Source organism: Kitasatospora sp. NPDC040550, from assembly GCF_055594965.1.
The window spans coordinates 1-86,139 of the sequence record NZ_JBVIWC010000006.1; the positions used below are offsets into that span (position 1 = coordinate 1).

67 protein-coding genes and 1 pseudogene are annotated in these 86,139 nt (G+C 74.7%); 34 read left to right on the plus strand and 34 right to left on the minus strand.

Annotated elements, in window-relative coordinates; all coding sequences use genetic code 11:
• Both ACZ58X_RS11185 and ACZ58X_RS11190 read left to right on the plus strand, forming a co-directional pair.
• Window positions 1-337: transposase (locus tag ACZ58X_RS11185; protein ID WP_470333399.1), on the plus strand; the 337-nt coding region annotated here is incomplete at its 5' end.
• 461 nt (window positions 338-798) lie between these two features.
• Window positions 799-1,215, plus strand: coding sequence for a peptidoglycan-binding domain-containing protein (locus ACZ58X_RS11190; RefSeq protein WP_470333400.1), 417 nt, complete (start codon window positions 799-801; stop codon window positions 1,213-1,215).
• A 354-nt stretch (window positions 1,216-1,569) separates the two neighbouring features.
• Here ACZ58X_RS11190 and ACZ58X_RS11195 read toward each other — a convergent pair whose 3' ends face one another.
• Window positions 1,570-2,598: a helix-turn-helix transcriptional regulator gene (locus tag ACZ58X_RS11195; protein ID WP_470333401.1), complete on the minus strand. Its 1,029-nt coding sequence runs from the start codon at window positions 2,596-2,598 to the stop codon at window positions 1,570-1,572.
• A gap of 106 nt (window positions 2,599-2,704) precedes the next feature.
• Between ACZ58X_RS11195 and ACZ58X_RS11200 the strand changes: the two genes are divergently transcribed.
• Together ACZ58X_RS11200 and ACZ58X_RS11205 are read left to right on the plus strand one after the other, a co-directional pair.
• Complete coding sequence (locus ACZ58X_RS11200; RefSeq protein WP_470333402.1) at window positions 2,705-3,103, plus strand: VOC family protein; 399 nt, start codon at window positions 2,705-2,707, stop codon at window positions 3,101-3,103.
• 63 nt (window positions 3,104-3,166) lie between these two features.
• On the plus strand, window positions 3,167-3,493 hold the full coding sequence (locus ACZ58X_RS11205) for a hypothetical protein (protein WP_470333403.1): 327 nt from the start codon (window positions 3,167-3,169) through the stop codon (window positions 3,491-3,493).
• A gap of 141 nt (window positions 3,494-3,634) precedes the next feature.
• Here the strand turns inward: ACZ58X_RS11205 and ACZ58X_RS11210 are convergent, their stop codons facing one another.
• The gene (locus tag ACZ58X_RS11210) at window positions 3,635-5,143 is read right to left on the minus strand and encodes a tyrosinase family protein (RefSeq protein WP_470333404.1); all 1,509 of its coding nucleotides are present in this window, start codon (window positions 5,141-5,143) and stop codon (window positions 3,635-3,637) included.
• A gap of 415 nt (window positions 5,144-5,558) precedes the next feature.
• On the opposite strand from ACZ58X_RS11210, the gene ACZ58X_RS11215 reads away from it, so the two are divergent.
• Window positions 5,559-6,035 carry a MarR family winged helix-turn-helix transcriptional regulator gene (locus tag ACZ58X_RS11215; RefSeq protein WP_470333405.1) on the plus strand — a complete coding sequence of 159 codons (477 nt, stop codon included), beginning with the start codon at window positions 5,559-5,561 and terminating at the stop codon, window positions 6,033-6,035.
• Between the two features lie 83 nt (window positions 6,036-6,118).
• Here ACZ58X_RS11215 and ACZ58X_RS11220 read toward each other — a convergent pair whose 3' ends face one another.
• A complete protein-coding gene (locus tag ACZ58X_RS11220; protein WP_470333406.1) occupies window positions 6,119-6,877 on the minus strand; it encodes a polysaccharide deacetylase family protein in 759 nt (252 codons plus the stop codon).
• Between the two features lie 7 nt (window positions 6,878-6,884).
• Complete coding sequence (locus ACZ58X_RS11225) at window positions 6,885-8,879, minus strand: MGDG synthase family glycosyltransferase (RefSeq protein ID WP_470333407.1); 1,995 nt, start codon at window positions 8,877-8,879, stop codon at window positions 6,885-6,887.
• 363 nt (window positions 8,880-9,242) lie between these two features.
• Here ACZ58X_RS11225 and ACZ58X_RS11230 point away from each other — a divergent pair, with 363 nt between their 5' ends.
• The 3 genes from ACZ58X_RS11230 to ACZ58X_RS11240 all read left to right on the plus strand — a co-directional run bounded on the left by ACZ58X_RS11230 (window position 9,243) and on the right by ACZ58X_RS11240 (window position 11,615).
• A complete protein-coding gene (locus tag ACZ58X_RS11230; RefSeq protein ID WP_470333408.1) occupies window positions 9,243-10,106 on the plus strand; it encodes a hypothetical protein in 864 nt (287 codons plus the stop codon).
• A 161-nt stretch (window positions 10,107-10,267) separates the two neighbouring features.
• Window positions 10,268-11,041 (plus strand): YcnI family copper-binding membrane protein, encoded by a 774-nt coding sequence (locus ACZ58X_RS11235; RefSeq protein WP_470333409.1) that lies wholly within the window; start codon window positions 10,268-10,270, stop codon window positions 11,039-11,041.
• 133 nt (window positions 11,042-11,174) lie between these two features.
• Entirely contained in the window at window positions 11,175-11,615 is a 441-nt protein-coding gene (locus tag ACZ58X_RS11240; protein WP_470333410.1) for a hypothetical protein, read from the plus strand.
• A 155-nt stretch (window positions 11,616-11,770) separates the two neighbouring features.
• Here the strand turns inward: ACZ58X_RS11240 and ACZ58X_RS11245 are convergent, their stop codons facing one another.
• Complete coding sequence (locus ACZ58X_RS11245) at window positions 11,771-14,143, minus strand: ATP-binding protein (RefSeq protein WP_470333411.1); 2,373 nt, start codon at window positions 14,141-14,143, stop codon at window positions 11,771-11,773.
• 359 nt (window positions 14,144-14,502) lie between these two features.
• On the opposite strand from ACZ58X_RS11245, the gene ACZ58X_RS11250 reads away from it, so the two are divergent.
• Together ACZ58X_RS11250 and ACZ58X_RS11255 are read left to right on the plus strand one after the other, a co-directional pair.
• Window positions 14,503-15,855: an MFS transporter gene (locus ACZ58X_RS11250; RefSeq protein ID WP_470333412.1), complete on the plus strand. Its 1,353-nt coding sequence runs from the start codon at window positions 14,503-14,505 to the stop codon at window positions 15,853-15,855.
• A gap of 60 nt (window positions 15,856-15,915) precedes the next feature.
• Window positions 15,916-16,764, plus strand: a complete 849-nt coding sequence (locus tag ACZ58X_RS11255) for an SAM-dependent methyltransferase (protein ID WP_470333413.1) — start codon at window positions 15,916-15,918, stop codon at window positions 16,762-16,764.
• Between the two features lie 35 nt (window positions 16,765-16,799).
• On the opposite strand, the gene ACZ58X_RS11260 is transcribed toward ACZ58X_RS11255, so the two are convergent.
• The gene (locus ACZ58X_RS11260) at window positions 16,800-18,008 is read right to left on the minus strand and encodes a CapA family protein (protein WP_470333414.1); all 1,209 of its coding nucleotides are present in this window, start codon (window positions 18,006-18,008) and stop codon (window positions 16,800-16,802) included.
• 287 nt (window positions 18,009-18,295) lie between these two features.
• Between ACZ58X_RS11260 and ACZ58X_RS11265 the strand changes: the two genes are divergently transcribed.
• Together ACZ58X_RS11265 and ACZ58X_RS11270 are read left to right on the plus strand one after the other, a co-directional pair.
• Window positions 18,296-18,937, plus strand: coding sequence for a DUF4360 domain-containing protein (locus ACZ58X_RS11265; RefSeq protein WP_470333415.1), 642 nt, complete (start codon window positions 18,296-18,298; stop codon window positions 18,935-18,937).
• 362 nt (window positions 18,938-19,299) lie between these two features.
• Window positions 19,300-20,112, plus strand: a complete 813-nt coding sequence (locus tag ACZ58X_RS11270) for a DUF4328 domain-containing protein (protein WP_470333416.1) — start codon at window positions 19,300-19,302, stop codon at window positions 20,110-20,112.
• 121 nt (window positions 20,113-20,233) lie between these two features.
• Here the strand turns inward: ACZ58X_RS11270 and ACZ58X_RS11275 are convergent, their stop codons facing one another.
• Together ACZ58X_RS11275 and ACZ58X_RS11280 are read right to left on the minus strand one after the other, a co-directional pair.
• Complete coding sequence (locus tag ACZ58X_RS11275; RefSeq protein WP_470333417.1) at window positions 20,234-20,671, minus strand: hypothetical protein; 438 nt, start codon at window positions 20,669-20,671, stop codon at window positions 20,234-20,236.
• A 43-nt stretch (window positions 20,672-20,714) separates the two neighbouring features.
• Window positions 20,715-21,353: a nucleotidyltransferase domain-containing protein gene (locus tag ACZ58X_RS11280; protein ID WP_470333418.1), complete on the minus strand. Its 639-nt coding sequence runs from the start codon at window positions 21,351-21,353 to the stop codon at window positions 20,715-20,717.
• 116 nt (window positions 21,354-21,469) lie between these two features.
• Here ACZ58X_RS11280 and murJ point away from each other — a divergent pair, with 116 nt between their 5' ends.
• From murJ to ACZ58X_RS11295, 3 genes are all read left to right on the plus strand, one after another.
• Entirely contained in the window at window positions 21,470-23,149 is a 1,680-nt protein-coding gene (gene murJ, locus ACZ58X_RS11285; protein ID WP_470333419.1) for a murein biosynthesis integral membrane protein MurJ, read from the plus strand.
• A 157-nt stretch (window positions 23,150-23,306) separates the two neighbouring features.
• Window positions 23,307-24,947 carry a purple acid phosphatase family protein gene (locus ACZ58X_RS11290; RefSeq protein ID WP_470333420.1) on the plus strand — a complete coding sequence of 547 codons (1,641 nt, stop codon included), beginning with the start codon at window positions 23,307-23,309 and terminating at the stop codon, window positions 24,945-24,947.
• A gap of 154 nt (window positions 24,948-25,101) precedes the next feature.
• Window positions 25,102-26,019: a DUF1906 domain-containing protein gene (locus tag ACZ58X_RS11295; RefSeq protein WP_470333421.1), complete on the plus strand. Its 918-nt coding sequence runs from the start codon at window positions 25,102-25,104 to the stop codon at window positions 26,017-26,019.
• Window positions 26,020-26,063: 44 nt separating this feature from the next.
• Here ACZ58X_RS11295 and ACZ58X_RS11300 read toward each other — a convergent pair whose 3' ends face one another.
• The 6 genes from ACZ58X_RS11300 to ACZ58X_RS11325 form a co-directional block, all read right to left on the minus strand.
• Window positions 26,064-26,393 (minus strand): hypothetical protein, encoded by a 330-nt coding sequence (locus ACZ58X_RS11300; protein ID WP_470333422.1) that lies wholly within the window; start codon window positions 26,391-26,393, stop codon window positions 26,064-26,066.
• Between the two features lie 192 nt (window positions 26,394-26,585).
• The gene (locus ACZ58X_RS11305; RefSeq protein WP_470333423.1) at window positions 26,586-28,127 is read right to left on the minus strand and encodes a cytochrome P450 family protein; all 1,542 of its coding nucleotides are present in this window, start codon (window positions 28,125-28,127) and stop codon (window positions 26,586-26,588) included.
• Window positions 28,128-28,189: 62 nt separating this feature from the next.
• A complete protein-coding gene (locus ACZ58X_RS11310) occupies window positions 28,190-28,807 on the minus strand; it encodes a GTP-binding protein (protein ID WP_380527076.1) in 618 nt (205 codons plus the stop codon).
• Entirely contained in the window at window positions 28,788-29,147 is a 360-nt protein-coding gene (locus tag ACZ58X_RS11315) for a DUF742 domain-containing protein (RefSeq protein ID WP_350510307.1), read from the minus strand. Before ACZ58X_RS11315 ends, ACZ58X_RS11310 begins: the two co-directional genes overlap by 20 nt.
• 123 nt (window positions 29,148-29,270) lie before the next feature.
• Window positions 29,271-29,657: a roadblock/LC7 domain-containing protein gene (locus ACZ58X_RS11320; RefSeq protein ID WP_188307139.1), complete on the minus strand. Its 387-nt coding sequence runs from the start codon at window positions 29,655-29,657 to the stop codon at window positions 29,271-29,273.
• A 17-nt stretch (window positions 29,658-29,674) separates the two neighbouring features.
• On the minus strand, window positions 29,675-31,420 hold the full coding sequence (locus ACZ58X_RS11325; RefSeq protein WP_470333424.1) for a sensor histidine kinase: 1,746 nt from the start codon (window positions 31,418-31,420) through the stop codon (window positions 29,675-29,677).
• A gap of 448 nt (window positions 31,421-31,868) precedes the next feature.
• Between ACZ58X_RS11325 and ACZ58X_RS11330 the strand changes: the two genes are divergently transcribed.
• The 5 genes from ACZ58X_RS11330 (at window position 31,869) to ACZ58X_RS11350 (ending at window position 35,788) form a co-directional block, all read left to right on the plus strand.
• Window positions 31,869-32,804: a class I SAM-dependent methyltransferase gene (locus ACZ58X_RS11330; protein WP_470333425.1), complete on the plus strand. Its 936-nt coding sequence runs from the start codon at window positions 31,869-31,871 to the stop codon at window positions 32,802-32,804.
• Window positions 32,788-33,447 (plus strand): GNAT family N-acetyltransferase, encoded by a 660-nt coding sequence (locus ACZ58X_RS11335; protein WP_470333426.1) that lies wholly within the window; start codon window positions 32,788-32,790, stop codon window positions 33,445-33,447. Before ACZ58X_RS11330 ends, ACZ58X_RS11335 begins: the two co-directional genes overlap by 17 nt.
• A gap of 83 nt (window positions 33,448-33,530) precedes the next feature.
• Window positions 33,531-33,944 carry a hypothetical protein gene (locus ACZ58X_RS11340; RefSeq protein ID WP_470333427.1) on the plus strand — a complete coding sequence of 138 codons (414 nt, stop codon included), beginning with the start codon at window positions 33,531-33,533 and terminating at the stop codon, window positions 33,942-33,944.
• Window positions 33,945-33,983: 39 nt separating this feature from the next.
• Window positions 33,984-35,183, plus strand: a complete 1,200-nt coding sequence (locus tag ACZ58X_RS11345; protein WP_470333428.1) for a sensor histidine kinase — start codon at window positions 33,984-33,986, stop codon at window positions 35,181-35,183.
• On the plus strand, window positions 35,180-35,788 hold the full coding sequence (locus ACZ58X_RS11350; RefSeq protein ID WP_380408233.1) for a response regulator: 609 nt from the start codon (window positions 35,180-35,182) through the stop codon (window positions 35,786-35,788). The genes ACZ58X_RS11345 and ACZ58X_RS11350 overlap by 4 nt, the downstream gene beginning before the upstream one ends.
• A 4-nt stretch (window positions 35,789-35,792) precedes the next feature.
• Here the strand turns inward: ACZ58X_RS11350 and ACZ58X_RS11355 are convergent, their stop codons facing one another.
• The 3 genes from ACZ58X_RS11355 to ACZ58X_RS11365 form a co-directional block, all read right to left on the minus strand.
• The gene (locus ACZ58X_RS11355; protein ID WP_470333429.1) at window positions 35,793-37,112 is read right to left on the minus strand and encodes a sensor histidine kinase; all 1,320 of its coding nucleotides are present in this window, start codon (window positions 37,110-37,112) and stop codon (window positions 35,793-35,795) included.
• Window positions 37,112-37,813, minus strand: a complete 702-nt coding sequence (locus ACZ58X_RS11360; protein ID WP_470333430.1) for a response regulator transcription factor — start codon at window positions 37,811-37,813, stop codon at window positions 37,112-37,114. The genes ACZ58X_RS11355 and ACZ58X_RS11360 overlap by 1 nt, the downstream gene beginning before the upstream one ends.
• 72 nt (window positions 37,814-37,885) lie before the next feature.
• Window positions 37,886-39,496, minus strand: coding sequence for an alpha/beta fold hydrolase (locus ACZ58X_RS11365; protein WP_470333431.1), 1,611 nt, complete (start codon window positions 39,494-39,496; stop codon window positions 37,886-37,888).
• A gap of 185 nt (window positions 39,497-39,681) precedes the next feature.
• On the opposite strand from ACZ58X_RS11365, the gene ACZ58X_RS11370 reads away from it, so the two are divergent.
• Complete coding sequence (locus ACZ58X_RS11370; protein ID WP_470333432.1) at window positions 39,682-40,122, plus strand: VOC family protein; 441 nt, start codon at window positions 39,682-39,684, stop codon at window positions 40,120-40,122.
• A gap of 123 nt (window positions 40,123-40,245) precedes the next feature.
• On the opposite strand, the gene ACZ58X_RS11375 is transcribed toward ACZ58X_RS11370, so the two are convergent.
• Complete coding sequence (locus ACZ58X_RS11375; protein WP_470333433.1) at window positions 40,246-40,689, minus strand: hypothetical protein; 444 nt, start codon at window positions 40,687-40,689, stop codon at window positions 40,246-40,248.
• Window positions 40,690-40,926: 237 nt separating this feature from the next.
• Here ACZ58X_RS11375 and ACZ58X_RS11380 point away from each other — a divergent pair, with 237 nt between their 5' ends.
• Entirely contained in the window at window positions 40,927-41,427 is a 501-nt protein-coding gene (locus tag ACZ58X_RS11380) for a hypothetical protein (protein WP_470333434.1), read from the plus strand.
• 74 nt (window positions 41,428-41,501) lie between these two features.
• Here ACZ58X_RS11380 and ACZ58X_RS11385 read toward each other — a convergent pair whose 3' ends face one another.
• Window positions 41,502-42,092 carry a DinB family protein gene (locus ACZ58X_RS11385; RefSeq protein WP_470333435.1) on the minus strand — a complete coding sequence of 197 codons (591 nt, stop codon included), beginning with the start codon at window positions 42,090-42,092 and terminating at the stop codon, window positions 41,502-41,504.
• A 163-nt stretch (window positions 42,093-42,255) separates the two neighbouring features.
• Between ACZ58X_RS11385 and ACZ58X_RS11390 the strand changes: the two genes are divergently transcribed.
• A complete protein-coding gene (locus ACZ58X_RS11390) occupies window positions 42,256-43,542 on the plus strand; it encodes an acetylxylan esterase family protein (protein ID WP_470333436.1) in 1,287 nt (428 codons plus the stop codon).
• A 48-nt stretch (window positions 43,543-43,590) separates the two neighbouring features.
• Here ACZ58X_RS11390 and ACZ58X_RS11395 read toward each other — a convergent pair whose 3' ends face one another.
• The gene (locus ACZ58X_RS11395) at window positions 43,591-44,703 is read right to left on the minus strand and encodes an ABC transporter substrate-binding protein (RefSeq protein ID WP_470333437.1); all 1,113 of its coding nucleotides are present in this window, start codon (window positions 44,701-44,703) and stop codon (window positions 43,591-43,593) included.
• Between the two features lie 433 nt (window positions 44,704-45,136).
• On the opposite strand from ACZ58X_RS11395, the gene ACZ58X_RS11400 reads away from it, so the two are divergent.
• Window positions 45,137-46,462, plus strand: a complete 1,326-nt coding sequence (locus ACZ58X_RS11400; protein WP_470333438.1) for a DUF4190 domain-containing protein — start codon at window positions 45,137-45,139, stop codon at window positions 46,460-46,462.
• A 72-nt stretch (window positions 46,463-46,534) separates the two neighbouring features.
• Here ACZ58X_RS11400 and ACZ58X_RS11405 read toward each other — a convergent pair whose 3' ends face one another.
• Window positions 46,535-47,911, minus strand: a complete 1,377-nt coding sequence (locus ACZ58X_RS11405; protein WP_470333439.1) for a histidine-type phosphatase — start codon at window positions 47,909-47,911, stop codon at window positions 46,535-46,537.
• A gap of 275 nt (window positions 47,912-48,186) precedes the next feature.
• On the opposite strand from ACZ58X_RS11405, the gene ACZ58X_RS11410 reads away from it, so the two are divergent.
• The 3 genes from ACZ58X_RS11410 to ACZ58X_RS11420 all read left to right on the plus strand — a co-directional run bounded on the left by ACZ58X_RS11410 (window position 48,187) and on the right by ACZ58X_RS11420 (window position 64,554).
• Complete coding sequence (locus ACZ58X_RS11410) at window positions 48,187-49,521, plus strand: MFS transporter (RefSeq protein ID WP_470333440.1); 1,335 nt, start codon at window positions 48,187-48,189, stop codon at window positions 49,519-49,521.
• A gap of 271 nt (window positions 49,522-49,792) precedes the next feature.
• Window positions 49,793-63,046: a MupA/Atu3671 family FMN-dependent luciferase-like monooxygenase gene (locus ACZ58X_RS11415; protein WP_470333441.1), complete on the plus strand. Its 13,254-nt coding sequence runs from the start codon at window positions 49,793-49,795 to the stop codon at window positions 63,044-63,046.
• Window positions 63,043-64,554 (plus strand): condensation domain-containing protein, encoded by a 1,512-nt coding sequence (locus tag ACZ58X_RS11420; protein ID WP_470333442.1) that lies wholly within the window; start codon window positions 63,043-63,045, stop codon window positions 64,552-64,554. Before ACZ58X_RS11415 ends, ACZ58X_RS11420 begins: the two co-directional genes overlap by 4 nt.
• A gap of 203 nt (window positions 64,555-64,757) precedes the next feature.
• Here ACZ58X_RS11420 and ACZ58X_RS11425 read toward each other — a convergent pair whose 3' ends face one another.
• Complete coding sequence (locus tag ACZ58X_RS11425; protein WP_470333443.1) at window positions 64,758-65,579, minus strand: S1 family peptidase; 822 nt, start codon at window positions 65,577-65,579, stop codon at window positions 64,758-64,760.
• Window positions 65,580-65,824: 245 nt separating this feature from the next.
• Here ACZ58X_RS11425 and ACZ58X_RS11430 point away from each other — a divergent pair, with 245 nt between their 5' ends.
• Window positions 65,825-66,628 (plus strand): DUF4389 domain-containing protein, encoded by an 804-nt coding sequence (locus ACZ58X_RS11430; RefSeq protein WP_470333444.1) that lies wholly within the window; start codon window positions 65,825-65,827, stop codon window positions 66,626-66,628.
• Window positions 66,629-66,646: 18 nt separating this feature from the next.
• Here the strand turns inward: ACZ58X_RS11430 and ACZ58X_RS11435 are convergent, their stop codons facing one another.
• The 4 genes from ACZ58X_RS11435 to ACZ58X_RS11450 form a co-directional block, all read right to left on the minus strand.
• The gene (locus ACZ58X_RS11435; protein ID WP_470333445.1) at window positions 66,647-67,405 is read right to left on the minus strand and encodes an IclR family transcriptional regulator; all 759 of its coding nucleotides are present in this window, start codon (window positions 67,403-67,405) and stop codon (window positions 66,647-66,649) included.
• A 108-nt stretch (window positions 67,406-67,513) separates the two neighbouring features.
• The gene (locus tag ACZ58X_RS11440; protein ID WP_470333446.1) at window positions 67,514-67,846 is read right to left on the minus strand and encodes a putative quinol monooxygenase; all 333 of its coding nucleotides are present in this window, start codon (window positions 67,844-67,846) and stop codon (window positions 67,514-67,516) included.
• Window positions 67,847-67,974: 128 nt separating this feature from the next.
• Window positions 67,975-68,355: a hypothetical protein gene (locus tag ACZ58X_RS11445; RefSeq protein ID WP_470333447.1), complete on the minus strand. Its 381-nt coding sequence runs from the start codon at window positions 68,353-68,355 to the stop codon at window positions 67,975-67,977.
• Between the two features lie 101 nt (window positions 68,356-68,456).
• Entirely contained in the window at window positions 68,457-69,353 is an 897-nt protein-coding gene (locus ACZ58X_RS11450; RefSeq protein WP_470333448.1) for an NAD(P)H-binding protein, read from the minus strand.
• 67 nt (window positions 69,354-69,420) lie between these two features.
• On the opposite strand from ACZ58X_RS11450, the gene ACZ58X_RS11455 reads away from it, so the two are divergent.
• A complete protein-coding gene (locus ACZ58X_RS11455; RefSeq protein WP_470333449.1) occupies window positions 69,421-70,239 on the plus strand; it encodes a LysR family transcriptional regulator in 819 nt (272 codons plus the stop codon).
• Window positions 70,240-70,323: 84 nt separating this feature from the next.
• Window positions 70,324-71,094 (plus strand): phosphotransferase enzyme family protein, encoded by a 771-nt coding sequence (locus ACZ58X_RS11460; protein WP_470333450.1) that lies wholly within the window; start codon window positions 70,324-70,326, stop codon window positions 71,092-71,094.
• Between the two features lie 30 nt (window positions 71,095-71,124).
• On the opposite strand, the gene ACZ58X_RS11465 is transcribed toward ACZ58X_RS11460, so the two are convergent.
• Window positions 71,125-72,132 carry an NADP-dependent oxidoreductase gene (locus tag ACZ58X_RS11465; protein ID WP_470333451.1) on the minus strand — a complete coding sequence of 336 codons (1,008 nt, stop codon included), beginning with the start codon at window positions 72,130-72,132 and terminating at the stop codon, window positions 71,125-71,127.
• A 196-nt stretch (window positions 72,133-72,328) separates the two neighbouring features.
• Here ACZ58X_RS11465 and ACZ58X_RS11470 point away from each other — a divergent pair, with 196 nt between their 5' ends.
• Entirely contained in the window at window positions 72,329-72,895 is a 567-nt protein-coding gene (locus ACZ58X_RS11470) for a Uma2 family endonuclease (RefSeq protein WP_470333452.1), read from the plus strand.
• 15 nt (window positions 72,896-72,910) lie between these two features.
• On the opposite strand, the gene ACZ58X_RS11475 is transcribed toward ACZ58X_RS11470, so the two are convergent.
• Together ACZ58X_RS11475 and ACZ58X_RS11480 are read right to left on the minus strand one after the other, a co-directional pair.
• Entirely contained in the window at window positions 72,911-74,299 is a 1,389-nt protein-coding gene (locus ACZ58X_RS11475) for a sensor histidine kinase (RefSeq protein WP_470333453.1), read from the minus strand.
• On the minus strand, window positions 74,296-74,985 hold the full coding sequence (locus ACZ58X_RS11480) for a response regulator transcription factor (RefSeq protein WP_470333454.1): 690 nt from the start codon (window positions 74,983-74,985) through the stop codon (window positions 74,296-74,298). The genes ACZ58X_RS11475 and ACZ58X_RS11480 overlap by 4 nt, the downstream gene beginning before the upstream one ends.
• Window positions 74,986-75,151: 166 nt before the next feature.
• Here ACZ58X_RS11480 and murG point away from each other — a divergent pair, with 166 nt between their 5' ends.
• Window positions 75,152-76,390: an undecaprenyldiphospho-muramoylpentapeptide beta-N-acetylglucosaminyltransferase gene (gene murG, locus ACZ58X_RS11485; protein WP_470333455.1), complete on the plus strand. Its 1,239-nt coding sequence runs from the start codon at window positions 75,152-75,154 to the stop codon at window positions 76,388-76,390.
• Complete coding sequence (locus tag ACZ58X_RS11490) at window positions 76,387-77,412, plus strand: GDP-mannose 4,6-dehydratase (RefSeq protein ID WP_470333456.1); 1,026 nt, start codon at window positions 76,387-76,389, stop codon at window positions 77,410-77,412. Before murG ends, ACZ58X_RS11490 begins: the two co-directional genes overlap by 4 nt.
• Window positions 77,413-77,489: 77 nt before the next feature.
• Here ACZ58X_RS11490 and ACZ58X_RS11495 read toward each other — a convergent pair whose 3' ends face one another.
• Complete coding sequence (locus ACZ58X_RS11495) at window positions 77,490-80,054, minus strand: collagenase (RefSeq protein ID WP_470333457.1); 2,565 nt, start codon at window positions 80,052-80,054, stop codon at window positions 77,490-77,492.
• Window positions 80,055-80,384: 330 nt separating this feature from the next.
• Between ACZ58X_RS11495 and ACZ58X_RS11500 the strand changes: the two genes are divergently transcribed.
• Window positions 80,385-82,907, plus strand: coding sequence for a collagenase (locus ACZ58X_RS11500; RefSeq protein WP_470333458.1), 2,523 nt, complete (start codon window positions 80,385-80,387; stop codon window positions 82,905-82,907).
• A gap of 67 nt (window positions 82,908-82,974) precedes the next feature.
• On the opposite strand, the gene ACZ58X_RS11505 is transcribed toward ACZ58X_RS11500, so the two are convergent.
• From ACZ58X_RS11505 to ACZ58X_RS11520, 4 genes and pseudogenes are all read right to left on the minus strand, one after another.
• Window positions 82,975-83,340: a hypothetical protein gene (locus ACZ58X_RS11505; protein WP_470333649.1), complete on the minus strand. Its 366-nt coding sequence runs from the start codon at window positions 83,338-83,340 to the stop codon at window positions 82,975-82,977.
• A 37-nt stretch (window positions 83,341-83,377) separates the two neighbouring features.
• A pseudogene (locus tag ACZ58X_RS11510) lies at window positions 83,378-83,890 on the minus strand (DUF2079 domain-containing protein); the annotation flags it as partial.
• A gap of 231 nt (window positions 83,891-84,121) precedes the next feature.
• A complete protein-coding gene (locus ACZ58X_RS11515) occupies window positions 84,122-84,769 on the minus strand; it encodes a hypothetical protein (protein ID WP_470333459.1) in 648 nt (215 codons plus the stop codon).
• A 103-nt stretch (window positions 84,770-84,872) separates the two neighbouring features.
• Complete coding sequence (locus ACZ58X_RS11520; protein ID WP_470333460.1) at window positions 84,873-85,907, minus strand: LLM class flavin-dependent oxidoreductase; 1,035 nt, start codon at window positions 85,905-85,907, stop codon at window positions 84,873-84,875.
• Window positions 85,908-86,139: the final 232 nt, after the last annotated feature.

The following is an 86,139-nucleotide window of genomic DNA, read 5'->3' on the forward strand; positions in this document are numbered from 1 at the left end:
GCTGATAGCAGCTGGCGACAACCCGGACCGGATGGGCGGCGAGGGCTCCTTCGCCGCCCTCTGCGGCGTCAGCCCGGTGGAGGCGTCATCCGGCACGACCCAGCGCCGCAGGCTCAACCGAGGCGGTGACCGGCAAGCCAACTCCGCCCTCTACACCATCGTCCTGGCCCGCCTGCGCTGGGAGAACCGCAGCCGCGAGTACCTGGAACGGCGCGTCGCCGAAGGCAAGACCCGCCGCGAAGCCATTCGCTGCCTCAAACGCTACGTCGCCCGCGAGATCTACCAACTCATCACCGCAGCCAGGAAGCCCACTCCTGCACCAGCATCAGCCGATTGACATCCATAGGGGCATCAAAATCGCCGTCCGCTACGAAGCGACCGTGCTGGTCGCAGCCATCAACGAGTGGCTGTTACCAGCACTTTCGAAACACGCCCTAGTACTCCAGTGGGAGCTCTCCATGTGCCCTGGTCAAATGGCCTGGTGGCGGGGAGTGCAGCGAGGCTGGTGGGTGGGCGACGGCCGTGCCGGCCCCGGGAAGGTCGTTGTGCGGTGTGCCGGCCGGGCAACTCGGGCCGCAGGGCAGGTCGAGCTGCGGGGTCGGCGTGAGGCTGGGGCCGTGACCCGACGGATCCGGCGCTGCTCGTGGTGGCGGACAGGGGATCGCCCCGACTCCGGCCCCTGAGTGGAGCGTTGATCACTCAAATGTACGATGCTCCCGGGATGGCCGAGAGCCATCGTCGTTCGGGGCGTCACGGGGGTGTCCCGAACCTTTCTACACCCCGTTCAGGAGCGCTCTCATGAAGCGTCGCGCAATTGCCCTGGGCACCACGGCCCTGTCCTTTGCCGCCTTGCTCGGCTTCGCCCCGACGGCGAGTGCGTCGTCCCTTCCCGCCTGTTCGACGGGGCAGCAGGTCTCGGTGGGTGGCTACGGAACCTGGGTGCCGGTGTCGTCCACCGGCTCGGTGGACTGTGTCATGGGTCAGCAGTCAGGGTTCAACTCCGGGACCTATGACCTCCAGGTTTCGCTTCACCGGTGTGACGGCGCCAACGGCCTTGCCGAGGACGGCTACTACGGCCCCGCCACGGCCCAGGCGGTGCGGGACTTCCAGGCCCGGGTCGGCCTCTCCGCGGACGGTGTCTACGGTCCCCAGACGCGTAGGGCCATGTACTGGCACGCCAACCTGGACGCCCAGACAGTCTGCAACAAGTTCTGATCGACTGATCCGAACCGGCTCCCAGCCTGCGGCCCGTGAAGCCGGGCGTCGACGGTCTCCGCCGTCGGCGCCCGGCGTGCCGCTATCCGGCGCTGTATCCAGCCGGTCCGTCGCACAAGGTGCCGCGGCCATGGCTGTCCTCGAACTGCACGGACCCGGATGGCGGGGGCGGGGGTCTTCGTGATCTCTGGCTCGTGCTCACCTCACCGTCGCAAACGGCCCCCTCTCCGCCCCTCAGAGCGCCGGCCGGGCTGTCCGGCTGCGGGCCAGGCCGAGCCACGGAGTTGGCCGGCCGGCCCTGAACTGCGGCCATCGCCGCAGAGATGGCCGCTGCGGGCGGTACGGCGGCGCGGCTCAGGCGTGTCCGGGGGTGTGGTCGCGGGCGTACGAGGCGAGGCGATCGGCCAGTGCTGACACCAGCTTGCGCAGTTCGCCGGGCCGCTCGATGACGAACGGCCGGTCCAGCGAGGCGAGTACGGCGGGCAGCCAGTCGAGCCGCTCCACCCGGAGCTCGACCACCCGCCAGCGCTCGACCGTCGCGTCGTCCTCGGGAGCGCCGTCTTCGGCAGCACCGTCCCCGGGAGCACCGTCCGCCAGGCGTGCGACGCTCGCCGGGAGGCCGGCGCGGATCTGTCCGACCGTCCCGTGGATCCGCACGGTCACCTCGTGCCGGTACTCGGCCGTGGCGAACGCCGACAGCACCCGCTCCGCCGGATCCGGGCCGTCGGGCACGGCGAATGAGCCGGGCAGGGTGCGGGCGTCCGCGATCCGGTCGAGCCGGAAGGTCCGGTCCTCGTCGAGCCCGGCGTCCCGCCCCGTGACGTACCACCGGCCCGCGTGGGCCACGATCCCGTACGCGTGCAGGGTGCGCTCGGTGCGGTGGCCGTCGCGGCCGGTGTGGCGGAGGGAGACCGGTCGGCGGTGGCGGACGGCGTCGGCGAGGGTGAGCAGGACCTCGGCGTCCGGGGTGTCGAACTCGCCGGGCCGGTCCGTGAAGGCGAGGGCGTCCAGGAGCGCGTCGAGCCGACGGGCCAGGTGCTGGGGCAGGACCCGTCGGATCTTCGCCGCCGCCGTCTCGCCCGCCGTGCGCTCCGCGGTGCTCAGACCCGCCCGGCGGCCGGCGAGCAGACCGAGCAGGACGGCCAGCGCTTCGTCCTCGCCGAGCATCAGCGGGGGCAGCCGGTACCCGGGGGCCAGCCGGTACCCGCCGTAGCGGCCCCGCACCGAATCCACGGGGACGCCCAGCTCGCTCAGCTGGTCCACGTACCGCCGCACGGTGCGCCCCTGGACGCCGAGCCGGTCGGCGAGTTCGGCGACGGTCCGGGTGCCGCCGGACTGCAGGAGCTCCAGCAGGGTCAGCACACGGGCGGTGGGTCGGGGCATGTTCGCAGCCTAGCCGGAATAGAGGACCGAACCTGTCCAGTATTCCGCCTAGCCTGCGACGTGCAGGTTCCCGAATCCCGTTTCAGGTTCAGCCAAGGAGATCCCCATGGACTTCGTCTCGATCCGCATCATCACCGCCGACGTCGCCCGCCTCGTCGCCTTCTACGAGCAGGCCACCGGGGTGCGGGCGGTGTGGGCCACCGAGGACTTCGCCGAGCTGGGGATCGGCGGCGCCACCCTCGCGATCGCCGGCACCCGTACCGTCCCGCTGTTCGCCCCGGGCTCGGCCCGCCCGGCGGACAACCACAGCGTGATCACCGAGTTCCTCGTCGACGACGTGGACCGCGTCCACCACAACCTGACCGCCGTCCTCACCGAGGTCGTCGCCGGCCCCACCACGATGCCCTGGGGCAACCGCTCGCTGCTGTTCCGCGACCCCGACGGCAACCTGGTCAACTTCTTCACCCCCGTCACCTCGGCGGCGAAGCAGAAGTTCGCCCGCTGAGCCCGCTGATGGTGCCGAGGTCCGCCCCTGGTACCCGCGGGTCCGGTTCGACAGAATGTTCCGGTGACGAACTGGACCCGGATCCTGACGATGACCCGCAGCAACTTCCGTGCGGCCGACCCGGTCGAGCGGTGGACCGCCCGTGCGGCCTGGGCGCTGCTGACGGCGACGGCCTGGCTGCTGGTGATGTTCACGACCGTCTTCGGGGCCGAGGTCGCCGGGGTCCCGATGGGGACCGTGACGTGGCTGGCGATCGCGCTCACCGTGGCGGTCCCCGCCGTCTCCTGGGCCGCCGTGACCTCGGGCGGCCCCGGCGGCCGTACCGGGACGTCGGCGTTGACGGTCGCGCTGCTGGTGGCGGCCGTCCTGGTTGTCATCGCCTTCATCTGAGCTCGATCATCTGAGTTCGGCCGTCTGAGTTCGGCCGTCTGATCCCCGTTCGCCCGGGAGCCCGGTGTGGATCCAGGGCTCCCGGGCGAACGGGGGAGGGGGAGGGGGAGGGGGAAGGGAGAGCGACGGGCCGGGCCGCGGCTACGCCTCGCCGACCAGGAGGCGGGCGTTGACGGTGGGGTTGCCGGCCTGGGCGAGCGGGAAGGCGGTGCCGATCTCCTCGGAGTGGCCCGGGACGTCGATCCGGACGGTCAGGGCGCGGTCGAGGATCTGTTCCCTCGTCAGCCGGAAGTCGATGTTGACGGTGCCGTGCTTGACGCACGTCGCGCACTGGCGCGGGTTGTTGGGCTGGAAGAAGAACCGCTCCGCGACCGGCTCGCCGTCGGCGAGCAGGCTGATGACGAACGACCCCGGGATGTTCAGCCGGTCGATGCCCTTCACCCGCACCGAGACCGGGTCGGCGCTGCGGAAGGAGAAGGTGCGGGCGGCGTCGATGCTGCCGGAGAGGTTCTCCATGACGGTCTCCGCGAGGGCGGCGGGCAGGTCCAGTCGGTCGTACCCGATGTCGGTGGCGATGGTCTGGTCGGCGGTCGCGGTGAACGGCGGCAGCGGGTTGAAGCTCGGGTCGGTGAGCCAGCTGTCGTCCCCGCCGGCCAGGGTGGTCCGGAACCCGGCCAGGGTGGTCGCGTGGTTGAGCGTCTGCCAGCGCAGCCACAGCCGGTCGATGTTGCAGTGGTAGAACCAGAAGACCGGGTCGAAGGCGGAGACCTCCTGGACGCCCATCGTCGGCCCGACCGAGCCGTGGCCGCTGTCGTGGGCCTGGATCGAGAACTTCTGGTAGCCGTTGATGTCGGACGCGCCCCAGAGGGACTGGGCCATCGACGTGGCGATGTCGGCCAGGACCCCGAAGCGCTCCAGGTTCGCCGTGATGTCGGCGACGGAGTAGCGCTGGGTCGTGTACGGGAAGAGCCCGGTGACCGGCGGCGTCGCGGTGGCGCCGGGGTCGGCGGGCAGGACGTACCGGTCGAACGGCGGGTGCTGCAGGCGGTCCGGCAGCGGGGTGGCGATGTCCCAGTAGGGGAGCGTCACGTCCTGACAGCCCGGGACGGAGCGCAGCGCGTCCTCGAACTCGCGCAGGTAGACGCGGTGCCAGGGGTTGAAGCGGGGCTCGTGGTGCAGGCACCAGGCCTTCGGGAGTCCGTGCTGCCCGGCCAGCGTGAAGTAGCCGTCCGGGGCGGTGCTGGAGCGGGCCATGACGCCGTTGAACGCCGTTGTCAGGAGGGCGAATTCGGCGTCGGTGAGGGTGGTGACGTCCTTGCGCAGCCGGGCCGGGGCCGCCCCGCCGGGTGCCGTCGTGACCGGTGTCGAGGTGCCGAGCGGGAAGCCGTTGACGATCCAGTTCTTGAAGGTCTGCGAACGGTTGGCGCTCCACTTGCCCGCCGCGTCCGGGGGCATGTCCGCGTTGGGGGGTGAGGTGTGGGCGAAGATCGTGAGGGCGTTCTGCTTGACCCCGGCGTAGGTGCCGAGGTCGATGCCCTTGGCGGCCATGTGGGCCACGTCCTCGGGACGGAAGTAGGTGCGGATGTCCGCCAGGTACGTCGGCGCCGCGACGACCGGATCGGGGTCGGGGGTGGTCGGGGGCGTGGTCACGGGTCCTCCGGCGGGCTCGGGGCGGGTGCTCGGGTCGGCTGCCGGGTGCGGTGCGGGCACTCTCGAACAGCGATCGCGAGTATGTGGCAGCCCGGAAGGTCTCTGTACGACCGACACGGTCCGGCGCCCGGACGTACGTCGACCGGCGGTCAGGCCGTGACCGGGGCCGTGGGCGCGGGGCAAGGCCGGTGAGCTCGCCGTTCGACGACATCGATGTAGACCGAAGCCGCCGCGCCTGGGTAGGGTGTGGCTGCTCCCGCCTGTCCGCAGCACCGCGTGCCCGTGGTCCTCGCGCCCTCCGCGCGTTCCGTACCGCTCACCGCCGGTACGACTCGGCCCGGCGCGGGCGTGGGCGTCGGCACCCCGGCGTCCGGACCGGAGGTGGTGCAGCCCTCCCCCAGCGATTGGACGGCACGTGTACGACGGGCGGAAGGGATCGTCGAGCCCCTTCGAGCAGACGGTCTACCTGCTGTCCGAGGCGGGCCGGGCGGCGGACGGCCTGCTGGCGGACCGGTGGCGGGCCCGGGGGATGGGTCGGACCCACCTGGCGGTGCTCTCGGCGCTGTCCCGGCAGGGCGCGCACGCCCGACCCGACCTCGCCGCACGGCTGCGCCTGCCGGAGCCGGAGGTGTCCCGGGCGCTAGAAGAACTGCTGTCGGCCGCGCTGGTGCAGGCGATGGTCGTCCAGGTCAACGGCCGCCATGAGGTGGTGACCCTCACCGCTGCGGGCGAGGCCGCCCTGGAGGGGCTGCACGGCGACGCCGCCACCGTCCAGGAGGACCTGCTGGCCCCGCTGACGAAGGGCCAGCGCACCGAACTGAACGCGCTGCTGCGGCGGGTGTGTGCCAGGGCGGCCCGCATCGCGGGCGGGCCGCAGTCCGTTTCGGGCTGACGTGCTCGTCGGGCTGACGTGCTCGTCGAGCTGAGGCGCTCGTCGGGCTGAGGCGCTCGTCGGGCTGAGGCGTCGCGTTCGGTTCAGGCCGCGCCGCCTCCCGGCCCCGCCCCGACCCCGTGCTCGCGGAGCGGGCCGACCTGCCAGCCCCGGGAGGCGCAGTGGTCGAGCAGCCGGGGCAGGGCGCCGAGGGCGGAGCGCCAGGACTCGGGGGCGGAGGTGCAGTCCGAGTCGTGCAGCAGGACGGTGCCGCCGCCGTACAGGTCCGCGGTGACGGTGCGGTGGACGGTGTCCGGGGTGGCGCGACCGGTCCAGTCCTCGCCCCAACTCGTCCACAGCACCGGGGTCAGGCTGAGCCGGCGGGCCGCGAGGTGGGCACCCGCGCTCATGACCCCGTACGGGGGCCGGAACCAGTGCGGCGCGGTGCCGGTGAGGTCGGCGACGGTGTCGCGGGCCCGGCGCAGGTCCTCGAAGGTGGCGCGCGGGCCGCGCAGCAGCAGCGGGCGGTGTGCCCAGCCGTGCACGGCGATCTCGTGCCCGGCGTCGGCGATCTCCCGGACCAGCGCGGGTGCGCGGACGGCCATCGAGCCGAGCAGGAAGAAGGTCGCGTGCACCCGCCGCTCCTGGAGCAGGGCCAGGAAGGCGGGGGTGGAGGACGGGTCCGGGCCGTCGTCGAAGGTGAGGGCCACGTGGTCGGGGCGCCCGGTCCCGGCGAGCCGGGGCAGCAGGCGGTTGCGCAGCGGCCCGTAGGTGGAGAGCACGGGCGCCGCGTGGAGGGCGGTGGCGGCGACGGCTGCGGTGGCAGCGGCGGTGCCGAGCAGCGGGAGCGCGCGGGGCTTCATGGGGGCCTCAGGAAAGGGTGGTCAGTGCGCCGAGGCGCGGCGGGCGGTGGGAGGTGAGCAGGCGGTTCATGGTCGTGGTGAGGCCTGCCGGATCGGCGCTGCCGCACTCGACCAGGACGATCTGGCCGGGTCTCAGCTGAGGGGTGACGGCGCTGCCGCAGGCGATCCGGAGGTCCGGCACGACCAGGTGCTCGCGGTGGTAGGCGGCGAGGCCGAGGTCGAGGGCGTCCACGTCCCGGCTGGAAAGGAAGAAGGAGCTGCCCGCGCCGGTGGCGGAGCGCAGGGCGTCGGCCCCGGCCTCGACGGAGTCCCGGCGGGTGACGATCCCGCTCTGGTACGGCGGGCCGTAGCCGGCGTTGACCAGGGTGAGCCCGGCGGCCGCGAAGCGGCGGACCTCGGCCGGGTCGGCGGCGGCCTCGTCCGTGTCGACCGAGACGGCGGCCTGCACGGTCGACAGGGCGCGCAGGGTGGCGTCGTCCAGGTGCCCGCCGTGCGGCGGGTGCACCACGAGGAAGGCCCGGCCGGTGCGGCCGGCATCGACGGCGTCGAACCCGCCGTAGGCGACGGCGAGTTGGGTGCCGGCGGTGGACAGCCAGGCGGTCGCGCTGAGGGCGGCGACCGCGAGGCCCACGCGGCGGCCGGGGCGGCGGTCCGGGGTGGGTGCGGCTGCCCGGCCGGGGCGGCGGTCGGGGGTGGGTGCGGCTGCCCGGTCGGGGCGGCTGCGTTGCGCGGGGATCAGCGGCGGCGGTGCGGCGTGTGCCGGGGGCGCGGCGTCGGCCGGTACGGCGGGGGAGGCGCCGGAGGCCCGTACGGCGGGGGAGGCGCCGGAGGCCCGTACGGCGGGGGAGGCGCCGGCCGCGATGGCGGCGATGGCCTCCGCCGGCCCGGACGCGTCGCGGTGCAGTGCCAGTCCGGCCTCCCGGTACCGGAGCCCGGTGGGCCCGTCGACCATGGCGGCGAGGACGGCCGCGAGGTCAGCCGGGTCGCGGACCCACGGGGCGAGGCCCGCCCGGTCGAGGGCGGCCGCGTTGGTCAGGCCGTGCCCGGGTATGCAGCGGTAGCTGACCACCGGCAGGCCGCCGGCGAACGCCTCCAGCGAGGTCAGGCCCCCGGCGTTCTGCACCAGCACGTCGCAGGCGTGCATCAGGCCGGGCATGTCCTCGACCCAGCCGAAGGCGTGCTCGACGCCGTCCGCCCGCAGCCGCTCCGCCAGTGCCCGGTTCTTCCCGCACACCACGACCGGCACCGCCGCCCCGGTGGCGCGCACCTCGGCGGCCACCCGCGCCACCTCGCCCACCCCCCAGGAGCCGGCCACCAGCAGGGCCAGCGGCGCGCCCGGCGGCAGCCCGAACCGGGCCCGGGCGGCCGTGCGCAGGGCCTCCGTGGTCGGGGTGAACCGGGGGTCGACCACCGGGCCCGCGACCGTGACACGCTCGGCCCCGTGCTCGCGGGCCTGCTCGGCGGGGACGGGATGGGCCGCCAGGTGCAGGTCGACGCCGGGCGCCACCCAGAGCGGGTGCACCGAGAAGTCGGTCAGGTAGACCGCGGCGGGCACCGCCAGCCGACCCCGGCCGCGCAGGGTGCCGAGCACCTGCCCGGCGATCGGGTAGGTGGCCACCACCGCGCGGGTGTCCGGCGGGAGCGCGCGCAGCAGCTTGCGGTGGGTGCTGCGCTGGATCAGCCGGATCAGCGCGCCCGGCCGCCCGGTCGACTCGGTGCTGGAGTAGATCCGCTGGTAGGCGGAGGGGGCGACGGTGAGCAGCCGCCGGTAGCACTCCGAGACCAGCGGCCCGAGCCCGGCGGGGATCAGGTCCAGGAAGTCCCAGCGGTCGACGGTGTGGCCCGACCCGGCCAGGCGCTGGGCGAGTTGGGCGGCGGCGCCGTCGTGCCCGGCGCCCACGCTCGCGGAGACGATGACGACGCGCCCGGCGGCGGGCACGGACGAACGGGACGCGTCGGCGTGGTGCGCCGATGCCTCGTGGAGGTGCGGGAGTTGCGACACGGTCGGCCGATCCTCTGGCGGTGACGGGGCAGGGGCGGGTGGCTTCCGGCACCCGTCCGGGCACGTTCCGGTGCCCGGACGAGGCCGGGGCGCGGGGGAAGCCGCCTGGTGCGACGAGCGGCGGCTGGGGCCGCGGCGAACCGCGGCACGGTCAGGATGGCAGGGCCTTGCTGAAGATCCGCTTAAGCTCAACTACCCCTCCGGCGTGCCGCGATGAAGGCCTGCGGCCCGGGTTCCCGGACGGGTCGTACGGCTGTGGTAGCCGGGGCCGGGCAGGCCGAAACGCCGCCGGGCGCCGGATCGGGGACGAATCAGGGGAGACCCCGACGGGGCACAGGGATCCCGTGCCATGATGGCGCCGCCATGACCGACCTCGACGCCGGGCCCGCACCGCTGCCGGTGCGCGCCGCCGCCCTCGACCTTCGCGTGCTGCGGGCCCTGCCCTTCGCGACGGTCTGCCTCGTGCTGTCCGCCGCCGGGCACGTGCTGGCCTCGGGGGACCGGCTGCCGCCCGGCGTGCTGCTGCTCGGGTGGGTGCTGGTCGCGGCGTTCGCCGTGCTCGGCGCGCGGCGGGAGCGGTCGGCTCGGGCGATCGTCGGCGGTCTGCTGGGCGGACAGGTGGGCCTGCACCTGTTGTTCCACGCGGCCGCGGCCGGGGCCGGGCAGGCGGGGACGGTGCGGGGCGGCCCGGGCGGGGTTGCCGGGGCGGCCGGCATGCCGGACATGAGTGGAATGCCGACCATGGCGGGCATGCCTGGAATGCGGGGCATGACCGGCATGGCCGGTATGTCGGTGATGGCCGGGCGCCGTGGTGCCGCCGTGACGCACGTCACGGCGGGCGCGGGCGCGGGCACCGCCCACCACACCGCCGTCGCGGCGACCCACCTCGGCTTCTGGTGCCATGCGACGCTCGCCGGGCTCAGCCCCGCGATGCTCCTGGCGCACCTGGCCGCGACCCTCGCCGCCGGCTGGTGGCTGCGCCGGGGCGAGGCGGCGGTGTGGGCCCTGGTCCGGCTCGCGGCCCGCGTCGCCGAGGCCACCGGGCGGGCCTGCGCGGCTCAACTCCGAGGCGCGCTGGCCCTGTTCACGGCCCTGCGGGACGGTCTCGACGCCCCGGGACGCGCGGTGCGCCGGGCGTCGCGAGCCGACCGCTTGGGCCGGGCGTGCTCGGCCTTCCTGCGGCACGTGGTGATCAGGCGCGGTCCGCCGGGGCTCGCGACGGCGTGACCCGGAGCGGGGACGCTCCCGGGCACGGCCGTCCTCCCGACCCCCGGATCACCCACCGCACGCGATCTCCCGTACGACGGCGACGACGGCCCGGTTCGGACACCGGCCCGCCGCGCGCCCGTGCGCGCGCACGCGTGCCCTCCCTGGAGAACAACCGCATCATGCGAACTTCCCCCCTGACTCCCCTGACCCGCCTGACCCGCCTGACCGCCGTTGCCGCCCTGGCGGGCACGACCGTCCTGGCCGCTGCCACGGCGGCCTCCGCGCACGTCATCGTGGACCCGTCCAGCGTCCCGAAGAACGCCACCGACCGGACCTTCGCCTTCCGGGTGCCGAACGAGGACGACACCAAGAGCACCGTCAAGGTGGAGATCGACTTCCCGACCGACCACCCCGTCCCGTCCGCCCTGGTCACGCCGGTGCCCGGCTGGACCGACAAGATCACCACGACCAAACTCGCCACCCCGATCCACACCGACGACGGGGACGTCACCGACGTGGTCTCCCAGGTGATCTGGACCGGCGGCCAGATCACCCCCGGCCACTACCAGGACTTCACCGTCGAGCTCGGCGCGCTGCCCGAGGGCACCGACCAGGTCGTCTTCAAGGCCCTCCAGACGTACAGCGACGGCAACGTGGTGCGCTGGATCGAGGAGCCCCAGGCCGGTCAGCCGGAGCCGAAGAACCCGGCCCCGGTGCTGCACCTGACGGCCGCGGCCGCCGACGGGGACAGCGCCGGTGCCGCGACCCCGGCGCCGACGGGCAGCGCGACGGCGACGGGCAGCGCGACGGCATCGACGACGGCGGCGGCGAAGGCCGACAGCAGCGACTCCACCGCCCGCGGCCTCGGCATCGCCGGCATCGTGGTCGGCGTCCTCGGTACGGCGGCGGGCGTGCTGCTCGGCCGCCGCGGCCGTACGGGCACCTCGGCGTGAGCCCCGGGGCCGGTGCGGCGCCCGCCCGCCGCACCGGCCCCCAGGACGGCTTCCTGCGCCGCCCGTGAGACGGACCACCTGCCGGCCGCCCCGGTGGTACCGTGCCCCGACATCGTCCAAGGGGGGGCGGCAGGTGGACCAGCAGTTGCGACGCGCCGCCGTCACGGCACTCGGCGCGCTCGCGCAGAGCCCCGATCTCCGGGACCGGGCCGCCGCCGGCCACGGCCTGGCGGCCTTCGCCGACCTGCCGGAGGCCCGAGGACCGCTGCTGGCCCTGGTCCTCGACCCCGACGACACCTACGTCACCAGGGTGACCGCGCGAGCCCTCCTGCGCCGCAAGGACCGTGCCGGGCTGGCGGCGGTCGCCACGGCCCTGGCCGCCGCCGACCCGAACCACGAGGACTGGATCCACACGGCGGTGGTCGACGCGCTCGGCATCTTCGCCTCCGACCGGGAGGAGGCGCTCCTGCTGTGCCACGAGCTCTCCCGAGCCCCGGACCACCGCCTCGCCGACGGGGCCCGCCAACTCCACGCCATGCTGGAGGAGTTCGACCCGGTGCTCCGCTCCGCCTAGGGCATGTGTCCGGTGGCTCGGCTCGGCGCGGGATCCGCGGGGCGGGGTACGAACGCCAGCGAAGCGCCGTCCAGGACGGCCGGTACAGACATGCTCATGGCCCGATCTCCGTACCCGTGACCCGTACTCCCGCTGCCACTCGGGAGGTGATGGCGTCACACGCCCTCGCGTGGTGCCGCCGGTGGTCGGGCCGCGCCCGGAGCGGCGTCGAGGCGGTGGAGGCGGGCCCGGACGGCTTCGGCGTCGCGGTGCTGGAGGTCGTCCAGGATGGCCAGGCCGAGGGTCCAGTCCGCCCGGGCGGCCTCCGGGTCGCCGAGGGCGAGGTGGGTGTCGCCGAGGTGGGTGTGGATGTCGGCCTGGAGGAAGTAGTCGCCGACCGCCCGCCGCAGGTTCAGGGACTCGTGGTAGGCGGGCAGGGCCTCGCGGTACTCGCCGAGTCGGTGGTGGATGTAGCCGATGCTGTCCCAGATGGAGGACTGGCCGGGCAGGTTGCCGACCTCGCGGGCGAGGTCCAGGGCGCGCCGGCAGTGGGTGAGCGCGGCGCGCAGCTCGCCCTGCTGGGCCAGGTACCAGCCGATGCTGTTGAGGGCGAGCGCCTGCCCGGAGGGGTCGCCGAGGTCTTCGAACAGGGCCAGGGCCCGTCGGGACTCGGCCACCGCCTCGGCGTCGTCCCGTACCTCGCCGTGGGCGATGGCGAGGTCGAGCCTGGTGCGGCCCTCGCGCGGCCGGTCGCCGGTCTCCTCGAACAGGGTGAGGGCCAGGCGCAGTTCGCGCTGGGCCTCGGGCTGGCGGTCCTGGGAGCGGTGCACCTGGCCGAGCCAGCGGTGGGCGTGGGCCCGGCGGCCGGGGTCGCCGGCGCGTTCGGCGGCGGCCAGCGCGGTCTCGCCGGCGCGCTGCCACTGCTGCCACAGGCCCGACTTGAGCAGGTAGGGCACCTGGGCGCCGACCAGCTGCCAGGTGTGCAGGTCGGCCCCGGCCGCGTGCGAGGCGTCGACGACCCGCTCCAGCACCGGCTGTTCCTGCCGGAACCAGGCGAGGGCCTGCTGCCGGTCGGCGAGGTGCTCGGGTGTCACCCCGGCGGCGGGGCGGGCGAGGTCGAGCGGGTGCCAGGCCGCGTCGTCGGCGTAGGCGAGGCAGGCCGCGCGGTGGGCGGTGTGGAGGTAGTGGTCGAGCATCCGCCGGGTCGCCCCGGCCCGTCCCTGCGGTGGTTCGAGGGCGGCCGCCTGTTCGGCGGCGTAGGCGCGCAGCAGGTCGTGGAAGGTGTACCGGCCGGGCTCGGGCGCGGTGATCAGGTGGGCCCGGTGCAGGTCCTCCAGGAGGGCGCGGGTCTCGGCCGGCGGGCGGCCCGCGAGGCTCGCGGCCGCGGGCACCGTGATGGTGGGGCCCGGGTGCAGGCCGAGCAGCCGGAACAGCCGGGCGGCCTGCGGGGCCAGCGCGCGGTAGGACCAGGAGAGCACCAGCCGGACGTCGGCGTGGCTGTCGCCCGCCGACAGCAGGTCCAGGCGGGCCCGGGAGTCGCGCAGTTCGCGCGCCCACACGCCGAGCGGGGTGCCGGGGTGGTCGGCGGCCCGGGCGGCGGCGATGTTGAGGGCGAGTGGCAGTCGGGCGCACAGCTCGATCAACTCGTCGGCCGCGTCCGGCTGTTCGGCGACGGCGGTCGCACCGAGGCGGCGGGCGAACAGTTCGCGGGCCTCCTCGCGGGAGAGCACGTCCAGGGCGAGTGGCACCGCGCCGTCCAGGGCGACCAGGCCGGGCAGCCGGTTGCGACTGGTGACCACGACCAGGCAGGTGGTGGAGCCCGGCAGCAGCGGGCGGACCTGCTCGGCCTCCCGGACGTTGTCCAGCACGATCAGCGTCCGGGTGCCCGCCAGTCGGCTGCGCAGGAGCGCGAGCTGCCCGTCCGGGTCGGCGGGGATGCGCAGGGCCGGGACACCCAGGGCGTCCAGGAAGCCGCGGGCCACGTCGGCGGCGTCGACCGGGGCCCGGGCCGGGTCGAACCCGCGCAGATTGGCGAACAGTTGGCCGTCGGGGAAGCGGTCGGCCACCCGGTGGGCGAAGTGCACGGCGAGGGTGGTCTTGCCGACGCCGGCGGTGCCGGCGATCGCCGAGATCACGACCGCGCCGCAGCCGGGGGTCACGTCGGCGAGCAGGGCGTCGAGGGCCCGGAGCTCGCGCGCCCGACCGGTGAAGTGCCGGATCGCCATGGGCAGTTGCTGCGGGCCCGAGCTGCCCGGCGTGGGTAGCGGTGGTGGTGGGGCGGGGAGTGGCGGAGTGCGCTCCGGGGCCGGTGCGGCCGTCGGTGCGTCGGTCTCCCGGGCGGCGGCCAGCCAGCGGGCCCGGGTGTCCGGGTCGACGCCGAGGGCCTCGGCGAGCCGGACCACCGAGGACATCCGGGGCCGGCGGCCGCCGGCCTCCAGCGCACTGATCGACCGGGTCGACACCCCTGAGCGGTCCGCCAGTTCGTCCTGGCTCCACCCCACCGACAGACGTCGCTCGCGCAGCAGCGCGGCGAAAGCAACAGCCCCCATCCGTTCCCTCCGGATCCCCTGCGAACCGTGTCGCCGCCCCGCCCGGCCGACCCGGATCGCGCATGAGCGTAGTCCCCCGGGGGCCAAGTGTCAGGTCAACGTCAGGTCAACGTCGTGGTCGTCGTCCGCGCCCCGGGACGAGGATGAAGGCTTGGCCCGGCGGTGCCGGGCCCGTCCGGCGGCGAGGCGCGGTTACGGGGGTACCGCGACTCGTCGCCGCACCGGCCGTGGTTCGTCGCCGCACCGGCCGCACGCCGCCCGCGATCGGTCCGCCGGGCCTCCGCCGGTCCGCCCGGCCTCCGCCGGAGCCGTGCCCGAACCCGATTCCGCCGCAGGTCGAACGGTGTCATGCTGACGCCATGACAGATCGCATCGATACCGCCCCCGCCCGTGACGGGGTGCACGACGGGGGCCGGCGACGGGAGTTGGCGGCGGCGACGGTGGGGTCGGTGGTCGAGTCCTTCGACTGGAACGTGTACGCCGTGCTCGCGCCCTACTTCGCCGCCGACCTCTTCGGCCACGGCAAGGGCGGGGTCAGCGGCACGCTCGCCGCGTACGCCACCTTCGCGGTCGGCTTCGTGGCCCGCCCGGTCGGCTCGTACCTGATCGGCCGGCTCAGCGACACCCGGGGGCGGCGCTTCGCGCTCAGCCTCGGCATGGCCGTGATCGCCGTCGCCAGCCTGGGTCTCGCCGTCCTGCCGGGGCAGCGGACGATCGGCGTCTGGGCGGCGGTGCTGGCCGTCGTGGTGCGGGTGGTGCAGGGGCTGGCCTTCGGTGGGGAGGCGCCGAGCGTGGCCGCGTACGTGACCGAGACGGCGCCGCCCCGGCACCGGTTCGCGTTCAGTTCGGTCTCCTACGGGGGGATCATCCTGGGCTCGCTGCTCTCCTTCGGGGTGCTCACCCTGCTGATCCACACCATCGGCAAGTCAGGTCTGGAGAACGGTGGTTGGCGCTGGGGCTTCGTGGCCGCCGCGGTGCTGGGGCTGGCCGCGGTGTGGGTGCGGCGGGCCGCGCCGGAGAGCGCCGAGTTCCACCGCGCCCGGGCCGCCGCCGGGGCGGGCGGGCGCCCGCTGTTCCTGCGCACGCTCCGGGACCACCGCTGGGCGGTGCTCACCGTCTTCCTCAACACCCTGGGCGGTACGGTCGGTTACTACTTCGCGCTGACCTACCTGCCGCAGTACGCCGCCGCCTACCACGTCATCGACAAGGAGCGGGCGGCGTCCTTCATGACGGTCGTGCTGGCCGTGGTGCTGGTCACCATGCTGCTCACCGGCGCGGCCGCCGACCGCTTCGGCCTGCTGCCGGTCGCCCGGATCGGGTTCGGACTGCCCGTCCCGCTGGTCGGGTTCCTGCTGGCCGGGCTGCGCGGGGGCTGGCTGCCCTTCCCACTCGTGGCCGTGCTGATGGGGATGATGGTGGCGACGGTGCTCGGCACGCTCAACGTGTTCACCGGCCTGCTGTTCCCGACCGAGGTGCGCGCGGTGGGCCTCGGCGTGGTCAACGCGGCCACCATCGCGGCCTTCGGCGGCACCTTCCCGCTGCTCGCCGCGTGGCTGGACTCCCACGGCAACCTCGGGCTGATCCCGTTCTACGTCACGGTCTGCACGGCGGGGCCGGCGCTGGGCCTGCTGACCGCGATGCGGGTGCCCTCGTTCACCGCCGCGCTCCGGGAGGCGGAACCCGGGGTTCAGCGGACACCGGGAACCGCCTGACGGACGTTCACGTCCTGTGGTTGAGTGGTCCGGACCAGACGCCGGACGGGGAGGGCGACGATGGACGGGAACGGGCCGGAGAGCTGGCTGACCGAAGTGGACTTCGAGCAGCCGCCCCAGGTGGACCTGCGGACGGACCGGGCGCACTCCGCGCGGGTCTACGACTACCTGCTCGGCGGGAAGACCAACTTCCCGGCGGACCGCGAGGTCGGCGACCGGGTGCTCGCCGACCTCCCGGAGGCCCGGACCGGCGCGGCCGCCGCGCGCGCGGTGATGCACCGGATGGTGCGCCGGCTGGCCGAGGAGCACGGCGTCCGCCAGTTCCTGGACGTCGGCACCGGCATCCCGACCGCGCCGAACCTGCACGAGATCGTCCAGGCGGTCGACCCGGCCTGCCGGGTGGTGTACGTCGACAACGACCCGATCGTGCTGGCCCATTCGCGCGCGCTGCTGAGCAGCACCCCGGAGGGGCGCACCGCCTACGTCGAGGGCGACCTGCGCGAGCCGGAGAAGTTCCTGGCCGACCCGGCGGTGGCCGCCACCCTGGACCTGTCCCAGCCGGTCGCGCTGACGCTGATCAACATCGTGCACTTCCTCTCCGACGAGGCCGCGCACCCGCCCGTCCGCAAGCTCGTGGACGCCCTGCCCGCCGGCAGCTTCCTCGCTCTGAGCGCGGGCACGGCGGACAACGCGCCCGAGGCGGCCAAGGCGGGGGCCCGGCGCTACGCGGAGGCCGGGATAGAGGTTCACACGCGTTCGCACGCCGAGGTGGAACGTTTCTTCACCGGCCTGGAGCTGGACGAACCCGGCGTGGTCCTGGTCAACCAGTGGCACCCCGAACTGGCCGACCCCGCCCAGCGGCTCGACGGCTGGGTCTCGGTGTACGGAGGCGTGGGCCGCAAGCCGTAGGCAGGCCCGTCCGAGGGCCTGCGGCCCGGCCGTCGTCACGGCGCCATGGTGAGGCCCGCCGCGCCGGCGCCACGGCTGAGCACCATCGTCCGGATGTGGTCCAGGGCGCGGGCCCAGTCGGCGCGTCCAGGGTCGCGGCGGACGGCCTCACGCAGGTCGAGCACCCGGTAGGGCGGGCCGAGGTCGGTGATCTGCGGGACGAACTCGGCCCGGCTCACCGTCCAGCGCTGCCCCGGACCGGCGGGCGGGCTGACGGTGAAGCGGGCGAGCGAGCTCCAGTTGCCGCGCGGGTCCTCGGCGCCGTCGTGGGTGAACATGTGCCCGGCGAGCTGGTCGCCGAGGCCGTAGACCGTCCAGGTGTCGCCGATCTTCTCGTAGGCCTGCGGGATGTGGGCGTGGGTGCCCAGGACCAGGTCGACGTCGGGGCGGCCCGGTCCCTGCCCGGATGCGGCCAACTCACCAGCCAGGGTGAGCTGTTGCTCGTTCGGGGCGTCCTGCCACTCGGTGCCCCAGTGGATGCTGACCACCACCAGGTCGGCGCCCTCGGCCCGGGCGGCGCGGGCGTCGGCGAGGATCCGGTCCCGGTCGATCAGGTTGACGGCCCAGGGCTCGCCCTTCGGCAGTGGGATGCCGTTGGTGCCGTAGGTGTAGGCGAGTTGGGCCACCGTCGCGCCGCCCGCCCGCAGCAGCGCGGGCTTCCCGGCCTCCTCGGCGGTGCGGGCGGAGCCGGTGTGGGCGAGGCCGACGGCGTCCATCGCGTCGAGCGTGCGGCGGATGCCGGCCGGGCCGTCGTCCAGGGTGTGGTTGGACGCGGTGTCGCAGGAGGCGTAGCCCGCGTCTCTGAGCGCCTTGGCGACCTGGGGCGGGGACTTGAAGGCCGGGTAGCCGGTGTACGGGCCGCCGTCGGCGCCGTAGACGGTCTCCATGTGGCAGATGGCCAGGTCGGCGCCGCTGATCAGCGGTTTGACGCCGGCCAGCATGGCGGTGAAGTCGTAGCCGGTCCCTCCGGCGTCCTCCTTCGCCTGCTGGATGATCTCGGTGTGCGGCAGGACGTCGCCGGTGGCGACCAGGGTGAACGCCCTTGGGCCGGTGGGGGTTTGGCCCACCGCGGCGGTGGCCGTCGCGGCGGGCCCGGCCGTCGGGTCTGCGGTGGGGTTCGGCGTCGGTGCCGGGGCGCCGCAGCCGGGGAGGGTGAGCAGCAGGGCGAGGGCCGTGACGGCGGTCCGGCGGCGAGGGAGGGGCACGGTCGTCTCGTCTCACGATCGGAAGGTGTGATCAGTCCTCCGAACTATGCGGGTGTCCGATCCATCGGAGCCGCGCCCCACGCCCGCAGGTCACCCGGGGGGCCGCCGGGGCCCGCCGATAGTGACCATGCGTCACCCCTTGTACACCGTCCGCACGGTGTGCTGACATAGCCACGTCAAACCCGAGGGGGCCGCGCTCGGCCTCGCCCGCAGCGCCGTCGCGCCGCCCTGCGCCGCCGCGCGCCGCTCCGCCCCCGTACCTCCGTGGACGATCGAAGGGGAAGCCCATGCTGCTCCGTACCCTGGCCGTCGCCGCCACCGCGACCGCCGCGCTGGTCGGCACCTCCACCTTCGGCGGCGACTCGCTGCCGACCCCGCCGGACCGGATCGTCATCGACGTCGCGACCGTCAACGGCTCCGGTTGTCCGGCCGGAACCGCCGCCGTCGCCGTATCGCCGGACAACACCGCCTTCACCGTGACGTACAGCAGCTACCTGGCCCAGGTGGGCGTCGGCTCCAAGCCCACCGACTTCCGGAAGAACTGCCAGCTCGACCTGCGGGTGCACGTCCCCCAGGGCTTCACCTACGCCATCGCCTCCGCCGACTACCGCGGCTTCGCCCACCTGGAACAGGGCGCGAACGGCACCGAACGGGCCAACTACTACTTCCAGGGCGACCCCCAGACCAGCTACCAGAGCCACCGCTTCGACGGCCCGACGGACGACAACTGGCAGGCCACCGACACCGTCGACGTCGCCGCCCTGGTCTTCGCCCCCTGCGGCGAGGAGCGCAACTTCAACATCAACACCGAACTGCGCGTCGCCGGCGGCAGCTCCGACCAGGCCCACACCACCAGCTTCATGACGATGGACTCCACCGACGGCAGCATCAACACCACCTACCACCTCGCCTGGAAGCAGTGCCCCTGACCTCCCCGCACCCGCCCCGGCCCCGACGGAGCCCCGGCCGTCGGGGCCGCGGCGCGCGCGGAGCCGGGGTGGGTGCGGGTGCGGGTGCGGGTGCGGGGTGTCGTGCCGGGGCGTGCCCGGGCACCCGCCTCGGCCCGGTTTGTCGCCGAGGCGCCGGGCTCCGGGCCATCGGCTCCGGGCCGGCCCCACCTCGGTGGTGCGATCTGTCGGGGTATCTGGCGATACCGCCCCTGACCTGCGAAAACCCATTGGCAGTCGGTGTCGCGGATCCCCTAGAGTCGGCGCGCCCGCCCCGGTCGGGGCGGTGGCGTACCCGGCGTGCTCGGTCGAGCCGCCCGGCGATTCCAGGAGTTGACGATCCGATGGTGTGTGTGGCGTGCGGGACGCGTCCGGCGGGGACGGACAGCGGGCGCTGTTTCGGCTGTGCGGAGACGGCCCCCGGGTGGGCGGCCGCGCTCAGGCCGGCGAACGGCCTCGCCACGGCGCTGAACGTCCTGCTGGGCCTGGGCGCCGTGGCGGCGGTGGCGGTGGTCGTGCTGGACGTCTGGCTGGACGTGCTCGCGGGGCGGCTGCTGGACGGGAGGGACGGCGTCGATCTCGACACCTTGGCAGCCCTGGAATCCGTGACACACACGTTCAACGGGGTGGTCGTCCCCGTGGGGCTGGCCACCGTGGTGCTGTTCATCATCTGGTTCCACCGCATCCGCGGGAACGCCGACCTGCTGCTGCCGAAGGGGCACCGCCTCGGGCGCGGCTGGACCATCGGCGGCTGGTTCACCCCGGTCGTCCAGCTCTGGTTCCCCTGGCAGCTGATGGTGGACTGCTGGCGGGCCAGTGCACCGCTGGACGCCGAGGGACGGCGTCGCACGCCGTCGGAGACCGTCGTCGGGGTGTGGTGGCTGACCTGGCTGGGCTCCCTGATCCTCGGTCGCGTCGCCATGGTCAGGAGCACCCGCTTCGGCGTGCTGGACTCCATCGACCTCGAGAGCGTGCGCACGGGCCTCCGGCTGGAGGCCGCCGGCTCGGCCCTGCGACTCGTCGCCGCGATCGCCGCGATCCTGATGGTCACCCGGCTGACGGCCATGCAGCGGGAGCGCCGGGCCGACATCAACCTGCTCGCGGCCAGGGCCGCCCAGGAAGCCCGCGTCCGGGCCGTGACGGAGCCCTCGGCCTGATCGACGCCGTGCGCCACTACGGGCGGGAGATGCTCGACCACGGCTTCGCCGTCGTTGCCAGGGCCACCCGCAACGACGCGGGCGAGTACTGGGACCCGCCGCGCCCCGCCCGGCGGCGGCCTCAGCCGTGGACGTGGGGGACGGGCTTCCCGGTGACGGCGTCGGTCAACGCACGTGCGCCGAGCGGGTGGTGGAGGACGGCGGTCAGCCGGGCGATGCCGCCGTCCTCGCAGCCGATGTCCGGCCCGGAGGCGTCGCGGCGGTTCAGCATCAGGGTGACCTGGTCGGCGGATTCCTTCGCCACCAGGTCCGGCTTGTAGTCGCAGCCGCTCCACGAGGCGTCCAGCGTGATGGTGCGGTCGTCGGCCGCCACGGTGGTGTTCCGTGCGTCCGGGTCCGCCAGATCGATCCGGAACAGGAGCGAGGCGGGGTGGCGCCGGTACGGGAGCGGGGAGTCGGATCCGCTTCCGTCGCCGCCCCACGCGTAACAGGCCGCCACCCCGGCGCAGATCAGCCCGACCGCCGCGATCGAGCGCCGCTCGCCCCTGGTCAGTTCCATGTCCTGCCGTTCTCCCGCTCGTCGAGACCGCTGCCGCGCCCGGTCACCCGGCCAAGGCCTCCGCCCAGGGATGGCCCGGGTGCACGAGGTCCAGCCACCCGTGCAGGGCCTCGCGCCGCGTTCGATCCAGCGACGGCAGGACGGCGTCGAAGTCCGCCCGGTCCTTGGGCCGCATCGTCTTCGCCTTGAAGAGCAGCACCAACTCCGGTGCGAGATAGGGGATCCCGTCCGCCGTCCGTTCGACGACCGCGGCGTACGGCAACCGCAGCCGGTCGTCGCGGCGGCAGATCCACATATCGCCCCGGTGCGGCTCCCGGAAGACGTCGAGCAGGAAGCGGCCGCTCGACGGCTCCCGCACCCAGGTCTGGTGGGTGGCCGCCAGCGCCGCCGCGTCCGCCGCCGGCCAGACCCGCCCGTGGCCCGCCGCGTCTAATTCGAACTCCGGCAAGCGTTCCCGGAGTTCGGCGAAGGACGCGGCCGGCAGGGCGATCTCCAGGTCGCCGTGCGGCCGGGTCTGCCGCCCGAGGAACAGGTCCAGCGCCCAGCCCGCCGCGACGCACCAGTTCGCGCGGAGCCCGTCCAGCCGCTCCGCGACCTGCTCCGGCCGCCATGCCTCGGCCCAGCGGTCCGCCAGTTCGTCCGCACCCAGCACGAGGCCGCCGGGCGGGAGGGAATCGGTCATCGCACCAACCTACCGGGCCGGGCGCCGAGGTGCACCGTGCGCCGGAACGGACGCGGATCACAGCGGAGTTGCGGAGGAACGGCCAGAAGTCGTGGCCCGGCCCGTAGATTGTGGCCATGATCGAGAAGACGTCGCCCGAGAGGTCAGCGCGATCCACGGGGCAGCGCGGGAGGCATGCCGCGCCCAAGCGGGCCGGGGGCGGTGGGGTGGCGCGGTCGTCCGCGCTGATGGCCGTCGGGACGGTGGTGTCGCGGGGCACCGGGTTGATCCGGCAGGTGCTGCAGGGCGCGGCGTTGGGGACCGGCCTGCTGGCCACGACCTACAACCAGGCCAACACGGTGCCCACCAGCCTGTACTTCCTGCTGATCGGCGGTGCGCTGAACTCCGTGCTGGTACCGCAGTTGGTGCGGGCCCGGGCGGCGGACGCGGACGGCGGGGTCGCCTTCGAGCAGCGGCTGGTCACCCTGGTGCTGTGCGTGCTGGGCGTCGGCACCGCGCTGGCCACCTGGGCCGCGCCCGCGATCATCGGCATCTACCAGGACGACACCCCGGCCACCCACGAGGCGTTCGAACTGACCGTGGTCTTCGCGCGCTTCCTACTGCCGCAGATCTTCTTCTACGGGGTGTTCGGCATCTTCGGGCAGACCCTGAACGCCCGGAACCGGTTCGGGGCGATGATGTGGACGCCGGTGCTGAACAATCTGGTGCTGATCACGGTGTTCGGCCTCTACCTCGGCCTGCTGGCCGTCCCGGCGACGGTCGCGGAGATCACCGGCGCCCAGGTCCGGCTGCTGGGCATCGGCACCACCATCGCCCTGGCCCTCCAGGCGCTGGCCCTGGTCCCGTACGCCCGGGCGGCCGGCTTCCGGCTGCGGCCGCGGTTCGACTGGCGGGGCACCGGGCTGCGCGGCAGCGTGGGCGCAGCCCGCTGGACGCTGCTGTTCGTCCTGGCCAACCTGGTGGCCAGCACCGTGGTGACCAGGCTGGCCTCCGACGCGGACGCCGCGCTACCCGGCGACGGAGTCGGCTACACCGCCTACAGCTACGCCCAGCAGATCTGGATGCTGCCCCAGTCGGTGGTCACGGTGTCGCTGATCACCGTACTCCTCCCGCGGATGAGCCGGGCAGCGGCCGAGCACCGGATCGACGACCTGCGCGCCGACCTCTCCCGTGCGCTGCGGGTCAGCGGGGTGGTGATCGTCCCGGCGGCGTTCTTCTTCGCCGCGTTCGGCCCGCAGCTCGCCCGACTGCTGTTCGCCCACGGCGCCGCCGACGCCGCCACGACCGCCCCGCTGGGCCACATGCTGCAGGCCTTCGGGCTGGGACTGATCCCGTTCTCGGCCCAGTACCTGCTGCTGCGCGGCTGCTACGCCTTCGAGGACACCCGGACGCCGTTCCGGGCGGCGCTGTGGATCGGCGGCGTCAACATCGCACTGGCGGTGGCCTGCCACCAAGTGCTGCCCGCCCGCTGGGCGGTCACCGGCATGGCCGCCGCCTACGCCGTGTCCTACGGGGTCGGCCTGCTGCTCACGGCGGTGCGGCTGCGCCGCCGCACTGGCGGGCTCCTGGACGGCCGGCGGGTCTGCCGCACCTACGCCAAGCTGACCATGGCCGCCGCGCTGGCCGGAGCCGTCGGCTGGGTCGTCGCCCGCTCCTGCGGGAACGGCCCGCTCCCGGCCTCCTGGGCACCGGCCCTCCCGCTGCTGGCGGGCGGTGCCACGATGGCGTTGCTGTTCCTCGTCGCCGCCCGGCTGTTGCGGATCGGGGAACTGCGCAGCCTCCCGGGCCTGGGCTGAGCCCGTGGCCGAGCCCGCCCTGCGGGCTGCACCGGGTCGGATCCGCGGCCGAGCCCGTGGCCGGACCTGACCGTTCGTCGGAAAGGCGATCGCCTTTGCATGCTCATGTCGTTACAGTGCTGCGGGTCCCGAACCCCCACTCGGCAGACGGAGCGTCATGACGATCGCACGCAGGTCCATCCTCAAGGGCACGTCGGCGGCCGGGGCCGCCCTGGTCGCCGGGGGCGCCGCCGCCGGAGAGGCCGTAGCGGAGGACGGTGCGGACAGCCCGTCAGGCCCGGGTGCGAGCCCGCTGCTCCAGGCGCGGCCGCACCGGATCGGTGCGCCCGGGGTGAGCGGCCTGCACCTGCAGTTCGGCACCGACCCGGCCACCGAGATGACCGTCTCCTGGCTCACCCCGCAATCCGTGCGGCGCCCCCTGGTCCGGCTCGGCACGCTCGAGGGCGGTGCCGGGGCGGTGGTCGAGGCAGAGACCCGCACCTACCGGGACTCCCTCGGCAAGGACGAGGTGTACGTCCACCACGCCCGGCTCACCGGACTGCGCCCGGCCACCACGTACCTCTACAGCGCCGGGCACGACGGCGCGAACCCCGAGACCGGCACCTTCACCACCGCCCCGCGCGGCCGCACCCCCTTCACCTTCACCAGCTTCGGCGACCAGGCCACCCCCAACCTGCGCCGCAAGGTGGACTTCCCGGACGGCATGCCCTCCCCGCTCGGCAAGTACCCGGTGTACACCACCAGCCAGATCGGCAGCCCGCACGCCGCCGACATCGTCGCCGCCGTCGAACGCGTCGGCCCGCTGTTCAACCTGGTCAACGGCGACCTCTGCTACGCCTCCTACGGCGGCCGGCACGGCCAGAGCCGCACCGCCATCTGGGCCGACTGGTTCATCAACAACAGCCGTTCGACCCGGCTGCGCCCCTGGATGCCCTGCGCCGGGAACCACGAGAACGAGGGCGGCAACGGCCCGATCGGCGCCGCCGGCTACCAGGCCTACTTCACCCTCCCCGCCTCCGCCGCCGACCGCGACGAGGAGACCCGGGGCATGTGGTACGCCTTCACCGTCGGCTCGGTGCGCTTCCTCAGCCTCGCCAACGACGACGTCGCCATCCAGAACTCCGGCGAGACCTACCTGCGCGGCTACTCCGGCGGCGCTCAGCAGCGCTGGCTGGAGCGGGAGTTGCGCACCGCCCGGAGCGACCGGGGGATCGACTGGATCGTGGTCTGCATGCACCACCCGATGATCTCCAGCTCCAAGCACGGCTCCGGCAGCGACCTCGGCATCCGCGAGGCGTGGGGCCCGCTGTTCGACTCCTACGGGGTCGACCTGGTGGTCAGCGGCCACGAGCACTACTACGAGCGCTCCCACCCCGTCCGCGGCACCCTGCCGAACGACGCCCGCACCCCGGTGCCCACTGGCACCGACCCCCGGCTGGCCGACACCGGACGGGGCACCGTCCACATGGTCATCGGCGCCGGGGGCAACGCCGCCACCACCCAGGACGACCTGTTCGAGCGCCCCCAGGGCCGGGTGGTGATCGGCCTGGAGGACAAGCCCGCGCCGGGCGCGCCGTACCGGGAGTCGATCTGGCTCACCGAGGACGCCCCCTGGGCCGCCTACCAGGACCGCACCCACACCCACGGCTTCGCCGCCTTCGAGGTCGACCCCGGCGACCGCCGCGGCGGCACCACCACGATGCGGGTCACCTACTACACCTTCGACGGCCCGCACGGCGACCTCACCCCGGTGGACACCTTCACCCTGCACCGCCGCCGCACCGACGGGCACGGCTGAGGCGGAGAGCCGAGGGGCCGGGGGCGGGGACGGGGGCGCCCGTGGACCGGTGCTGGTGCCGGTACCGGTACCGGTGTCGTGAATTCGGGTGAACGGTCGCGGTGCGTCGGCACAGCGGCCCGCCCGCCCGGCCGCGGAGGGTTAGGACGGGGGGATGCGCCTTCTTCCCCCGAGTGCCTTCCTCGCGGTTCCGCTCGTGCTGTTCCCCGCCACCGTGCCCGCCGCCACCGTGCCCGCCACCGCCGTGCCCGTGACCGGTGGGGCGGGGCAGGCCGCCGTACGGGTGGCGCCGTCCCCGGCCGCCGGGCCCGCGGCCCCGGCCGCCGCGCCGCCCGACGACGCCCCGGAACCGCTGCCCGATTACCGGTACGCCGGGCCCGGCTTCGACGTCTGTTCGGCCCCGCCGCTGGAGGCCCTGGACGCCTGGCGCACCGCCTCCCCGTACGGCGCGCTGAACATCTACAGCAGCGGCGGGCAGCGCGGGTGCGAGCAGCCGCGGCTGACGCCGCAGTGGGTCGCCGAGGCCCGGGCGATGGGCTGGCAGCTGGTGCCGACGCACGTCGGGCTCCAGGCGCCCTGCGCCGAGCGCCAGGACAAACCGCTGCGGATCGACCCGGACCGGGCCGAGGAGCAGGGCGGACAGGAGGCCGCCGAGGCCGCGGCGGCGCTGGGAGCGCTGGGGCTGGGGCCGGGCAGTCCGGTGTACCTCGACATGGAGGCCTACCCGGTGGGGGACGCGGTCTGCAGCCGCGCGGTGGTCGACTTCACCGTCGGCTGGACCAGGGCCCTGCGGGCGGCCGGTTACCGGTCGGGCTTCTACTCCAGCATGTCCTCCGGCATCGCGGACCTCGTCGCCGCGGCCCGGGCCGGCCGCGGCCCGCTGCCGGACGCGATCTGGTTCGCCCATTGGGACGGTCGCCCGACCACCACCGGGCAGGCCGGGCTGCCCGAGGACCTGTGGGCCGGCAACCGCATCCACCAGTACCGGGGCAGCGCCGACGAGACGTACGGAGGCGTCACGCTCAGCGTCGACCCCGACCAAGTCGACGGACCGGTGGCCGGTGGGGCCTGAGTGCTGCGGGGCCTGAGTGCGGCGGTCAGCGGGATCGCGCCCGTCTACCCGGGCAGGGCGGCGTCGCCCTCGGGGCCGTCCGGTGCGGCCGCGGCGGGGGTGCGGGGCGCCGCGCCCTCCTCGACCGCGCGGCAGTTCCGGCAGGCGTTCCAGTGCGGCCGTGGCCGACCGTCGTCGGTGGAGCGCTGGGGGGCGAGCGTCATGCCGGAGGTGTCCCGGCCGCACAGGGTGAGCGGCCCGCAGATGCCGGAGGCCTCGGCGGGGGCGGCGTGCGCGAGGCGCACCGGGTTCTCCGGATCGGCGGGCTCGTGGCCGGGGCCGAGGAGCCGGACATTGGTCGGGATGTCGGGTTCGAGCACGATGACGGTGTCCATCTCATCAACCTCGCCGCAGAAGCGGTGCGTTGCACGCGCACCGGGGCATCCGGACGAGTCGGCGGCGGAGGGTGCCCAACGGCCACCGCCGCACGACCGCCGCCGCACGACCGCCGCCGGTCCCCGCGCGCTCGCACGCGGGGACCGGCGGCGGTCGTCCCGGGGATCAGCCCCGGGGACCAGCGCTGCGGATCAGCGCCGGAACAGGCCGGTGAGCACGTCCCACCAGCTGCGCCGCTGCGCGGGAACGGTCGCGGTCGCGGTCTCACCCGAAGCCGAAGCCGAAGCCGATGCCGCCACCGCTCCCGCCGCCGGAGCCGCAGCCTGGGCGGCCGCCCGCTGGGTGGCCGCCAGCGCGCGTTCGGCGAGCTCCCGTGCCTCCTCCGCCGCCCGCTGCGCCGCCCGTTCCGCCGCCCGCTCGGCCTCCGCGACCGACTCCGGGTCGGGCTCGATCTCCTGCGCCGTGAACTCCACCGGCAGCGCCGTCAGATGGCGCGAGATCCAGGCCGAGCTCCAGGTCAACTCCTCCTCGGGGACGGCCAGTCGGAGGTCGGGCAGGAGGGTGAGCAGGATGTCGATCCCGGCCTCGGCGACGTGCCGGCCGATGTCCTGCCCGGGGCACTCGTGGGGGCCGGCTCCGAAGGACAGGTGGGAGCGGTTGCCGTAGAGCGGGGTGGCGAGGTCGGGCCGGACGGTCGGGTCGACGTTGCCCGCGGCGAGGCCGAGCAGCAGGAGGTCGCCGGCCAGGATCTGCTGGCCGCCCAGCTCGGTGTCGGCGGTGGCCCAGCGCCCGGCGACCAGGGACATCGGCGGGGAGTCCCAGAGCACCTGGTCGAGCGCCTCGCCCAGGGTCATCTGGCCGCCGGACAGGTGGGCGCGGAAGCGGGGGTCGGTGAGCACCATCTTCAAGGAGTCGGCGATCAGGTTGACGGTGGTCTCGTTGGCGGCGAGCAGCACCACCCGCAGGTGCTCCATCACCTCGTCGTCGGTCAGCCCGGCCGGGTGGGCGAGCAGGCGGCTGGTCAGGTCGTCGCCGGGGGACTCGTGCTTGGCCGCGATGGTGCGGCGCAGGCTCGCCACCACGTACTCGTTGCTGGCGATGGCCGTCTCGGTGCCCTTCATCAGGTCCCGTGCGGCGTCGACGAGTTGGGGGCCGTACTCGTCGGGCATGCCGAGCAGCTTGGTCATCACCAGCATCGGCAGGTGCTCGGCGAACTGGGTGATCAGCTCGGCCCGGCCGGTGGGCCCGACCACCTGGACCAGGTCGGTGGTGAAGCGGCGGACGTGGCGGCGGATGCCGCGCCGGTCGAAGCCGTTCAGGCCGTCCAGCAGGGCGTTGCGCAGCCGGCGGTGCTCCTCGCCGTCGGCGAAGACGCAGATCGGCTGCCAGGCGACCACCGGCAGCAGCGGGGAGTCGGGCGGGACCTCGTCGTTGCGGAAGGCGCTCCACAGCCGGGAGTCGCGGGAGAACAGCGACGGGGTGCGCATCGCGGTGATGTTGGCGGCGTGGCCGAGGATCAGCCAGGCCCGCTGGTCGCCGTGCAGCAGCACCGGGGCGACGTCGCCGTGCTCGGCGCGCAGCTTCTCGTACAGGCCCGCCGGGTCGGCCTCGGCCTCGGGGCCGTACAGCCGGCGCAGTCCGCCGGGGCCGGTCGGTTCGACGGCGTGCCCGTGGGCGGGGCAGCCGGGCGGCGGGACGGGGGCGGCTTCGTCGTCGGGGAACGGGGTGGTCAACTGGGTCTCCGGGTCACGAGGTTCGGAAGCGGTACGACGGGGGTGGGGGCCACGGGAGCGCCTCAGCCCGCGGGCGGTGCGGCCAGCTCGTACAGGTAGTGCATCAGCGTCATCAGGGTGTCCCGGCTGGACTGCCGGCTGCGCGCGTCGCAGGCGACGATCGGCACCTCGGCCGGCAGGTCGAGCGCCTGGCGGAGCTCGTCGAGCGCGTAACTGGGCGCCTCGGGGAAGCCGTTGACGGCCACCACGAAGGGCACGCCGCGGTCCTCCAGGCGGCCGATCACCTCGAAGCTGACCTCCAGCCGCCGGGTGTCGACCAGGACGACGGCGCCCAGGGCGCCCTCGAACAGGCCGTTCCAGAGGAACCAGAACCGCTCCTGCCCGGGGGTGCCGAAGACGTACAGCACGAGCTTGTCGCTGATGCTGATCCGGCCGAAGTCCATGGCCACCGTGGTGGAGGTCTTGCGTTCGACCCCGGTCGGGTCGTCCACGCCGACCCCGGCCTGGGTCATGGTCTCCTCGGTGGTCAGCGGACGGATCTCGCTGACCGCGCCGACCAGGGTGGTCTTGCCGACGCCGAAGCCGCCGACGATCACCACCTTGACCGCCGTGGTGACGGTGTCGGGCAGCAGGTCCGCGCTCGCCGGGCCGACGACCGTGTCAGAGCCGCTGAAGTCCATGGATCACTGCCTCCAACAGGGCACGGTCGGGGAGTTCCGCCGCGGGCACGGCGGAGCGGGCCTCGATCCGCCCGTCGTCGAGGAGGTCCGCCAGCAGGACGGTGACCACGCTCGTGGGCAGTTCGAGGTAGGCGGAGACCTCCGCCACCGAGAGCGGCGAGCGGCACAGCCGCAGGATCGCCGCGTGCTCGGGCTGCATGGCGGGGGTGGGCTCCGCGAGGGAGACGATCAGGGTGACCAGGTCGAAGACGCCCGGCCCGGAGGGGCCGCTGCGGCCGCGGGTGATCACGTACAGGCGATCGGGCTCGGGTCCGTCCCAGCCGCCCTGGTCGGCGGTCATGTCACTGCCTCACTGTGCTCGTTCACGTGCCCGCCCGGGCGCCGGGGGCGCTGGTCGGGGCCGCTGCCGGGGTCGTGGTGCGGGCGGCGGTGCGGGTCGGGATGCGGGCCGCGGTGCGGCGGCTCACGCGACCGCCTCCGGGTTGCGCGGCGGGGTGGAGAGGTGCTCGCCGATCCGGTCGACCAGGTCGCGCATCTGGTGGCTGACCAGCCCGGCGTCCACGCCCTCGTCGGCGAGCACCGCGAGGTAGGCGCGGTCGCCGGCCGACATCAGGTAGAAGTAGCCGCCGTCCACCTCGATGACGACCAGCTTCATCGCGCCGTTGCCGTGCGGGAACTCGTGCCCGACGGCGGCGGCGAGGCTCTGCAGTCCGGCGCAGGCGGCGGCCAGCCGGTCGGCGGTGTCCGGGTCGGCGCCGTACTGGGCGATCCGCAGGCCGTCGGCGGAGAGCACGATGACGTGGCGCACGTACGGGACGCTGTGTGCGAGGTCGTTGAGGATCCAGTCCATGTTGCTGCGGTGCGGAATCACTGCTCGCCTTTCGCTGCCGTCTCTTCGGTACCGGTCTGTCCGGCGCGGTGCTGCGGGGTGGTGCCCGGGGCGTTGCCCGGGGTGGCGTCCTTGGTGCCGCCGGTGCCCTTGTAGCCCTCCATGAAGGCCTCCAGCCACAGGCCGGGCTCCTTCTTGGGGCGGGGCGCCTGGGCGGCGGGTCCGGCGGCCGGACCGGCGGCGGGCCCGGCGGTGGGGCCGTTGGGCTGGGCGGTGCCGCGCGGGGGCGTGGCGAAGGCGGCCCGGCCGGTGGGGCGGCTGCGGCGGCGCTGGGGCAGGCCGTTGGCGGTGCGCTCGGTGACGATCACCTCGTCGTCCCCGGCCGCGGCGGGGGGCGGTCCCCAGGGGGTGGTGGCGCCGAAGGACGGCCCGATGCCGGCGGACCGCGCCGGTTCGGCGGCGGTGCCCAGGACCGGGTGCCCCGGCCCGCCGGCGGACGATCCGGCACCGGGCGACCCGGCACCGGCCGGGGCGGTCCGGGCGCCCCAGGTCCGGGCGGGGGCCGCGTGCCGGGGCGGGTTGGCCGGGAGCGGCCGCGGCCCGGAGAAGGCGCCGATGCCGTGCGCCCGCCCGGTCGGGGGAGCGGTGGTGAGCAGCTCCTGCGGCACCACCAGCACCGCGCGCACGCCGCCGTACGCGGAGCGGCGCAGCGACACCTGGAAGCCGTACGCCTGGCAGAGCCGCCCGAGGATGGCGAAGCCCAGCCGGGGGGACTCGGTGAGGTCGTCGAAGTCCTTGGACACCATGGCCTCGCGCATCGAGCGCTCGGCCCGGGCGCGGGCCTCGTCGGTGAGTCCGAGGCCGCCGTCCTCGACCTCGATCGCTATCCCGCTCTGCACCTCGGAGGCGCTCAGGTGGACGTGGGTGTGCGGCGGGGAGTAGCGGGTGGCGTTGTCGAGCAGTTCGGCCACGGCGTGGATCAGGGGTTCGACGGCCGGTCCGGTGACCGAGATCTGGGTGACCGGGTGGAGGTCGACCCGCTGGTACTCGAGGATCCGGGACATCCCGCCGCGCAGCACGCTGTAGAGGGCGATCGGCCGGGTCCACTGGCGGCCGGGCCGGGCGCCGGAGAGCACGGCGATGGAGTCGGCGAGCCGGCCGACCAGGGCGTTGCCGTGGTCGAGGCGCAGCAGGTCGTCGAAGACCGCCGGGTCGTTGCCGTGCCGGTCCTCCATCTCCCGCAGATCCTTGGCCTGGCGGTGGATGATCGCCTGGACCCGGCGGGCCAGGTTGACGAAGGCGCGCTCGGCGGAGTCGCGCCGGCTGACCTCGTCGTCGACGGCCTGGGCGATGCCGCGCACCACCTGCTCCAGCGAGGCGCGGAACTTCCGTGACAGCAGCGGGTTGGGGCGCTGGAAGGGCTGGAGCAGCACGTCGATGGAGGAGCCGTACCGGGCGCCGCCGACGAGCCGGCGCAGTTCGCCGGCGGCCATCCGCTCGATCTCGTCCTCCTGCCCGGCCAGCTTGCGGTGCAACTCCTCGACGCGCCGGGTGTGTTCGTCCCGCAGCTCGGCGAGGGCCCGCCCGCGGCGGGCGGACTCGGCGGCCACCACGGCGACCAGCACGGTGGCCGTCGCCCCGCACCACAGCACCTGGGCCCGGGCTCCGGCCGACACCACCACCGCGGCGACCGCGACCGCCGCAGCCATCACGGCGGTGGGCAGTATCCAGCCGAGCAGGGGCGCGGGGCGCCGTCTGGTGGGTGACGTACCAGCTCGAAGCATTCGGCATCCTCAAACGATCGGAACAGAAGTCGGAACAGTGGGGAACGAACGGGGTCGGGCGACGACCGGCTCCGGAGGCGTGGTGCTGCAGCATAGCCAAGTTCAGGACAATCCTGACCGAAACTCAAAAATACTGTCCGTCAACCGACTTGTGACAACTTGCCGGACATGACCGACATCTCGCACACCTGTCGCAGTCCGGTCGGCCACCGCCCGTCACCAGGCTTCTCGCCCGGCCGCCCGCGCACCGGCAACCCGGCCGGGATTCGCCCATGTGAAGGGTTTCCAGCCCAAGTCGCCACGATCAGCGGTGAGTTCGTGCTAGGCCCGGCTCGCGGGGGTCGGTGATCACTCCTCCGGGGGACGCCCCGGCGTGGCGCAACAACTGTTGCCCGCGCCAGCAATGACTGTTGACGACCCCGGCAACCCGCCCCTACAGTGCGGGGCCATGGACGACATCGACCCCGGACGGCGGGTGGCGGCCCAGGTGGCCGCAGGTGGCGGGCTGGACGGCCTGCACCGGCTCTCGGAGACGATCGGGGCACTGGAGGAACGGCGCACGGACCTGGTCGAGGAGCTGCGGCGCGGCCGGCAGGCGACCTGGGAGGAGATCGGCCGGGCCTGCGGGATGACCCGCCAGGGCGCCACCCGCCGCTGGGCCGGCCGGCTGCGCGCCCGCTCCTTCGGCCTCGCGGCCACCGCCTACCAGCACGGCCGGCCCGGCTACCCGCAGGCCCTGATCGGCTCCGCGGTGCCCCGCGAGGCCCGGCGGGTGCTCGACCTGGGCGCCGGCACCGGCAAGCTGACCCGGATGCTGGTCGAGGCCGGGCTGGACGTGGTCGCGGTCGAACCCGACCCCCAGATGCGCGACCGGCTCGCCGCCGCCGTGCCGAAGGCCGCCGTACGGGCCGGCTCGGCCGAACGCATCCCGCTGCCCGACGCCAGCGTGGACGCGGTCGTGGTCGCCCAGGCCTGGCACTGGTTCGACCGGGCCGCGGCCGTCCCGGAGATCGCCCGGGTGCTCGCCCCCGGCGGGACCCTCGCCCTGATCTGGAACGTCCGGGACGAGACCGAGCCGTGGGCCGCCGAACTCGGCGCCCTGATGCACCGCGCGGACCGTCAGCGGCTCGACACCGCACCGGACCTGCCGGCCCCCTTCGGCACCCCCGAGCGGCTGGAGATCCGCTGGGAGCACCCCACCACCCCGGCCGGCGTGCTCGACATGGTCGCCTCCCGCAGCTACGTCATCGCCCTGCCCGAGGCCGACCGCGCCCGGCTGCTGGCCGAGGTCGAGCAGCTGCTCGCCACCCACCCCGAACTGGCCGGCCGGGACGAGATCGCCGTGCCGTACCTGACCAGGTGCACCCGTGTCCGCCTCGGCTGAGCCCGGGGCCGGGAGCACGGCCGAACCCGTGGCCGGAAACGTGGCCGCGCACCCGCCCGTCACCGTCCGCCGCCTCGGCGTCGCGGACGCCGAACCGTACCGGGCCCTCCGGCTCACCGCCCTGCGCGAGACGCCCACCGCCTTCACCTCCTCCCACGCCGAGGAGCGGGACCGGCCGATCGCCGCCACCCTCGCCCGCCTCGCCGACGCCGAGCGGGGCCCGGGCGCCCTGCTCGGCGCCTTCGACCCGGACGGCACCCTGCGCGGCACCGCCGGACTGCGGGTCGGACGGCGCGGCCAGGAACGCCACAAGGCCACCCTGTACGGCATGGCGGTGGCTCGGCCGGCCGGCGGGCGCGGCATCGGCCGGGCGCTGGTCGACGGGGTGCTCGCGGTGGCCGCCGAGGACGGGCTGCTGCGGCAGGTGCTGCTCACCGTCTCGGAGGGCAACGAACCGGCGCTGCGGCTCTACACCGCCTGCGGCTTCCGGGTGTGGGGCCGGGAGCCCGCCGCCGTACTGGTGGACGGGCGGCCGGTCGCCAAGCTGCACATGATCCGACCGCTCGAGGCGGTGCCGGACGGTGACCGCCCGCTCGGGGCGGCGAGGGACGGCGGCCGACCGCGCCCGGCGGCGAGCGGCTGACCGGCGGGGGCTGACAAATGTCACGGTCCGGCGGTGTGGCAGCACACTGCCGACCAGCCCTGGCCGGCGGCCACGATGAAGCCATGACCACCACCGACCTGCACCACCCCGACACCCGTCGGGCCTTCCGCACCGTACGGCACTTCGTGCTCGTCTACCTCGGCCTCAGCGCGCTCACCATGCTGGCCGCCCTCGCGCTGCGCTCCCGCACCGACCTGATCACCCCGGCCGTGTGGGTGCGCGGCACCATCGTCCTGATCGGCGCCGCCGTCACCCTGCTGCTCACCGTCCGGGCGGCCCGCGGCTCCCGCGGCGCCTTCCGGCGGCTGCGGATCATCTCCGGCGTCATGCTGGTCGCGATTGCTGCGATCATCGCGGTGCCGGGCGTCTTCCCGGTCTGGATGAAGATCGAACAGGGCCTGTGCGGCCTCGCCCTCGCCGGGGTGGCCATGACGCTCAACGGACGGCAGCTGCGCACGCTGTTCGCCCGGCCCTGAGGAAGGGACGCAAGGGTGACCGACCGGGTGACCGCCGCAATGACCGCCGCAATGACCGACGGGGCGACGGGCGGGGCGACCGACCTCGACCGGGAGGGCGCGCCGGCCCCCGCCCACCGCTGGGCGGGCGGCCTGCGGCGGATACTGCTGGGCGCCGGGATGCTGGTCTTCCCGGCGCTGACCGCGGTGGCCGTCAGCGGCAACGTCAGCGGGGCGGCGGCGGTCGCCGGGTACGCCGTCGTGGTCGCGTTCAGCCTCTGCTACGTGCTGCTCGCGCTCATCACCGGGCGCCCCGCCGGGGCGCAGCGGACGCGGTGGATCAGGGTGCTGCTGGCCGCGATGACCGCGCTGTTCCTGGCCGCGCTGCCCTCCGCCCACGCGGACGCCTTCTTCCTGGCCACCGTGGTCGTCTCCGCGGTCGCCGTGCTGTGGCACAAGCACACCGTCCCCGTGGTGGTCGGCGGCACCCTCGCCGCGCTGCTGCTGCCCTGGGCGGTGCCCGCCTGGCACACCGGGCCCGGCGGATTCCAGGCGCTCGCCCTGCTGTTCACCTCGCTGACCTGCGGCGCCTTCACCGAGATCGCGGCCACCAACCAAGCGCTGGTGGCCGCCCGGGCCGAGGTCGCCCGGCTCGCCTCCGAGGCGGAACGCAACCGGATCGCCCGGGACCTGCACGACCTGCTCGGCCACTCGCTCACCGCGATCACCGTCAAGTCCCGGCTGGCCCAACGGCTGGCGGTCAAGGACGTGGACCGGGCGGTGGCGGAGATGACCGCCGTGGAGACGCTCTCCCGCCAGGCCCTGGCCGACGTGCGGGCCGCCGTCTCCGGCTACCGCGAGGTCACCGTGGCGGGCGAACTCGCCCGCGGCCGCGAACTGCTGCGCGCCGCCGGGGTGGTGGCCGACCTGCCCTCGGCGGCCGACGCGGTCGGGCCGGACCAGCGCGAACTCTTCGGCTGGGTGCTGAGGGAGGGCCTCACCAACGTCGTCCGGCACGCCCGCGCCGCCCGCTGCTCGGTGCTGCTGACCGCCACCTCGGTGGAGATCCGCGACGACGGCCGGGGCGGGGCGGACGGCCCCGGCGCCGGGCTGGTCGGCAGCGGCAAGGGACTGACCGGGCTGCGCGAACGCGTCGCCGCGGCGGGCGGTACGGTCGAGGCCGGCCCGCTCGACCCGCACGGGTGGCGCCTGCTGGTCACCGTCCGGCCGCCCGACACCCGCTCCGAAGGGACGTCATGACGATCCGCCTGCTGCTCGCCGAGGACCAGGAGCTGGTCCGCACCGCGCTGCGCGCCCTGCTGGACCTGGAGGACGACTTCGAGGTGGTCGCCGCCGTCGGACGCGGTGACCAGGTCGTCGAGGCCGCCCGCGAGCACCGGCCGGACGTCGCCCTGCTGGACATCGAGATGCCCGGACTGGACGGCCTGGCGGCGGCCGCCGTGCTCGCCCAGGAGGTGCCCGGTTGCCGGGTGGTCATCCTCACCACCTTCGGCCGGGCCGGCTACCTGCGCCGGGCGATGGAGGCGGGCGCGCTCGGCTTCGTGGTGAAGGACGCCCCGGCGGAGGTGCTGGCCGACGCCGTGCGCCGGGTCGCGGTGGGCGAGCGGGTGGTCGACCCGGAACTCGCCGCCGCCACCCTCGCGGCCGGCACCTCCCCGCTCACCGCCCGCGAACGCGACGTCCTCAACGCCACCCGCTCCGGCGCCGGAGTCGCCGAGATCGCCGGGAAGCTCTACCTCTCCGAGGGGACCGTCCGGAACTACTTCTCCTCGGCCATCGCCAAGACCGGCACCCGCAACCGCACCGAGGCCCTGCGCACCGCCGACGAACGCGGCTGGCTGTAGCCGTTCACCCGGCAGGCTCCGGCGCCGGTGGCAGCCGGAAGCCGACCTCGGCGCCGCCGGAGGGGGCGGCGGCGGCGAACACCGAACCGTGGTCGGCGGCGACCAGGTCGTGCACGATGGCCAGGCCCAGCCCCGAGCCCGGGGTGGACTGGGTGCCGGCCGCGCGGTAGAAGCGCTCGAACACGGCCTGCCGGTCGCCCGGGGCGATGCCCGGACCCTGGTCGCGCACGGCCAGCCGGCTGCCGGTGACACGGATCTCCACCGGGGTGCCGTCCGGGCTGAACTTGACGGCGTTGCCGACCAGGTTGTCCACGCAGCGCTGGAGCGCGCGCGGGCGGGCCAGCACCGGCACCGGCCCGTCCGCCGTGACGGCGATCTCCCGGCCGGTGCGGCGGCGGAAGCGGCGGGCGCTGTCCTCGGCGGCGGCCGGCAGGTCGACCGGCTCCGGGTCCTCCGCGGTCCACTGGTCGGTGGCCAACTCGACGAGCTCGCGCACGAGTTCGTCCAGCGCGACGGTCTCGGTGACCAGCGTGCCGAGGATCTGCTCCTCGTCCTCGGGGGCGAGCCGGCCGCGGGCCCGCTGGAGGAGCTCGGCGCAGCCGCGCACCGAGGTCAGCGGGGTGCGCAGCTCGTGGCTGGCGTCCTGCACCAGGCGCTGCTGCTGCTCCCGGGAGCGGCGCAGCGCGCCCACCATCGCGTCGAAGGCCCGGGTGAGGCGGCCGACCTCGTCGCGCCCGGCGGCGGGCAGCGGGGTGGTCAGGTCGCGGGTGGTGGTGATGTGTTCGGCGGCGTGGGCCAGCCGCCGCACCGGGCGCAGGAGGCGGCCCAGCACGAGCCAGCTGAGCAGCGCCGAGCAGACCGCGGCGGCGACACTGGTCCAGGTGATCCGGAGCAGGAAGGCCTCGTCGACGGCCGTCACCCCGGCGTAGGTCTGGCCGACCGTCACCGCGCCCCGCCCGTCGGAACGGGCCTTGGTGAGCAGGCCGTACGGGGTGCCGTCGATCTCGATGTCCTCCTGGTGGGAGCCCTGCCCGGTGCGGGCCACCTCGCGGGCCCGGTCGGAGACCGGCAGCGCCGCCGCGCCCGGGGTGAGCGGGCGGGCGGTGCCGTCGGGGGCCAGCAGCTGTTCGACGGTGTCGGGCCGGGTGATCGGGACGCGGTCGAGGTCCACGGCGGCGAGCACGGTGTCGGCCCGGTCCGCCAGGCTCCGGTCGAGCTGGTCGGCGACCAGGGTGGTGACGCCGCGGTAGGCGGCGACGACCGGCACGGCGATCGCGAGCAGGACGGAGGCGAGGACGACCAGGCCGATCCTGGCGCGCAGCATCAGGCGGTCCGGGCGGTGTAGCCGACGTTGCGCACGGTGTGGATCAGCCGGGGTGCGCCGTGTTCCTCGGTCTTGCGGCGCAGGTAGCCGACGTAGACGTCGAGCGAGCGCGAGTCGGTGTCGAAGTCGTAGCCCCAGATCCGCTCGTAGATCTGCTGCCTGGTCAGCACGGTGCCCTGGTTGCGCAGCAGCAGTTCCAGCAGGTCGAACTCGGTCTTGGTGAGGTCGAGCGGACGGCCGCCGCGGTGGGCCCGGCGGGCGGCCGGGTCCAGGGCGAGGTCGTCCAGGCCGAGGTCGGCGCTCTCGGCGCCGATCGGCTCGGTGCGGCGCAGCAGGGCGCGTATCCGGGCCAGCAGTTCCTCGGTGGCGAAGGGCTTGGCGAGGTAGTCGTCGGCGCCCGCGTCCAGCCCGGCGACGCGGTCGCCGAGCTGGTGGCGGGCGGTGAGGACCAGGACGGGCAGCCGGTCGCCGCGCCGGCGCAGCATCCGGCACAGGGCGAGGCCGTCGAGCCGGGGCATGACCACGTCCACCACCGCGAGGTCGGGGCGCCGGTGTTCCAGGAGCTCCAGGGCCTCCTGGCCGTCGGCAGTGGTGAGCACCCGGTAGCCCTCGAAGCGGAGCAGGTGGTCGAGGGTGTTGCGGACGCCGGGGTCGTCCTCGACGACCAGGACGGTGCGCCGGGCGGCGGTGGGATCTGTCATGGCGTCATCTTCGCTGGTGGCGGACGTGGTCATGGCGGCCGGGGGGCGGTCGGTGGGTGGCCCGGTGCCGGGTCAGCGCGGGACGGGGACGACCGGCACCGGCGGGACGCCCGCCACGCAGGAGGTGTCGCCGACCTCGCCGGTGCGGATGAAGCGGCCGGCGATCTCCAGGGTGCAGCCGGTGGACTCCATCTCCGGGACGTGTCCGCTGTTGGGCACCGAGACGAACGCGCTGTGCTCGAACTGGGCTGCGGCGAGTCGGGAGTTGACCTCGGGGGTGTTGGTGTCGAGGTCCCCGGAGAGCACCAGGACGGGGACGTCGGGCACGTTCCCGAGGTCGGTCGGCTGCGGGCGGGCGGTGCCCCGGCGCGGCCAGTTCAGGCAGTTGTCCCCGCCGTCGGTCTGGCCCTCGGCCCAGCCCTTGGCGCTGAACGCGCCGAAGTCGGCGGGGTCGGTGGCGGCCAGGGCGGCGCGGTACTGGCGGCGGCGCTCCGCGACCGGGGCGTCGTGGTCCCAGGCGCGGGCGTAGTCGTTGCAGGTGACGGCCAGGAAGGAGGCCTGGTCCTCGGTGCCGGTGCCCTCGATCTGGCCGCGCACCAGGGCGGTCAGCGGCGCCTCGTCACCGGCGGCGAGGGCGTGCAGGGCGGCGGGCAGGGCGCCGAGCAGGCCGGGCTCGCCCGGGTGCAGGCCGATGCCGCGGGTGGCGGGCTCGTACATCAGGTCGGCGAGCTTGTCCTCGGTGAACGCCACAGTGCGCTTGCGGCCCTCGACCGTGGCGGTCACCTTGAGCGGGCGGTTGCGCAGCCGCTCGGTGACGGCGGCGAGGTCGTGCACCACGGTGTCCGGGTCGCAGGAGCCGCTGCGCTCGCAGATCCGGCGCAGCGTCAGGGACACCTGCTGGGCGCCGGGGCGTGCCAGCGAGTCGAAGGCGAGGGGGTAGGCGCCGGACAGCACCATCTTGTCGACCCGCCCGGGGTGGCGGTCGGCGTAGACCGGCATCAGGTAGGTGCCGTACGACAGGCCGTACAGGACCAGCTTGGGGGCGCCCAGGCGCTCGCGGGCCGCGTCGATGTCGTCGGCGGTGGCGGCGCTGGTGTAGGCGCGGGCGCGCGGGCCGAGCGCCTCGGCGCAGTCGGCGACCAGCTCGCGCTGGTCGGCCCGCGGGGCCCAGCGGTACTCGGCCTCGGTGACGTCGCAGGGCAGTCGGCCGGAGCGGCCGGTGCCGCGCGGGTCCAGCAGCAGCAGGTCGTAGTCGTCCAGCACCCCCTGGAGCGCGGTGCTGACCTGTCCGGCGCGGTCGATCATGGTCTCGCCGGGGCCGCCCGGGTTGAGGGCGATGGTGCCCAGGGCCGCGCCGGGGCGGGTGTGGCGCACCACGGCGTAGCTGACGCCGATGGTGCCCAGGCCGGGCTCGTCGGCGACCAGCGGGCGGCGCATCGTGGTGCAGTCGACCCGGTGTCCGGGGACGGTCGGGCACCAGGTGGGCCTGCCCTCGGCGCCCGCGGGCGCCGCCTGGGCGGGGGAGGAGAGGGTGCTGAGCGGGAGCGCCGTCGCGAGGACGGCCAGCGCGGCGGCGGCCAGGCCGCCCCGGCGGGCCCGGGTCGGCGTGGTGGTGGCCGTCATGGCTGTCGTGGCCGTCGCGGCGCTCGGGGCGGTCGGGGTGGTGTGGGTGTTCGCGGTCATCGCGGTGCCTTCCTGGCGTCCTGCGGTCGGTGTGGGAACGACCTTGCCGGGGGCTCGTCAGGCGTTCGGCAGAGCGATGACAAAGGCGGGTAAGAACTCTCACCGGCCGTGCCGAACGGGCCGGGAGGCGGGTCCGGGCGCAGGCCCGGACGCGGATGTCGGAGCGGCGCGGTACGGTCCTGCTCATGGCAGCCCGGATCGATCTGACCCTCGACTGCGCGGACGCGCAGCTCCTCGCCGCGTTCTGGCGGACGGCCCTGGGGTACGTGGACGAGCCGCCGCCACCCCCGTTCCGGACGCGCGCGGAGTGGCTCGCACAGTTCGACCTGCCGGAGGACGACCCGGCGGACGACGGCGCCTGGCTCTGCGACCCGCAGGGGGTCGGTCCCCGGCTGTCCATCCTCCGGGTGCCCGAGCCGAAGCGGGCGAAGAACCGGCTGCACATCGACATCCGGGTGCCGGGCCACGGCAGTCCGGCCGAGCGCTGGACCCTGATCACCGCGGAGGCCGCCCGGCTGGTGGCGGCGGGCGGGCGGGTGCTGGCGGAGGCCGACGGGCACCACGTGGTGATGGCCGACCCGGAGGGCAACGAGTTCTGCGTGGCGGCCGGCCCGGCCACGGGCTGAGCCGCGAGGCGCTGCGGGCCCGACGGGGGAGTCTCGCGGGCCGGGCCGGGGAGCGCGGGCCGAGCCGGGGAACGCTGCGGGCCGGGTCGGTGATCGGCCCGGCCCGCAGCGCGTCGGGGCGGGTCAGGCCTTGATGGTGAGCCAGGCGCCGAGGCCGTTGCAGCCGCGGGCGTCGTACGTGGTGCTGCGGTAGCCGGCCGGGATCGGCGAGTACGGGCAGGTCCAGATGCCGTTGCGGACCTGCTCGTGGAACCAGGCGCCGACGCCGCTGCAGCCCTGCGGGTTGTAGTTGGTCAGCACGTAGCCGGAGACGATCGGCGAGCCGGAGCAGGTCCACAGGCGGTTCTGGGCGGGCTGCTGGAACCAGGCGCCGTGGTTGTTGCAGCCGCCGGCGTTGTACATGGTGATGACGTAGCCGCTGGGCACGGGCGCGCCGGAGCAGCTCCAGCCGCCGGTGGCGGAGGCGGTGCCGGTCGCCGCGGTGCCGGTGAAGGCGGCGGCGAGCACGGCGACCGCGGCGGCCGCCCGTCCCAGGCGGGTGGTCAGCTGGCGGAGGGTCCTGATCACGGCGTCACCGGTCCGATCGGTCGTCCTCGCGCCGCTGTCAGGGGCGGCGCGGGGAGGGGGGAAGTGCGAGGCTGCGCCGCACCCTAGCGGCGGTGATCAGTTCCCTGATAGATCAGGATCGCAGGATCTTCACAACTGACCGAAAACGATCCGTCGGACCGCCGCCCGCCGCCGGGCCGTGGCGTGACCGCGATGCCGTTGGACAGTCCATCCCGGCAGATGACAGGCTTCCGCCCCATGGAGCTACTCGACGTCCTGACGGAACTTGCCCGCTCGGGACGGCTGGGTCCCGTCGCGAACGGCGCAGACTGGAACGCGGTGACCGAGGCGCTCGGCGAGCCCTTCGAGGCGGTCGGCGGGAAGCCGCGAACCTGGCCGCGTCTGCTCGCCCTCGGCGACCTTGAGCTCAGCGTCTGCCGCTGCCAGAAGATCATCCTGATCTGCCTCCAGACCTGGCGGGACGTCGTCGAGCTCCCTGCTGGCCTGGTCGCCGCGCAGACGTTCCCCGGCCACCCGAAGTACGCGGACGTGATCGCGGCTCTCGACCACGCCGGCTGCGCCTGGCAGCCCTACACGCCCCTGACCTTCGACGACCAGTGCGCCATCCAGGCCACCTCCTCCGGTGTCGTCTTCGTTTTCGACATCCCCGATGGAGAAGACCCGATCCTCAACATCGCGGGACCCCAGCCCCACCGCCACAACTGTCCGGCTGCCGCCGAGGCCCACGCGACACCCTGAGCAGGGAGCAGTGCGCAGGAAACCGCCACCGCGTGCACGATGACCTCGGCGGCCTGACGGCCGCCGCGGTCGGTTCACCCGGCGACCGCGCTGCGTTCGCCCGACCTGGCGACCTGCTCGATCTTCGCGCGGTAGGCCGCACGGGCCTCCTCGTCGATGTGCTTCTCGTGTTCGGGACGCAACCCGGTCCGGCCGTCGAGGCCTTCGCGCAGGATGTCGGCGTGCCCGGCATGCCGGTTGGACTCGCCGAGGACATGGACCAGGACGGCGAACAGGTTCGTGTGGGAGTAGGGCTCCGGCCACCACGGCACGTGGCCGGGGGCGTCGAGGGGAAGCTCGTCGATCGTCGCGTCCGAGTGTTCCCACGTGCGCCGGTAGAACCCGATGATCTGATCGCGGGTCTCGTCCTCGGTCGCCCACAGATCGCTGCCGTCGTATGCCTGCCACCGGGGCAGCGGTTCCGGGGAAGGGCGATCGAAGACCTCGCCGAAGTACCTGGCCTCGACAGTGGCCACGTGTTTGACCAGGCCGAGGAGGTTGGTCCCGGTCGCTGTCAGAGGTCGGCGGGCGTCGTATGCGGACAAGCCGTCGAGTTTCCAGAGCAGCGCCTCGCGGTCCCGACGCAGTCTCGCGTGCAGGTTGTCCTTGGCGAAATCATCGATCATGCGGTATGAGCCTGCCATGGGTTGCTCGTGGTCTCAAGATCCCGTAGGCGGTCCGCAACGACTCCCGGGCCGCCGCTCGCAATCCGGGGTGGGGACAACCCCAGGACGGATCCACCCGCTGGCCGGACTGCGGTTCGAGGGCGACCGACCGTACCGTCGCGGCATGAACTCCCTACGCCCGAAGGGCAGATCACGCTCCGTCCGACTCCGGACCGGCACCGCGCCGGCGCTGGCCGCGCTGGCTGCCCTGGCCACCACGCCCGTGACGGCAGGGGTCGCATCGGCGGCCCCGGCGGACCGGCCGGACCGGTCGGACCACGGCGACCGCGGCCGGCTGGTCTCCGCCCAGCTGACCGGCACCCTCGACGGCAAGGAGGCCGTCGCCACCGCCCTGACCACCGCCAAGTACGACGCGGGCGCCGTCCGCTACGGCGTGGACACGTACCGCCTGGAGTACCGGACCGTCGACCCGCAGGGGCGGCCGACCACCGCCAGCGGCCTGCTGGCGCTCCCGCGTGGTGGCCAACACGAGCTGCGGACGGTCTCGTTCACCCACGGCACCGCGAGCTACCGCGGCGACGCCCCCTCCACCACGGCCGAGCCGGGGTTCGTGACCTCGCCCGCCCTCACCTACGCCTCCGCCGGGTTCGCCGCCGTCGCCCCGGACTACCTCGGCCTGGGCACCGGACCGGGCACCCACCCCTGGATGGACGTCCCGTCCGAGACCTCCGCTTCCCTGGACATGCTCCGGGCGGCCCGCGCCTTCGCCCCGCGCACCGGCCGGACACTGGGCCACGACGTCCTGGTCACCGGCTTCTCCCAGGGCGCCTCGGCGGCGCTGGGCCTCGCCCACGCCCTCCAGGCCGGCGACGACCGCTGGTTCCGGCTCCGCGCCCTCGCCCCGGTCAGCGGCGGCTACGCCTTCCGGGAGGCCGAACTGCCGGCCCTGCTCGACGGCTCCCTGGAGCCCAAGTCGAGCGCGCTGTACGCCGCGTACCTGCTCGTCGCCTGGAACCGGTTGCACCACCTGTACGACTCCCCGGGCGAGGTGTTCCGGGCACCGTACGACCGCACCGTCGAGGCGCTGTTCGACGGCTCGCACACCGGCCCGGAGCTGTTCGCCGGCACGCCCGGCACCATCGGCGAACTGCTCACCCCGCGCGCCCTCGCGATGCTGCGCCACCCGACCGGCCGCTTCGCCGCGGCGCTCCGGGTGGCCGACGGCACCTGCGACTGGGCGCCGCGCGCCCCCGTCCGGCTCTACGCGGCCGAGGCCGACGAGCAGGCCGCCGACGCCAACACCGACCACTGCGCGGCCGCGCTGCGCGCGCACGGCACGGACCCGGAGGTCGTCGACCTCGGCACCCCGGACTTCGCGGGCTCCCGCCACCTGGGCTCCAACGTGGCCGCCACGGCCGACATCGTGCGCTGGTTCACCGCCCTCGACTGAGCGGGCGCAGGCCGTGGCACGGCCGACCGCGGCACGGTCGACGCCCGCTCAGCCGGAGCGCAGGACCCGGAAGCGGCCGGGCGCCGCCGGATCCCGGTCGACCACCTGGACCGGCGGCCACGCCCACTGCCACACGTCGGTGCCGGGCACCCGGGTGAAGCGGATCCGCCCCCGGGTGCCCTCGACGTCGACCCGCGGCCAGGCCGCGGCGACGCGCTCCCGGTCCGCGCCGGCGGAACGCAGCACCTCGGCGAGGACGGTGACGGCGTCGTAGCCCTCGAAGGCCACGAAGGACGGTGCCTCGCCCAGCCGCTCCCGCACGGCCGCCGCGATGCGCTCGCCCGTGGCGCCCAACCGCTCGGGCAGGTAGCGCAGGAACGGGACTGCCGCGCCCTCGTCACTCAGCAGCGCCCGCCACTGGGGGAACTCCGGCTGCCCGGCCGGGGCACCGATCAGGACCCCGGCGAGGCGCCGGTCACGGCGGACGGCCCGGACGATCGGCACGGCCGGCTCGGGGTGGCCGACCAGCAGCAACAGGGCCGTCGCGCCGTGCCGGGCGAGCTCCCCGCACAGCTCGACCGGGGAGAGCGCGCCGGCGTCCAGCTCGACCACGGTGCCGCCGTGCGGAGCCAGGTGCTCGCGCAGGATCCGGGCCCCGGCGGCCCAGTAGACGCTCTGCTGGGCCGCCACGGCGATCCGGTGGTGGCCCGCGTCGAGGAGGAAGTCCGCATAGATCCGCCAGCCGTGCGACTGTGCCGGGCAGAGCCGGGCGACCCGGTCCGACGGCCCGTCGGTGAGCGCGTCCAGGACGGCCGAGGAGCAGAGGTACGGCACACCGAGCGCGTCCGCCCGCGCGGCCACCGCCCGGGCGACCACACTGTGGTACTCCCCGGCCACGGCCACCACACCCAGGCCCGCCAGCTCCTCCACCGCCGCAGCGGCCCGCTGCGGATCGGCCGCCGTGTCCCGGACCAGCAGCTCCAGCGGACGGCCGGCGATCCCGCCCGCGTCGTTGACGTCCCGCACGGCCGCCTCCAGCCCGGCGAGCAGGTGCCGACCCGCCTCGACCCACCCCGGGCGGCTCAGCGGGACGAGGGCGCCGATCGGCACCGGCGGACCGTCGACCCGCTCCGGACCGGCTGACGAAGGGGGCGTACTCATGGCCTGGCGCCTCCCGCCTGACGGTCCGATGACAGGCCGCGGCCCGGCCCGCCGACCGGCGGGGCCGGGAGGCACACCTGCGTGATCATGCCGGACATTGCACCCGGCCCCGGGGGTGGCGGGCAAGCGGTTTTCGCCGCAGCGCGCTTCGCCGAACCTGCGCGGAACCGGCCGTGGTCAGTCGCAGACGAAGGACGGCGGCCGGCCCTGGGCGATGACGGCACCCGCGGTGTCGGGGCTGTCACCGGGCACCTGTATGTTGATCAGTCGCCGACCCTGCCGCGCTCCCCACCGGGATGCCGACGCCCGGGTCCGGCCCGGACCGGTGCGCGCATCGCGGAGGTCGGGCCGTCGGTGCGGGGGGAACTGCGGAGGGGACCTCGGCCCGGGGCGGAAAGCCGCTCACCGTCCCGACGTTCCCGAAGGATCCCGTATGACCGTTCCTGTCCCGCCCGACAGCCCGCAGCCGGGGGCGGCGCCCGCCGACGCCGACCCGGGGACGCCGCTGACCTCGGGGCAGGGCGAGGCTCCGGAGCAGGCCGACGCGCAGGGCGAGGCGCAGGGCTCCGCCGCGGAGCCCGCGCCCGCCGAGGTCGAAGCCGACGCCGTCTCGCTCACCAAGGCCGCGGCGCCCGTGCCTGCGCCTGTGCCCGTGCCCGCTGACGCCGAGTCCGAGTCCAAGTCCGATGCTCCGGAGCAGGCCGAGGCCCAGGGCTCCGCCGCGGAGCCCGCGCCCGCCGACGCCGCGCCTGCCGCGCCCGTGCCGGTCGGTGCCGCCGCCGTGGGAGGCGCGTCGCCGTTCGCGCCTCCGGCCCCGGCCCCGGCCCCCGCCTCCGCTGCGTACCCGGCCCCGGCTCCGCCCGGTGCCCCGGGTGCTCCCGGTGCGTACCCGGCCGCGCCCTACTGGCAGGGGTACCCGGTGGTCCCGCCCCAGCCCCGCAACGGCCTGGGCATCGCGGGCATGGTGCTCGGCATCGTCGGCACCGTGCTCGGCCTGGTCGTCGTGCTGTTCTGGCTGTCCTGGCTGCCGGCCCTGCTCGCGCTGATCTTCGGCATCATCGGCCTGGGGTACGTGCGCAAGGGCGAGGCGACCAACCGGGGGGTGGCCCTGGCGGGCGTCATCCTGGGTGTCACGGGCCTGTTGTTCTCGGTCGGCGGCGGGGTGGTCTTCGCGGTGGCGCTGCACTCCGTGCAGGAGGACGAGAAGGCCGACGCGCGCGCCGCCCGGCTCCGCTCCGAGGCCGATGACCGGGCCGCCGCCGACCGGGCGGCGAAGGCCAAGGAGCGGCTCGACGCCGCGAAGAAGAAGTTCGAGGAGGAGCAGCAGGCGAGGGCCGCCGACGAGAAGGCCCGGCACCTGGGCTTCGGTCAGTCCTACACCTATGCCGACGGGTTGAAGGTCACGATGGCCGCGCCGGCGCCGTACGTCCCGGACGAGACCGTGTTCCCCGCGCCGAAGAACAGCACGATTATCCAGGTGCGGATCACCGTCACCAACACCGGCTCCAAGGACGTCTCGCTCGTCGGATCGGGGCTGCCCACCGTCAAGGACGCCAACGGGGGCCTGGTCACCTCGCTGATCGACGGCAGCGGCCGGATGAAGTTCATCGGCAACTCGCTGGCTCCGGGCGCGGAGGCCACCGGAGTCTCCGCGTACGCGCTGCCGAACGCCGCGGCCGACCCGTTCTCCGTCCAGTTCACCTACTACGGCAGCGGGCAGGGCATGAAGTCCGTCACCTGGACCGGCTCGCCGAACTGACCCAGGCCCAGGCTCCGGCTCCCGTCTCTGGGCACGCCCCGACCCCCGACCCCCGACCTGCGGGGCCGGGGGTCAGTCGTGTGCGAGGCAGCGCCGGAGCTCGTCCAGCCGGTAGTAGTGGCTGCCCTCGGCGATCGGCCGGCAGGAGGGCTTGAAGGCGATCTCCTCCTCGTTGTACAGCATCCGGACCAGGTGATCGGCCGGGCCACCGTCGGAGGGCGCGTTCTCGTAGAGGTCCCACTGGATGTTCGCGGCCATCGGCACGACCTCGGCGCCGCGCCACGGGTTGTTCCGGTAGCTGTAGGGCTGCTCGGGGTCGGCGCCCTCGGTGCTGCCGGGCAGGCCCATCAGGGCGGCGAGCGGCTCGATTTCCTCGGCGTGGGTGAAGCGCAGCACCGCGCCGGTGTGGCTGCTGCCGTCGGCCCTGGCCCCGGCCTGGGCGAGCAGGTCGTCGAGGAGGACGCCGGCCATCCGGTAGGTGATGGTGCGTCCGCTGAACGCGGGGCCCTTCTGGTAGAACTCCTCCGCGTCGTCGAGGTAGCCCAGCCAGCGGGCGTCGTGGGCGGTCAGGAAGCGGGAGAGGTCGACCGAGGGCGCCTCCACGGTGAGATCGGGCGCCGCGCTGTAGAGCTCGTACAGCGAGCGGGCGGAGGAGACCTGCTCGTCGACGGGCAGCGCCGTGACGAAGTCCGCCCGGAACAGTCGGGAGAGGGCGTGCCGGGCCGCTTCGGCGGTGCGCGGATCGGCCTCGTTCCGGGCGAGGACGGCGGCCAGGTCGGGGTCGTTCGCCAGGTACGCGCGGTAGTCGGCGTTCTGCGGCTGCTTGTGGAAGTACAGCAGGTCCTTGTCGGTGACCGGGGCCTCGATCAGGCCGGTCAGGTCGGGGTCGCCGGCGGTCAGGCCCGCGGTGAAGGCGTCGGCGCTGGCCACCGCGCGCGGGACGCCGGAGGTCTCCACCACGACGGGCTCCCGGTCGGTGACGATGGTCCGGAACAGGGACGGCAGCCGCTGCTCCAGGCGCAGCGCCGTCTGCCGGTGCTCCCGGGCGCCCAGGGCTGAGAGGTTGCCGTAGCCGACGGTGGTGGCGGCGGTCAGCAACGACCGCACCTGCGGGGCGAGTCGGGCCCCGAGGTCGGTGAGGGCGTCCTGCTGTTCCGCCGTGGCGAGGAGGGCGAGCACGGCGTCGCCGTCCTCGCTGCCGGTCATGGCCCGGGAGCCGTGGCGGGCGACGTTCTCGGTGAAGACCGGGCGGAAGCCGCGCGGGGGTTGCTGGTAGCGGTCCGGATCGCCCTGCGGCCGGTAGGGGGTCTTGGTCCCGTAGCGGCCGTGCCGGGCGGCGTCGGCGTCGGCCCCGGGGTGGTCGTGGGCGGACGCCGTGCCCGCGGTGGACAGGACGCCGACGGCCAGGGTGAGGGCCAGGGCGGCGGAGAGGGCGGGGGTGCGCTTCACGGGGGTCCTCCGGGTCGGTGCGGTCGGGTCGGCTCGGCTCGGGTCGGGTGGTCCGGGCGTGCGGCCGCGCGCATGCTGTCATGCGCATGTGAACGCGGGTTGACGTGTCACCGGCGGCAAATCGCCACCCTGGCCGGAATGATGACCCCGAGTCGGCCGAACTCAAAGATCTTTCGGACAGCGGACGATCAAGCTCTTGATCTACGGCCGGGCGGCTTCTAGATTGCGGTGCAATGTCACACTGAGCCGACCGACGCGGCCTTCCTGGGGGACCGGTGCCGGACATCGCACAGCAAGTACCGCTCCAGACCACCGAGAAGCTGCCCCGGGTGTTCTACCGGCTGGCACTGGGCGACGCGCTCTCCACCTACGGGAGCCAGCTCGACCTGGTGGCGCTGAGCCTGTTCGCCTACCAGGCGGCCGGGAACGCGCTCGGCACGGCCGGGTACCTCATCCTGCGCCTGACCGGCGGTTTCGCCGGTGGACTGGTCAGCGGGCGACTCGTCGCCCGGGTCGACCGGCGGCGGCTGATGACGGGCTGCGCCCTCGCCCAGGCGGTGGCGCTGGTCGTGGTGGCCCTCGCCCCGGCGTCCGCGCGCATCCCGGTGCTCTACCCGCTCGCGCTGGTCTTCGGCGGCGCGGCCGCGGTGTGCGCCGTCGCGCTGCGCACCAGCATCCCGGAGATGGTCGGCGCCGAGCGCCGGGCCCGGGCCAACAGCCTGATGGCGAGCTGCCGTTCGGCCGCCATGGTGCTCGGCTTCGCCTCCGCCGGTGTGGTGGTGGCCTGGGCCGGGTTCCGCGCGGCGCTGCTGATCGACGCGTCGAGCTTCGTGGTGTTCGCCGCCGTGGTGCTCCGGCTGCCGCTGCGCACCCGGGCCGAACCCGCCGACCCCGCCGACCCCGCCGACCCCGCCGAACCCGCCGACGAGCCCGCGACCGTCGCCGCGACCGCCGCCGCGACCGCCGCCGGGCCCGACAAGGCTGCCGACGGCGGCAGGATGAAACGATTCGGCAGCCGGTGGCAGGCCCTGGTCGTGCTGCGCGCGGCCCCCGTGGTCGGCGCGATGGCGGCGATCCGACTGCTGGACGCCTTCGGCTCCGCCGCGCACAACATCAGCCTGCCGGTCTTCGCCAACCAGCACGACCCCGGCAACCCGGCCGCCCTGCTGGGCATGTTCTGGGCCACCTGGGCGGTCGGCAACCTCGGCGCCCAACAACTGGTCTCCCGGCTCATGTTGCGCCGGGGCATCGAACCGGGCGAGCGCGCCTTCGCCCTGGGCACCTGTCTGATGTCCGGCTGCTTCATCCTGGTCTTCACCGGACTGCCGACCCCGCTGTTCCTCCTGGTGGCGATCGGGGCGGGGCTCGGCGACGGCTTCACCGAGATCTCGTACACCACCCGGATCCAGGCGCTCACCGACGAACGGCGCGGCCAGGCCTTCGGGTTGCTCGCCTCCGCCGAGAACGTCGGCATGGGCACCGGAATGCTGCTGAGCGGATCGCTGCTGGCCCTGCTCAGTCCGCTGACCGTGGTCGGCGTCTCGCACGCCGTCCCGATCGTGCTGGCGCTCGGCTTCCTGGTCCTGGTCGGCCGGGCCCGGAAGCGCTGACCGGCGCGGCCCGGAGCCCGTCCCGCCGAACCACCGCACACCGCCCGACCGTTCACCCCCCCGCCCGTTCACCCCCCGGCCGCTCACCGCCTCCGACCGTCACCGCCCGACCGCACCCGCGACCACCGTGCCACCGCACCCGCAAGTACCGCGCCACCGGATCCGCCGACGCCCCACCGGGCCACCGGCGACCCCGATCCGCCCACCCTCCGCAACCCGGGGCAGCCCTACCCGCGCACGCCCCGCACCGATCCGAAAGGTGCCGTCGCCGATGAGCCCCACCGGTTCCGAGCGCGCCCGGCTGCGCGCCCTGGAGGCCCGGCTGCTGCTGCGTCCCGAGGTCGCCGACTGCGCAGTGCTGCCGGTCGAGCGCGCCGACGGCCGCCGCGGCCTGCTGGCCTACCTGGTGCCCGCCGCCGACACCGACCCCGCCGCGCTGCGCCGCCGGGCCACCGCCGCCCTGCTGGACGCCGACCCGGGCACCGAGGTGCACCTCCTGGACGGCATCGTCCGGACCGCGCTGGGCGAGCCCGACCGCGCCGCCCTCGCCGCCGCCGCGGCCCGGCCGCCGGCCGCTCCCGGGCCCGTGCTCCGCCACCTGCGCGAACTCACTCCGCACTGGCGGCCGTTCGGTGCCATCGGCACAGCCGTCGGCGCCACCCCGGGCGGCTCGACGGCCGCTCCCGAGGGGGCCGCTCCCGAGGGGGCCGCTCCCGACGGGGCCGCTCCCGAGGAGCCCGGAGCCGAGGAGCCCGGGACCGAGGCGGTCGGCGCCCCGCTGCCCGAGCCCGCGCCGGACGCGCCGCGCACCCTGCCCGCGGCCCTGCTGCGCGCCGCCGAGCGGCACCCGGACCGCGGCCTGCACCTGGTCCGGCCCGACGGCGGGGCGACCAGGCTGACCTACCGCCGGCTGCTGGAGCGGGCCCGGGAGGCCCTCGCCCTGCTGACCGCCGCCGGGTTGCGGGCGGGCGACCGGGTGATCCTCCAGGTGCCGGACCCGGAGGGCTACTTCACCACGCTGTGGGCCTGTCTGCTGGGCGGGGTGCAGCCGGTCACGGTGGCCCGTCCGCCGGCGTACGACCAGCCCAACCCCGTCCTGGAGAAGCTCTGGCACGCCTGGCAGACCCTGGCGGAGCCGCCGGTGCTCGCGGGCGGTCCGGCCGTGGCGGGCCTGGCCCGGCTCGGAGAGCTGTACCCGGCGCCCGGCCTGCGGGTCATCGCGGTGGACCGGCCCGTCGACGGCGCCGCCGCAGCAGCCGGCGCGGGCGCGGGCGCGGGGGCCGAGCACGTCCCGGACCCCGGCGACGTGGCGATCCTCCAGCTCTCCTCCGGCAGCACCGGCCGCTCCAAGGCGGTGCAGATCACCCATCGCGGCATCCTGGAGTACGTGGCCGGCGCGGTCGCCCAGGGCACCCTGCCCGAGGACGTCACCGTCAACTGGCTTCCGCTGGACCACGTCGCCGGGCTGCTGATGTTCCACCTGCGCGACGTGGTGCTGGCCGCCGACCAGGTGCAGGTGCCCACCGAGCTGGTGCTCGCCGACCCGCTGGTCTGGCTGGACACCCTGGAGCGCTACCGGGGCGCGCACTCCTGGTCGCCCAACTTCGGCTACCGGCTGGTCGCCGAGGCGGTGCGGGCGGCCGGCCCCGGCCGGCACTGGGACCTCTCCTCGGTCAAGTCCCTGATCAACGCGGGGGAGCAGTGCACCGAGGCGGTGCTGGACGAGTTCCTGGCCGCCACCGGCCCGTTCGGCGTCCGGGCGGAGCACGTGCTGCTCGGCTGGGGCATGGCCGAGACCTGCACCGTCATCACCTACAAGCGCTACCACGAGGACGGCGCCCGCCGCCTGGTGCGCACCGACTCGCTGACCGGCCGGCTGGAGCCCGCCGACCCGGACTCCCCGGAGCGCGGCACCGCGTTCCTCAGCATGGGCAGCCCCGCCCCCGGCACCCGGATGCGGGTGGCGGGCGAGGACGGCCGGGCCCTGCCCGAGCACCGGGTCGGCCGGCTCCAGGTTAACTCCGGCCGGGTGACGCCGGGTTACCTGAACAACCCGGCCGCCGACGGCGAGGCCTTCGTCGGCGGCGGCTGGTTCGACACCGGGGACCTCGCCTTCCTGGCCGACGGCGAGGTGGTGCTCACCGGCCGTCGCAAGGAGATCATCATCGTCAACGGGGTGCACCACTTCTGCCACGAACTGGAGGACGTGGTCGCCTCGGTGGCGGGGGTGCGCTCCGGGCACGTCGCCGCCTTCGGAGTCCCGGACGAACGCACCGGTACCGAGCAGCTGGTGATCGCCTACGTGCCGAACGACCCGGACGCCCCCGCCGCCCCGGTGGCCGCCGAGGTCCGCCAGGTGCTGGCCGCCCGACGCCAGCCGGCCCCCGCCCTGGTGCTGCCGGTGCCGGCGGCCGAGTTCCCGCGCACCACCAGCGGCAAGATCCAGCGCACCGCCCTGCGCGGACGCCTGCTCGACGGCCGGCTCGACGAGCACATCGTGGCGCTCGACCTGGCGGAGGCCAACGCCCGGACCGTTCCCGACTGCGTGCGCCGGACCGTCTGGGAGCCCCGCCCGGCGCCGGACGCCCCCGAGGCCGCTGAGAATGTCGACGTTTCCGCGATTTCCGCGCCCGCGGGGCCGACCCTGCTGCTCGGCCCGGCCGGCCCCGGCAGCCTCGCCGAGGCACTGGCCGCCGCCCTGCCGGGGGCCGTCCTGGTGGCGCAGCCGCCGACCGCCGACCCCGCGCAGTGGCGGCGGGCGCTCGGCGCCGAACGCCCCGGGCGGGTGGTCCACCTCTGGGGCGCGGACGGCGGGCCCGCCGCGCCGTCGGACGGCGTACCGCCGGACGAAGCCCTGCTCGCCCTGCTGCGGGCCCTGGCCGACCGGCCGCCGACCGGCGAGCTGGTCACCGTCAGTGCCGGACTGCACGCCGTACTGCCCGGTGAACTCCCAACGCCGGCAGCGGCGTTGACGGCGGCGCTGACCGCCGGGGCGAGGGCCGAGCAGCTGGTGCCCGCCGCCCGGCACATCGACCTGCCGGCCGGCCCGCCGCCCGCCGAGCAGGCCGCCGCCCTGCTCGCCCTGCTGGCCGAGCCCCGACCGGAGCCGGAGAGCGCCTGGCGCCGGGACCGCCCCTGGGTGCCCCGGCTCGGACCGGTCGAACCCGGCACCGAGGCCGCCGACGCCGACGGCTGCTCGCTGCTCTCCTCCGGCGCCCGCTACCTGGTCACCGGCGGCCTCGGCGGGATCGCCGCCGAGCTGCTGCCCGGCCTGCTGCGCGACCACGGCTCCCGACTGCTGCTGATCGGCCGCACCGACCTGGACGCGCCCACCGCCGAGGCGGCCGAACGCCGCGCAGCGCTGCACCGGCTGTCCGGCTACGGCGGCCGGGTCGACTACCGCCGCGCCGACGTGACGGACCGCGAGCAGCTGGCCGCCGTGGTCGCCGAGGCCGAACGGGACTGGGGAGCACCGCTGGACGGCGTGCTCCACCTGGCCGGCGCCTACCGGATCGCCCTGCTCTCCGGCACCGGCCCGGCGGACTGGCGGGAGGCGGTGCGCGCCAAGACCACCGGTACGGACCACCTCGTCGAACTCGTCCGGCAGCGCCCCGGCGCCCAGTTCGTCGGCTTCTCCTCGATGGTCGGCCTCCAGGAGGCCGTCGGCTCCACCGCGTACGCCGCCGCCAACCGCTACCTGGAGACCGCGGTCGAACGGCTGCACCGGGAGACCGGCACCCCGGCCTGGACGATCTCCTGGGGCCTGTGGAGCCGGGTCGGCATGAACCGTGCCACCGACCACGAACAGGCCTCCGCCGCCCGGGGCATCGCCGTGCTGAGCGCCGCGTACGGCCGCCGACTGGCCGCGCTGCTGCTGTCCGGCGCCCCCGGCCGCTGGTACGCCGGGCCCGACCCGAGCGCCCCCGCCGCGCGCCGCCACCTGCTGGCCACCGCGCCCCGGCCGGTCGCGGAGGCGCCCACCGGCCGTACGGACGAGCACCGGCCCCCGCAGCCGACCGCCGCCCGGGCCGCCGTCACGGACCCCGCCGCCCGGAACGCCCCCGCCGCCACCGAGCTGCGCCGGACCGTCCTGGACGCCTTCGAGACGGTCCTCGACGCCCCGCTCGACCCGGCCCGCCCGCTGACCGAACTCGGCATCGGCTCCCTCCAGTTGATGCGGGTGCACGGCGCCCTCAGCGCGGTCCTGCCGACGCCCCCAGCACCCACCGAACTGTTCCGGCACCCCACCGTGGACGCCCTGATCGCCCACCTGACCGAGGCCCCCGAGCCGGCCCCGGCCACCGCCACCGGGGCAGCGGGCGGGGCCCCGACCGGCGACGACCGCCGGATCGCCGTCGTCGGCCTGGCCCTGCGCTTCCCCGGCGCCGACACCCCCGAGCAGTACTGGCGCAACATCGTCGACGGCGTCCGCAGCACCACCCGGTTCACCGAGCAGGAGCTGGCGGCGGCCGGACTGCGCCCCGAGGAGTACCGGCACCCCGACTTCGTCCCGGTGACCGGGGCGCTGCCGGACACCGACCGCTTCGACGCCGAGGCCTTCGGCATCAGCGGCACCGAGGCCGCGCTGATGGACCCCCAGCAGCGCCTGCTGCTGGAGATCTGCCGGCAGGCCCTGGAGGACGGCGGCTACGACGCCCCCGACCCGCACCGCCGGGTCGGCGTCTTCGCCGGCACCGGGATGACCCTGTACGCGCTGCGCACCTACTACCAGCACACCCTGGCCGGCACGGCCGACCCGGCCCAGCCGGTGTCCGCGCTGCAGACCGCGATCGGCAACCAGGCCGACTTCGCCGCCACCCGGGTCGCCTACCGGCTGGGCCTGACCGGCCCGGCGATCGGCGTTCAGACCGCCTGCTCCACCTCGCTGGTCGCGGTGCACCTGGCGGCGCAGTCGCTGCTCGCCGGGGACTGCGACCTGGCCCTCGCCGGGGCCGCCGCCCTGCACATCCCGCAGGCCGCCGGATACCGCTACGAGGAGGGGTCGATCCTCTCGCCCGACGGCGAGTGCCGGGCCTTCGACGCGGAGGCCGCCGGCACCGTCGGCGGCAACGGCGTCGCGGCCGTGCTGCTCAAGCGGCTGGACCGGGCACTGGCCGACGGCGACACCGTGCACGGCGTGATCCTCGCCTCCGCCGTCAACAACGACGGCGGGCTCAAGGTCGGCTACACCGCGCCCAGCGTGGACGGGCAGGCCGCCGTGATCGGCCGGGCCCTCGACCTGGCCGGAGTGCCGGCCGAGAGCGTCGGCTACGTCGAGGCGCACGGCACCGGCACCCCGCTGGGCGACCCGATCGAGTTCCGGGCCCTGGCCCAGGCGTTCCGGGCCCGGACGCAGGCCGCCGACTTCTGCTCGCTCGGCTCGGTCAAGCCCAACATCGGCCACCTGGACACCTGCGCCGGAATGGCCGGACTGATCAAGGCCCTGCTGGTGCTGCGGCACGGCACCGTCCCGCCGCTGGTCAACTTCGACCGCCCCAACCCGGCGCTGGAGCTCGCCGGGAGCCCGTTCCGGCTCTCCGCCGAGCGCCGCGACTGGCCGGCCGGCGCCACCCCGCGCCGGGCCGGGGTCAGCGCCCTGGGCGTCGGCGGCACCAACGCCCACCTGGTGCTGGAGCAGGCCCCGGCGGCGTCCGTGCCCGCCGCCGCCGACGGCCCCCGGCAGGCGGCGCCGACCGTCCTGCCGCTGTCCGCCCGGACGGAACAGGGCCTGACCGCCCTGGCCGGACTCCTGCGCGACCGCCTCGCCGCCGGACCGGCACCCGCCCCCGGCGACCTGCCGCTCACCCTGGGCGGCGGCCGCCGCGCCCTGCGCCACCGGCTCGCCGTCACCGGCGCCGGTCCGGCCGAGCTGCTCCGCGGCCTGGAGGCCCACCTGGCGGGCCGCGGCCCGGCCACCGCACCGGTGCGCCGCGAGGCCCCGCGCGGCGACGTCCGGCCGGTGCTGCTCTTCACCGGCCAGGGCGCCCAGTACCGGGGCATGGCCGCCGAGCTCCACCGCGCCTTCCCGGTGTTCCGGGCCGTGCTGGAGGAGTGCGACCGGCTGCACCGCGAGGCCTGGGACGAACCGCTGCTGCCGCTGCTGCTCGACCCCGTGCCCGAAGGCGGCGCCGACGACTGGACCACCGAGGCCGCGCAGCCCGCGCTGTTCGCCCTGCAAGCGGCCCAGCTGCGGCTCTGGCAGGAGCTGGGGCTGCGCCCCGCCGCGGTCGCCGGGCACAGCGCCGGCGAGTACGCGGCCTTCCACGCCGCCGGCGCCCTCGACCTCGCCGACGGGATGTTCCTCACGGCGCTGCGCGGCCGGCTGATGCACCGGGCCACCGCTCCCGGCGCCATGACGGCGGTGATGGCCGGTCCGCGGCGGCTCGCCGAACTCGCCGACTGGCTGCCCGGGGTGGAAGTCGCCGTGGTCAACGGCGCCGGACAGTGCGTGCTGTCCGGCCCACCCCGCGACATCGCGGCCGCCGAGGCCGTCCTGGCCGCCGAGGGCGTGACCACCGAACGGCTCGCCGCCGACCGGGCGTTCCACTCCCGGCTGCTCGACCCGGTGCTCGAACCGTTCCGCGAGCAGCTCGCCCGGCTGCGGCTGCGGCCGCTGACCGTACCGCTGGTGAGCAACCTGGGCGGCGAGGTGCTGGCCCCCGGTACCGTGCCCACGCCCGACTACTTCGTCCGGCAGACCCGGGAGAGCGCCCGCTTCGACCAGGTGCTCGCCGCCCTGGACGGCCAGGGCCACGAGCTGTTCCTGGAGCTCGGCCCGCACCCGACGCTCACCGGCATGGGCCGCCGGGAGCTGCCGCACCGCCACTTCGTGGCCGGTGCCCGGCGCGGCGCCCCGCAGGAGCCGCAGTTCGACGCCGCGGCCGGCGCGCTGTGGTCCCACGGCGTCCCGATCGACTGGGCGCGGTTCGCCGCCGCCCGCGACTGGCCGGACGGCCCGGCCCGCCGGGTGCCCCTGCCGACCACCGTCTACCAACGCCGCCGCCACTGGTTCACCGCCCCCGACCGGCCGACCACCGAGGACCCCGCCATGCACCAGGCACCGCCGCCCCAGCCGACCGCCCCGGAGCCCGCCGTCCCCGCCCCCGCCGTCCCGGCCGCCGCCGCGAGCCCCGAGCAGCTCGCCGAGGAGGCGGTGCTGCGCCGGGTGCTGGAACAGACGGCCCGGCAGCTGGGCCACGACGAGGGGGCGGTCGGCGCCGACGACCCCTTCTTCGACCTGGGCGCCGACTCGCTCGGGATGATCAACATGATCCGGGACCTGGAGCGCGCCTTCCGGGTGCGGATCTCGATGCGCGAGCTGTTCGAGGCGGCGGACACCCCGGCCCGGCTGGCGGGGCTGATCGCCGACCGGCTGGAGCCGGACGTCCGGGACGCGCTGCAGCCGGCGGCCGCGCCGGAGCCGGTCGCGGTGCCCGAGCCGGTCGCGGCCCCGGCGCCCGAGCCGGTCGCGGCCCTGGCGTCCCGGGCGGCCGAGCCCGTCCTTCCGGTACCGGCTGCGCCCGTGCCCGCCGCACTGCCCACTGCGCCCGTCCCGAACGTTCCGCCCGCACCCCCGATCCCGGTCGCGTCCGCCCCGGTGACCGACGGCACCGGCCTGATCGAGCGCCAGCTCGCGCTCCTCGGCCAGTTCTCCGACCTGATGCGCGACCAGCTCGGCCTGCTGGCCGGTACGGGTACGGCGACGGCGACCGCGCCGGTGCCGCCCGCGCCCCTTCCGGCGGCGGCCCCCGTCGCCGCCCTGCCCTCGGCCGTAGCTCCCGCCCGCGCCCCGGCCACCCCCGTTCCCGCAGCCGCCCCCGCGCCCGCCGCCCCGCAGGTGCACGGCCCCCGGGTGACCGTCGCCCGCGAGTCCGGCATGGCCGCCGGCGGCCTGACCGAGCAGCAGCGCGCCCACGTGGACGGGCTGGTCGCCCGCTTCACCGCCCGCACCGCCGCCTCCAAGGCGGTCACCCGCCGTCACCGCCGCACCCTGGCGGACAGCCGCGCCGTGGTCGGCTTCCGCTCCTCGACCAAGGAGATGCTCTACCCGCTGGCCGCCCGTCGGGCCCGGGGCTCCCGGCTGGAGGACCTCGACGGCAACACGTACGTCGACATCACCATGGGCTTCGGCGTCCTGCTCTTCGGCCACGACCCGGAGTTCGTCGCCGAGGCCGTCCGCGAGCACCTGGCCGGCGGGCTGCGGCTGGGCCCGCGCGGCCCGGAGACCGGGGAGGCCGCCGAGCTGCTGGCCGAGCTGACCGGCACCGAACGGGTCGCCTTCGCCAACTCCGGCACCGAGGCGAACGCCGGGGCGATCCGGCTCGCCCGCGCCTTCACCGGCCGGGACAAGATCGTCATGTTCGAGGGCTCCTACCACGGCCACTTCGACCACACCCTGGGCCGGACCGTCGGCCACGGCGCCGACCGGGAGACCGTCCCGGTGTCGAGCGGCATCCCCGGCAGCGCGGTCGCCGACCTGATCGTGCTGCGGTACGGCGATCCGCAGAGCCTCCAGGTCATCGAGGAGCTCGGCGACCGGATCGCCGCCGTGCTGGTCGAGCCGGTGCAGAGCCGCCACCCGGGGCGCCAGCCGGCCGAGTTCGTCCGCTCGCTGCGCGAACTGACCGCCCGCCGCGGCATCGTGCTGCTCTTCGACCAGATGCTCACCGGCTTCCGGCCCCACCTGCGCGGCGCCGAGGGCTTCTGGGGCGTGACCCCGGACCTCTCCACCTACGGCAAGGTGCTCGGCGGCGGCTACCCGATCGGCGCGATCGCCGGGCGGGCCGACATCCTGGACGGGATCGACGGCGGCCACTGGGACTACGGGGACGACAGCTACCCGCCGAAGGACACCACCTTCTTCGGCGGCACCTACATCCAGCACCCGCTGGCGATGACCGCGGCCGGCGCCGTGCTGCGCCACCTCAAGGAGGCCGGCCCCGGCCTCCAGGAGCGGCTGAACGCCCGCACCGACGAACTGGCCGCGACCCTCAACGGGTTCTTCGAGGAGGAGGAGTTCCCGCTCCGGCTGGCCCACTTCGGCTCGCTGTTCCGGTTCGAGCCGCGGGCCGACGTGGAGCTGTTCTTCCCGGAGCTGCTGACCCGCGGGGTCTACGTCTGGGAGTGGCGCAACTTCTTCCTCTCCACCGCCCACACCGACGGCGACCTGGAGTTCGTGGTCGACGCCGTCCGGGAGTCGCTGCGCGGCCTGCGGCGCGGCGGCTTCTTCCCGGCCTCGCCCGGGGTGCGGCTGCCGGCCCCGCGCCCGGCGGCGGCCGAACCGCCGGTGCTCGCAACGGAATCCCGGACCGGCAGCGAGGCCGCGCCCGTTCCGTACCACCCGGTGAGCGACCCGCAGCGCCCGGTCGATTTCAGCCTCTACTTCTTCGGCGACTACCCCCTGGACTCTCCGGAGGACGAGAAGTACCGCATCGTCCTGGAGAGCGCCCGCTTCGCCGACCGGCACGACTTCCACGCCGTCTGGCTGCCGGAGCGGCACTTCCACTCCTTCGGCGGGATCTTCCCCAATCCCTCGGTGCTGGCCGCCGCGCTGGCCCGGGAGACCAGCCGGATCCGGCTCAACGCGGGCTGCGCGGTGCTGCCGCTGCACCACCCCGTCCGGGTGGCCGAGGAGTGGTCGGTGGTGGACAACCTGTCCGGCGGCCGGGTCGGCCTGGGCTGCGCGAGCGGCTGGCACCCCAACGACTTCCTGTTCTTCCCGGAGAACTACGGCGGCCACAAGGAGCTGATGCACCGCCAGATCGACACCGTCCGGGCGCTGTGGCGCGGCGAGCCCTACCGGGGCCGCAACGGCAACGGGGAGCCGATCGAGGTGACCCTGCACCCGCGCCCGTTGCAGGAGCAGCCGCCGATGTTCACCGCGATCGTCGGCAACCCGGACAGCTTCCGCGAGGCCGCCCGGCACGACCTCGGCGTGATCACCAACCTGATGACCCAGGACATCGCCCAACTCGCCGAGAACGTCGCCCTCTACCGGCGCACCCGGGCCGAGCACGGCCTGGACCCGGAGGCCGGCCGGGTGGTCGTCCTGGTCCACACCTACCTGGGCGCGGACCTCGCCACCGCCCGCGCGCAGGCCTACCGCCCGTTCTGCCACTACCTGCGCTCCTCGCTCTCGCTGTTCGGGCAGATGGCCAACAGCCTCGGCCTGACCCTGGACTTCGAGCACACCCGGGAGGAGGACCTGGAGTTCGTGCTGGAGCGCGCCTACGAGCGCTACTGCGCCTCGCGTGCCCTGATCGGCACCCCGGAGAGCGTCGGGTCGGTGCTCGCCGAGCTGCGGGCGGCCGGCGCGGACGAGATCGCCTGCTTCGTCGACTTCGGGCTCGCCCCCGACCTGGTGGCCGCCGGCCTGCCGCAGATCGACGCGCTGCGCCGCTCCACCGAGCGCGGCGCCGCGCTGTCCTACGCGCAGCAGCGGATGTGGTTCCTGCACCGGATGCTGCCCGACGCCGCCCAGTACAACGAGGTCAAGGCCGTCGAACTGGACGGCCCGCTGGACCCGGAGGCGCTCGACACCGCGCTGCGCGCGCTGGTGGAACGGCACGTCGGGCTGCGCACCGTCTTCCGGGAGCAGGACGGCGAACCGTTCCAGCAGGTGCTGCCGGCGCCGGACGGCCCGGTGCTGGAGCGGGTCCCGGTGCACGGGCCCGCCGAGGAGGCGGTGGCCGGGCTGGTCGCCGCCGAGGGCGCCCGCCGCTTCGACCTGGCCGAGGGCCCGCTGTTCCGCGCCGGGCTGCTGGAGACCGGGCCGGACCGGCACGTCCTGGTGCTGTCGATGCACCACATCGTGATCGACACCCTGTCCACCGTGGTGATCACCCGGGAACTGGGCGAGCTGTACCGGGCGGCCCGGGAGCAGCGGCCGCACCGGCTGCCCGCGCTCACCACCACCCCGGCCGCCGAAGCCGCCCGGGAGCGGGCCGCGGTGGCCGCCGGGGCGTACCAGGAGAGCCTCGACCACTGGCGCAAGGTGCTGGGCGGCGAGCTGCCGGTGCTGACCCTGCCCACCGACCGGCCCCGCCCCGCCGTACCGGACGGCCGCGGCCGCTCCCACGTCCGCCACCTGCCCGCCGAACTCTCGGCCGGCGTACGGGAGTTGGCTCGTGACCGGCGTTCGACCCTGTTCATGGTGCTGCTCACCGCCTTCGCCGGGGTGCTCCAGCGCTACAGCGGCCAGGACGAAGTGGTGCTGGGCACCCCGCTGGCCAACCGGGCGGACGGCACCGAGGACCTGGTCGGCTTCTTCGTCAACACGCTGGCGCTGCGGCTGGACCTCTCCGGCGAGCCGGACTTCGCCGAGGCGCTGGACCGGGTCCGCTCCGCCGCGCTGGACGGCTACGAGCACCAGCAGCTGCCCTTCGAGGTCCTGGTCCAGGAACTGAACCCGCAGCGGGACACCAGCCGCAACCCGCTCTTCCAGGTGATGGTTGAGTTCGAGAACCACGCGGTCTTCGAGCTGGACCTGCCCGGGGTGACGGCCCGTCCGCTGGACCACGTGGTCGACCGCTCCGCCTTCGACCTGGCGCTCTTCCTCACCAACCTCCCCGACGGCATCCGCTGCCACGTCGAGTACGCCGAGACCCTGTTCGACCGGGCCACGGTGGACCGGCTGTTCGACGCCTTCGAGCGGCTGCTGGCCGCCGCCGTCGCCGACCCGGCCCGACCGCTCGCCGAGCTGACGGCCGCCCCCGCCGACCCCGCCCTGGAGTGCGGACCGCAGGCCGAGCCGGCGCCCGCGCACCCGCTGGCCCGGGTGGCGGCCACCGTGGCCGACCGGCCGGAGGCCGTCGCGGTGGTCGCCGCCGACGGCACCGCGACCGACTACCGGACCCTGCACGCCAGGGCCGAGGAGCTGGCCCGCCGGCTGCTGGCCGCCGGGGTCCGCGAGGGCGACCGGGTGGCCGTGCTGCTGCCGCGCTCGGCGGACCAGGTGGCCGCGCTGCTGGCCGTGCTGCGGCTGGGCGCCGTCCTGGTGCCGATCGACCCGGTGCAGGGCGCGGAGCGCTGCCGGCTGATCGCCGCGGACAGCGCCCCGACCGTGCTGCTCACCGCCCGGGGCACCGACCTGATGGGCATCTCGCTGCCGACGGTCCACACGGACGCCGATGCCGACGCCGATGCCGACGCCGAGGCTGCGCCCGGTGTGCTGGAACTGCCGCCGCTGCCCGTCCCCTCCGCGCAGGCCGCCGCGTACCTGCTGTACACCTCCGGCTCCACCGGCCGGCCCAAGGGCGTGCTGATGCACACCCTCGCCCTGGCCTCGTTCCTGGTCTGGAACGTCGCCGACCACCCGGCCGCCCGCACCCTGCAGTACGCCTCCTGCGGCTTCGACGTCAGCGTCCAGGAGGTGCTGACCACGCTGGCCGGCGGCGGCACCCTGCTGCTGATCGAGGAGGAGACCCGGTACGACATCACCGCGCTGGCCGCCGTCGTCCGCGCCACCCGGGCCGAGCGGCTGCACCTGCCGTACACCCCGCTGGCCGCGCTGGTCGAGGCCCTCGGCGACGAACCCGTGCCGCACCTGCGCGAACTGATCCAGGGCGGCGAGCAGTTGCTGCTCACCCCCGCCCTGCGCGCCTTCCTGGCCCGCAACCCCGGCTGCGGGCTGGTCAACCACTACGGCCCCACCGAGACCCACGGGGTCACCTCCGGCCGGATCGACCCGGACGGCCCGGACCACGCCTCGATCGGCCGCCCGGCACCGGGGAACCGGATCGTGCTGCTGGACGCCGTCGGGCGGCCCGTCCCGGCCGGAGCGGTCGGCGAGATCCACGCGATCGGCGTCCAGGTCGGGCTCGGCTACCACGGCCGGCCGCAGGAGACCGCCGCCGTCTTCACCGACACCCCGGAGGGCCGCCGCTACCGCACCGGCGACCTCGGCCGGTGGCGGCCGGACGGCACCCTGGAGTACCTCGGCCGGGCCGACCGACAGGTCAAGGTGCGGGGCTACCGGGTCGAGCCCGGCGAGGTCGAGACCGTGCTGCGGAGCGTCCCGGGCGTGCGCGGCGCGGCCGTGACCGGACGCCGCACCCCGGCCGGCACCACGCTGGCCGGGTACGTGCGGTGCGCGGCCGCCGACCTGCCCCGGGTCCGCGACCAGCTGGCCGACCTGCTGCCCGAGCACATGGTGCCGGGGCTCTGGGCCGCCGTCGAGGCGCTGCCGTTCAACCTCAACGGCAAGCTCGACACCGCCGCCCTGCCGGAACCGCTGCCGCTGGGCGCCGGACTGGCCGCCGTCGCCCCGGCCACCGAACTGGAGCGCACCGTGCAACGGCTGTGGGAGGAGGAACTCGGCCGCCCCGCGGGCGTGGAGACCTCCTTCTTCGACCTCGGCGGCCACTCGCTGGCCGCCACCCGGCTGCTGAACCGGGTCCGCGAGGCCACCGGGCTGCGGATCGGTGTGCTGGACTTCTTCCGCCGGCCCACCGTCCGCGCGATGGCCGCCCACCTGCCGGCCGCCCAGGATCGCCCGGCCCCGGCCTACGAGGAGGGCACGCTGTGACCGCCCCCGGCCCCGCCCCCGGCCCCGCCCCCGGCCCCGCCGCTCCCGCGTCCACCGCCGAGGACGGCTGGGACCGCCTGGTCCGGCTGCTCGACGAGCGCGGGATCGTGCTGCGCACCACCGGCGAGCGGCTCGGCTACCTCGCCCCGCCCGGCGCGCTGGACGAGGAGGCCGCCGGACTCGTCCGGGCGCACCGGGAACGGCTGCTGGCCGTCCTGACCGGCTCCGGCGCGGCGCTCGCCGCCGCGCCGGCCGGACTGGCCCAGCGCCGGCTGTACGGGATGCACGGCCGCTCCGCCGACCCGGCGGTGTGGAACATCACCCAGCGCATCACCCTGCGCGGGCCGCTCGACCCCGAGCGGCTGGCCGCCGCCCTCACGGCGCTGAGCGAGCGCCACGAGAGCCTGCGGACCCGCTACCAGCACACCGACCTCGGCCTGCTCCAGCAGGTGCGGCCGAACACCCCGGTGGAGCTGCCGGTCGAGGACCTGCGCACGCTCGCCCCCGCCGCCCAGGACGCGGCGCTCGCCGGGGCCACCCGGGCCGAGGGCGCCCTGCCGTTCGACCTGGACGGCGACCGACTGCTGCGGGCCCGGCTGCTGCGCACGGGCCGGGACGTCTGGGTGCTGCTGCTGTCGCTCCACCACATCGTGGTCGACGGCTGGTCGCTGGCCACCCTGCTGGCCGACCTGGGCGCGCTGTACCGCCGGGACGGCGCTCCGCTGCCGGACCCCGGCCGGATGACCGACCACGCCTGCTGGGAGCGGACCGTGGTCACGCCGGCCGCCGTCACCGAGGCCCTCGACCACTGGGCCCACGTCCTGGGGGACACCCCGCCGGCCGTGGACCTGCCCACCGACCGGCCCCGCCCCGAGCAGCGCTCCGGGCGCGGCGGCACCCTCGCCTTCCGCGTCCCGACGGCGCTGGCCGAGGCGGTGGCTCGCTGCGCCGCCGGGCGCTCCACCACCGCCTCGGCGGTGCTGCTGGCCGGCTACGCCCGGCTGCTCGGCGAGCTGACCGGTGCGGCGGAGACCCTGGTGGTGCTCTCGTACGCCAACCGCACCCGGCCGGTGGACGAGCAGGTCGTCGGCCTGCTCACCACCGGCCTGCCGATCCGGCTGCCCACCCGCCCGCCGGGCGGGTTCGGGGTGTCGGTGGACACGGCGGCCAGGGCGGTGGCCACCGCCCTGGACCACGCCACGGTGCCCTTCGGCCAGCTGATCGAGCCGCTGCGCGAGCGCGGCGTCCGGCTGCCGGCCGGGTACCCGCAGGTCCTGCTCGCGGTGCAGAGCACCCCGGCGATCGCCCTCGACCTCCCCGGTCTGGCCGTCGAGGTCGAGGACGTGCCGGGCCCGTCCACCCGCGCCGACCTCTCCGTGCTCCTCACCCCGGACGCGGACGGCTACGCGGGCCTGGCCGAGTACGACGCCGACCTGTTCGACGAGGAGACGGTGCGGTCCTGGCTGGAGCGAATGGTGGCGGGCCTGGCCCGGGAGCTGACGGACTGACCGTTCCGGCCGACCGCCCGGCGTCGACCCGCGCCCCGGCGGTCGGCTGGAACTCCGGCATGTCGGACCAGCTCCCGCTCTGTGTACGGAACATGGCGCAGAGTTGGACCGGACCGCCTCCCCGCCCGGCCACGTCTACACCCGACCGGGTCACCGGCCAGGGTCCTATCCCGACCCGGCGGCCCCGTCGCCGCCCGCTCGGCTCAGCCGTTCGCGCGGATCGTCGCGCGGATCCAGTCGGCGTAGGCGGGGGCACTGCTGTAGAGGCCGGGGCCGGAGGAGCACGGCACGTGCCCGCCGACGCCGGGGCCGGAGGTGACGCCGACCAGCTCCCAGCGCCCGCCCCGGCCGCGCTGGAGCTGCGGCCCGCCGGAGTCGCCGAAGCAGGCCATCGCCCGGGGGACCAGGCTGACGGTGCACAGCCGGGTGGGTCCCGCGTAGCCGGGGTCGCACTCGGCCTCGCCCGCCCGCCTTGTCTCCAACTGCTGGAGGTGGTCGGGGAAGCGCAGGCCGCCGAGGTCACCGGTGTCGACGACGGTGCCGAAGCCGAGCAGCCGGGTCGGGGTGCCGGGGGCGCCGGCTCGCGCGGCGACGGCGATGGGCCGCTCCGTCACCGGGCGGTCCAGCCGGACCAGCGCGAGGTCGTTCAGGTTGGGCCCGCTGCCCTGGCCCTGCCGGTACCCGGGGTGGGTGACGGTGGCGGCGATCGACCGTACGGTGCCGCCGGACCTGCGCTCGGCGCTGCCGATCCGGACGGTGCCAGCCGGCTTCACCAGGTTCGGGTCGACGCAGTGGGCCGCCGTCAGCACCCACTGGCGGTCGATCAGCGAGGCGCCGCAGACGCCGTCGTCCAGGCCCGGTGCCGTCACCGGGATGGAGGCCATGAACGGGTAGCGCTGAGTGGAGGGCGTCCCGTTGACGATCGCCCCGGCACTGCCGGCCGTGGCGACCGCGCAGCCGAGGGCGACCGCGGCCACGGTCGCGGCGCGGGCCGTGCGACGCTTGCTGAACTTCCCGTTGAACATCGGGGACTCTCCTCAGAGGTGGGACTTCCGTTTGCGTCCTCAGCCTCCCGTTCCAAGATCCACTGGACCATCCGGACACCAGGTGTACGAACGGTGGGGATTTCCCCCGGCCGGCACCGGGGCGGCCCGGCGTGACCCGTCCGGCGCAGCGTGGCGCGCGGGGTGGGCGGGGGACTGGGATCTTCGGAGGGACCCGGCGGTGCCCGACTGCCGGGTCCCGTCGTTCCGAGACCGTGGAGGCCCGGATGTGGCAGGCTCCCCCCGCCCCCGTCAGCCGTGAGTGGCTTCCCGTCCTGGACATGCCGGCGCCCGCCGCGCAGAACCGCTGGACGGTGCTGCTGCGCCTGTTGCTGCTGATCCCTCAGTTCGTGGTGCTGTGGGTGCTGTCCCTGGTGGCGTTCTTCGTCACCGTGATCGGCTGGTTCGGCGCGCTGGTCCTCGGGCGGCTGCCCGGCTTCGTCGCCGACTACCTCACCGCGTTCGTCCCGTACGAGGCGAGGGTCACCGCCTATCTGATGCTCACCGTGGACCGCTACCCGCCGTTCCGGTTCAGCGCCCCCGAGTACCCGGTGCAGGTCGGCCTGCGGCCCGGTGAACTGAACCGGCTGGCCGTCCTGTTCCGGATCATCCTGGTCATCCCCGCCTCCATCGTGCAGGGCCTGCTGCACGCGGGCTGGTGGATGGTCTCGTTCATCATCTGGCTGGTGGTGCTGGTCCTCGGCCGGATGCCGCAGCCGCTCTACGAGGCGACGACCGCGATCCTGCGCTACCAGCTGCGCTACACCGCCTACCTGGTGATGCTCACCTCCGCCTACCCCAAGCGCCTGTTCGGCGAGGAGCCGAACAGCGAGCCCGAGCGGGTCTCGGCCACCCGTCCGCTGGTGCTGAGCGGCGGCGGGCGCGCCCTGGTGGTGCTCTTCCTGATCCTGGGCGTGGTCTCCTGGGCGACCGGCTCCGTGACCACCTCGGTCAACGACGACAACGACGACGACAACGGGACCAACCCGACCCAGCACGTCATCGCCCCCCTGGTGCCCGGCCCCTCCTGACGGCGGGGACGCCGGGGGTCAGGACGGCTGGGCCGGGGACGCCTCCCGGGCGGCCTGCTTGACGGCGGCGATCAGCTGCCGGCGGCGGGCGCGCAGGTCCTCGGGGCGGACGGCCAGCGAGACGCTGCCGATCACGGCGCCGTCCGCGCCGAGCACGGGCGCCGCCAGGCAGGCCAGGCCGGTACGGGCCTCCTCGACGTCCAGGGCGACGCCGGTGCGGCGGATCCGGCGCAGCTCCTCGTCGAGCCGGTCGACCGAGGCGATGGTCCGCTCGGTGAACCGGCGCAGGCCGGGCTGCTCCAGGTAGCGGCGGCGGGCGGCCGGGCCGGCGGCGGCCAGGGCGATCTTGCCGTGGGCGTAGGCGTGGGAGCGCGGGTCGACGCCGACGGTGAGTTCGGGCCGCTGGTCGCCGTCGGCGGCGACGGTGCGCACGTCGGCGATCACCAGCCCGTCGCCCTGGTAGGCGACGTAGTTCGCCGAGGCGCGGGTGGCGTGCCGCATCCGGGCCAGCAGGTCGTCGATGCCGTCGGTCAGGCCCATCTGCCGCTGGAACGCGCGGTGCAGGGCGGACACCTGGTAGCCGAGGGTGTAGCCGCCGTCGGTGCGCACCAGGTAGCCGCGCTCGGTGAGCGGGGCGAGGAGGGTGTAGGCCGTCGACAGGGCGCAGCCGAGGCTGCGGGCGAGGGCCTTGGCCGGGACGGGCGAGGGTGACCCCGCGACGAGTTCCAGCACCTCCAGGGTGCGGTCGGCGGCGCGCGGCCCGGTCTGCCCGGCCATGACGGGGTGCTCCTCCTGCTGGTGCTGCGTGACCCGTCCAGTGTGCCGGGGGCCGGACCGGGGGAGGCCACCGGCCCCCGGTCCGGCCCCGCTCGGCGGCGTCCGGGCTCAGGCCTCGCGCGGGGAGATCTCGCCCATGAGGTCCCAGCCCTCGCGGTCGGGGAGGTCCACGCTGATGATCCGCGGCTTGGCGGCGACCGCGCCGGACAGCGTCTCCATGGCCCGCCGGAAGTGTGCCGACTCGACGTGCGCCCGCCCGGCCTCGCCGTCCCGGAACCCCTCCACGAGCACGTACTCGTTCGGGTCGTCCACGCTGCGGGACCAGTCGAAGAACAGGTTCCCCGGCTCGGCGCGGGTGGCCTCGGTGAACTCGGCGACGATGTCGAGCCACTGCGCGCTGTGCTCGGGGCGGACGGGGAACTTCACGGTGATGAAGATCATGGCGCTCTCTCGGATCGGGGGGACGGTCGAACCCCACCCTGCCCGACCGCCGCCCGGCCCGGGAAACCCACGCCGCCGCGATTCCACCCATGCCGGAAACCGTCCCTGCCTGGAGCCCCGCGGCGCCGCTACGGCAGGAGGCGGTCGGGGGAGGGGAGGCGCGTGATCGGCTCGTCGGCCCAGGAGTAGACCTCCAGGAAGGACAGTCGGCCCTCGGTGACGAAGACCATGACGCCGCCGATCGGGGTACCGTCGGCGTCGACCACGGTGGCCTCGGCGGTGGGAGTGTCGGTGACGGGCGCGGCGGGTGCGGCGGCCGGGTCGGCCAGGGCCAGGTCCAGGCTGGGGCAGGGGCACGCGCAGCCGCCGGTGACCCGCAGGTGGGGGATCTGGGCGCGCAGGGCGCGGAAGGCGGGGGTGTCCGCGGCGAGCAGCGACTCCAGGAGGGCGGCCGCCTCGGCGGGGAGGTGGTCGGCGGGGAGGCGGTCGTCGGTCTCGCGGTCGTCCATGGGAGGAGTCGAGCATTCGTCCGGAGGGGACGTCAACCGGGTTGGGCGGGCCCCGGCGCCGGCCGGTGCCCGCCCGGCGGGACGGGTGCGTCGCCCGGCGGTCAGGCCAGGACGGCCGGCTTGAGCACCTCCTCGCACCACTGGCGGAAGGTCGTCGGGCTCGCGGTTCGCGGGGTGCGCTCGACCCCGGCGTCCAGGCCTTCGTCCTTGGCCCGCATCATGTCGACGTAGCCCGCCACGAGGGCCTCGCTGAACCCGTGGCCGGGGAGCGAGGCGCGGAAGTCGTCCAGCGACTGGCGCTCGTAGCGGACGGGGCGGCCGAGGACCTCGGACATGACGCGCGCCATGTCGTTCGCGGAGAGGTCCTCGGGGCCCAGCACCGGGACGTCGCCGGTGCCCGTCCAGGAGCGGTCGAGCAGCAGGTCGGCGGCGGCCGCGGCGATGTCCCGGGTGGCCGCCAGCGGCGCTGGGCGGTCGGCGGCGACGGTGGAGGTGTACACGCCGCGGTCCCGGATCGAGGCGGTCTGCCAGCGCAGGTTGTCCATGAAGGAGGGGTTGGCGAGCGCCCGGTAGGCGGCGCCGGTGCTCGCGAGGAGGTCGTCCATGGCCAGGGAGGCCGTGACGTGCCCGGCGCGGTCGGCGACGGGGGTGCCGCGGCCGAGTGCGGAGACGCCGACGACGTGCCGGACGCCGTGGGCGGTGAGCGCCTCGGCGGCGGCCCGGGCGAACCCGGAGTAGACGGCGTCCAGGCTCGGTGCCTGCGGCGTGGGCGGGACGACCCAGAAGACGGCGTGCGCGCCGGCGAAGGCCCGGTCGACGACCTCGGGGTCGTCGTGGGAGCCGGCGACGACGTCGACGCGGGCCCGGACGGCCTCCGGGAGCCGCACCGGGTCGCGCACGACGACGCGCAGGTCCTCGGCGACGGCGCGCGGTCCGGTGAGGAGGAGGTCGAGGAGCCGGCCGCCGATCTGGCCGGTGGGAGTGGTGATGACGATCATGTGTCGAGTCTCGGCCCGGGCAACTCCGGCGTCCAATACCCTTCCTGGGCATTGATACCTTTCCGGCATGGATCTCGACCTGCGCAAGCTCCGCTACTTCGCGGCCGTCGCCGAACACCGGCACTTCGGCCGGGCGGCGGAGCAGCTGCACATCACCCAACCCGTCCTCAGCCGTCAGATCCGGGCCATCGAGCAGGAGTTGGAGTGCACCCTGCTGGTCCGGACCACGCGCAGCGTGGAACTGACCCCGGCCGGCCGACAGCTCCAGGAGGAGGCGCGGGGGATCCTCGCGGCCGTCGCCGCGGCGGTGCAGCGCGTGCACGACGCCGACCGGGGCACCCGGCGGCTCGTCGTCGCCTTCTCGCCCGGCCTGCACGTGTCGGAGGCGATCCGCGCGTTCGCCCTGCGGCACCCGGACGTCGAGACCGACCTCGTCCCGGCGCACTGGTGGGAGCCGGACGCGCCGCTGCGCGACGGCCGCTGCCAAGTGGCCTACCTGCGGCGGCCGTTCGACGAATCGGGGCTGCGCACCATTCCGATCGGCCACGAGCCCCGGGTTGCCTGCCTGCCCGCGACGCACCCGCTGGCCGCCCGCACCGAACTCACCACCGCCGACCTCGCCGGCGAGCGGATGCTCGACGCACCGCTCCGGCGGACCGCCTCACTGGAGGAGAAGTTCGAGCTGATCGCCTCCGGGCACGGCATCGGCCTGCTGCCGCTGAGCGTGGTGCGCTCCTACGCCCGCCCCGACCTCGTCCACCGGACCGTCACCGACGTCCCCGGAGTCGAGACTTGCCTGGCCGTCCCGGCCGACCTGGCCGCCCGGCGAGGCAAGCCGCTGCGCGACTTCCTGGAGATCGCCACCGCCACGCTGCGGCCCGCCTGACCGCGCCGCGCGCCCGCTCGCCGGGGGCGCCCCCCGGCGGGAAACCGCGCGACGCCGACCTGCGGAGACGGCTACGCTGCCCCGGTGATCGAGGACGGAGCGACGGACCGGGGAAGCGTGACCACGGTGCGGCGGATCGGGGACACCATCCGCCGGCCGGTCGGCGCGTGGACGCCCGCCGTGCACGCCCTGCTGGCCCACCTGGAGGCGGCGGGCTTCACCCGGGCCCCTCGCCCGATCGCCGTCGAGGGCGGCGAGGAGGTGCTCTCGCTGCTGCACGGCGAACCCGCCTTCGCGCCCTGGCCGGCCGCCCTGCGGTCCACCACGGGCGTCCGCGCCCTCGGGCGCTGGCTGCGCGAGTACCACGACGCCGTCCGGGACTTCCGCCCGCCCGCCGGGGCGCACTGGCAGGGCGCCGAGCAGGAGTGGCGGCCCGGCCTGGTCATCCGGCACGGCGACCTCGGCCCGTGGAACGCCGTCTGGGACGGCGACCACCTGGCCGGCTTCATCGACTGGGACTTCGCCGCGCCCGGCCACGCCGTCGACGACCTCGCCCAACTCGCCTGGTACGCGGTGCCGTTGCGCTCCGCCGAGCAGCAGCGGCGGGCCGCCGTCAGCGGGCCCGGAGTGCTACCGGAACGCCTGGACGCGCTGTGCACCGCCTACGGCGAGCGGCCGGAGGCGGTGCTCGACGCCCTGGACGCGCTCCAGACCCGGGAGGCCGCGCGGATCGAGCGGCTCGGCGGGCGCGGCGAGCAGCCGTGGGCGGCCTTCCTCGCCCGCGGCGACGCGGCCGAGATGACGGCCGAGCGCCGCTGGCTCCGCGCCGAGCGGGCGGCCCTGCTCGGCGGCTGAGGCCGCCGGGGCGCGTCCAGGGTCCGCGGCTCAGACCAGGCCCAGCACCAGCTTGCCGGTGTTCTCCCCGCGGAAGAGCATTCCGAGGGTCTCCGGGAAGTCCGCGACCGTGCCCTCGACCAGGTGCTCCTTCACCTTGATCCGGCCCTCGCCGATCCAGCCCGCGATCTCGGCCGCCGCCTCCGCGTACCGGCGGGCGTAGTCGAACACCACGAAGCCCTCCATCCGGGCCCGCCGCACCAGCAGCGAAAGGTAGTTGGACGGGCCCTGCACCGATTCCTCGTTGTTGTACTGGCTGATCGCGCCGCACACCACCACCCGGGCGTGCATCGCCAGCCTGGTCAGCGCGGCGTCCAGGATCGGGCCGCCGACGTTGTCGAAGTAGACGTCGATGCCGTCCGGGGCGTGGGTGCGCAGCGCCTTGCGGACGTCCTCGGCGCGGTAGTCGACCGCCGCGTCGAAGCCGAGCTCCTCGGTCAGCAGCGCGCACTTCTCCGGCCCGCCCGCGATCCCGACCACCCGGCAGCCCTTCACCTTGGCGATCTGCCCGACCATCGTGCCGACCGCCCCGGCCGCGCCGGAGACCACCACGGTCTCGCCCTCCTTGAGCGCGCCGACCTCCAGCAGCCCGAAGTAGGCCGTCATCCCGGGCATCCCGAGCGCCCCGAGGTAGGTGGGCAGCGGGGCGAGCGCGGGATCGACCTTGACCACGCCCTTGCCGTCCGACACCGCGTAGTCCTGGACCCCGAAGGAGCCCACCACGTGGTCGCCGACCCGGAACTTCGGGTGGTTGGACGCGACCACCTCGGCCACCGCCCCGGCCCGCATCACCTCGCCCAGCCCCACCGGCGGCAGGTAGGACGGCCGGTCGTCCAGCCACCCGCGCATCGCCGGGTCCAGCGACACGTACCGCGTCCGCCCCAGGAACTCCCCGTCCCCGGGCACCCCCACCGGCTCCTCCCCGTAGGCCCAGTCCTCCGGCCGGACCTCCCCGACCGGTCGACGGGCAAGGCGGATCTGACGGTTGACGTCGGTCATGACGACTCCTGGTGGCGTTCTCGCACGGTGAGGACAGGTGCCGAGTCTAAGCAAGCGCTTAGTCATATGACCAGTGAATGTCCGGATTCCGTGGGTCGGGCGTGGTGAAGTGCGGGGGAGCGGGTTGAGGCACCGATAGTCTTTCCGCCGGGCAGCCCCCGAGCGCGGAGACCGGCGCCGGAGAGGAGAACAGCAAGTGAGCACAGCGCAGATCGGGCCTGGCGACTACAGCCAGGTACCGAATCCGGAGCAGGCTCTCAAGTACGCGATTCAGCACATTGCGGGTGAGCGCGTCGAGATCATCGAAGGAGTCATCACCCCCGTGTCGCCGTCCTGGGCGCATGAGCGCGCCACCGCTCTGATCGGCAAGCAGCTCGGCCGCCGCATGGACGAGCTGGGCCTGTTGGCGGGCTCGGGCAATCTCGATCTGCCGGGGACGCAGAACTTCTACCTGCCTGACATGGCCGTTCTGCCGGAGGAGCTCTTCGAGTCGGAGGGTGCCCTGCTTCCGGACCGGACGCTCCTGGTGGTCGAGGTGACCTCGCCGTCGAACGCCGACACGGACCGGACGGTGAAGCGCCGTCGCTACGCGCAGTTCGGCGCTCCGCTCTACCTGCTGGTGGACCGCCAGGAGGGGGCCTGCACGTTGTTCTCCCAGCCGGGCGAGCTCGGCTACACCCGGGTGGAGGGCCCGCACCCGTTCGGCGTGCCGGTGCGGCTTCCCGAGCCCTTCGAGGTGGACCTCGACACCACCAGGTTCTGACCAGGCCTGCCCGCCTCACCGGGAAACGGGCAGGCCGGTGAGGGCGAAGCAGGCGCCGCCGCCGTGGTGCGGGTCGGCCTCGCGGGCGACGAGGTCGGCGCCGTGGGCGCGGGCGATCTGGCGGGCCATGGCGAGGCCGAGGCCGGAGCCGGGGAGGCTGCGGGCGGTGTCGGAGCGGTAGAAGCGGTCGAAGACGTACGGGAGGTCCTCGGTGGCGATGCCCGGGCCGTGGTCGCGGACGGACACCTCCAGGGTGTCGCCGCCGTCGCCGGCCAGCGCCACCCGGACCTCCACCGGTCCGCGCCCGGCGCCGAACTTGGCGGCGTTGTCGAGCAGGTTCCCCAGCAGCCGCACCAGCCGGGCGGGGACGCCCGGCACGACCGCCTCGGCGGCGCCCGGTCCGACGGCGAGGGTGAACTCCTGGCCCGGCCAGTGCCCGCGCGCCGAGGTGACGGCGTGCTCGACCAGCGGCAGCAGGCGGAACCGCTCGACCAGGGCCTGGGGCTCCTCGTCCCGGGCGAGTTCGACCAGGTCGTTGACCATGCCGGTGACCTCGCGCAGCTGGCGCCCCAGGGCGGTCGCGGCCCGTTCGCGCTGGGCGTCGGTGAGCCGGTCGCCGCGGGCCAGCAGCTCGGCGTTGGTGCGCAGTGCCGTCAGCGGGGTGCGCAGTTCGTGGGAGGCGTCGGAGACCAGGCGGCGCTGGGCGGTGACCGAGCGTTCCAGCGCGTCGAGCATGGTGTCGAAGCTCTCGCCGAGCCGGGTGACCTCGTCCCGGCGGCGGCCGGTGGCCGCGTGGGAGGTGATCCGGTGATGGGGGTCGCCGGTGGCGGTGATCCGTTCGACCGTGGCGGTGAGCCGGGTCACCGGGCGCAGGCCGGTCCGGGAGGCCCACCAGCCGAGGAACCCGGCCGCCAGCACCCCGGCGGCGCCGAGCCCGGCGAACGCGGCCGCGGACTGCCGTACGGCGCGGTCCACCCCGTCCGAGCGCAGCACGACCTGGAGGGCGGTGCCGCCCCGGAAGGGCGTGACCAGCATCCGGGCCGGGAACCCGGCGACGGTGGCGGTGCTGAAATAGGCGGCGCGCTGCCCGGCGGCGACCTCGCGCACGGCCGGGGTGACCGGGAACAGGTACGGGGCGACGGCCGTCCGGGGGTCGCGGGCCGGGTCGGCCGGGACGACCTGGGTGCAGGCCGGGGCGGCCAGGTAGCGGCACTGCCCGGAGAGCACGCCGGGCGGTTCGTTGCCCTGCTGCTGGAGGGCGACGGTGGCGGCCTGGGTGAGCTCCAGCTCCAGTTGGTGGGTCAGTTCGTAGCGGATCACCGCGAAGGCGGCCCAGCTGAGGCCGAGGGCGACGGTGGCGACGGCCAGGGCGGTCGCCACCGCGAGCCGGACGCGGAGGGTCACGAGCCCGCGGCCAGTCGGTAGCCGACGCCGTGCACGGTGTGCACCAGGCGCGGTTCGCCGCCCGCCTCCAGCTTGCGGCGCAGGTAACCGACGTACACGGCGAGGGAGTTGGATTCGGGGCCGAAGTCCTGCCCCCAGACCCGCTCCAGCAGGGTCTCGCGGGTGAGCACCTGGCCGGAGTGGCGCAGCAGCAGTTCCAGCAGGGTCGCCTCGGTGCGGCTGAACTCCAGCCGGCGGGAGCCGCGGTGCCCGGTGCGGGTCCGCGGGTCCAGGACCAGGTCGGCGTAGCGCAGTTCGGCGTCGGTCTCGGCGCCGGGCGCGTCGAGGGCGGCGCGGCGCAGCAGCGCGCGCAGCCGGGCGGTGAGTTCGGCCAGGGCGAAGGGCTTGACGAGGTAGTCGTCGGCACCGGCGTCCAGCCCGTCGACGCGGTCGTCGATGTTGTCCCGCGCGGTCAGCACCAGGACCGGGGTGCGGTCGTGCAGGGCCCGCAGCTGGCGGCAGACGGCGAGGCCGTCGAGGACCGGCATCATCACGTCGAGCACGACCGCGTCGGGCTCGTGGGAGGCGATCTTGGCCAAGGCGTCGTGCCCGTCGACGGCGGTGACCACCTCGTAGCCCTCGACGGTCAGTCCGTCGGCCACGGCCTCCCGCACCTCCTGGTCATCGTCCGCCACCAGAATCCGCACCGCCGACCCTCCGTTCCTCGTACCCCGTTGACCTGCTCCGACGGCCCGTTCCGTGCTCGCGGGCCGTTCCGTGCTCGCGGCCCGTTCCGGGCATACCGAAAGATAGCGGGCGAAGGCCCGCATTCTCTTAAAGCCCTCTTAGGCCGGCCCGCCACGGTGGTGAGCCATGGACACACCACTCTCGGTCGTGATCGGTGCCGGCGGCACCGGCGGCCACATCTACCCGGGCCTGGCCTTGGCGGAGGCCCTGCGGAGAACCGACCCCGACGCCGTGATCTCCTTCGTGGGCACCACACGCGGCCTGGAGACCCGGCTGATCCCGGAGGCCGGCTACCGGCTGCACACCGTCGACATGATCCCCTTCGACCCCTCGCTCGGTGCCCGGCGCTACCTGCTGCCGGCGGACCTGGTCCGCGCCGCCAAGCAGGCGCAGCGCGCGGTCGAGGACCAGCGGGCGCAGGTCGTGGTGGGGATGGGCGGGTACGCCTCCGCGCCGGCCGTGCTGGCCGCCCGGATGGCCGGACTGCCCAGCCTGATCCATGAGTCGAACGCCGTGCCGGGGCGGGCCAACGCCTTCGCCGCGCGGCTCACCCCGCAGATCGCGCTCGCCTTCGACGAGACCAGGGAGCACCTGCCGAAGGGGCGCCGGCACCGGGCGGTCACCGTCGGCATGCCGCTCACCGGAGCGGTGGCCCGGCTGGACCGGCAGGCCGAGCGCGCCCGGGCCCGCCACCGGCTGGGCGTTCCGCCCGGGGCGCGGCTGGTGCTGTTCAACGGCGGCAGCCTCGGCGCGCGCCGGCTGACCGAGGCCGCGCTCGGCCTGGCCGAACGCTGGCGCGGCCGGACGGACGTCCGGCTGCTGATCAAGACCGGCCCGCAGGCCCTGGACGACACCCGGCAGCGGCTCGCCGCCGTCGGCGGGGACGCCGTCGCCGAGGCGGTGCCGTACCTGGACCGGATGGACCTCGCCTACGCCGCCAGCGACGTGGTGGTCTGCCGGGCCGGGGCGGCGACCGTGGCCGAGCTGGCCACCGTCCGGGTGCCCGCCGTGCTGGTGCCGTACCCGCACGCGCCCGGCGACCACCAGTTCCACAACGCCAAGGTGCTCGCCGACGCGGGGGCGGCGCGGATCCTGCGCGACGAGTCCACCGACGCGGACTCCCTCGCCGCCGTGCTGGACCCACTGCTGGCCGACCCGTCCCGGCTGGCCGCCATGGCCGCCGCCGCCCCCGGGGGGACCCACGCGCGGGCCGCCGACCTGCTGGCCGACTGGGTCCGCCGGCTGGCCGGCCGGTCGCACGGCCGGACCGCGACGCCGACCCCGATCACCACCCCGATCCCGAAGCCGATCCCGAAGCCGATCCCGACCCCGATCCGCACCATCGAAACGGAGCTCGCCGAATGACCGCCACCACCACCAGCGCCACCACCGCCCCCGCCAGCTGGGCCGACCGCACCGTCCTGGTCACCGGCGCCGAGGGCTTCATCGGTTCGACCCTGGTCGACCTGCTGGTCGCCCGCGGCGCCCGGGTCCGCGCCCTGGTCCACTACAAGCCCTACGCCGAACGCGGTCACCTCGCCGCCCACCTGGGCAGCGACCGGGTCGAGATGCTGGCCGGCGACGTCCGCGACGCGGGCCGGGTCTCGGACGCCGTGGCCGGCTGCGACACGGTGTTCCACCTGGCGGCGCTGATCGGGATCCCGTACAGCTACGACTCCCCGGGCGCGTACGTGCACACCAACGTCGTCGGCACCCAGAACGTGCTGGAGGCGGCGCGGCGGCACGGCGTGCGGCGCGTCCTGCACACCTCGACCAGTGAGGTCTACGGAACGGCGCTGCGCGCGCCGATCGGCGAGGACCACCCCTTGCAGCCCCAGTCCCCGTACTCCGCCTCGAAGATCGGGGCCGACATGATGGCGCTGAGCTTCCACCACGCCTTCGACCTGCCGGTCACCGTGGTGCGGCCGTTCAACACCTACGGCCCGCGCCAGTCCGCCCGCGCCGTGATCCCCGCGATCCTCGCCCAGCTCCACTCCGGGGCACGGGAGTTGCGGATGGGCTCGCTCACCCCGACCCGGGACTTCACCTACGTCACCGACACCGCCGAGGGCTTCCTCGCCCTCGCCGACTGCGACCGCGCGGTCGGCGAGGCGGTGAACCTCGGGACCGGGCACGAGGTCTCGATCGGCGACCTGGCGGCTGCGCTGATCGCCGCCTCCGGCCGTACCGACGTCGAGATCACGGTCGACCCGGCCCGGCTGCGCCCGGCGGGCAGCGAGGTGCACCGGCTGCTCTCCGACAACTCCCGGGCCCGCACCTGGTCGGGCTGGCGGCCGGAGGTCCCGCTGGAGGAGGGGCTGGCCAAGACCTCGGCCTGGGTGGCCGAGCACCTCCACCTGTTCGACCCCAAGCGCTACGCGGTCTGAGCACCGAGGCCGACGGCCCGAGCGGCACGCCCCCGACCGGGGGGCGTGCCGCTCGGGCCGTTCGGTCAAGTGGACGGTCAGTACTGGGTGCTGACGGTCACCCCGGTGAAATCGGTGGTGGCGTACAGGCTGATGTACCGGTAGCCGGCCGCCGGGTTGGTGACGGCCAGGCTCTGGGTGGTGCCCGGGTCGGTGGAGGCGGCGGTGTGAGCGCTCGGGGAGGCCCAGGTGTCGGCGTTGTAGTAGAGGGCCGCGGTGCCGGTGCCGCCGGAGGTGGTGACCTTGAGGGTGCTGGTGCCGGCCGGCAGGTAGACGTAGAAGTAGTCCAGGTTCCCGGCGGTACGGGCCTGGTTCGGCCGGGAGCAGTTCTGGCCGAGGGCGTCGGTGCGCGGGTCGGTGCAGGTCGGCAGGGTGGTGGTGCCGCCGGTGGTGACGGTGACCGAGGTCGGGGTGCTGGTGGACTTGCCGGCGCTGTCCGTGACGGTCAGGTTGACGGTGTAGGTGCCGGCGGCCGCGTAGGTGTGGACCGGGTTGCGGTCCTCGGAGCTGCTGCCGTCACCGAAGGTCCAGTGCCAGGAGGCCAGCGAGGCCGGGGAGTTGGTCTCCACGGACTTGTCGGTGAGGGTGACGGTGGCGCCGTTGACGGACTGGTCGAAGAGGGCGGTCGGGCCGTCCGCGTAGCAGGCGCCGGCGGCGCAGGCGTTCAGCCAGGTGTCGAAGTCGGCGTCGTAGGAGGTGCCGAGGCCGTTGTAGACGGCGTAGCCGCCCTGGTAGTCGCCGGTGCGGAAGTGGCCGAGCATGTTCTGGACGTCGGCGGGGTGCTTCTCGACCATGTACCGGACGGCCAGGTAGCCCCACGGGTAGGTGCGCACCGTGTCCGAGTTGTCGTAGGTGTTCTGGAAGACGGTGCTCAGCTTGTACCGGTGCGTGGCGGCCTCGGCCATCGCCTGGGTGTCGGTGGTGCCGCGGTAGGTGTAGGACTCGTACTCGGCGACGCCCTCGATCCACCAGATGTCCGGGACGGAGATCTCGGTGCCGAAGTTGCCCTTCATGTCGTAGATGTTGTCGAGGTAGTGGGTGTACTCGTGGTTGAGGTTCCACACGTTGGCCGGGAAGCCGTCGAGGTAGGACTTCTTGTACATCACCGACACGGGCTTGTTGTTGGGGTCGGTGACGTCCATGACGGTCTGGCCGCCGTTGTCGGTGGAGTTGTTGTAGATCGCCCAGGAGTACGTCAGGTAGTCGTCCCGGTTGGCGAAGACGGCGAGGGTGATGGTCTTGCCGTACTGGCCGGGGATCGGGCCGTTGTCCTTCACCAGGTGGTGGAAGAAGGTGTCCTCGCCGCGCAGGCTCGCGCAGACGGTGGCCAGTTCGGCGGCGGTGAGGTCCTCGGTGCGGATGGTGCGGTTGTCGCAGACGAGGGTGTTGGGCAGCACGGCGGCGGTGAGCTTGCCGGGCAGGTCGCAGGTGCCGTAGTACGAGCACTGCGCGTTGTCGTACTGGTTGGCGTTGTACGCGGTGTACACGTACAGCTTGCCGACCGCGCCGGAGATCGGGGTGCTGTCGAGCACCCGCTTGATCAGCGGCTTGGCGACGGCCTCGACGGCCGGGCCGTCACCGGCGGCGCGGGCCAGGTCGTTGCCCGCGTTGACGGTGAGGAAGGCGTTGGGGGTGGTGAGCAGGTCCTTGTGGTTCTGGGCGAAGTTCGCCAGCGTGGTGACCACGCCCGGGTCGGCGGTGACGGCGCTGACGTAGTCCGGGTTCCAGTTGGCCCGCCACAGCGGCGCCCACAGCACCGAGTTGACGGCGTTGACCATCTTCGGGAAGGCGTTGTAGCCGTTGCCGTAGGCGTTCAGGATCTGCTGGTAGACGTTCAGGTAGCGGGCCTGGATGTTGGCGCTGTCGGTCAGGACCAGCACCTCGCTGAGCACGGTGCCGTTGGCGTCGCTGACGTCCGTCCGGTGCGCGGTCGCGAAGAAGGCGTCCAGGCCGGCCTGGACGGCGGCGGTGAGCGTGGCGTCGTACGGGCCGACGGTGCTCGCGTTGTTGGACTGGACGTAGTAGCCGGCGCGCAGGAAGAGCACCAGTTGCAGCAGGTTGCCGGAGTTGTCGCCGGTGTACTTCCCCGCCTGGGCCCGGAAGGCGTTGGCGACGGCGAGCATCTGGGACTGCTTGAAGACGTTGGCCGTGTCGGTGCCGGTGACGTTGAAGAGCGTCTTGACGCAGTCCGTGGTCGAGGCCTGGACGAAGGCGGCCAGGTCGGCGCCGCTGCGGCTGGCGAAGTCCGAGGGCGCGCAGCCGGCCGCGGCGGGCGCCTGGGCGGTCAGCGCGTGCTGGGCCGTGGCGGCGGCCTGCGGGCGCTGGGTGGTCTGGACGGCCGTGCCGGTCGGCTGGAGGGCCTGGCCGAGCTGTTCCGCCGGGAGCGGGGCGGCCGTGCGGCCGAGCTGCTCGGAGGAGGGCGGGGCGGATATCTCGGCGCCGAACGCCTTCGGTGTGGCCGGGGCCCGGCCCTGGACCGCCGAGGCCGTGGCCACGGCGGTGGCCGACGCCGGGGAGGCGGCGACGGCCGGGGTCGGGAGCAGGGTGGCGGGGCCGGCGAGGGCGGCGGCCACCAGGAGCGGAAGGGATTGGCGCAGACGCACTGCGGTGTCCTTGTCCTGAGGTGGGGGAGGTGACGCGGCGTCGGCCACGAGGCTGAGGGGGAGTTGACGTGTGACCTGTCACCGGAATCAGGGTCAGAACAATGTCACAGGTTATATGTCATCGCAAGGGTCCGTGCAGGGCCTCGCGGACCGCCCCCGTCGGGCGCTCCGCCGGCTCCCGTGCTTCGCATCCGAAGCTCGGGTGCACGAATCAAAGTGACATGTCACACCCTATTGATTGTGGTGAGGCAACCGTGGCACGGTGCCAGGCGACGGCCTCCGCAGCAGCTGCCCGAGGCCCACCCCCACACCCCCCAGCAAGGAGTGACGATGCGTCACCGACTCCGGCTACCCCGTGCGTTCGCGGTGCTCGCCGCCGCGAGCACCGCCATCACCGGCCTCGCCGCCGCCCCGAGCCTCGCCGCCCCCACGGCGCAGGCCGGTGCCCAGGCCGGCCCGGCCGCCGGTCAGACCGCCCCTTCCGCGCACCCCGGCGGAACGGCCCCCACCGGCACCGCCTTCGGCCTCGACACCCACGCCCAGGCCCAGGCCGGCCGCCTCGCCCCCGCCCAACTCCCGCCGCGCTCACCGCAGTCGGCCGCACCCAAGGCCCCGGCCCCCAGGCTCGCCAAGGCCCCGGCCGCCACCTCCTGCACCCCCGCCGATTTCAGCGGCCGGAGCGGCTCCGACCTGGTGGGCTTCATCCAGGGCTCGTCCGTCGACTGCATCAGCTCGCTCTTCCGGATCACCGGCGGCGACGCCCACGGGGTGTTCCAGCAGAGCCAGATGCTCGCGGTCGCCAACGGCCTCAAGAGCGCCGCCGCCTCGTACACCGGCGACAACTCCACCGGGATCTACCAGCTGGTCTACTTCCTCCAGGCCGGCTACTACGTGCAGTACTACCGCCCGGGCGACGTCGGCAGCTACGACGCGACGCTCACCGCCGCCGTCCAGGCCGCGCTGGACACCCTGGTGGCGAGCCCGCACTTCCTGGACGTCAACGACGGCAACGGCCAGATCACGGGCCAGGCGATGATCCTCAGTGACAGCGCCAACCTCCAGGCCCACTACCTCGGCACCTACCAGCGGGTGCTGAACGCGTACAACAGCTCGTGGGACGCGTCCTGGTACATGGTGAACTTCGCGAACAGCGTGTACACCCCGCTCTTCCGCGGCCACCAGAACGCCGACTTCGTCGCGGCCGTCACCGCCGACCCGAGCATCATCCACACCCTCGACAGCTTCGCGCTCAACCACCGGAGCATGCTCGGCGGCACCAACTCCTTCCTGGACTCCAACGCCGGTCTGGAGACGGCCCGGTTCATCGAGCACCCCGCCCTGGTCGGCACCGTCCGCCCGCTGATCAAGGGCCTGATGGACGTCTCCTCGATCACCGGCCCCACCGCGTCGCTCTGGGTCGGCGTCGCCGGCATGGCCGCCTTCTACGACAAGGCGAACTGCTCGTACTACGGCGTCTGCAACCTGCCGGACCAGCTCAAGGCCGCCGCCCTGCCGGTCAGCCACACCTGCGACGCCACCCACACCATCCTCGCGCAGAGCCTCACCGCCGCCGACCTGGCCGCCGTCTGCGCCAGCCTGCAGAACCAGGACCCGTTCTTCCACAAGCTGGTCAAGGACAGCGGCCCGATCGCCGGCCAGTACGAGAACTCGCTGCAGACGGTGGTCTTCGCCTCCCCGCAGGACTACCAGACCTACGCGGGCGGCATCTACGGCGTCAGCACCAACAACGGCGGCATCACCCTGATCGGAGACCCGACCGCCCCCGGAAACCAGCCGATCTCGCTGACCTACCAGAACGGCGACGACGGCTTCACCGCCGGCGTCTGGAACCTCAACCACGAGTACACCCACGCCCTCGACGGCCGCCTCGACATGAAGGGCGACTTCAACCAGCAGATATCCGTGCCGGACGTCTGGTGGATCGAGGGCGTCGCCGAGTACGTGTCCTACAGCTACCGGAACGTCACCGACACCGGGGCGATGGCCGAGGCGCCCAAGCACACCTACGCGCTCAGCACGCTGTTCCAGAACACCTACGACAACAGCGACACCACCCGCACCTACCCGTGGGGCTACCTGGCCGTCCGCTTCATGGCCGAGAAGCACCCGGACGTCATCCAGAACATGCTGGGCCACTTCCGCACCGGTGACTACACCGGCGGCTACGCGACCTACAACTCGATCGGCACCGCCTACGACGCCGAGTTCAACACCTGGCTGGACGCCTGCGCCGCCGGTGCCTGCGCGGTCGGCAGCGCGCCGACCGCCGCGTTCAGCGCCGCCCCGACCGGCCTGGCCGTCCAGTTCACCGACCAGTCGACCGAGTCCGGCGGCTCCATCGCCTCCTGGGCCTGGAACTTCGGCGACGGCGCCACCTCCACCAGCCGGAACCCCGCCCACAGCTACACCACGGCCGGCAGCTACAACGTCAGCCTCACGGTGACCGACGGCAACGGCAAGACCAACACCGTCACCCAGTCCGTCACGGTCGGCAGCCTCAGCGGCTGCACCGCCGCCGACGCCCGCGTGCTGGACAAGAACTGCTCCCGCACCAACCAGTCCGCCACCGCCGGCAACCTGGCCTACTACTACATCTACCTGCCGGCCGGCACCACCACCTTGAAGGTGTCCAGCTCCGGCGGCACCGGCACCGCGTACCTGCTCTACAACCCCGGCACCTGGGCCACCCCGAACGCCTACACCACCGGCTCGACCACCAGCGGCACCACCAACCAGAGCCTGACCGTCACCAACACCACGGCCGGCTACCGCTACATCAGCCTCTACGCCCAGACCGATTTCAGCGGCGTGACCATCACCACCCAGTACTGACCCGCACGCCGCACGGTGGCCCGGAGCATCCGCTCCGGGCCACCGTCCGTCATCCGACGGGAGTGCGTCAGGCCGGGTCGGAGGTACGGCGGACGTACGGCTCCCAGACCACCGTGATCGAGCGCGTCGGCCCGGTGTCCCCGGAACGCCGCTGCTCCTCGGTGCCGAACGGCGGGGCGCCGGACCGGAGTCCGGCCGGCTGGTCGGTGATCGCCGTCCAGCCCGGGTTGCCGGTCACGCAGTCCACCGGGGTGCTGCCGTCCGCGGTCGCGAAGCTGCAGAAGGTCCGGTAGACCGTGCCGTCGGTGGTGATGGTCTCCACGGAGATTTGGTTGCCGTGGTCCGAGACGGCCACACCGCAGGCGGGGGCGGCCCCCGGCGGGAGCGCGGGCGGGGTCGACCAGGTGGTCTGGTCGGCGTTCGGGCCGTTCAACGGCGCGCCGCCGACCTGGACGGACGGCGAAGGCCACCTCGTGGAAGTCGAAGCCGATCGCGCTGGCGACACCCCAGGACAGGCCGTAGCAGGCCCCGATCACAGCGGCGGGTCCCGAGCCCAGCCTGCGCCGGGCTGAGCGGACCAGCGGCACCATGCCGAGGGCGACCAGGGCGGCCTGCACCACGAGCAGCGTCACGGGGGTGCGCCAGACCCAGTAGAACGGGGCGACCAGGGCCAGCACGGGGGAGAAGTGGTCCCCCAGCACCGGGAAGCCGGGCGCCTTCAACTCGGAGACGGGCAGGTGCCCGTCCGCGTACGAGCGGACCACCTGCTCGAAGATGCCCAGGTCGTAGCTGTTGGAGAGCATCCGTTCGTGGATCCGCACCGACAGCGTCGTGTAGACGGCGAAGAGCGCTCCCGCCAGCCCCCAGACCCACCACGCGCTGCCCACGACCGGCGGCAGCAGGTACGGCTGGGTGACCCGCTCCCCGGGGCCGGACTGCCGCGGCGGGCGGCCCACGGTGCTGTCGGTGAGAGGCGCCTGCATGATCACACCTTCCGGAGGCCGCTGCCGAAGGCGCTCCCGGTGCACCGCGGACGACGCACCGCGGGCGACGCACCGGGAGCGCCGCCCAACAAGATGTCAGCAACGCTCCGACGCGGGCGGGGAACGGCTGTCGCGTGCAGTGCAGAATCAACCGATCGGCCGCAGGTACCGGCCCCGGCCCCGGCCCCGGCCCAGCCCCGTCCGCGTCCAGGTCCGGGCCCCGGGGCGGCGTCAGTCGCGGTACCGGTCCGCCAGGTGGCCGTAGCCGCCCGCCGTCCAGACCCGGCGCCGGAACTCCGGGAGGGTGACCGCGCCCGCACCCTGCCCGGCGGTGGGCGGGAAGTGGGCGGTCCCGCAGCGGGCGCAGTACCAGGCGGTGGACCAGAGCCGCTCGGCCTGCGGGCGGCCGGCGAGTTCGCGGCTGCTCCTGACCCGGAGCAGCGCGGCCGTGACGAACAGCGCGACCGCGAGGCAGAGCGCGATCCCGGAGAACAGGTAGAAGGAGTCGGCCTCGGAGGACTCCGAGAGGTCGGCCAGCGGGGATCCGGCGAACATCCTGGCCTTGGAGTCCTCGTACCTGCTCTGTGAGTCGGCGACGAAGAACAGGAACCCCGCCGCGAACAGGGCGGGGACGCCGAGGACGGCCGGGACGCGTTCGGGGCGCCGCTCCGGGGCTGGCGCCAGGGCCCGGGCGAGCGGGCTGGTGATCTCCCGGGTCCGGGTCCGGCGGTTGCCGTCGCTGTCCCGGGAGTGGACGGTGACGGTGTCCCGGCCCGCGAGGTGGACGGCCGGAACGCTGCGGACCCGGTCGGTCCGGGCGCAACCCGGGCAGGGCGGCAGGGCGGACGGCGCGGGTGCGGCGTCCCGTGGTTCGATCATGGTTCCCCCCAGTGGTGTCGTCCGGCCGGTGGGCCGTTCGTACTCGCTGGGACGTGTCCGTCCTGGGACCGGTTGCGGTGCGGTTCCCGGAGATCGTGCCGCGCTACCCGGCCGTCGGCGGGGTCCAGCCGAGGGCGGGGCCGAGGCGGGTGGCGAGGTCGGTGAGGATCTGGGTGTAGTCCTCGGGCTCGAAGTCGAAGGGAAGCGCGATGGCGACCTCGTCCACTTCCCGGAAGCCGGCGTGGGCGTGCAGGCGTTCGGCGAGTTCGGCCGAGCTGCCGACCAGGTCGGGGGCGAAGAGCAGCCGGTTCGGGCCCTGCGGGGTGAGGGTGCGCGGGGTGCGGGAGAGCGCGTACGCCTCGTACTTGGCGCGCTGTTCGGCGGTGGCGCCGTCGGTGGGGATGACCACCAGGCCCTGGGAGACCCGGGCCTGCTCGCCGTCGGGGTGGTGGGCCCGGAAGGCCCGGATCTGCTCGGCCTGGAGGGCGGCGAAGTCCGGTGCGTCGTCGCCGGGTTCGGGCTTGACCACGCTGCTGGTCAGCAGGTTGAGCCCCTGTTCGCCGGCCCAGCGGGCCGAGCGCAGACTGCCGGCGCCGTACCAGAGCCGGTCGGCGAGACCGGGGGAGTGCGGCTGGACCCTGCGCGAGTACACCTCGATGCCCTCGGTGCCGGCGAAGTCGGAGGCGTCCTCGCCGCGGACCAGGGCGAGGAAGCGCTCGGCGCGGGCGGGGGAGAAGTCCTCGTGCTCCCCGGTGTCGGGGTAGAGCGCGCCGCGCACGTGCTCGTAGTGGACGGGCGGGCCGACGCTGAACCCGGGGTTGAGCCGGCCACCGGACAGCAGGTCGACGGTGGCGAGGTCCTCGGCGAGCCGCAGCGGGTTCTCCCAGCCGAGCGGGGTGACGGCGGTGCCGAGCTGGATGCGGCTGGTGCGCTGGCTGGCGGCGGCGAGGACGGCGACCGGGGAGGAGATCCCGAACTGGAGGTGGCGGTGGCGCAGCCAGGCGCTGTCGAAGCCGAGCCGCTCGCCGAGGGTGATCAGGTCGAGGGTGGACTCGTGGCCCCGGCGCGGGTCCGCCTCGTCGAAGAGACCGATGGTGAGGAAGCCGAGTTTCCGCAGCGGGCGGGGGGAGGGCGGCATGGTGGCGGCTCCGCGGGGGGTTTGCGGCCCCGGAGGGCCGGACGGGTGGTACCCGTCGACCGTACGCAGACCGCGCGCGGTGCCACAAGATCGGCGCGGGATCCGGACAACGGGCCGTCATGCGGCGCAACACGGGGCAACGGGCGGCACCGTGCCGGTGCGGGGGGGGGGGGGGGGGGGGGGGGGGCATAGTCGTGCTCAGTGCGCGGCTAGGTCGCTTAGTTTGTTTTTG

What these genes read in the sequence shown, in the direction of transcription:
- ACZ58X_RS11190 (WP_470333400.1), top strand. Translation starts at nt 799, where the DNA reads ATGAAGCGTCGCGCAATTGCCCTGGGCACCACGGCCCTGTCCTTTGCC.
- ACZ58X_RS11195 (WP_470333401.1), bottom strand. Translation starts at nt 2,598, where the DNA reads ATGCCCCGACCCACCGCCCGTGTGCTGACCCTGCTGGAGCTCCTGCAG.
- ACZ58X_RS11200 (WP_470333402.1), top strand. Translation starts at nt 2,705, where the DNA reads ATGGACTTCGTCTCGATCCGCATCATCACCGCCGACGTCGCCCGCCTC.
- ACZ58X_RS11220 (WP_470333406.1), bottom strand. Translation starts at nt 6,877, where the DNA reads ATGAAGCCCCGCGCGCTCCCGCTGCTCGGCACCGCCGCTGCCACCGCA.
- ACZ58X_RS11230 (WP_470333408.1), top strand. Translation starts at nt 9,243, where the DNA reads ATGACCGACCTCGACGCCGGGCCCGCACCGCTGCCGGTGCGCGCCGCC.
- ACZ58X_RS11235 (WP_470333409.1), top strand. Translation starts at nt 10,268, where the DNA reads ATGCGAACTTCCCCCCTGACTCCCCTGACCCGCCTGACCCGCCTGACC.
- ACZ58X_RS11245 (WP_470333411.1), bottom strand. Translation starts at nt 14,143, where the DNA reads ATGGGGGCTGTTGCTTTCGCCGCGCTGCTGCGCGAGCGACGTCTGTCG.
- ACZ58X_RS11250 (WP_470333412.1), top strand. Translation starts at nt 14,503, where the DNA reads ATGACAGATCGCATCGATACCGCCCCCGCCCGTGACGGGGTGCACGAC.
- ACZ58X_RS11255 (WP_470333413.1), top strand. Translation starts at nt 15,916, where the DNA reads ATGGACGGGAACGGGCCGGAGAGCTGGCTGACCGAAGTGGACTTCGAG.
- ACZ58X_RS11265 (WP_470333415.1), top strand. Translation starts at nt 18,296, where the DNA reads ATGCTGCTCCGTACCCTGGCCGTCGCCGCCACCGCGACCGCCGCGCTG.
- ACZ58X_RS11270 (WP_470333416.1), top strand. Translation starts at nt 19,300, where the DNA reads ATGGTGTGTGTGGCGTGCGGGACGCGTCCGGCGGGGACGGACAGCGGG.
- ACZ58X_RS11275 (WP_470333417.1), bottom strand. Translation starts at nt 20,671, where the DNA reads ATGGAACTGACCAGGGGCGAGCGGCGCTCGATCGCGGCGGTCGGGCTG.
- ACZ58X_RS11280 (WP_470333418.1), bottom strand. Translation starts at nt 21,353, where the DNA reads ATGACCGATTCCCTCCCGCCCGGCGGCCTCGTGCTGGGTGCGGACGAA.
- murJ (WP_470333419.1), top strand. Translation starts at nt 21,470, where the DNA reads ATGATCGAGAAGACGTCGCCCGAGAGGTCAGCGCGATCCACGGGGCAG.
- ACZ58X_RS11290 (WP_470333420.1), top strand. Translation starts at nt 23,307, where the DNA reads ATGACGATCGCACGCAGGTCCATCCTCAAGGGCACGTCGGCGGCCGGG.
- ACZ58X_RS11295 (WP_470333421.1), top strand. Translation starts at nt 25,102, where the DNA reads ATGCGCCTTCTTCCCCCGAGTGCCTTCCTCGCGGTTCCGCTCGTGCTG.
- ACZ58X_RS11300 (WP_470333422.1), bottom strand. Translation starts at nt 26,393, where the DNA reads ATGGACACCGTCATCGTGCTCGAACCCGACATCCCGACCAATGTCCGG.
- ACZ58X_RS11310 (WP_380527076.1), bottom strand. Translation starts at nt 28,807, where the DNA reads ATGGACTTCAGCGGCTCTGACACGGTCGTCGGCCCGGCGAGCGCGGAC.
- ACZ58X_RS11315 (WP_350510307.1), bottom strand. Translation starts at nt 29,147, where the DNA reads ATGACCGCCGACCAGGGCGGCTGGGACGGACCCGAGCCCGATCGCCTG.
- ACZ58X_RS11320 (WP_188307139.1), bottom strand. Translation starts at nt 29,657, where the DNA reads ATGGACTGGATCCTCAACGACCTCGCACACAGCGTCCCGTACGTGCGC.
- ACZ58X_RS11325 (WP_470333424.1), bottom strand. Translation starts at nt 31,420, where the DNA reads ATGCTTCGAGCTGGTACGTCACCCACCAGACGGCGCCCCGCGCCCCTG.
- ACZ58X_RS11330 (WP_470333425.1), top strand. Translation starts at nt 31,869, where the DNA reads ATGGACGACATCGACCCCGGACGGCGGGTGGCGGCCCAGGTGGCCGCA.
- ACZ58X_RS11340 (WP_470333427.1), top strand. Translation starts at nt 33,531, where the DNA reads ATGACCACCACCGACCTGCACCACCCCGACACCCGTCGGGCCTTCCGC.
- ACZ58X_RS11345 (WP_470333428.1), top strand. Translation starts at nt 33,984, where the DNA reads ATGACCGCCGCAATGACCGACGGGGCGACGGGCGGGGCGACCGACCTC.
- ACZ58X_RS11350 (WP_380408233.1), top strand. Translation starts at nt 35,180, where the DNA reads ATGACGATCCGCCTGCTGCTCGCCGAGGACCAGGAGCTGGTCCGCACC.
- ACZ58X_RS11355 (WP_470333429.1), bottom strand. Translation starts at nt 37,112, where the DNA reads ATGCTGCGCGCCAGGATCGGCCTGGTCGTCCTCGCCTCCGTCCTGCTC.
- ACZ58X_RS11360 (WP_470333430.1), bottom strand. Translation starts at nt 37,813, where the DNA reads ATGACAGATCCCACCGCCGCCCGGCGCACCGTCCTGGTCGTCGAGGAC.
- ACZ58X_RS11365 (WP_470333431.1), bottom strand. Translation starts at nt 39,496, where the DNA reads ATGACCGCGAACACCCACACCACCCCGACCGCCCCGAGCGCCGCGACG.
- ACZ58X_RS11370 (WP_470333432.1), top strand. Translation starts at nt 39,682, where the DNA reads ATGGCAGCCCGGATCGATCTGACCCTCGACTGCGCGGACGCGCAGCTC.
- ACZ58X_RS11380 (WP_470333434.1), top strand. Translation starts at nt 40,927, where the DNA reads ATGGAGCTACTCGACGTCCTGACGGAACTTGCCCGCTCGGGACGGCTG.
- ACZ58X_RS11385 (WP_470333435.1), bottom strand. Translation starts at nt 42,092, where the DNA reads ATGATCGATGATTTCGCCAAGGACAACCTGCACGCGAGACTGCGTCGG.
- ACZ58X_RS11390 (WP_470333436.1), top strand. Translation starts at nt 42,256, where the DNA reads ATGAACTCCCTACGCCCGAAGGGCAGATCACGCTCCGTCCGACTCCGG.
- ACZ58X_RS11395 (WP_470333437.1), bottom strand. Translation starts at nt 44,703, where the DNA reads ATGAGTACGCCCCCTTCGTCAGCCGGTCCGGAGCGGGTCGACGGTCCG.
- ACZ58X_RS11400 (WP_470333438.1), top strand. Translation starts at nt 45,137, where the DNA reads ATGACCGTTCCTGTCCCGCCCGACAGCCCGCAGCCGGGGGCGGCGCCC.
- ACZ58X_RS11415 (WP_470333441.1), top strand. Translation starts at nt 49,793, where the DNA reads ATGAGCCCCACCGGTTCCGAGCGCGCCCGGCTGCGCGCCCTGGAGGCC.
- ACZ58X_RS11425 (WP_470333443.1), bottom strand. Translation starts at nt 65,579, where the DNA reads ATGTTCAACGGGAAGTTCAGCAAGCGTCGCACGGCCCGCGCCGCGACC.
- ACZ58X_RS11430 (WP_470333444.1), top strand. Translation starts at nt 65,825, where the DNA reads ATGTGGCAGGCTCCCCCCGCCCCCGTCAGCCGTGAGTGGCTTCCCGTC.
- ACZ58X_RS11435 (WP_470333445.1), bottom strand. Translation starts at nt 67,405, where the DNA reads ATGGCCGGGCAGACCGGGCCGCGCGCCGCCGACCGCACCCTGGAGGTG.
- ACZ58X_RS11440 (WP_470333446.1), bottom strand. Translation starts at nt 67,846, where the DNA reads ATGATCTTCATCACCGTGAAGTTCCCCGTCCGCCCCGAGCACAGCGCG.
- ACZ58X_RS11445 (WP_470333447.1), bottom strand. Translation starts at nt 68,355, where the DNA reads ATGGACGACCGCGAGACCGACGACCGCCTCCCCGCCGACCACCTCCCC.
- ACZ58X_RS11450 (WP_470333448.1), bottom strand. Translation starts at nt 69,353, where the DNA reads ATGATCGTCATCACCACTCCCACCGGCCAGATCGGCGGCCGGCTCCTC.
- ACZ58X_RS11455 (WP_470333449.1), top strand. Translation starts at nt 69,421, where the DNA reads ATGGATCTCGACCTGCGCAAGCTCCGCTACTTCGCGGCCGTCGCCGAA.
- ACZ58X_RS11465 (WP_470333451.1), bottom strand. Translation starts at nt 72,132, where the DNA reads ATGACCGACGTCAACCGTCAGATCCGCCTTGCCCGTCGACCGGTCGGG.
- murG (WP_470333455.1), top strand. Translation starts at nt 75,152, where the DNA reads ATGGACACACCACTCTCGGTCGTGATCGGTGCCGGCGGCACCGGCGGC.
- ACZ58X_RS11490 (WP_470333456.1), top strand. Translation starts at nt 76,387, where the DNA reads ATGACCGCCACCACCACCAGCGCCACCACCGCCCCCGCCAGCTGGGCC.
- ACZ58X_RS11500 (WP_470333458.1), top strand. Translation starts at nt 80,385, where the DNA reads ATGCGTCACCGACTCCGGCTACCCCGTGCGTTCGCGGTGCTCGCCGCC.
- ACZ58X_RS11515 (WP_470333459.1), bottom strand. Translation starts at nt 84,769, where the DNA reads ATGATCGAACCACGGGACGCCGCACCCGCGCCGTCCGCCCTGCCGCCC.
- ACZ58X_RS11520 (WP_470333460.1), bottom strand. Translation starts at nt 85,907, where the DNA reads ATGCCGCCCTCCCCCCGCCCGCTGCGGAAACTCGGCTTCCTCACCATC.